The organism is Streptomyces sp. NPDC001137, from assembly GCF_040298885.1.
Lineage (GTDB): Bacteria > Actinomycetota > Actinomycetes > Streptomycetales > Streptomycetaceae > Streptomyces.
Genome location: NZ_JBEPBA010000019.1, coordinates 1 through 115,343, shown reverse-complemented (window position 1 = coordinate 115,343; position 115,343 = coordinate 1). Strand labels below are relative to the sequence as shown.

Sequence of the window (115,343 nt, the reverse complement as noted above, 5' to 3'; positions counted from 1 at the left end):
CCAGGTTTCTTCCTGCTCGATCAGGATGAGCACCGTGTCGTCCTCGGTCGAGGCTTCCCGGGCGAGGTCGGCGAGATCCGACAGGGTTTCCACATCGTCGAGCTCTGTGTCGCTCGCTTCCCACCCGTCTTCGGTGCGCGCGAGCAGTGCGGCGAAGTACACCGTGACTCTCCCACTGGTCTTAGGCGTGCCGGTTGGAGGTCCCCCCGGCGGGGCTCAGGGCGGGGAGAGCTGTGCTCCGAGCCCCACCCACTCGGAATCGTGGCAGAAACAAGGCGTTCAGGGGACGTCTTCGGCACCCTGTGTCCGCCGTCTTTGATCGGCCACGAGCGGGATCGTACGCGGCGATCGGCGTGTGCACGCAACGGGTTGCCCTCAGGCGCGTCCCGAGTCGGACCCGAGCTACCAGCGGAAAGTGCGCATGCGCATGGCGTGGCGCAGCCGTGCGGTCTTCGCGCGCCTGGGCTGGACACGGTCCCGCAGCTCACGGGCTTCGGCGAGGTCACGCAGGAACTGGGCCCTGCGGCGCCGGCGCTCGGCGTCGGTCTCGGCCGACGGCGAGTCCTGTCGGGTTTCACGCTCAGGCAGGTCAGGCATAGGCACACCACCCCCCGGTACGTCCTCCCACTTTCCCTCTGATGGGCGGTTTGATGCCAGCTCGGATCGGAGGAGCGAGGGCGAAGCCCTCGCGAGCAGGGCGGTGGTGGGTGACGGCTGGGCGCAACGGGGCGCGGTTACTGTTAGGGCATGCGTCTCCACGTCGTCGACCACCCCTTGGTCGCCCACAAGCTCACCACGCTGCGCGACCAGCGCACCGACTCCGCGACCTTCCGCCGTCTCGCCGACGAGCTGGTCACCCTGCTCGCCTACGAGGCCACGCGCGACGTGCGCACCGAACAGGTCGACATCACGACGCCGGTCTCCCCGACCACCGGCGTCAAGCTGGCCCGCCCGCGGCCCCTGGTGGTGCCGATCCTGCGGGCCGGCCTCGGCATGCTCGACGGCATGGTCCGGCTGCTGCCGACGGCCGAGGTGGGCTTCCTCGGCATGATCCGCAACGAGGAGACGCTCCAGGCGTCGACGTACGCCTCCCGCATGCCCGAGGACCTCTCCGGGCGCCAGGTGTACGTCCTGGACCCCATGCTGGCCACCGGGGGCACCCTGGTCGCGGCGATCCAGGAGCTGATCAAGCGCGGGGCGGACGATGTGACCGCGGTGGTGCTTCTCGCGGCCCCGGAGGGGGTCGAGCTCATGGAGCGGGAGCTGGCCGGTACGCCGGTGACGGTGGTGACGGCGGCCGTCGACGAGCGGCTCAATGAGCACGGGTACATCGTGCCGGGGCTGGGGGACGCGGGGGATCGCCTCTACGGCGCTGCTGAGTAGGGCGGCGCCTGGAGCGCCCCCGAAGGGGCGCGGGGCTGCGTCGACCTGCGGCTCCGCCGCGCGGGCGCGACCAGCCACAACGGGTCCCGCAGTCGCAGCACAACCGCACCTCTACGGCGGGATTGCGCTCAGCAGCTCTTCTTTGAAGACGTGGGCGTCGGCTGCGGGTTCGCCAAGGCCGCCAGTGCCTTGTCCGCCGCCGCCTTCGGGGTGAGGTCCTTGAAGGCAGTGCCGAGGATCAGGTCGACGGCGGTGCCCTTGCGGGTGTCGGCCCGCTTCTCGGCGCCGGCGAGCTGCGTGGCGAGCACGGGCAGGGAGCTGTTCAGGGCCGACGGGGCGCCGAGCAGTATGGCGGTGCCCTTGACCTTCTTGTCGAACTCCTTGGACGCGTTGCCCACGTCGCCGATCTTGAAGCCGCGCTTCTTCAGCTCGTCCGCCGTGTTCTTGGCCAGACCGCTGCGTTCCGTGGCGTTGTAGACGTTGACCGTGATCGTGCCCGGCTTGGGCACGGCGGCCTTCCTGGTGTCGGCCGACGGGGTGGCCTTGGCCCTGCAGTCCGCCTTGGGGCCGGCCGCGGAGGCCTTCTCGCCGCCGCCGGTGAACAGGTCGATGAGCTGCAGCGTGCCCCAGCCGACCAGGCCGAGCGCGGCGACGGAGGCCACCAGGGCGACCCCGAGCCTGCCGCGCCGGCGCCTGCGCATCCGTGGGTATTTGTCCCCCGTGATCCGGTACTTGCCGCCCATGCCCGGGGGGGTCAGCATGCTCATGAGCGCAGCGTAGTGCGCCCGGGCGGCGATGCCTACTAGATGATCATTCGAGGCCGCACAGGTGAACCCGAAAGGGCCAAGCCGTCACCGGCAGGCCTTCGGGAGCATCCGTCAGTCGAGTTCGAGCACGCGCGCGTGCAGCACCTGGCGCTGCTGCAGCGCGGCCCGCACCGCGCGGTGGAGGCCGTCCTCGAGATACAGGTCGCCCTGCCACTTGACGACGTGTGCGAACAGGTCGCCGTAGAAGGTCGAGTCCTCGGCCAGGAGAGTCTCCAGGTCGAGCTGTCCCTTGGTGGTGACGAGCTGATCGAGGCGGACCGGGCGCGGCGCGACGTCCGCCCACTGCCGGGTGCTTTCCCGGCCGTGGTCGGGGTACGGCCGGCCGTTTCCGATGCGCTTGAAGATCACACGGAAAGCCTACCGGTCAAGACCTTCCGGGCGCAGCCATGGCGACGCAGTGCGGGTACCGAAAAGAAGTTGCAAATCGGGACAAACAATCCGTACGGGTGTTACGCACAGGCTGTGGACGGTGCACGTCGGCCCGGCGGAGGCGGTGGTTCACGGGGAACATCCGCCTCCGCCGGCACAGTCAGCGGTCCCGCTCCTTCGGGGGCTGCTTCGGCTCCGGCTGCTTCAGATTCTGTTTCGGTGCGTTGCGTGCGGCTTCGGCGCGCAGCAGGGCGCGCAGGACCGCGTACGGGTCGGTGGGCATGGCTGTGTTCCTTGGTTCCTTGCGTGGTGACTGACTTTTCCGGAGGGCCGGGATCTGTCAGCAGCGCAGGACCACGGAGCGCAGGGCGGGCAGGGCGTGCGGGGGCCGGGGCGGAGCGGAGAGGCGGCGGGCCGCGGGGGTGTCGAGGGGCGGGGCCTGGAGCGGGGCGGGGCGCAGGGCCACGACGGTGCGGTGCAGGGCGTCGGCCGGTGGCCGCACGGCCGCGTCCAGGGCGTCGTACTCGACGGTCTCCGTGGCCGAGGGCGGTGTCGCATGCACCTCGGCGTGGGCGCCCGGGACCAGCAGGGCGAGCACCAGGACGAGCGTCCGCAGCCAGGCGTGGCCGCGGGAGAGGCTTCGTACGGTGCTCACGAGAGGTCATTTGCCCATGCTTTGTCCCGCCTTGAGCATGTCGGGGCCGAGAACCGCCCGTTCGGGGGACCCGGTACGGCTCAAAGGGTGCGTGGCACCTCCTTGGCCCGGCTCCGGATGCGGATCGCGGTGACGATCTCGACCACGCCGACTGCGACCAGCCAGATGCCGCCCACCACGGTGAGGACGGCGACCGATTCGAACGGCGAGTCGATCAGCACGATGCCGCCGAGGAAGGTCACGATCCCGAGGAAGATCTGCCAGCCGCGGGCCGGCATGGTGCTGTCGGAGGCGGCGGCCAGGGTCTGGGTGATTCCCCGGATGAGCCAGCCGATTCCGATCCACAGGGCCAGCAGCAGGATCGACCGCATCGGGCCGCGCAGACAGAACAGGCCCAGCAGGATCGACAGGGAACCGCTGATGAAGGCCAGGACGCGCAGGGCCGTGGTCGTGTGCGTGCCGAAGGCGGCGACCAGCTGGAAGATGCCGCTGATCAGGAGGTAGACGCCGAAGAGGACGCCGACCACGAGCAGTGAGGCGTCCGGCCAGATCAGGACCAGGAGGCCGAGGATCAGGGAGGCGACGCCGGTGAGCAGGACGACCTGCCAGGCGGCGCGGGAGAGGGCGTGCAGGGGACCTTCGAAGGGGGGCTCCGGCTCGTGCGGGCCCGTCGAACGTCCGGTGGCGTGGACCTTGCGGTCGTCGTACTGCGGACCCGCGGAGGAGCCGCTCGATGGCTCGGTCATGTTCCATGGTTGGACCTGCCGCGGGCGGCGCGCCACCCCTGGGAGCCGGTCGGCTGACGGCTGTCTCCCCCCGGCTCCGCTATTTCCCGGCGGCCTTCGCGGCCTTCGCGGCCGCCTTCATCTCCTGCTTGTGCGCCCGGACCTTGGCCAGCGACTCCGGTCCCTCGATGTCGGCGACGGAGCGGTGGCAGTTCGCCTCGCCGTACGCGCCCGCGGCCTCCCGCCAGCCCTCGGGCCGTACGCCGAGCTGTTTGCCCAGCAGCGCCAGGAAGATCTGCGCCTTCTGCTTGCCGAAGCCGGGCAGCTCCTGGAGGCGCTTCAGAAGCTCACGCCCGTCGGCCACGTCCTTCCAGACGAGCTCGGCGTTGCCGTCGTAGTGCTCGACGAGGTACTGGCACAACTGCTGGACGCGTTTGGCCATGGAGCCCGGATAGCGGTGCACGGCCGGCTTCTCGGAGAGCAGTGCGGCGAAGGCGTCCGGATCCATGACGGCGATCTCGTGCGCGTCCAGGTCGTCGGCGCCGAGGCGGTCCGCGATCGTGCGCGGCCCCTTGAACGCCCACTCCATCGGGACCTGCTGGTCGAGCAGCATCCCGACGAGGGCGGCGAGCGGGGAGCGTCCGAGGAGCTCGTCGGCCTTGGGGTCCTGGGCGAGGTGCAGGGTGACGTCCATGCCTCCGATCATGCCGCTTACACGCCTCGCGTACGATTCCAGCACGAATTACTAAGGCAAGCCTTGCCTTAATTGTGACTGGGGGTCGCCGCGTGACGATCGAGATCCACCGCGACGCGTGGGGCATCCCGCACCTGCGCGCCGGCAGCGCCCGCGAACTCGCCCGCGCACAGGGCCTGGTGACCGCGCGCGACCGCGCCTGGCAGCTGGAGGACGGGCGGCACCGTGCGCAGGGCACCTCGGCGTCCTTCCTCGGCCCTCAGGCCCTGCCCTGGGACCTGTTCGCCCGGCAGGCCCGCCTCGACGACACCGCCCGGCGCTGCTGGGCGGCCCTGGAGGAACGGGACCCCGAGACGGCGGACTGGGTGCGGGCGTACGTCGACGGGGTCAACGACGGACTGGACAGCGGTCCTACGGCCCCCGAGTTCGACGTCGTCGCTCTCGCGCCCGGTCGCTGGGAGCCCTGGACCCCGCTCGGCATCTGGCTCGCCACGCACATCCTGTTCGCCGGGTTCCCGGCCAAGCTGTGGCGCGAGCAGGCCGCGACGCACCTGGGCGAGGAGGCCGTCGGCCTGTTCGCCGCCGACGGGCCCGGCAGCTCCGGAAGCAACGGCTGGCTGGTCGGCGGGGCGCGGACCACGACCGGTCACGCCGTCATCGCGGGCGACCCGCACCGGCTCATCGAGGACCCCGGTGTCTATCAGCAGATCCATCTCTCCTGCCCGGAGTTCGACGTCGTCGGTCTCGCCGTGCCGGGGGTTCCCGGCATCGCCCACTTCGGGCACACCGGCACGGTCGCGTGGGCGATCACCAATGCCATGGCCGACTACCAGGACCTCTACCGGGAGCGGCTGCGGCGGGCGGGGGCGGGGGTGGAGGCCCTGGGCCCTGACGGGGTGTGGCGGACGGCGTCCCGGCACACGGAGTCCGTCGCGGTGGCGGGTGAGGGGGCCGTCGAGGTCGAGGTGATCGAGACGGAGCGGGGGCCTGTGATCGCCGGGGATGTCTTCTTCGCCCCCGCCGCCCCTTCCCGTCCCGTCCCTGGGGGCTCTGCCCCCAGACCCCCGTTCGGCCCCGAAAGGGCCTCGTCCTCAAACGCCGGACGGGCTGAAAGGCAGGGCCTCGCGCTTCGTTATCCGCCGCGCGTCACCGGAGATCTCGGGTTCAGTGCTCTTCTTCCTCTCCTGCGGGCCCGGCGGGTCGACGATGTGGACCGCGCTTTCGAGCTGTGGGCCGAGCCCGTCAACGTCGTTCAGGCCGCCGACACCGAAGGCGGTCTGCTGCACCGTGTCGCGGGGCGGGTGCCGGTGCGGGCCGAGGCCAATCGGCGTCGGCTGGTCCCGGCCTGGGAGCCCGGGCACGAGTGGCGGGGCTGGCACGAGATGCCGCGAGCCGCCGAACTCACCGACTCCGTGGCCGTGATGGCCAACTCGCGCGGGCTCGCGACCCCGCTCGGCGTCGAGTTCGCCCCGCCCCACCGCGCGGACCGGATCGCCGCGCTGCTGGCCAGGAAGGAGCGTTGGTCGGCCGGCGACATGCCGGCGATCCACACGGACACCCATCTCGCCTCCTCCGCAGCCCTGTTGGACCACCTGGCCGCCCTTGAGGACCTCTCCCCCGAGGCCGCCGCCCTGCGCGAGCGCCTGCTGCGCTGGGACCGCCGTATGGACGCGGGCAGCACCGACGCGGCCGTCTACGCGGCGGTGCGCGGCGCGGTCGTACGGCATCTCGCGGCACACCCCTCCTTCGCCGCGCTGTCCACTCCGCCCGACTGGCCCGAGGTCTTCCTCCCCTGGCTCGCCCTGCTCCCGCGCATCGGCTTCGCCCTCGAACACCTCCTGCGCGCCGAGGAGTTGTACGGCGTCGACCGGGCGGACGTCGTGCGGGCGGCCCTGGAGGAGGTGGCCGCCGAGCCGCCCGCCGGGGCGTGGGGGGACACCCACCGGCTCGCTCCCTGGCGGGCGCTCGCCCAGGTGCCGTACGAGGGGCCCGGGCTCTCCGGCGACCACGACTGTGTGCTGTGCACCTCCGCCGTGCCCGGGCTGACGGATCTGGCCGCGCGCGGGCCCGCCGCCCGCTACGTGTGGGATCTGGCCCGCCGCGAGGACAGCCTCTGGGTCGTTCCCTTCGGCGCGTCCGGTGTCCCGGGCTCGTCCCACCACGACGACCAGCTCCCCTTGTGGCTCAGGGGAGATCTCGTCCCGGTCGTCACCGACTTCGACCTCCTGGAGAAGGAGCCCCATGAGTGACGTGTACGTCCACGAGGAGAGCGTCGACGGGTTCGGCACCGTCCGCATCCGTCCCCTCGACCCGCAGGGGGACGCGGAGGTCGTCCACCGCTGGGCCGCCGAGGAGCGTGCCGTCTTCTGGGGCATGAACGGCCTCACCCGCGGCCAAGTGGCCGGGATCTACACGCACCTGGACACCCTCGACACCCATCACGCCTTCCTGCTCATCAAGGACGGCACACCGGCCGCACTGCTGCAGACGTACGAGCCGGAGGCCGACCGGGTCAGCGAGTGCTACGAGGTGCGGGCGGGCGACATCGGCGTCCATGTCCTGCTCGCGCCCGCCGGCCCGGACGGGACGCGGTCCGGCTGGTCGACGGCGCTGTTCGGAGTCATCACCTCGTACGTCCTGAAGGGCCTTGACCGGCGCCGGATCGTGGTCGATCCCGATGTGCGCAACGCGAAGGCGATCGCCCGTTTCCTGCGGCAGGGGTTCGAGGCGGGTCCGGCGGTCGTGCTGCCCGAGATCGACCTCCCGGGCGTGTACCTGCCCGAGAAGCAGGCTCAACTGGCCTTCCTGCGGCGGGAGGTAGCCTTCCCGGAATGACTCCCGAGGACCTTGTCGCGCACTACGGAATGGAACCGATCCCGCGTGAGGGCGGACTGTTCCGCCAGACCTGGGCGGGCCCCGAGCGCTCCGACGGACGGCCGGAGGGCACCGCCATCGTCGCCCTGCTGACGGCCGACGACCACTCGGCCGTGCACCGCCTGCCCACCGACGAGATCTGGCACTTCTACCTGGGCGATCCGCTGGAGCTGCTGCTCCTCGCCCCGGACGGGACGTCCAGGACGGTGGTGCTCGGACCGGACGTGCTCGGCGGCCAGCAGCCCCAGACGACCGTGCCGGCCGGCACCTGGATGGGCGGACGGGTCCTCGCGGGCGGGGCATGGACGTTCTTCGGGTGCACGATGGCACCCGGGTTCACCTTCGAGGGCTACGAGCACGGGGACGCGGCCGAGCTCACGGCGCGGTACCCGGCCGAGGCCGCCCGCATTGCGCAACTGTGCCGTCCGGAGGCGTAGTGAATGCCCGGCACGTCGCGTCCGTACCTATGCGGAAGGCAGGGAGGCGGGAAGGCAGGGACGGAGAGCGGCGTGGGATGTGACGGTGAGCGCGGGGAGCGCCGGCGGCGCGGAGTTCAGGGGCTGGTGCTGCTCGGTGCCGTGCTGGTGCTGCTCGTCCTCGGGGGTGCGGGGCCCGCGTCGGCCCATGCGGCCCTCAAGTCCACCGACCCCGAGGACGGCACCGTCCTCAGGTCGGCGCCCCGCTCCATCACCCTGACGTTCACCGAGTCCGTCGGTCTGCTGGACGACTCCTTCCGCGTCCTGGACCCCGGCAACCGGCGGGTGCGCACGGGCGAGGCGGAGCACGCCGGGGGACGTCCCGACACGGCGAGCGTGACCCTGCCGAAGAACCTCGCCAAGGGCACCTATGTCGTGGCCTGGCGGGTCGTCTCGGCGGACAGCCACCCGGTGGGCGGCGCGTTCACCTTCTCCGTCGGCAAAGCCTCCGCGACGGCCGCCACGGTGGACACCGGGCCGGTCGAGAACCCGGCGACCGCCAGTCTCTACAACATCGCCCGCTATCTGGCCTACCTGGCGGCGGCCCTGCTGATCGGCACCGCCGCCTTCGTGGCCCTGTGCCGCCCCACGGACCGCGGACCGCTGCACAAACCCCTGGTCGTGGGCTGGTGGACGCTGCTGGGGACCACCCTGGCGCTGCTCGCCCTGCGTGCCCCGTACGAGACCGGCACGGGCCCCGCGACCGCCCTCGACGCCTCCGCCTTCACCCGCACCCTCACGGGCCGTCCGGGGCTTGCCCTGCTGGCCCGGCTCGCCCTGCTGCTGGTCGTCGCCGTGTTCGCCGTACGAATCCGCAAACGCGACGCATGGCCGCGCCCACTGCTCGCCGCCGGCGGCGCCCTCGGCGTGGCTCTCGCGCTCACCTGGGCCGCCTCCGAGCACGCCTCGGCGGGCATCCAGGTGCCCCTGGCGATGGCGTCCGCCGTGCTGCACCTGCTGGCCATGGCGGTCTGGCTGGGCGGCCTCACGGCGCTGCTGGTCCTGCTCCACCGCACCGAGCTCCCCCCGGCAGTCGTGGCCCGCTTCTCCCGGATCGCCTTCGCCTCGGTGGCCGTCCTGGTCGTCACCGGCGTCTACCAGTCCTGGCGGGGCCTCGGCTCCTGGAGCGCGCTCACCGGGACGACGTACGGGCGCCTGCTGGTGGCCAAACTGGCCGCCGTGGTGCTCCTGCTGGCGGCCGCGGGGCTCTCGCGGCGCTGGACCGCGCGGCTGGCGACGGCGGACGCCGCCACGGCCGTACGGGAACGGGTCCCGCAGCCCGTGGGCGGGCCTCCCGCGGCCGCCGCGGAGGAACCGGCCGCCCCGGCCGCCCACGGCACGAGCCGGCGCAATCTGCGCCGCAGTGTGCTCGCCGAGGTCGTCGTCGGCGTGGTGGTGCTGGTGCTCACGACCGTGCTCAGCAGCACGCTGCCGGGCCGTGCGGCCGCGGAGGCGGCGCAGGCGCCCGCGTCCGCCGGGCTGCCCGCCGCGTCGGTCACGACGATCCCCTTCGAGGTCGGCCGCGCACGCGGCAAGGTGCAGATCACCCTCGACCCGGGCCGCGTCGGCGACAACACCGTGCAGGCGGTCGTCTTCGGACCCGACGGAGGCATCGTCACCGTCCCCGAGCTGCGGCTCTCCCTCAGCCTGCCCGCGCAGAAGATCGGCCCGCTCGACGCCAGGTTGACCGATCTGGGCGGCTACTGGGGGACCAGCTCGGTCACCGTTCCCCTCGCCGGAACCTGGACCATGAAGGTCACGGTCCGGACGTCCGAGATCGACCAGGTCAGTGTGACGAAGTCGGTCCGGATCGTCGCCTAGCAGGCCCTGGCCGCGACGCGAATCCGGCATTTACTCTCATCTCCGGGCGAGATCGTTCGATCACTCGGACCGAAATGATCACGAACATGTCGGTCACATTTCCACAAAGGTCCCCGGCGGCTCTTGACGCATGACCGGACATAGGACTGATATAAGCGCCACGATGTTCGGTCGAGTTGATTTATGGTCGGTTTCGACTTTTTTTCGACCTGGCGTAGTTGTGACCGAACCCCTGCCTCCAGGAGCCGCACATGGACCTCTCCCCCTCGGGTCTCTCCCTTCCCGCGACCAGCCGTCGCAGCCTGCTGCGTGGTGTGGGTGGCGCAGCCCTGCTCGCGGGTGCGGGCATACCCCTGCTGTCCGCGTGTGGCAGCAGTGGGTCCTCCTCGGACCCGAAGACCGTCAGTCTCGGCTCCAACTCCTCCGACGCGGTGCCCAAGAAGGCCTTCGCGGAGATCTACGCCGCCTTCACCAAGAAGTCCGGCATCAAGGTCGACGTGAACACGAAGGACCACAACACCTTCCAGGAGCAGATCAACTCCTACCTCCAGGCCACGCCCGACGACGTGTTCACCTGGTTCGCGGGCTACCGCATGCAGTTCTTCGCGGCGAAGAAGCTCGCCACCCCGATCGACGACGTGTGGCAGAAGATCGGCGGCAACTTCCCCGAGGCGATGAAGCAGCTGTCCAAGGGCGAGGACGGCAAGTACTACTTCGTGCCGCTGTACACGTACCCGTGGGCGCTCTTCTACCGCAAGAGCGTCTTCAAGCAGCACGGCTACCAGGTGCCCACCACCTGGGACCAGCTGGTGGCCCTGTGCAAGCAGATGAAGAAGGACGGCCTGGTCCCGATCGCCTTCGGTGACAAGGACGCCTGGCCGGCGATGGGCACCTTCGACCAGATCAACTTCCGGCTCAACGGCTACGACTTCCACAAGTCCCTGATGGCGGGCAAGGAGGCGTGGACGGACCCGAAGGTCAAGGCGGTCTTCGACCACTGGTCCGAGCTGCTGCCCTACCACCAGGACGGCTTCATGGGCCGCACCTGGCAGGACGCCGCCCAGACCCTGGTGTCGAAGAAGGCGGGCATGTACGTCCTCGGTTCCTTCGTGGCCCAGCAGTTCACCAACAAGGCCGACCTCGACGACCTCGACTTCTTCGCCTTCCCGGAGATCAACCCGCAGTTCGGGCAGGACACCGTGGAGGCACCCACCGACGGCTTCATGGTCTCCAAGGCGCCCAAGAACAAGGCGGGTGCCGCGAAGCTGATGGAGTTCCTGGGCACGCCGGAGGCCGAGCAGATCTACCTCAAGGCCGACTCCAGCGTGGTGGCCGCCTCCAGCAAGGCCGACACCTCGTCGTACACGCCGCTGCAGAAGAAGGCGTACGACATGATCAGCAACGCCAAGAGCCTCACCCAGTTCATGGACCGCGACTCGCGGCCGGACTTCACCTCCACGGTGATGCAGCCGGGTCTGCAGAAGTTCCTCCAGAACCCCAAGGGCGTCGACAGCCTGCTGTCCTCGATCGAGCGCCAGAAGAAGACGATCTTCGCGTCCTGATGAGCTCCGAAACCACCACGAAGACCCCGGAGACGGCCGTGCCGTCTCCGGGGCCCGCGCCTGTCCACGAGCGGGTCCCGCAGGGCCACAAGCGCCTGCTGACCCGCCGTGACCGCATCACGCTGGCCTTCATGGCCGGCGTGCCCACCGTCCTGCACGTGGCCCTGGTCTGGGTCACCGCGATCTCCTCGATCTTCCTGGCCTTCACCAGCTGGGACGGGATCGGCTTCGACTCGATCAAGTGGGTGGGGCTGGACAACTTCAAGCAGTTGTTCACCGACAACCCGCAGTTCTGGCCGGCCGTCGAGCACAACATCATCTGGTTCGTGGTGCTCATCCTGATCCCGACCCCGATGGGCCTCTTCCTGGCCGTCCAGCTGGACAAGAGGATCCGCTTCTCCCGGGTGTACCAGACCGCGTTCTTCCTGCCGGTCGTCGTGTCGCTCGCGGTGACCGGCTTCGTGTGGCAGCTGGTCTACAACCCCGACACCGGCCTCATCAACAGCCTGATCGGGGCGAACAAGCCGGGCCACTACATCGACTGGATCGGCAACCCGCACCTGAACCTGTGGGCGGTGCTGATCGCCGCCTCCTGGCGGCACACCGGCTACATGATGATCCTCTACCTGGCCGGCCTGAAGGGCGTCGACCCGTCCCTGCGGGAGGCGTCCTCGCTGGACGGGGCCAACGAGTGGCAGACGTTCAAGAACGTCATCTTCCCCACCCTGCGCCCCACCAACACCGTCGTCCTGGTCGTCACGATCATCGAGGCGCTGCGCGCCTTCGACCTGGTGTTCGTGTTCAACAAGGGCGCCCAGGGCACCGAACTGCTGTCGATCCTGATCACCAACAACATCATCGGCGAGTCCAGCCGGATCGGCTACGGCTCCGCGATCGCGGTGGTGCTGCTGGTCATCTCCCTCGCGGTCATCATCCCGTACCTGATCGCGACCTTCCGGAAGGAGCGGCGCGCATGAGCACCATCGCTTTGAAGAAGCGCACGCCGGTCCGTCCGGCCCGGATCCTGCTGCACACGTTCCTCGTGGTCACCGCGCTGGCCTGGCTGGCCCCGCTGCTGTGGGCCGTCTTCGCGGCCCTGCGGCCGTACTCGGAGACCAGCAACCGGGGCTATGTCTCCTGGCCGCACAAGCTGAGCCTGGAGAACTTCACCAACGCCTTCCAGCAGTCGGACATGCTGCACTACTTCGGCAACACACTGATCATCGCGGTCCCGGCCGTGCTGATCACGCTGCTGCTGTCGTCGATGGTCGCCTTCTACGTCTCCCGGTTCGACTTCCGGCTGAACATCTTCCTGCTGCTGGTGTTCACCGCGGGCAACCTGCTGCCGCAGCAGGTCATCATCACCCCGCTGTACCGGATGTACCTGCTGATCGACCTGCCCGGCATCACCGTGTCCGGCAAGCTGTACGACTCCGCCCTCGGCCTGGTCCTCATCCACGTGGCCTTCCAGTCCGGGTTCTGCGCCTTCGTGCTCAGCAACTACATGCGGATGCTGCCGCACGAGCTGACCGAGGCCGCCCTGGTCGACGGCGCCTCGGTGTGGCGCATGTACTGGCAGATCGTGCTGCCGCTGTGCAAGCCCGCGATGGCCGCCCTGGCCACCCTGCTCTCGATCTGGATCTACAACGATTTCTTCTGGGCGATCGTGCTGATCTCCACCGGCGAGAACATGCCGATCACCTCGGCGCTGAACAACCTCTCCGGGCAGTACTTCACCGACCCCAACCTGGTCGCCGCCGGCGCCCTGCTCACCGCGATCCCCACCCTGATCGTGTACTTCGTACTGCAGCGCCAGTTCGTCAGCGGACTGACCCTGGGCGCCAACAAGGGCTGACGCCCTCCCTCTTGAAAGAGACCTCCGTGCAGCACCACCCCTTCACCGCCGTCGCCTCCGTCCCCGTGGACCCGGTCAACGCCCGGGTCCACGAGGAGGGCTGGCAGTCCTGGAGCCCCAGCGGCGCCTACGCCCTCGGCGACAAGCCGTACCGTCCGACCAACGACAACTGGGCGACGGTCTGCTACCGCCCCGGCGTGACCGCCCCCGAGGACACCTTCCAGGGCGAGGGCCTGCTGGCGCTCGACCCCGGCGACGGCTCCCCGGCCCGTCTGTGGGCGGCCGTGGACCCGACCGCCGAGGTGCCGTCCATCCGCCTGACGGTGGCGGACGGCATCGCGGAGGTCACCGCCGACGGCGCGGTGAAGGAGTGGACGGGGGTGAACATCCAGGCGGTACTGGGCAGTTGGGCCGCGGGCCTCGGCGTCGAGCCGCCGCGCCCGGCGCCGACCGTCTGGTGCTCCTGGTACGAGTACTTCACGAACGTCACCGAGGACGACATCCACGAGAACCTCCGTGCGATGGACACCCTCGACCTGCCGATCGACGTCGTCCAGATCGACGACGGCTACCAGAAGGCCCTCGGCGACTGGCTCACCCTCTCCGGCCGCTTCCGCTCCCGCGAGGGCATCGCCGACGCCATCCGGGCCCGCGGCCGCCGGGCCGGCATCTGGACGGCCCCCTTCCTGGTCGACCCGGCGAGCGACCTGGCCACCGAGCACCCCGACTGGCTGGTCCGCGGCACCACCGGTGGCTTCACCCACGCCGGCCGCAACTGGGGCCACGACCTGCGCGTCCTGGACACCACCCACCCCGAGGCGGCGGCGTACCTCGCCGAGGTCTTCCGCACCCTCCGCACCGAGGGCTACGACTACTTCAAGGTCGACTTCCTGTACGCGGGCGCGCTGGACGGCGTACGGCACAAGGACGTCGACGCCCTCACCGCGTACCGCGAGGGCATCGAACTGATCCGCGGGGCGATCGGCCCGGACGCGTATCTGCTGGGCTGCGGCGCCCCGATCCTGCCCTCGATCGGGCTGTTCGACGCGATGCGGGTGAGCCCGGACACGGGCCCGCACCGCCGCCCCGAGGCCGACGACTTCAGCCAGCCCGGCCAGGACCCGGCCGAGTTCACCGGCGCCGGACGCCAGTGGCAGCACGGCCGCCTCTGGGTCAACGACCCCGACTGCCTGATGGCCCGCCCGGCCGTGGAGACACGGGAGCGCTGGGCGGCGCACGTGGAGGCGACCGGCGGCCTGATGGCCTCCAGCGACCGCCTGCTGTCCCTGGACGAATGGGGCGTGGCCACCACTCGCCGGCTGCTCTCGGGGGCCCAGCGATGACCCGCGCCCTGAACGTGCCGGGCATCGCCTACGGCGGTGACTACAACCCCGAGCAGTGGCCCGAGGAGGTCTGGGCCGAGGACATGCGCCTGATGGCCGAGGCCGGGGTCACCATGGTCAGCGTCAACATCTTCTCCTGGGCGCTGCTGGAACCCTCCGAGGGCACGTACGACTTCTCGCGCCTCGACCGCATCCTCGACCTGCTGCACGCCCACGGGATCGCCGCCGACCTGGCGACCCCGACGGCGGCCCCGCCGGCCTGGTTCTTCGTCAAGCACCCCGAAGCGCTGCCGGTGGACAAGGACGGCCGCAGACTGTCGTACGGCAGCCGCCAGACGTTCTGCCCGTCGAGCCCCGCCTACCGCGAGGCGGCGCTGCGCATGGCCGGCGAGCTGGCCCGGCGGTACGCGGACCACCCGGCGGTGGTGATGTGGCACGTCCACAACGAGTACGGCTGCCACAACGCGGAGTGCTACTGCGACGTGAGCGCGGAGGCGTTCCGTGCCTGGCTCCAGGACCGCTACGCGAGCCTGGACGCCCTCAACCACGCCTGGGGCACCACCTTCTGGAGCCAGTGGTACTACGACTGGGACCAGATCCTGCCGCCGCGCGCCACCGGCGCGGTCCCCAACCCCACCCACCAGCTGGACTGGCGCCGCTTCTGCAGCGACGCCCTGCTCTCGCTGTACGAGGCCGAGCGGGACGTCCTGCGGGAGGCCGCGCCCGAGACCCCCGCCACCACCAACTTCATGGTGATGTACAACTTCGACGCCCTGGACTACTGGCGCTGGGCGCCCGAGCTGGACATCGTCTCCAACGACCACTACCTCCAGTCCGCCGACCCCGAGTCGCAGATCGACATCGCCCTCAGCGGCGACCTGGTCCGCTCGCTCGCGGGCGGCCCGTGGCTGCTCATGGAGCACTCGACGGGCGCGGTGAACTGGCAGCCCGTCAACCGCGCCAAGACGGCGGGGGAGTTGCGCCGCAACGCGCTCGCCCATGTGGCGCGCGGCGCCGACGGCATCGCCTACTTCCAGTGGCGGGCGGCGAAGGCGGGCGCCGAGCAGTGGCACTCGGCGATGCTGCCGCACGCCGGCACCGACAGCCAGATCTGGCGGGACGTGGCGCAACTGGGCGCCGACCTGCGGGCGTTGGCGGAGGTGCGGGGCGCGACCGGCACCGCCGAGGTCGCCGTCGTCTGGGACTGGAACGCGCGTTGGGCCATGGAACTCCCCTCGCAGCCCAGCGGCGAGCTGCACTTCCAGGACCTGGTCCGGGCCTGGTACGAGCCCCTGTGGCGCTCGGGTGTCGCGGTGGACTTCGTCCGCCCGGACGCGGACCTGTCGCCGTACCGCCTGGTCCTGGCCCCTTCGCTGTATCTGATCGACGACGCGGGCGCGGCCAACCTCACCGGCTTCGCGGAGCGCGGCGGCACCCTGGCGGTCGGCTTCCACAGCGGAATGGTGGACGCCAACTGCCATGTGCGGCTGGGTGGTTACCCGGGCGCGTTCCGCGAGGCCCTCGGCATCCGCACGGACGAGCTGTTCCCGCTGCTGCCCGGGCAGACGGTGGCCCTGAGCGACGGCGGCACGGGCACGCTCTGGTCGGAGCGGGTACGGCTGGAGGGCGCTCAGGCGGTGACGTCGTACACGGACGGACCGCTCGCCGGGGTGCCGGCGGTGACCCGCAACGCGTACGGAACGGGCGCGGCCTGGTACGTGGCCACCCACCCCGACCCGGAGGCGCTGGCCGGCCTCCTGGAGCGCCTCCGCCTGGAGGCCGGGGTCGAGCCGGTGCGCTCCGCTCCGGAGGGCGTGGAGGCGGCTTTGCGGCGCGGCACCGAGGCCGACTACCTCTTCCTGATCAACCACACGGACCAGGACGCCGTGGTCGCCGTCTCCGCGGGGGCGACCGAGCTGCTGTCCGGGAAGCCGGTGGCCGACGGCAGGGTGACGGTGGCGGCGAGGGAGGCCGTGGTGGTGCGGGAGCCACGGGTGGGTACCCGGTAGCGAAGTCGCCGGAGCCTCCCCGAGCGAGGTGAGCCGTCATGCCGGAGCTGCCGGACGTCGAGGGATTCCGGAAGGTCTTCGTGGACTGCGCGAAGGGGAGGCTGATCCGGCACGTCGACGTCCGTGACCCGGGCGTGCTGCACGGGGTGGGCGCGCGGCGGCTGCGGGACGCGCTGGAGGGCCGCCGCTTCACGGGTGCGGAGCGCCACGGAAAGTGGCTCCTGGCCCGCACCGGCGGCCCCACCCTCGTGCTCCACTTCGGCATGACCGGCCTGCTGGTCTGCGTCCGCCCCGACGAGGAGGCCGCGCCCCACGACCGCGTCCTGTTCACGGTGGGCGCGGACCGCCAGCTGCGCTACCGCGACCAGCGCAAGCTCCAGGGGCTGTGGCTGGCCGAGGACGAACCCGCTGTCGAACGGCTGCTGGCCCGCCAGGGCCCGGACGCGCTGGCCATGGACCGCGAGCGGTTCGAGGCCGCTCTCTGCGCCCGCCGCGGCACGATCAAGACGGTCCTCACCAATCAGTCCGTCGTGGCGGGCCTGGGCAACCTTCTGGCCGACGAGATCCTCTGGCGCGCGAGAGTGCGCCCGAGCGCCCACGCGAACGAGCTCACCGAGGACGACCGCCGCCGCCTCTACACCCAGATGCGCAGCACCCTGCGCTCGGCGGTCCCCACCGGCCGCGTCCCACCCCGCGACTCCTGGCCCACCGGCCACCGCGACACCCCGTCCCCGCACTGCCCCCGCTGCGGCGAGCCGCTGCGCCGCTCCCGTCTGGGGGGCCGTACGACGGTGTGGTGCGCGAAGTGTCAGTAGGGCATGCAGAGGCCGTCGTTCGGGCAGAACATGGCCCACACGGCGTTGTAGCCGGCCCTCACGGTCAGAGGAGACCTCACCGTCCGAGCGGCTCGCCGTGTTCGCCAGGGCCCACGCCCTGAGCCCCCGGGAGAGCGTCCTCCTCGGTCACCTGGCCAAGGGTGGCGACAGTCACGCCCTGGCCGACCGGATGTCCCTGTCGGAGCACACCGTGCAGGACCACCTCGAGTCGATCTTCGCCAAGACCTCCACCAACAACCGCGGAATGCTGCTCGCCCGTGCGCTGGGGGCGTGAGCGTCAGCCGATCGGGTGTGACACCTCCGGCGCACGAGTGTTTCGTGACCGAGGGGTACTCGCCGCTTGCGCTCCGGGCAACAGATGCCGGGAGCAGGCGGCGTCGAAGGGAGAGCGGCCGTGAGGTGGGTGCCGTACGAGGAAGCCGTCGGCCGCGCCATGGGCCCGGCGTGACGGCGTCCGGGCCGGCTCGCCCGTCCCACCCCGGGGAGCGGCTGGCGGACGCGGTGGACGCCCGGCTGCCCGTGTACGACGGGGGCGGCCGGCTGCTGCGCAAGGCGTTCCCGGACCACTGGTCGTTCCTGCTCGGCGAGTTGGCGCTCTACAGCCTGCTCGTCCTGGTGCTGACCGGCGTGTGGCTGACCCTCTTCTTCAAGCCGGAGATGCGGGAGGTCGTCTACGACGGGTCGTACACCCCGCTGCGGGGCGTGCGCATGTCGCAGGCCTTCGACTCCACCCTGCACATCAGCTTCGACGTGCGGGGCGGGCTGCTGATCCGTCAGCTGCACCACTGGGCCGCCCTGGTGTTCGTCTCCGCGATCGGCCTCCATCTGCTGCGGATCTTCTTCACCGGTGCCTTCCGCAGGCCGCGGGAGGTGAACTGGGTCATCGGCGTCACCCTGTTCATGCTCGCCCTGGCCGAGGGCTTCGCCGGCTACTCGCTGCCGGACGACCTGCTCTCGGGCACCGGACTGCGCATCGCCCAGGGGATCATGATGTCGATCCCCGTGGTGGGGACGTACCTCGCCTTCTTCGTCTTCGGAGCCCAGTTCCCGGGCCACGACGTCATTCCGCGGCTGTACGGCCTGCATGTGCTGCTGCTGCCGGGAGCGCTGATCGCCCTGGTCACCCTGCACCTGATCCTTGTCTTCCACCTCAAGCACACCCAGTGGCGCGGCCCGGGCCGCACCAACGCGAACTCTGTCGGAAGGCCCCTGTACCCGAGCTTCACGGCCTCCTCCGCCGGCCTGTCCCTGACGGTGTTCGGGGTGCTGGCCGTCCTCTCCGGCGTCGCGCAGATCAACCCGGTCTGGGTGTACGGCCCCTACCGGCCGGACCAGGTGTCCACCGGGTCCCAGCCCGACTGGTACGTCGGCTTCCTGGAGGGCGCGCTGCGGCTCGTACCGCCGTGGGAGACGACCCTCGCCGGGCACACGCTGATGTGGAACGTCCTGCTGCCGGCAGTCGTCCTGCCCGCGCTGCTCTTCGTCGTCCTGTACGCCTACCCCTTCGTGGAGCAGCGGCTGACCGGCGAGTGGCTCACCGAACAGCACCTGTGCGACCGGCCCCGCGAACGGCCCGTCCGCACCGGCCTCGGCGTCGCGGGCATCACCTTCTACGGCGTCCTGCTGCTGGCCGGCGGCAACGACGTGCTGGCGGCGACCTTCCGCATCTCGGTCAACGCCCTCACCTGGATCCTGCGCATCGCCCTGATCGTGGGCCCGGTGCTCGCCTTCGTTCTCACCCGCGCGCTGTGCCACGCCCTCCTGGAGGCGGAACGCGAACGTCTCGCCGAGGGCGAGGAGACCGGCGAGGTGCGGCAGAGCGTGGCCGGGGGCTACGAGAGCGGCCACCGCCCCGTCACCGACTTCCGGCCGGGCGCCCCGCGCACCCCGCTCACTCCTGTGGACCGGCACCCCGGTCCACGTACTGGAACACCAGACCAAGAACACCCCGGCCCAGCACGCCGAAGCCGATGAGGAACAGCCACAGGCCGTAGACCACGCCGGTCGCCGTGACCGCGAAACCGAGCGCGGTGACGATCGGCCAGGGGCTGTGCGGCGGGAAGAACTCCAGCGGCCCGGCGGCGTCGGCCACCTCGGCGTCTCCGCGGTCCTGGGGGCGCCGGCCGTGCCGGGCGTACTGCACGGCGCAGAAGAACGACACCAGAGCGGCCATCGCGAACGCCACGACAAGCGCCGCGGTGCCGGCCGGGTCCCAGTGGGACCACACGCCGTAGAGCGCCGCCGAGCCGCCGAAAAAGGCGGCCACGCCACCGAAGAGCACGGCCTCCACCTTCACCGCAGTCCCTCCTGCCTCGTCTGCTGGACGACCTCGGGGTGGTGCAGGTCGAAGGCCGGGGACTCCGAGCGCACCCGGGGCAGCGCCGTGAAGTTGTGCCGGGGCGGCGGACAGGAGGTGGCCCATTCCAGGCCCCGCCCGAACCCCCAGGGGTCGTCCTCCTCCACCGTCCGCCCGTGCCGGGAGGTGCGCCACACGTTGTAGAGGAACGGCAGCGTGGACACACCGAGCAGGAACGCGCCCGCCGACGACAGGGTGTTGAGCAGGGTGAACCCGTCGGAGGCCAGGTAGTCGGCGTACCGGCGCGGCATGCCCGACTCGCCCAGCCAGTGCTGCACGAGGAACGTCAGCTGGAACGCCGGGAACAGCAGCCAGAAGTGCAGCTTGCCCAGGCGCTCGTCGAGCATCTTCCCGGTGATCTTCGGCCACCAGAAGTAGAAGCCCGCGAACATCGCGAAGACCACGGTGCCGAAGAGCACGTAGTGCAGATGCGCCACCACGAAGTACGAGTCGGTGACGTGGAAGTCGAGCGGCGGCGAGGCCAGCAGCACTCCGCTGAGCCCGCCCAGCAGGAACGACACCAGGAATCCGAGCGACCACAGCATCGGCGTCTCGAAGGACACCGAGCCGTGCACCATCGTCCCGATCCACGCGAAGAACTTGATGCCGGTGGGCACCGCGATCAGGAACGACATCACGGAGAAGAACGGCAGCAGTACGGCGCCGGTGGCGAACATGTGGTGCGCCCACACCACCGCCGACAGCATGGTGATCGTGGTCGTCGCCCCGATCATCGGCAGATAGCCGAAAAGCGGCTTGCGCGAGAACACCGGGATGATCTCCGAGATGATCCCGAAGAACGGCAGCGCGACGATGTAGACCTCGGGATGCCCGAAGAACCAGAACAGGTGCTGCCACAGCAGGGCGCCGCCGTTGGTGGCGTCGAAGACGTGCGAGCCGAACTTCCGGTCGCACTCCAGGGCCAGCAGCGCGGCCGTGAGCACCGGGAACGCGGGCAGTACCAGGATCGACGTGAACAGCACGTTCCAGGTGAACATCGGCATCCGGAACATCGTCATGCCGGGGGCGCGCAGACACAGGATCGTGGCGATGAAGTTGACCGCGCCCAGCGTGGTCGACACCCCGGTGACCACCAGTCCCATCACCCACAGGTCACCGCCCGCGCCGGGCGAGAAGTACGAGCTGTTCAGCGGCGCGTACGCGAACCAGCCGAACGCGGCCGCGCCGCCCGGCACCACGAACCCCGACACCACCATCAGACCGCCGAACAGATACATCCAGTACGACAGCGCGTTGAGCCGGGGGAACGCCACGTCCGGGGCGCCGATCTGCAAGGGCATCACGGCGTTCGCGAACCCTGCGAACATCGGGGTGGCGAACAGCAGCATCATGATCGTGCCGTGAATGGTGAACAGCTGGTTGTATGTGTGCTCGTTCATGAACTGCAGCCCCGGACGGGCCAGTTCGGCACGCATGCCGAGAGCGAGCAGACCGGCGAGGAGGAAGAAGCAGAACGAGGTCACCATGTACAGCCGGCCGATCACCTTGTGGTCGGTCGTCGAGGCCCAGGCGAGCAGCGTGCGCCCCAGCGGGACGGCGGCGCCGCGAGACGCACGCCCCGCGCCTTCCTCGAGGCGCCTAGTCGCTTCGGTCATTGTTCTCCTCAGCCGTGCCGAGAGCGAGAAGCGCCTCGCGGGTGCCCGCCCCGACCGGCGGGAAACCAGCGACTCCTCTGCGTGCCGACGCTACCCACGCGCCGCGCGGCGCAGCGTCCGCCACGCCTCTGGAGCCGGACCGGATCGCCCGGCCGCCATCAGGGCATCGACGAGGAGGCGGCCACGCGCAGGGGGCGGGTGGCCACGGCGACGCCGTCCAGGGTCCGCGCCGCCTCGTCCTCGCCCTCCAGGTCGGCCCACCAGCCGGGGCCGTCCTCCAGGTAGCGCAGCAGGATCCCCTCGCGCAGGGCCCAGGGGCAGATGGCGACGGTCTTCACTCCGCTGAGTTTCATCGCGGTGTGCGCGACGATCGCCCCGGCCAGGCTCTGCCGGGCGCGGGCCCTGGAGATGCCGGGCAGTTCGGCCCGCCGGTCGGCGGGCAGCGCGGCCGGCCGGTCGATCGCACGGCGCAGGTCGCAGCGGCGCAGGGCGCGCTCGACGAACGGGCCGCGTCGCCCAGGCGCTGCCCCGCACAGCCGCGCCAGCTGCTGGAACGTACGGGAGGTGGCGACGGCGGTCTGCGGATGCTCCCAGCGGATACGGGCGGAGGCGACGCGCAGCTGATGCCGCGCCCGGCGGCGCAGGGCGGCCGTCCCGGACGTCCTCGGGGGATCCGCCGGGTGCAGGAAATCCTTGGTGAGACGGTTGGCGCCGAGCGGCAGCGAGACCGCGAACTCCGGCACCCGGCCCCGGCCGAAGGCGACCTCCAGGGAGCCGCCGCCGATGTCGAAGAGGGCCAGCGGGCCCGAGCGCCGGCCCATCCACCGCCGGGCACCCAGGAACGTCAGCCGGGCCTCCAGCTCACCCGGCAGCACCCGCAGGCTCAGGCCGGTCCGGTCGTGCACCGCCCGCAGGACGTCGGCCCGGTCGGGCGCGTCCCGCACCACGGAGGTGGCGAACACCAGGGGCTCTTGCGCGTCCCACTCGCCGGCCATCTCCGCCGCCGCGGTCAGGGCCGCGACCAGCTTCTCGGTGCCCGCCTCTCCGAGGCGTCCGTCGTCCCTCACCTGCTCGGACAGGCGCGCTTCCACTTCGCCGTGTGCACCGGAAGCGGGACTCCCGCCGCCGCGTCGCTCACCTCAAGCCGGACCGTGTTCGAACCGACGTCCAGCACGCTCAGTCTCATGGACCCGCGGTACCCCGCCCGGCCGGCGCCAGTCCGCCAGCAGCCTGGCCGCCAGGGCGTCCTCCAGATGGCCGGTCGTGCGGATCCCGAAGACCACATCGCCCTCCAGGCCCGGTTCGCTCTCCAGGAGTCCGCCGACGACGTCGTGCCGTACGACCTGTTCGTGCACGGCGTCGGCCTCGACGTGCTCGGTGTAGAACCGCACGGCCGCAGGTCCGGCCCCGGCCCGGCGCATCGCCTCGGCGAGCCGGCGGGAGGCCGGGGACGAGGTCACCTCGACCGCGGCGAAGTGCCCGACGAGCGCCCCGCGCAGCGCCCGGTGCAGACCGAACAGGGACATCAGATTGACGCTCGCGAGCGCCTCCGCGGGGGCGGCGTCGACATAGTGCCCGTAGGCCGTCTCCAGCCCCAGGTCCGCCATGAGGTCGGCGTACAGCTGTGCGTGGATCTCGTCCGCGCGGCCCGCGCCGAACTCGTCGAACTCGACCGCGACCATCGCCGCCTTGGCCCGGCCGTGCAGCCGGGGGATGACCCAGGCGTGCGGATCCGCCTCCTTGAGGTGGTAGAGCGAGCGCAGGGCCGCGTAGTCCCGCAGATGGCCGAGATCGCCTTCGTCGCGCAGGAAGTGCGAGACGCTGCCCGTGGCGTCCACCGGCTCGACCTGGAGTGCGTCCAGCGCCTGCCGGGCCGTGTCGGTGCCGTCCACCGGCACGTCCGCGCGCAGTGCGCCCAGGAAGCGGTCCTCGATCGCACCGCGGCGGGCCAGCAGACCACTGTCCCACTCAAGGCCTTCGGGCACCCCCTGGAAGCCCTCGTAGTGCAGCTCGTAGAGGACGTAGAGGGCGAGCTGGAGGTCCTCGCCGTACGGCGCGCAGTCCGCCGCAGCGGGAATGCTCCCGGGGGCCGAACCCCGCAGCAGGGCCAGCACGGCGGCGGAGAGCGGGCCCCGCGGTTCGGGCAGTGGCGGTGGCCGGTGGCGCGACTGGTACCGGGGGCGGGCCGGGCTCATTCGGGTCCGCCTTCGCAGGGCCGCCGGCCGCGGCGGCGATGGCTGGTGTCGCACCAGGGGAACGTGCGGCTGCGGCGGCAGGTGCAGACGGCCACGGTGAAGCGGCGGGAGACCGTCACCTCGCCGTTCTCGTCCACCACTTCGACCGGTCCCTCGATGAGCAGGGGCCCGTCGCGCTGGACACGAACCCGGCGGGGGCGGTCAGATGTGTTCGGCACGGATCACCACCAGCTCCTCCGTCGTACCGCCGGACGTCAGCCCCCGCTCGCGCAGCCAGCCGAGCCGTGAACACAGCACGCGGCCGAACGGGAGGCGGGTCCGGTCGACGACCTCGGCCCGCAGACCGGCGTTCGTGAGGCGGGCCAGCGTGGTGTCGATGCCGCACAGATGCGAGTGCACCAGCAGCAGGGCGCCCGTCGGCCGCAGGAACGTCGACACGGTGTCGCAGATGCGGTCGATCAGCAGCCGGCCGTCCGGACCGGCGTCCCATGCGCGGGCGGCACCCACGGGCGGCGTCTCGTCCCGGGCGGGTACATAGGGCGGGTTGGCGACCACGAGGTCGAAGCGGCGGCCGGGCACGGCCGAGGCGAGGTCGCCGTGGCGCACCCGCAGGGTCTGCCCGTTCAGCAGGGCGTTGAACCAGGTGGCCGCGACCGCCCGCCAGGAGATGTCGACCGCGGTGACCCGGCCGCCGAGCCGCGCCGCCTCCACCGCGAGCACTCCGCTCCCGGTGCCGAGGTCCAGCACGTCCGTACGTTCCGTGATCGCCTCGCGGCACATCGCCTGCCGCAGCAGCCGGGTGTCGGTCTGCGGTGCGTAGACGCCCCGCGGGACCCAGCAACGGGGCGGGGCGGGGACGATCGAGCGGCTGGTGGTCAGAGGTGTCTCCATCAGCCCGGAGCCTTCCGCTGGACGAGCGCCACCGCGGGGGGACGGCGGCGTCCCACGGGTACCCCCTGGCGACAGACGTAACGACCGGAGCCGGGGGTCCTTTCCCGGCGCACCTGTTCAACCGCTGCCCGGCATCTGTTGAACAGTGCGCATCGCGGCAAGTCGCCCACGGGCTTGATCGGTTGACGGATATCCCGGGTCCCGGCGAAGATTTCATCAGTCGCCGGGAACAGCCCGGGGAAAACGAAGAAGGGAAGTGAATCGCGATGGAGAACGTCGAGTTCGACGACATCGAGTTCATCGAGACGGCCGAGGAGCTGCTCGCCACCTCCTACTACAAGAACATCCAGTAATTGTTCTTGAAGTAGCAGTGGGGAAGGGCGGCGTCCTCGGACGCCGCCCCTCGCCGCATCATCGGCCAAAAACAGAGCTTAGAGCTGGAAGGTTGTCGCAGTGACGACATCAGATACGGTCTGGGAAGAGCGGATCGCCGCCCTGTGGTCCGCCCTTGACGACCATGACGAGGAGGAGTTCCTCGAAAAGGTAGGGGGACTCGTCGCGGAACTTCCGGCGGACGATGCGAGGATTCCTTTCGAACTCGCCTGCGCGTTTGACTCCACCGGTCACTCCGACCGCGCCGTCCCCCTCTACCGGCAGGCGCTCGAAGCCGGTCTCACCGGTGTGCGCCGCCGCCGCGCCGTCATCCAACTGGCCAGCTCCCTGCGGAACGTCGGCCAGGTCAAGGAGAGTGTCGCCCTGCTCGAAGCCGAGCGCGCGGCCGGATCCGACCTGCTGGACGACGCCGTCGCCGGCTTTCTCGCCCTCGCGCTCGCCGATGTCGGCCGGGAGCGGGAGGCGCTCTCGTACGCGCTCGTCGCGCTGGCCAAGCATCTGCCGAGATACAACCGTTCCCTCGCAAACTATGCCGGAGATCTGATCTCAGAATCGGCATAGGCTCGCCGTGTAATTCCGCCTCGCGCGCCCGGGTGTCATGACGACGACGCCCGGGCGCTTTTGTTTTTCCGGGCAATTCAAGTGCGGACCGTGCGCAGTTGAACGCGTTGACCAGAATCCCGGTTCCGGGCGAAGATTTCATCAGTCGCCGGGAACAGCCCGGGGAAAACGAAGAAGGGAAGTGAATCGCGATGGAGAACGTCGAGTTCGACGACATCGAGTTCATCGAGACGGCCGAGGAGCTGCTCGCCACCTCCTACTACAAGAACATTCAGTAATTGTTCTTGAAGTAGCAGTGGGGAAGGGCGGCGTCCTCGGACGCCGCCCCTCGCCCGGCACAGCCGCAGGACGATCACGGCTTCCCCGTCACATACGCAATCGAATTCATTGAGAGGCAGGCATGGCGGACTACGCATTCGCGGACCTGGTGGGAGACGAGCAGGTCTTCTTCACCGAGTACTTCAACAAGAAGCCCATGCTGCGGAAGAACGCCGTGCCGGGGGACCCGCGCGACATACTCTCGCTCCGCAAGCTGGACCAGCTGGTGAACCTCGAGGTGATCCGGCCGCCGTACATCAAGGTCAACCTCAAGGGCAACGGCGTTCCCGAGCAGGGCTACAGCCGCAATGTCGTCGTGCAGGGGCAGACCATCACGGACGTGGTGGACCCCGAGAAGATCTACGAGCTCTTCCGGGCCGGCGCCACCGTCACCTGGTGCTCGCTCAACCAGATCGACCCGGCCATGCGTGACTTCACCCGCCTCATCACCGAGAAGATGGCCGTGCGCACCGACACGGTGGCCTTCCTGACGCCCGCCGGCAAGAAGGGCTACCCGCCGCACCACGACCCGGTGGACCTGTTCATCGTCCAGCTCGAGGGCACCAAGCACTGGAAGCTGTGGAACCCGCCGACCCCGCGCCTGGGCGACAACGCCCAGTACACCCTGGAGGGCCTCGGCGAGCCGGAGATCGAGGTCTCCCTCCAGCCCGGTGACGTGCTCTACCTGCCCTACGGCACGCCCCACGCGGCGACCGCCGAGGACAAGGCCTCGCTGCACCTGTCGATCATGATGCGTCCGCGCATGTGGCGGGACCTGCTGCGGGAGACCTTCGAGGACCTGCTGACGGCCGAGGTGTTCACCGCGTACCCGCACATCGGCGAGCTGCGTGAGGCGCACGTCGAGGCCGTCTTCAAGGAGAAGATCCAGGAGCTGGTGGCACGTCTGGAGTCCGTCGACGCGTCGGCCGAGCTGGACCGGCTCGCCGACATCGGCCGGCACCTGGACGGCAGCTCGAAGGGCACCACCTTCCAGAACATCGCCGACACCGACGACATCGGCCCGGACACGCGGTTGCGCCGCGGCGGCGTGCCCCTGACGTTCGGTGACGACGAGGGCGGCCGCACCCAGCTGGTCGTCAAGGGCCACAAGATCGCGGTACCCACACCGATCGCCGAAACCCTGGCCGCGCTCGGCCCGGACGCGGAGATCGAGGCGTCCCACGTGTTCCCCGGTGTGGACGCGCTCCGCTCGGCCAAGGCGGCTCAGGGACTCACCCGACTGGGTGTGTTCGAGCTGGCCCAGGCCGGGTGACGAGCCGCCGGTACCCCTCGCGAACCGTCGCGGGCCCCCACGCCTTCGGGGCCCGCGGCGGGATCGCCGGTGTCCGGCGGCATGCGTGCCGGCCGACCGGCCGGAGGCAGGAGCCCGACCCACCATGAGGAGGCAGGACAAGGTGGACACCTATTCTTTCGAGGACTTCGTCGGCGACACGGACGTCTTCTTCAGCCAGCACTTCGACCGGAAACCGCTGCTGCGCAGGGGCGCACTCGCGGGCCGGCTGGACGGTCTGCCCTCGGTCCGGCAGCTCGACGACCTCCTCGCGCTGGAGACGGTCCCGCCGTCCTACCTGCGGGTGACGAAGGGCGGCAAGGGCGTGCCGTCCGGCGCCTACACGCGCACGGTCTCGCGCGGCGCAGCGCTCGCCGAGGCCCTCAACCCGGAGAAGGTGTACGAGCTGTTCCGCTCCGGCGGCACCGTCACCTGGAACTCCCTCAACCACGTCCTGCCGTCCGCCCGCCGTCTGATGGAGCCGTTCACCGACGCCTTCGCCAGCGACACCGAGGTGGTCGTCTTCGTCACCCCGGCCCGCACCGACGGCTTCTCCCCGCACCGCGACTCGATCGACGTCTTCGTCGTCCAGGTCGACGGCACCAAGACCTGGCGGGTGTGGGACACCCCGGAGCACCGCCGCGGCGACGAGGGCTCCTACACGCCGGAGGAGCTCGGCGAGCCCGCCCTCGAGGTGACGCTGGAGCCCGGCGACGTCCTGTACGTGCCGCACGGCACCCCGCACGCGGCGGCCGCCAAGAGCGAGCTGTCGATGCACCTGTCGGTCGGGGTCGAGCCGCGCCGCTGGCGCCATCTGCTCCAGGACACCGTCGCCGCGCTCGTCGAGGACGACGACTTCCACGCCTTCCCGTACCTGGCCGACGGAGCGGAGGAGGCCGTCGCCGCGCTCACCGGCAAGCTGGAGCTGCTGCGCGACCGGCTCGCCCGGCTGGACGTGGCCGCCGAGGCCAAGCGGCTGGTCGAAACCGGCCGCACCCGGCGCGGAGTGGGCCGCAGCCGGGAGTTCGCGCGGCTCGCCGCGGTCGACACGCTGGGCCCCGGCACCCTGATCCGCCGTACCGCCACACCCGTCGAGATCGGCTCCAGCGCCGACGGCAAGACCGGCCTCCAGGTGGCCGGCCACCGCCTGAACGTGCCGGACGCCGTCGCCGACGCGCTGCACGCCCTCGACGGCGAACGGACCGTCACCGCGGCCGAGTTCTTCCCCGGAGTCCCCGAGGCCAGATCCGTCGGCGTCGCCCGCGGGCTCGCCCGCCTGGGCGTCCTCGAAGCAGCCGGAACCTCGCCGGGGGTGCCGCGGTAGCCGCCGACGGTGGCTGAACGGTCCGGGGGAAGCGCAGCGACGCGCCGTCGGACGCCCGCGGCTCCATCGCGGCTGGTCGCTCCCGCGCGGCCAAGCCGCATGTCGACATGGCCCGCGCCCCTTTTGGGGCGCCGCCGAACCGGTGCCTCCCCGAGGCCGTACCCGTCCCCACGTCGAGAGGAAGTGAGCCACGAGATGGCCACCGACACCACATCACCCACCACCGAGGCCGGGTCACCGCCGGTCTCCCGGACCGCCTGGCGCGACGTCTACATCCTTGCCGGCATGCGCGGTCTGTCCTTCGCCGGTGACATCGCCGCCGAGACGGCCATCGCCCTTCAGCTGCAGGCCCAGGGCGCCGGCTCCTACGCCGTCATGGCCCTGCTGCTGGCCGCGACCGTGCCGCCGGTGCTGCTGTCGCCGCTGACCGGCAAGGTCGCCGACCGCTTCGACAGCCGCACCCTCATGGTCGCCGTCGGCAGCCTGCAGGCCCTGATCTGCGTGGCGATGACGATCTGGACCTCACCGGCCGTCCTGATCGCCCTCTCCGTCCTGCTGTCCGCCGGACTCGCCTTCACCCACCCGGTGTTCGGCGCGCTGCCCAGCGCCATCGTCGGCAAGGAGAACGTGCCGCGGGCCTCCTCCATCTCCCAGACCTGGGCGATGGCCGGCATGGTCGCCGCACCCGGCGTCGCAGGCTTCCTCATCGGCCGCTTCGGCGTGACAGTGCCACTGCTCATCGACGCGCTCAGCTTCGCCGCGGTCGTTGCGGGCGGCCTGCTCATCCGCACCCGCCTGCACAAGGGCCGCGACGCCAAGGCGGCGGGCCAGGACAGCGCGGGCGCCGACGAGCCCACCACCCCGTACAAGATCACCTCCGACCGCTTCCTGACCGCCGTGCTCATCCTGAGCGGCGCGGTCATGGCGGCCGCGAGCATCATCAACGTCCTCATCGTCTTCTACGTCCGTGAGACCTTCGGCGCCTCCGAGGAGACCTTCGGCCTCGTCATGTCCGCCTGGATGCTGGGCCTGATCCCGGGCGGGATGCTGGTGCGCCGGCTGAAGCGGATCAGCCACGAGGCCATCCTGATCGGCACGTTCCTCTGCATCGGCGTGGCCATCGTCGGCACCGGACTGGCCCCGGGCGTGTGGTGGATCCTGCCGTTCTACGTCCTCGGCGGCATCGGCAACGGCGCCCAGGCGACGGTCACCCACATCCTGCTCAACGTCAGGGTGCCCGACACCCACCGCGGCCGGGCCTTCGCCGCACTCGGCGCCGTCTCCAACACCGGACCGGCGATCGGCTACCTGGTCGGCGGCGCGATCCTCAGCTTCACCACCCCGCGCTACGGCTTCCTCGCCGCGGGCCTGTTCGCCCTCGCCGCCCTGGCCGTCTTCGCGAACGGGGTGCTGAAGAACTCCGGCGCCGCGGCGCCCGCCCCGCAGCTGAGCGAGGCCGCGCGATGACGGTGGCCTCGGACCCGGCCCTCACGCCGGCGTATCTGCCCCGCGGCACGGAAGCCGATCTCTCCGCCCGGCCGCAGGACGACTTCTACCGCTTCGTCAACGGGCGCTGGACGGACGGCTACGTGCTGCCCGCCCACCGGGCCGAGGCCACCACCCTGACGTTGCTCGCGGACAAGGTGCAGGACGACGTCGAGGGGGTCATCCACCGCGCCGTCGCCCACCCCGGGCGGGGCGGCGCCGACCGCCGCATCGCCGACCTGCACGCCAGCTTCATGGACGAGGAGCGCATCGAGGAACTGGGCGTAGCCCGGGGTTTCGCGGCCGACCTGTCCGCGGTCCGGGCCGCGGCCGACCGCGAGGCGCTGGCCGAGGTCATGGGCCGGCTCCAGGCCCAGGGGGTCGGCGGCGCCTTCGACTTCTCGGTCGCCGTCGACACCGTGCGCGCCGACCAGTACGTCCTCACCCTCTCCCAGGCGGGTCTCGGGCTGCCCTCCGCCGGCCACTACGGGCGCGCGGAGCTGCTCGCGGACTACACCGGGCACATCGCCGTGATGCTCGCCCACGCCGGGCTGCCCGACACCGCCCGGGCCGCCGGGGACGTCGTACGGCTGGAGACCGAACTGGCCGCCCGGCACACCGTGCCGCAGCCGGGCACCCGCACTCCGGTACGCCCCTGGACCGGCACGGCCGCCCAACTCGCCGCCCGGGAGGGCGGGTTCCCGTGGGCGGCCTGGCTGCGCGGCCTGGGCGAGGTGCCCGCCGACGCCACCGTCCGGCTGCGCCAGCCGGACTTCGCCGACGGCCTCGACGACTGGTGGCGGCAGACCGGCCTGGACGAACTGCGGCTGTGGCTGTCGTGGCGGTACGTGCACGAGATGGTGCCGTTCGGTCCGCGCCAGGTCTTCGCCGACAACTTCGCCTTCTACGGCCGTACCCTCAACGGCTTCACCGAGCCGCGGCCGCGCCGCCTGCGGGTGGTGTCCTTCGTCGAGACGTTCCTCGGGGACGCCATCGCCGACCGCTATCTCGCCGAGCATGTCGCACCCGGCACCGTGGAGGCCGCGCGCGACCTGGTCGGCGCGCTGGTGGACGCCTACCGGGCCCGGCTGGAGGGGGCCGGCTGGATGGCGGCCGGCACCCGGGACGCCGCCCTGCGCAAGCTGGACGACATGGTCTTCGAGGTCGGCCGCCCCGAGGCCGCCCGCGCCGACGACGACGCCCTCGACGTGGACCCGCGGGACCTGCTCGGCAACGTCAAGCGCGGGCGCTCCCGGCACATCGCCCGGGAACTCGCCCGCCTCGGCACCCCGGTCGACCGCACCGAGTGGAAGATCCACCCGCACCAGGTCACCGCGTACTACCGGCACGGGCTCAACCAGGTCGTCATCCCCGCCGCTCTGCTCCAGCCGCCCGTCTTCGACCCCGCGGGCGACCCCGCGCGGAACTTCGCGGTGCTGGGCGCGATCGTCGGCCACGAGATGGCGCACGCCTTCGACAGCCGCGGCTCCCGCTACGACGGCCGCGGCCGGCTGCGTGACTGGTGGGCGCCCGAGGACCGGGCCGAGTTCGCCCGCCGCACCCAGCTGCTCGTCGCCCAGTACGACGCGTACGAGCCCGAGGGCTTCCCCGGGATGCGGGTCAGCGGGGCCCGCACGGTCGGCGAGAACATGGCCGACATCGCCGGCGTGACCGTCGCGCACGCCGCGTTCACCGCCCGTACCGGCGCGGCCGGGCCCGAGGAGTCGCGCCGCTTCTTCGCGCACTGGGCGACGATGTGGCGCGCCCGCACCACCCCGGCCCGGATGGCCGAGCGGCTCGCGTCGGACCGGCATCCGCCCGCCGAGTTCCGCTGCAACGGAGTGCTCGGACACGTGGAGGCCTTCTACGACGCCTTCGACGTGCGCCCCGGAGACGGCCTGTTCATCGACCCGGCACAGCGTTTCACCCTTCTGTGAGTCTGTGAGGACCCGACATGCTGCCCACTGACATCGACCTGCTGCCCGTCCTCGGGCGCCCCACGCTCTCACCGGACGGTGCCCACGCCGTGGTGGAGGTCACCCGCGCCGACCTGGCGGGCGACGGCTACACCACCGAGATGCTGATCGTGGACACCACGGGCGAGACCCCGTCGCGCCGCATCACCCAGGGCCCCTACGACGGTGCGCCCGCCTTCTCGCCCGACGGCCGCTTCCTCGCCTTCCTGCGCCCCGGCGCCCACGGCCGCGCGCAGATCCATCTGCTGCCGATGCACGGCGGGGGCGAGGCGTTCCCCGTCACCGACCACCCGATGGGCGCGGGGCAGCCGGTGTGGAGCCCGGACTCGACCCGGATCGCCTACACCAGCCGGGTGCCCGCGCCGGGCCGCTACCAGGGCCCGGCCGAGCAGGAGCGGCCGCGTCGCGTCACCACGCTCGTCTACCAGCTCGACGGCTTCGGCTACACCTACGACCGCCCCCGGCAGGTCTTCGTCACCGACCCCTTCGACGCCGAGGCAGCGCCGCTCCAGCTCACCGACGGCGACTACGACCACGGCGATCTGACCTGGAGCCCCGACGGCCGGCTGCTGGCGTTCGTGACGGCCCGGCACGAGGAGCGCGGCAACGACTCCCGGACCGACGTGTGGGCCGTCGGCGCCGACGGCACCGGCCTGCGGCCGCTGACCGAGGGCGGCCTGTACCTCTTCACGCCGCGCTTCGCCGCGGACGGCCGCTCGGTCGTCTTCTGCGGCGCGGAGCTCGACAAGAACAACAACTCGTGCGCCACGGCGAGTTACGGCCTGTGGTCGGTGCCGGTGCGGCCCGCCGAGGAGCCGGCCGCCGGTCCGGTCCTGCCGCGCCGCCTCACCGGCGACGCCCACCACCTCAGCTTCGCCAGCCAGATGATCTGGCCCGCGGCCGACGGCGTGTACTTCGCCAGTGACCACCGCGGCGAGGTCAACCTGGTCCTGGTGCCCTACGACGGCGGCGAGCCCACTCCCGTGGTCACCGGACGGCGCCAGGTCAACGGCTACGCGGTCGCCGAGACGCCCGGCCAGACCACCACCGTCGTCGCCGTCGTCGCCAGTGCCGCCAGCGCCGGCGACCTGGTGGTGTGGCGCGACGGCACCGAGCGCGTCCTGACCCCGTACGGCGCCGAACTCGTCGAGCGCGGCGGGCTGCTGCCGATGGAGGAGTTCACCGCGTACGCCCCCGACGGCTACCCGCTGCACGCCTGGGTGGTGCGCCCCGAGGGCCCCGGCCCGCACCCCGTGATCTTCCAGGTCAAGGGCGGCCCGTACACGCAGTGGGGCTACACCCTCAACGGCCCGGCCGCCTTCGACGAGGCGCAGGTGTACGCGAGCGCCGGGTACGCGGTGGTGCTGGGCAACCCGCGCGGCTGCTCCGGCTACGGCCAGGCGCACGGCGCCCACGTCCGCGACGACCTGCCCCGCAGGTCCGCCACCGACCTGCTCGCCATCCTCGACAAGGCGCTGGAGCTCCCCGAGCTGGACAGCGGCCGGGTCGGCGTGATGGGCGGCTCGTTCGGCGGCTACATGGCGGCCTGGTTCAACGCCCACCACGGGGAACGGTTCCGGGCCATGATCGGCGAGCGCGGGCTCTACGCCATCGACAGCTACGCCGCCACCAGCGACGACGGGGCGGACCTCGCGGTCTCCCTCTACGGCGCCGACCGCGCCCGCTGGGCGGAGCAGAGCCCGCTGACGTACGTGGACCGGATGGCCACGCCGATGCTGGTCATCCAGTCCGAGGAGGACAAGCACTGCCCGCAGGAGCAGGCGCAGCGCCTGTTCACGGAGCTGAAGGTGCGCGGGGTCCCCGTCGAGATGCTGCTGTTCCCGGGCGAGGGGCACGACATGTCCCGCTCCGGGCTGCCCAGCCACCGGCTGGCGCGATTCGAGGCCGTCCTGGAGTGGTGGGAGCGGCACCTGTGAGCGGCCTCGCCGACGTGGCGGGCCTCGCGGACCTACGACCCGAACGGGAGGACGTAAGGATGGGCGACACCCTGGTACAGGGGGCGGACGGGCTGCTGTCCCTGGACATCGACGCGGACCGGCTGCTCGGTCGGATCGCCGCGCTGGGCCGGATCGGTCTGGACGAGCGGACGGGCGGCATCACCCGGGAGGGCTTCAGCGCGGCCGACCGGGAAGCGCGGGGCTACCTGATGGACGAGGCCCGCGGCGCGGGCCTCGTCCCCGCGGTCGACGCGGCCGGCAACCTCATCGTGCGTCCCCGGCCCCGGCTCGGCGAGCAGCCCGGCGAGCGGCAGGCCCTGATGATGGGCTCGCACCTGGACACCGTCGTCAACGGCGGCCGCCTGGACGGCGCGTACGGAGTGCTGGCTGCCCTGGAGGTGCTCCAGACCCTCGCGGACAGCGGCGTCCACCTGCCGTACGAGCCGGTGGCGGTGGCCTTCGCCAACGAGGAGGGGGCGCTGTTCCCGCAGCCGTTCTGGGGCTCCATGGCGATCGCGGGCCGGCTGGCCGAACTGCCCCGGGAGCCGCGCGACCACGACGGGCGGCCGCTGCGCGAGGCGCTGCGGCTGGCCGGCGGCGACCTGGACGCGCTCGGCAGCGCGGGCTGGCCGCACGGCTCGGTGGCCGCCTACCTCGAACTCCACGTGGAACAGGGGCCGGTGCTCGAGCGCAGCGGCAACCGGATCGGGGTGGTCGACGCCATCACGGGCCGCACCGTGCTCACGGTGGAGGTGCGGGGCGCCGCCGGACACTCGGGCACCAGCCCGATGGAGGGGCGCCGGGACGCGCTCGCCGCGGCCGGCCGGGTGGTGCTGGCGGTGGAACACATCGCGCGGGATCGCAAGTTGTGCCGCGTCGGCACGGTCGGCCGGCTCGACCCGCACCCCAACACGCCGAACACCATCCCGGGCATGGTGCGGCTGACGGTGGACCTGCGGGACACGGATGTGTGGCGGGCGGCGGCGGCCGAGGAGACCCTGCGCCGGGCCCTGCGGACGATCGCCGCGGACACGGGCACCGAGATCGAGGTGGTCGCCGAGACCCGTTCCGACCCGGTCTCCACCGACCCGGTGCTGCGCGCGGCCATCGAGTGCAGCGCCGACGAACTGGGCCTCGCGCACGAGGTCCTGCCCAGCGGTGCCGGGCACGACGCGCAGATGGTCGCCGACATCGCGCCCATCGGAATGATCTTCGTGCCGAGCATCGGCGGCATCAGCCATGTCCCGGAGGAGGACACCGCCCCGCGCGACCTGGTCGCGGGCGCGCGGGTGTTGCTGCGTACCGCGATGCGCGTCACCGGTCTCAGCGAGCGATCCGCGTCCGGGCGTCCGGCGCGTCGGGAACTGGCCCGGGCACGGGACCACGAGCAGTAGTAGCCCCAGAAGCAGCAGGAACAGTCCCAAGGAAGGGGACAAGCCATGCAACTCAGGCTCAGCAAGAGCAAACGCGTCGCGGTGTTCTGCGGCGCCAGGCCGGGTGTGCAGTCCGCGTACACGGACTTCGCCCGGGAGTTCGGCCGGATGATCGCCCAGCGGGGGCTCGATCTGGTCTACGGCGCCGGCGGTGTCGGGGTCATGGGCGCGGTGGCCGCCGGGGTTCTGGACGGCGGTGGCAGTGTCACGGGGGTGATCCCGCGCACGCTGCACGAGCGGGAGCGCGCCGACAAGGCGCCCGGAGAGGTCTTCGTCGTCCGCTCGATGCACGAGCGCAAGGCCCTCATGTACCGGCTGTCGTCGGCCTTCGCGGTGCTGCCGGGCGGCATCGGCACGCTGGACGAGCTGATGGAGGTGATGACCTGGAACCAGCTGTCGCTGATGGAGAAGCCGATCGTCGTGGTCAACCACAGGGGCTTCTTCACCCCGATGCTGGCCATGCTCGACCACCTGGTCGCGGAGGGGTTCCTCAGCGACCAGGAGCGGCGTCTGGTCAAGGTCGCCCACACCCCCGAGGAGGCCCTGCACCAGTTCGGCTTCCCCGAGCCGGCCGTGACCCCGGCACTGGTGGCTTGAGGCGCCTGGGCCTGCCGCGGCCACGGACAGAAAATCGTTTCTGTGGCTCTATTCCGGGAGCGCCGGCAAATAGCCCTTCTGGACGGCGTACACGCCGGCCTGGAAGCGGCTGCGGGCGTCCAGATGGGTCATCAGACCGTGCGCGATCCGGCGGGCGGTGCGGGCGGAAACCCCGAGGCGTTTGGCGATGGCTTCGTCTGTGGAGCCTTGAGCCAGTAGTCTCAGGGCTTCAGACTGCTGTCGCGTGAGGCCGCCGGGATCCGGTTGCCTCATCGCGTCCAGTGGATCGGCCGACTGCCAGACGCTCTCGAACAGGGCGTGCAGCGAGGCAATCATTCCCTGCGACGACACCTGTACGGCACCGGCGGCGGTGTTGTCGGTGTCGGTGGCGAGGATCGCTGACTCCCGGTCGTAAATGATCATCCGGTTGGGGAGCGAGGGCACCGTCCGGACCTGGCAGCCCTGCTCCGCGAGCCAGTGCGCGTATTCCATGGTGTCCGGGCAGGAACGGATGGACTCCAGGTAGATCGTGCGCATGCGCACGCCGCGCTCCAGCAGTTGCTGGTTGAGGGGGCGGGACGCCTGCATGTTCGCGGGTGTCTGGGGGCCGCCCGGTGCGAACGTCAGGAGTTCGTGAGTGACTTTGTCGTGCAGGGTCGCGAGGTGATCGCGAATGGCGTCGAGACCTTGGAGATGCTCGATACCGGCCGCGGACGGGCCGGTTTGGCGCTGACCGTCGAATTCGAGGATGAGTTTCGCCGCGGCCGCGCGGCTGGCCTCCAGCCGCTGCTGCTGGGCGGCGAGTTGCTCCTGTTGCCGGGCCAGCAGGAGTTCCATGCCGACATGCGGGCTGACCGCGTACAGGTGGCTCGGGTCCTCGGTCGAGGCGCGGACCAGCGCCATCTCGCTGAGGCGGTCCAGGGCCCCCCGAACCTCCTGCTCGCAAAGCCCCAGCAGCGCGCACACACCGGCGACACCACTGCGGGGATTCGTGAGCATCGCCTTGTAGACGGACTCCGTGACAGCGTCAAGACCCAGAACGTTAAGCATTTATTTTGGCGGCCCCCAGTCGGAAATTCAACGTTGGACAATTACCGGTGGCGCTCAACAGTCAAGAGTCAGCCGACAGTACGTGACCTGGTTGTTATGGGCAAGCCGGTGTCCTTAATTTGGTGTTTTGCGGCGGGGGAGTATTGCATCGGTAAGGCGCATTCCCTGGGGGTGTTCCTGACTTTCCTGAGGTGGCACATGTATCTCGTTCACGTCCATCTGCGGCCACATCCCGACGGCTGCGCCATGCCCGGCTGGACCGCGGCTGCTGTCGCCGGATGCGGAACGGAGGTCGAGGGGTTCGAGCACGTCAGTGTCCATCGTGATCAAGCATCGGCCCCCACCGTCGGGATCTTTCTGAGGGCTCCGTCCCTGGAGGAAGCCGAGGCGGCAGCCGAGTCGCTGTGGCGGCGTACCTGTGCCGCCCACCCCCTGCTCGAGGACTGGGAGTTCTGGAGCGCCCAAGTGCCGCTGATTGTGCCCGAATACCTGCCGGGGCACACGGAATGAATTACTCCGCCCTGCGCTTTGCGTATCCTTGGTCGAATCCGGGGATACGCATGAATTCCCCCGTTCCCCTCTGCGAACGGGGGTGGACACAGTAGGCCAGGGCCGGTTTGCCCCGCGCGGAACCACTGTTCCAGCCGCTGGAGCTGCGACAACACTTCTTCCTGCCAGCACAAAGCCAGCAGAAAGGCAGAAACTATGTCGCGCAAGCACCCCTCCAACGCTTCCCGTCGGCTCCTGCGCGGTGTGATCGTGGCCGGAGCGGTCATCATGACCGCGGGCGCCGGTGCGGCCGCCGCCGAAGCACTGACTCCCGCCCACAGCACGGCAGTTCACACGGTCGCCGGTGCCACGCCGCTCCTGACCGGAGAGGACGACCTCGGCTGGCAGTGAGCCGCCCCGCACCGCCTGAACCAGCGTGCACGTGGGACGATTTCCTGAGGGGGACAGCTGTGGACCGAGACAGTCGCGACCACCGAGACGGCCAGGGCACTCGTGATCTTCCGGATGCCGGGGCGACGCCGGACGGCGCGGACCATCTGATCAGGCTGCGCGACCGTGGATTCCTGGACCAGCCCGTCGAGCTGGTACCGATCGAACGACTCGTCGTCGACTTCGACGACTTCTCGCCCCGCAGCGCGGGCGAGGACGAGGACTACGTACGGACACTGGCCGAGACGGAGGCGGAGTTCCCGCCCATCCTCGTGCACCGTGCCACCATGACCGTCGTCGACGGTGCGCACCGTCTGCGGGCCGCCTGTCTGCGGGGTGCCGACCACATCTCCGCGCGCTTCTTCGAGGGGGACCTGGACGCCGCCCGGCTGCTCGCCGTGGCGACCAACGTCACGCACGGCCGGCCCCTTTCCACTGACGACCGCATCGCCGCCGCACGACGCATCCTCGCTGCGCACCCGCGCTGGGCGGACCGGGCGGTGGCGGCCCTCGCCGGGCTCTCCGCGAAGAAGGTGGCCCGACTGCGCGGCGGCGCCGACACGGAAGCCGGGGGGTTCAGGATCGGCCGGGACGGCCGCTCCCGCCCGGTCGACTCCTCACAGCGCCGCGAACTCGCCGGTGAGCTCATAAGGAGCGATCCCGGCGCCTCCCTGCGCCAGATCGCCGCGCGGGCCGGCCTGGCTCCGGCCACCGTCGCCGACGTGCGGGCCCGCATCCGGCGCGGCGAGAGCCCGGTACCCGAACGCAGCGTCCGCGACCCGAGGCTTGCGCAGGCCCAGCCGTCCGTCCCGCCCGGGCAGCGCCGGGTGCCGCCGGCGAGCACGGGTCGGCCCATCGCGGAGGACGAGATCCTGCGTCTCTTCGACGCGTTGCGACGCGACCCCTCCCTGCGGTTCAGCGACGCCGGCCGCAACGTCCTCCGGGTCCTCGACGCCTGCGCCGTGATCGCCCGCGACGGCGGCCGCATCGCCGCCACGGTCCCGCCCCACTGCCGGGAATCCCTGGCCCAACTCGCCCATGGCTACGCCGGGGTCTGGAACAGGCTCGCCAACGACCTGACAAGCGGCGAGAGCGAACGGATCGCGTCACTGGGGGCCTGAGCAGGCTCGGGTGCGGGGCGGCACCGGCGGGGGGAAGGCATGAAGCGACACAGCGGACGAAATGGGGGGATGGGCGTGGACGGAGCGCGACAGGCCGTTGTTCCTCCGCTGGGAGTGCTGCTCGGCAACTGGCGCGGCACAGAGGGCAGTGCGTACCGGCAACTGGCGGCCTGTCTGCTCGACCTCGTCCGCGACGGTCGTATCCCACCCGGCACGCGCCTGCCCGCCGAACGCCGGCTGGCAGCCGACCTCGTCGTGAGCCGCACCACGGTCACGGCCGCCTATCGGCTCCTGTGCTCCTCCGGTCACGCCGAGAGCCGCCACGGGTCGGGCACCTACACGATCCTGCCGTCGCAGCCGGCACCGGCGGCGCAAGGCGGGGCGGGGGTGCCGCTTCGGGTTCCGCCTCCGCGCAGGGCCGGCCAGGGGGGAGTGCGGGAGGGAGGGGAGGGCGTCATCGATCTGGTGACGGCCTCGCTGCCCGCTCCCGAGCCGTGGTTGCCGGCGGCGGTGGACGCGGCCGGACGGGAGCTGGCCCGGTACGCGCACGGCCATGGGTGTTTCCCCGCGGGGCTCGATGAGCTGAGGGAAGCCGTGGCGGGGCGGTACACACGGCGAGGTGTGCCCACCGACCCCGAACAGATCCTCGTCACGAACGGAGCGACCGGCGCCTTCGCGCTGCTGCTGCGGGAGTTGACCGGCCCGTTCGACCGGGTGGCCGTGGAGTCGCCGGGACACCCCAACCTGGTGCGCGCCGTCGAGGCGGCGGGCGCTCGCCCTCTTCCCGTGGCGCTGTGCGACCACGGATGGGACGTGCCGGCGTGGCACAGCGCACTGCGCTGTGCCGGTCCCCGCCTGGCCTGTCTGACCCCCGACTTCCAGCAGCCCACCGGCCTGCTGATGTCCGAGGACCGGCGCCGCGCCCTCGTCGCCCTGGCCGCCTCCACCGGAGTGACCCTGCTCGTCGACGAGACGCTGGCCGAGCTGTCCCTCACGCCCCTGGCCCCGGCACCGACCCCGCTCGCCGCCCTCGACCCGGGGAGCAGCGTGATCACCGTCGGCTCCGCGGCCAAGACCCTGTGGTCCGGACTGCGCGTCGGCTGGATCCGCGCCACACCCCAGCTCGTCCGCACCCTGGCGGTCCGGCGCGCGGGCGTGGACCTCGCACCTCCCGTCCTCGAACAGTTGGTGGTCCGTCACCTCCTCGACGACGCCCGCGTGTTCGCGGACACGGTCGCCGTCCAGCGTGAACGCGCCCGCACCCGGCGCGACGCACTCGTCGCGGCCCTGCGCACCGAACTTCCCGACTGGACCTTCCGGGTGCCGGACGGCGGGCTCGCCCTGTGGGCCCACGCCGGAGGCCGGCCCGCCCGCGAGATCGCCGCCCTCGCGGAACGCGACGGTGTGCGCCTGGCGGCGGGCCCTCGCTTCGGCACCGAAGTACACCTCGAAGGATTCCTCCGCCTCCCCTTCGCCCAGCCTCCTGAGGTCCTCGCGGAGGCGGTACGCCGTATCGCACCACACGGGAGAGGCCCGGCATGACGGACAGCGCCATCATCAGGCTCACCGCGGCACAGATCGCCGCGGAGATCGCCGCAGGGGAGGTCACAGCCGTCGAGGTGACAGAGGCCCACCTCGCCCGCATCGACGCCGTCGACGAGAAGGTGCACGCCTTCCTGCACATCGACCGCGAAGGGGCCCTCGCCCAGGCCCGCTCGGTGGACGCCCGGCTGGCACGGGGCGAGCGACCCGGCCCGCTGGCCGGTGTCCCGCTCGCCCTGAAGGACGCCTTCACCACCCAGGGCGTGCCCACCACCTGCGGCTCCCGCATGCTGGAAGGCTGGATCCCGCCCTACGACGCGACGTTGACGCTCCGGCTCAAGGCCGCCGGGATCGTCATTCTCGGCAAGACCAACATGGATGAGTTCGCCATGGGTTCCTCCACCGAGAACAGCGCCTACGGGCCGACCCGCAACCCATGGGACATGACGCGGGTCCCCGGTGGCTCCGGCGGCGGATCAGCCGCCGCCCTGGCCGCGTACGAGGCGCCCCTGGCCATCGGCACCGACACCGGGGGTTCGATCCGCCAGCCGGCCGCCCTGACCGGGACCGTCGGCGTCAAGCCGACCTACGGCTCGGTGTCCCGCTACGGGCTCGTCTCCTACTCCTCCTCCCTCGACCAGGGTGGCCCGTGCGGGCGCACGGTGCTGGACACGGCCCTGCTGCACGAGGTCATCGCGGGGCACGACCCGATGGACTCGACGTCCATCGACGCGCCCGTCCCGCCCGTCGTCGAGGCGGCGCGCCACGGCGGCCTGCGGGGAATGCGCGTCGGTGTGGTGCGCGAGTTCTCCGGTGAGGGCTACCAGGACGGGGTGATACGACGCTTCACGCAGGCCGTGGAGCTGCTGCGGGAACTCGGCGCCGAGGTCGTCGAGGTGTCCTGCCCGTCCTTCACGTACGCCCTGCCCGCGTACTACCTGATCGCGCCTTCCGAGTGCTCCAGCAACCTGGCACGCTTCGACGCGATCCGGTACGGGATGCGGGTGGGCGACGACGGCACCCGCTCGGCCGAGGACGTCACCGCCCTCACCCGCGAGGCCGGATTCGGCCCCGAGGTCAAGCGCCGCATCATCCTCGGCACCTACGCGCTCAGCTCCGGCTACTACGACGCCTACTACGGCAGCGCCCAACGCGCCCGCACCCTGATCATCCGGGACTTCACCCGGGCCTTCGAGGACGTCGACGTCCTCGTCTCGCCGACCATGCCGACCACGGCCTTCCCGCTCGGGGAGCGCGTCGACGACCCCATGGCGATGTACCTCGCCGACCTGTGCACGATCCCGGTCAACCTCGCGGGCAACGCCGCCATGTCACTGCCCTGCGGCCTGTCTCCGGACGACGGCCTGCCCGTGGGACTCCAGATCATCGCTCCGGCCATGGCGGACGACCGCCTGTACCGGGTCGGCGCCGCCCTGGAGGCGGCGCTCGCGGAGCAGTGGGGGCACCCCCTGCTGGATAAGGCCCCCGAGTTGTAGGCGCAAGCGCCCCGCACGAACCCACCCAGACCAAGAACATCAGGAGGAACATCATGAAGATGCAGTCCGAGACCATCACCCGGCATGAGATCTCTGGTGTGGTCGACGCTCTGGTCACCGCCAACCAGGACGCCGACGGCGGGGTGGCGTTCCACCTGGTCGTCGGCCCCGCCGACCGCCCCGCGGAGTGCGACCGCATCGAGTTCGCACTCGACCCCGAACAGGCGGCCGCCCTCTTCGGCACGCCCACCGGCCGCCCGGCACCGTTCACCGGCGCCCTGCCGCCGCTCCCGTGCCGGGTCGGCGTGGAACTCCACTCCGTTTCGCCCGGGCGCCGCTGACCGCACGACACCCTCGTGGCCCACGACCGGGCAGCACGAACTGCTGACAGCCGCCGCTCATCCACACAACGTCGAAGGGCCCCACCGCGAACGGTGGGGCCCTTCGACATCGTGCCCGGTGAGGCACTGGCGGAGGATACGAGATTCGAACTCGTGAGGGGTTGCCCCCAACACGCTTTCCAAGCGTGCGCCCTAGGCCTCTAGGCGAATCCTCCGCCGGAAACATTACATGACGTCGGAGGGTGCTAGCGAACTCGTTCGGGCGCCCGGCGATCGGGTAAGCTGGGGCCCAGCCCCTCACGCGGCGCTATCTGACTGAACTCCCCCAGGGCCGGAAGGCAGCAAGGGTAGGTTGGCTCTGGCGGGTGCGTGGGGGGTCTTGTGCTTCCCGGGATCTGCCGGGCGCATCCGGGCGGCCCGCGTTGTCAGTGGGCGCCTATAACCTCGTATGCGTGTCGTCTCTCGCGCTGTACCGCCGCTATCGCCCGGAGTCGTTCGCCGAGGTCATCGGGCAGGAGCATGTAACCGACCCGCTGCAGCAGGCGCTGCGGAACAACCGGGTCAATCACGCGTACCTGTTCAGCGGGCCGCGCGGCTGCGGCAAGACGACGAGCGCACGCATCCTGGCCCGCTGCCTGAACTGCGAGCAGGGCCCCACGCCCACGCCCTGCGGGGAGTGCCAGTCCTGCCGCGACCTGGCGCGCAACGGACCGGGCTCCATCGACGTCATCGAGATCGACGCCGCTTCGCACGGCGGTGTGGACGACGCACGCGAGCTGCGCGAGAAGGCCTTCTTCGGGCCCGCCGCCAGCCGGTACAAGATCTACATCATCGACGAGGCCCACATGGTCACGTCGGCCGGCTTCAACGCGCTGCTGAAGGTCGTCGAGGAGCCCCCGGAGCACCTCAAGTTCATCTTCGCGACCACCGAGCCCGAGAAGGTCATCGGCACGATTCGCTCGCGGACGCACCACTACCCGTTCCGTCTCGTGCCGCCGGGGACGCTGCGCGACTACCTCGGCGAGGTCTGCGGCAAGGAGAACATCCCGGTCGAGGACGGTGTGCTGCCCCTGGTGGTCCGGGCCGGTCAGGGCTCCGTGCGTGACTCCATGTCCGTCATGGACCAGCTGCTCGCGGGGGCGCGGGAGGAAGGTGTGACGTATGCCATGGCGACGTCCCTCCTCGGCTACACCGACGGCTCGCTCCTCGACTCCGTCGTCGAGGCCTTCGCGACCGGTGACGGGGCCGCCGCGTTCGAGGTCGTCGACCGCATCATCGAGGGCGGCAACGACCCGCGCCGCTTCGTCGCCGACCTGCTGGAGCGCCTGCGCGACCTGGTGATCCTCGCCGCCGTGCCGGATGCCGCGGAGAAGGGGCTCATCGACGCCCCGGCCGATGTCGTCGAGCGCATGCAGGCCCAGGCGGGCACCTTCGGCGCCGCCGAGCTCAGCCGCGCCGCCGACCTGGTCAACGAGGGCCTGACGGAGATGCGCGGCGCCAATTCGCCCCGCCTCCAGCTCGAACTGATCTGCGCGCGCGTGCTGCTGCCGGCCGCGTACGGGGACGAGCGTTCGGTGATGGCCCGGCTGGACCGGATCGAGCGGGGCGTGAACTTCTCCGCGGGCGGCGGCGCACCGGCCATGGGATATGTGCCGGGACCCGAGGCGCACGCCGGACCGATGCCCGGTGCCGTCGGCGGCCCGGGCGGGGGCCCCGCTGCGGCGCGCGCTGCGGTACGGAACGCGGGAGCGCCGGCGGCAGGCATGCCGGCCGCCGGTGCCGGTGTCGGCGCAGCCGCCGCGGCCGGCCCGGGAGCACCCGCAGCCCCCGCAGCCCCTGCACCCCCGACCACCGCCGCGGAGCCTGTCGCACCGGCCCCCTCGCCACCGCCCTCGGCCCCGGCGTCCCCCGCCCCCACCCCGGCCTCCCCGGCCCCCGCCCCCGGCGCCTGGCCCACCGCGGCCTCCGCGGGCAGCGGCCGGCGCCCGGGCGGCTGGCCCACGGCAACCCCGGCGGGAGCCGGCCAACCCCCGGCCACGCCCAGCGCCCCGGCCGCTTCCGCACCCGCGCCCACACCCGCCCCGCAGGCGGCGGCACCCGCCCCCGTCGCTTCCTCCACGCCGCCGAGCGGCGGCCCGGACCCCCGGATGCTCTGGCCGAACATCCTGGAGGCCGTCAAGAACCGCCGCCGCTTCACCTGGATCCTGCTCAGCCAGAACGCCCAGGTGGCCGGCTTCGACGGCACGACCCTCCAGCTCGGCTTCGTCAACGCGGGCGCCCGCGACAACTTCGCGAGCAGCGGCAGCGAGGACGTACTGCGCCAGGCGCTGGCCGAGCAGTTCAACGTGCAGTGGAAGATCGAGGCGATCGTCGACCCCTCCGGCGGCTCGGCCCCGCCGCCCGCCCCCTCCAACGGCTCCTACGGCGGAGGCGGCTACGGCAACCCCGGCGCCGGCACCCCCACACAGCGCCCCGCGTCCCCGCCGCCCCCCTCCTCACCCGCGCCCACATCACCGCCCCCGACGGCCCGGACCGCCCCCACACCCGCGCCCCAGCCCAGGGCCCCGGAACCCCCGCCCCCGGTCTCCCCGGAGGACGACATCCCCGAGGACGACGACCCCGACCTCAACGAATCGGCCCTCTCCGGCCATGAACTGATCGTGCGCGAGCTGGGGGCGACGGTGGTGGAGGAGTTCACGAACGAGTGAGCCGCGCTTCCGCGCGCGGCCTTTCTCGGGCCGCTCTTCCGCGCCTGGGCCTGTCTTGGGCAGCTTTTCCGTCCGCGGCCTTTCTCGGCGCCGGTCAGGACACTTCAGCCTGTCCGGCGTCTGAGGACGAGGCCGTTCAGGCCGAAAGCGGGGGTCTGGGGGCGGCAGCCCCCAGGGCCGGTCACCCCACCACCCGGCACAATTTGGAGGAACGTACAGTTCACAGCCCCCCTCCCGCTCGGCACCCCGCACAAAACCCCCGTTAGGCTGACCCCCGTGAAGGTCCTCGTCATCGGCAGCGGCGCCCGCGAACACGCCCTGTGCCGTTCCCTGTCCCTCGACCCCGACGTCACCGCGCTGCACTGCGCCCCCGGCAACGCCGGCATCGCCGAGGTCGCCGAGCTGCACCAGGTCGACGCCCTGGACGGCAAGGCCGTCTCCGCGCTGGCCACGGAACTCGGCGCCGACCTCGTGGTCGTGGGCCCGGAGGCGCCCCTCGTCGCCGGGGTCGCCGACGCCGTGCGCGAGGCGGGCATCCCGGTCTTCGGCCCCTCCCGGGAGGCCGCGCAGCTCGAGGGCTCCAAGGCCTTCGCGAAGGACGTCATGGCGGGAGCGGGGGTGCCCACCGCACGCTCGTACGTCTGCACGACCCCGGAAGAGGTCGACGAGGCACTCGACGCCTTCGGTGCCCCCTACGTCGTCAAGGACGACGGCCTGGCCGCCGGCAAGGGCGTGGTCGTCACCGGCGACATCGAGGCGGCGAGGGCGCACGCCAACTCCTGCGACCGCGTCGTCATCGAGGAGTTCCTCGACGGCCCCGAGGTCTCCCTCTTCGCCGTCACCGACGGCGAGACGGTCGTCCCGCTCCAGCCCGCCCAGGACTTCAAGCGCGCGCTCGACGGCGACGAGGGCCCGAACACCGGCGGCATGGGTGCGTACTCGCCGCTGCCGTGGGCCGACCCGAAGCTGGTCGAGGAGATCCTGCAGACCGTCCTGCAGCCGACCGTCGACGAGATGCGCCGCCGTGGCATCCCCTTCTCCGGCCTCCTCTACGCCGGTCTCGCGATCACCTCGCGCGGCGTCCGGGTCATCGAGTTCAACGCCCGCTTCGGCGACCCCGAGACCCAGGTGGTGCTGGCCCGCCTGAAGACCCCGCTGGCCGGAGTCCTGCTCGCCGCCGCGAACGGCACCCTCCAGGACCTGCCGCCCCTGCGCTGGAGCGAGGACGCGGCGGTCACCGTGGTCGTCGCCTCGCACAACTACCCCGCCACCCCCCGCACCGGCGACCCGATCACCGGCCTCGACGAGGTGGCCGCCCAGGACGCCCCGCACGCGTACGTCCTGCACGCCGGGACCAGGCACGAGGGTGACGCGGTGGTCAGCGCCGGCGGCCGCGTCCTGTCCGTCACGGCGACCGGCAAGGACCTCACCGAGGCCCGCGAGCGCGCCTACCGGGCCGTCTCCCGTATCCGCCTCGACGGCTCCCAGCACCGCACGGACATCGCGGCGAAGGCGGCGCAGGACGCCTGACCCACCGCGTCGCCCGCACCCGCCGGCCAACCTTTCGGGCCCCGGATCCGTCTTAGGATCCGGGGCCCGAGGGTTTCCGGATCCGGTTCGGGACAGAGTCGGGACCGGGCTCGGGACCGGGCTCGGAACCGGTTCGGGATCAGGGGCCTGATCTTTGCTTTCCGTCATTCACCTCTCCCCAAAGCCATTCCATCGAGTGACCGATACCCCATCCGGCTGACGTGGGCCGAGGCCCCAACTAGGGTGCGGCGCAAGCGGTCCGGCACTTGGCCCACCGGCATTGCGATGTCAGTGGCGGGTGCCACAGTGGGGGAGTGAGCAACGCCAGGACAGCCGCGCAGCCAGGACAGCTTGGGAGGGGGTGAGGACCGGCCGTGACCGGTACCGGTATGGGTGTGGAGGCGGGCGCGCAGGCCGCGCGCGCCAGGGCCCTCGCCGTGCTGCGCATCCGCAGCAGGGCACTGGCCGTGGCGGTGCTGCCCGCGGCGGTCGCCGTGATCCTGCTGGCCGGCGGTTCCACGGACCACCTGGTGGGCCCCTTCTGGCACGTCGCCCGCTGGATCATGACCCCCCTCGCCGTCCTCGTCCTGCTCGCCGCGGGCGCCATCGCCCTGGTGGTCGCCCGCGCCCGCCCGGCCGTCAGCCCGACGGTCCCGATCGCCGAGGAGTCCGCCCCGGACCTGTACCGGATGGTGCGCGACCTCGCCGACCGGCTCGACGTCCCCGCACCCTCGGCGATAGCGCTCACCCCCGACTGCGACAGCTGGCTGGAGGACCGCACCCACCCGGCGCACGGCCCGCCGCCCGCGGCGGACCGGGACGAGATAGCGGGCATGCGGGGCGCCCACCGGCGTTCGGCCGCCGCACCGGTGCTCGTCATCGGTTCCCCCTTCCTGTGGTGGATGCGCGTCGGCGAACTGCGCGCGGTCCTCGCTCCGGTCGTCGCCGGTACGGGACCTTCCGCCCACCCGGACATAGCAGCGGCCCGCCGCTTCGTACGGGGCCTGGACGCGGCGGTGGCCGTCGGCTCGACCCCCGGCCGCTGTCCCCTGACCCGCGGGGTGTGCGCGAGCATCGGCTGGGTGGCTCGCGTGCTGCTGCGCAGCTGCCGGGAACATGCGGCGCAGATGGAGCGAGGAGTGGCGGCCGCGGCCTCCGAGCGTGCACAGGCTGTGGATTACGGCCTCAGGATCGTCGCCCAGGAACAGGTCGGCCTGGCCTACGCCGGCTGGGACCGCCTGCTGACCCGGGTCGCGCTGCCCGCCTGGCGGATGGGCCGCTGGCCCTCCCGCCTGGACGCGGGAGTGGTGGCGGCCCTCACCGAACTCTCCCGTCGCGACCGCCTGGCCGAGGGCTTCGCCTCCCGCCTGGGCGAGCGCCCCGCCTGCGACCTGCTGGAAGAGCCGGGCGCGGTGGACGGGGCGGCCTCACTCCTCGCCGCCCGCCTCTTCCACGGCGGCCCCGCCGAGCCCGGCCCGGACTGGGCGCCGGTCGACTGGGACGAATATCCGGAGGAGGTCGTGGACCGCAAATGGCGCACCGACGCGGCCCGCCTCCACAGGGTCCTCGACACCCTGGGCGTCAGCCACACCCCCGACCCCACCACCCCGCCCCCCGACGGCCCCACCCTCTCCAGAATCCTCCACCACTTGTCGACCCCACCGGCCCCGGACCCCGAAGCCGCGGTCGCCGACGGCGAGGAAGCCCCACAGCGGCCACCCGCACCCGACGACGGAAGCAGCACAGGTGGTGCGGGCGCGAACATCCAGGCCGAAGGCGAAGCCGAGGCCGAGCCGCCGGAAAACGAACGCACAGCCACCCTCGCCGCAGGCCTCACCGCCGAGCTCGCCCGCGAGGAAGCCACAGCGGCCACCCCCGCGGAGCGCACCGCCCCCGACGCCGCCTTCTGGGACGAAGCCACGCTCCCGCTCTTCCCGCTCCAACCCGCGAGAACGGCTCGCGAGTTGCTCGCGGACCACGTCACCGCGATGGTCTGCTGCGCCGCCATGGACACCGCGGGCGCCACCCCCGGCCTCGACTGGCTGGACGGCCCGTCCCTCCTCATCAAGGGCGAGCGGGCCACGGATCTGACCCCCCGCGTCCTCAGCCTCGTCGAGGACGGCGACCCGGCCCCCCTGCGGGCCTGGCTTCTCGAATCCGGCATACGCCCCGAGAAGCCCGTCCGGCTTGTGTGACGGTCACCGGTTCCGGAACCCCCCATTCCACTTTCGGCCAATTCGCAACGAATAGTGACCACATGGGTGCGCAATGTGATGTGCTGGGACCGATCGAGCACATGGCAAGGGCTTACGGCACAAGCCAGGCACGCCAGGGCCACAAGCCAGGTACGCCACACCATGCGACAGGCACACCACGCGACCGCGGGGAATCGAGGGAGGGGAGCGACCATGGGTCAGGAGCAGATCCGCCGCTGGGAATCCGGGGCGCTGGCGCATGCCGTGACCGACCCCTTCGGCCAGGGCCCGGTGCCCTGGCTCCGCGGCAGCGAGACATACTTCGACGACACCGGCCAGGTGGTCCCCTGGTACGTGGACGGCCCCCAGCAGTCGTCGGGCGACTCCCCCGACACCCCCCGCGTCCCGGCCCCGCGAGCCGGGGGTCCCCGCTCGGCGGACGACGTCCACCGCCAGATCAAGGGCTTCATCTCCACCGGTGCCGTCGCCCCCGGTGAGGCCGTCGACTTCCACATCACGGTCGACCCGCCCCAGGAGTTCAGCGTCGACATCTACCGCATCGGCCACTACGGCGGCGACGGCGCAGCCAAGATCACCACCAGCCCCCGTCTCTCCGGCATCGTCCAGCCCCCGCCGCTCGCCGCGGACCGCACGGTCTCCTGCCACCACTGGTGGCTCTCCTGGCGCCTGCAGATCCCGAGCTACTGGAGCATCGGCGCCTACGTCGCCGTACTCACCACCGTCGACGGCTACCGCTCCCACATCCCCTTCACGGTCCGCGACAACCACCCCGCGGACCTGCTCCTGCTGCTGCCCGACGTCACCTGGCAGGCGTACAACCTCTACCCGGAGGACGGCCGCACGGGCGCGAGCCTCTACCACGCCTGGGACGAACAGGGCCGTCTGCTGGGCGAGTCCGACGCGGCGACCACGGTCTCCTTCGACCGCCCGTACGCCGGAGCCGGCCTCCCCCTGCACGTCGGCCACGCCTACGACTTCATCCGCTGGGCCGAGCGCTACGGCTACGACCTCGCCTACGCCGACGCCCGCGACCTGCACGCGGGACACGTGGACCCCACCCGCTACCGCGGCCTGGTCTTCCCGGGGCACGACGAGTACTGGTCGGCCAGCATGCGCCGTACCGTCGAACTCGCCCGCGAGCACGGCACGTCCCTCGTCTTCCTCTCCGCCAACACCATGTACTGGCAGGTGGAGTTGGGCCCGTCCCCGTCCGGCGTCCCCGACCGCCTGCTGACCTGCCGCAAGCGCAAAGGTCCCGGCCGGCCCGTCCTCTGGCGCGAGATCGACCGCCCCGAGCAGCAACTGGTGGGCATCCAGTACGCGGGCCGGGTCCCCGACCCCCACCCCCTGATCGTCCGCAACGCCGACCACTGGCTGTGGGAGGCGACCGGCGCCCATGAGGGCGACCCGATCGAGGGCCTGGTCGCGGGCGAGGCGGACCGCTACTTCCCGCGCACCCCGCTCCCCGAGCACGAGGAGCGCATCCTGCTCGCCCACTCCCCGTACACCGACTCCGAGGGAACCCTCCGCCACCAGGAGACCTCCCTCTACCGAGCCCCCTCCGGCGCCCTGGTGTTCGCCTCCGGGACCTTCGCCTGGTCCCCGGCCCTGGACCGTCCGGGCCACGTCGACACACGCGTCCAGCGCGCCACTGCCAACCTCCTGGACCGCATCTGCAAACGTGACTGAACTCACGTAAGCCCACGTCACCGCCCCATTCGAGCCCACCCCACTCCAAAGGCGATCCCCGGCATACGGGAGAATCGAACTCTCTTGGACAGAACCACGGGGAGGAACCGTGTCCGGATTCGTAGAAAAGCCCGAGCCGATCCAGGTTCCGGGCCTGGTTCATCTCCACACCGGCAAGGTGCGCGAGCTGTACCAGAACGAGGCCGGCGACCTCGTGATGGTCGCCAGCGACCGCATCTCCGCCTACGACTGGGTGCTGCCGACCGAGATCCCCGACAAGGGCCGCGTCCTCACCCAGCTGTCCCTGTGGTGGTTCGACCAGATCGCCGATCTGATCCCCAACCACGTGATCGGCACCGACCTGCCCTCCGGCGCCCCCGCCGACTGGGCCGGCCGCACCCTCGTCTGCAAGTCGCTCCAGATGGTCCCGGTGGAGGCCGTCGCCCGCGGCTACCTCACCGGCTCGGGCCTGCTCGAGTACAACGAGTCCCGCACGGTCTGCGGCCTCGCCCTCCCCGAGGGCCTGGTCGACGGCAGCGAACTCCCCGCCCCGATCTTCACCCCCGCCACCAAGGCCGAGGTCGGCGAGCACGACGAGAACGTCTCCTACGAGGAGGTCGCCCGCCAGGTCGGCGCGGACACCGCCGCCCGACTGCGCCAGGCCACCCTCGCCGTCTACGGTCGCGGCCGGGACATCGCCCGGGACCGCGGCATCATCCTCGCGGACACCAAGTTCGAGTTCGGCTTCGACGGCGAGACGCTGGTCCTCGCGGACGAGATCCTCACCCCCGACTCCTCCCGCTTCTGGCCGGCCGACCAGTGGCAGCCGGGCCGCGCCCAGCCGTCGTACGACAAGCAGTTCGTGCGCGACTGGCTGACCTCGCCGGAGTCCGGCTGGGACCGCAGGAGCGAGCAGCCCCCGCCGCCGCTGCCGCAGCAGGTCGTGGACGCGACCCGGGCGAAGTACATCGAGGCGTACGAGCGCCTGACGGGTACCAGCTGGGCGTAGACACGCGAAAGGCCCCCGGCGGGAACCGGGGGCCTTTCGAACCGGAGCGGACGACGAGGCTCGAACTCGCGACCTCAACCTTGGCAAGGTTGCGCTCTACCAACTGAGCTACGTCCGCAGTGCGCCGTGGCGCGGAGCCAACTATACCCAACCCCGCTCCCGCGCGAGCCGCACCGCCGCATGCCGGTTCTCGGCTCCCAGCTTGGAAACGGCCGACGAAAGGTAGTTCCGTACGGTCCCCTGCGACAGCGCGGCCCGCTCGGCGATCTCCGCGACGGGCGCCCCGTCGGCGGCGAGTTCCAGCACCTCGGCCTCCCGCACGGTCAGCGGCGAGTCCCCGGAGGCGATCGCGTCGGCGGCCAACTCGGGGTCGACGTAACGGTTCCCGGCGTGCACGGTCCGGATGATCTCCGCGAGCCGCCGCGCACTCACCGTCTTCGGAACGAAGCCCCGCACACCCGCCGCAAGTGCCCGCTTCAGATGCCCCGGCCGCCCGTGACTGGTGACGATCAGCACCTGGCAGCCGGGCAGTTCGGCCCGCAGGGATGTGGCGACCTTCACACCGTCGGCGCCCGGCATCTGAAGATCGACCACGGCCACATCGGGCTCGTGGGCCCGCGCCATCGCCAGCGCCTCAGGGCCGGACGCGGCCTCGGCCACGACCACGAGGTCGTCCTCAAGGGCGAGCAGCGCGGCGAGCGCGCCCCGGATCAGATGCTCGTCGTCGGCGAGCAGAAGCCGTACGACGGCGGTCATGCGGTGACCTCTTTCACGCTCAGCGGCACCTCGGCCGTCACCCGGAACCCATCCGCCCCGACCCGGCCCGCGTTCAGCGTCCCGCCCACCGCCGACAGCCGCTCGCGCAGCCCGGCCAGTCCGGACCCGCCGCCACCGGCAGGATCCGAGGCGCCGTCGTTCTCCACGGTCAGCACCACACGTCCTTCGACGGCCTTCAGCGCTATGTCACAGCGCACCGCGTCCCCGTGACGCAGCACGTTGGTCGTCGCCTCCCGCACGACCCACCCGAGGACCGACTGGACCCCGAGCTCCAGCCCGCCGGGCTCCCCGCTCACCTCGCAGTGGATCCCGGCCGCGCTCAACACGCCCTGCGCACCGGCGAGTTCGACCCCGAGATCGGCCTCCCGGTATCCCCGTACGACATCCCGCACCTCCCGCTGGGACTCCTGCGCGATCCGCTGCACCTCGATCATCTGCTCCACCGCCTCGGCCCGTCCGCGCCGCGCCAGCTGCACGGCCAGCTCGCTCTTCAGGGCGATCACGGCGAGATTCCGCCCCATCACGTCGTGCAGGTCCCGCCCGAACCGCAGCCGTTCCTCGGCGACGGCGAGGCGGGCCTCGACCTCCCGGGCCCGTTCCGCCTCCCACAGCACGGACAGGGTCCAGGCCCCGCAGCGGCAGGCGAGCAGCGAGAAGAGCGTCCCGAAGCCGGTCAGGACGCCGATCATGACGATCCCGGCCGGGTCCGGATCGACCCAGGCGAACGCGAACATCAGCACCCCGGCGAGCGCGGCGGACCTGAGCACGAACACCTGCATGGACACGACCAGCCCGTACAGCAGTCCGAAGGGCATCAGCGCGGCACCGATGACCAGCCTGATCGTCACCGCGTCGGCTCCGCCCAGCGCGGCAAGGGCCAAAGTCAGGGCCAGTGCGAGGCCCATCAGGGCGGCGGCGGGGCGCAGCGCGCGGACCGGTAGTTCGGCGCGGCCCAGGTAGTGGTCGAGCACGCGGCGGGTGAGCCGGTTGGCCTCCACGCACTGCAGGGCGCTCACCAGGAGGAGCAGGCCCGCGACGACCGCCGGGGCGGGCCGCCGCTCGAGCCCGCCCACCAGCGGCAGTGCCAGCCAGGACAGGGAGAAGACCCAGGTGGTGACGTACCAGGTCACCAGAGTCTGGAGCTCGACCCGCTCGGCCTTGCTCCGCTCCCGCCAGTGCCGCCGCTGCCACCCCCGTATCAGCCCGAACACCACTGCTCCCCCGTCCGTCAGCGTCGAGGTTCCCAGCGGAACCACCGCCGTACAGCAAACACCGCCACCACGGTCCAGGCCAGAGCGGTCGCCACCGCGCCCAGCACCTCGTAGGCGCTCAACTGCCCGGTCCAGCCGCCCCGGACCAGCCGGATCGCGGGGGAGAGCGGAAGCAGTTCGCAGACGGAGGCCAGCCGGTGCGGCAGGAGTTCCGTGGGGATCATGATGCCTGAGCCGAACATGGACACGAACACCAGCGGCGCCGCCGTGATCTGGGCGCTCTCCGTGGTCCTGGTGAAGGAGGCGGTGAGCGCGGCGAGTGCGGCGCACAGCACCAGGCCCGACAGCAGCCCGAGGATCGTGAGATACGGCGCCCGGGGCGCCCCCGCGTCGAGCAGTACCGCACAGCCGACGCAGAACAGGACGGCCTGGGCGAAGCCGAGGCAGACGGCGGGGAGGGCGGTGCCGGCCAGGATCTCCGCGTCACCGAGTTCGCCGGTGCGCAGCCGCTTGAGGACGAGCTCCTCGCGGCGGGCGACGTAGGCACTCACCAGGGAGGTGTACACCGCGAACAGGAAGGAGAAGCCGATCGCGGCGGTCAGCATCACCGCGCCGACGGTCAGCCCCTCCGCCTTGAGATTCATCTGGTCGACGGCAGGCCGCACACTGAACGGCAGCGCAATCGGCATCAGCAGCGCCGTGACCACCGCACTCCGGTTGCGCCCGAGCAGAGTCAGCTCCGCCCGCGCCAGCGCCCGCAACCGCCGCCCGACCGGGCCGAGGACCGCCGCACTCATGCCGCCACCGCCCTGTCGCGCGCGATCCCCAGGAACGCCTCCTCCAGCGAGGCCGACCGCACATCCAGCCCCCGCAGCTCCACCCGCGCCCCCTCGGCCCACACCAGCAGCCCGGTGGCCGCCCGCTGCAACTCCCGCGTCCGCAGCCGTACGAGGTTCCCGTCCACCTCGTGCCCGCACACCCCCAGCTCACCGAGCGGCGGCAGGTCCCCGAGGAAGTAGCCGTCGGGCAGCCGGAAGGAGATCCGCGAGGGCTGCGCGGCGGTCACCTCGGCCGGCGTCCCGGTCGCCGCGACGCGCCCCTCGTGCAGGATCGCTATCCGGTCGGCGAGCCCCTCCGCCTCCTCCAGATAGTGCGTGGTCAGCAGCACGGTGGTGCCGCCGTCGCGCAGCGCCCGCACCAACTCCCAGGTGTCGAGGCGCCCTTCGGCGTCGAGCCCGGTCGTGGGCTCGTCCAGGAACAGCACCTCGGGCCGGCCGAGCAGCGCGAGCGCCAGATCCAGCCGACGCCGTTCACCCCCGGACAGCTGCTTGACCCGTACGCCGGCCCGTTTCCCGAGCCCGACGAGCGCCAGCACCTCGTCCTTGGGCCGCGCCCCGCTCACGCACCCGGCCCACATCCGCGCGGTCTCAGCGACGGTCAGCTCGGACGGGAACCCGCCCTCCTGCAGCATGACTCCGACCCTCGGCCGTACGACGGCCCGCTCCTCGTAGGGATCGTGGCCGAGCACCCGTACCCGGCCCCCGGCCGGCCGGGCGAGCCCCTCCAGAAGTTCGACCGTGGACGTCTTGCCCGCGCCGTTGGTGCCGAGCAGCGCGAAGATCTCGCCGCGGCTCACGGAGAAAGAGATTCCGCGCACCGCCTCGAACCCGCCCCCGTACACACGCCGCAGGTCAGTGACCTCAATCACGTGTTCGTGTTCGTTCGTGTCCATGACTTCAGCGTCCCGGCGCCCGGGACCCGGGAGCAGTGCGCGCTGTCATCACTCGGCATGACAAATGTCAGAGGGGCGGAGGGAGAGGCACTGAACACGACGAAGGCCCCAGTCATAAGACTGGGGCCTTCCGTCAGAGCGGACGACGAGGCTCGAACTCGCGACCTCAACCTTGGCAAGGTTGCGCTCTACCAACTGAGCTACGTCCGCATTGCCTCCGACCGGCTCCCACCGATCGGCGCGAGCACCAGCCTACCTGATCCACAAGAGTGGTTCTGACCGGCGGTGCAGAGCGGGTGACAGGAATTGCACACTGCGCCTTCCCCCTGGAAGGGGGATGTTCTGCTACTGAACTACACCCGCATGTACTCCGTGAGCCGGGCCTTTCGGCCTTGCCCCTCGGCGTGCTCCAGACTCTAGCTGACCAGGAGGGGTGCAGCGCAAGTCGGTTCTCCCGAGGGGCCGGTGACCGGTCGTCGGGCGGCGGCTACTGGGCCGCGCTGAACGCCTCGTAGACCTTCTTGGGGATCCGGCCGCGGGCGGGGACGTCCATCTTGTTGGCCTGGGCCCAGGCGCGGACGGCCGCCGGATCGGGGGCGACCTCCGTCTGCCGGTAGGTCCGGCCCGACTTCGACCGCTTGCGGCCGGCCTCCACGTACGGCTCGAGCGCCTTACGCAGTTTCTTGGCATTGGCTTGATTCAGGTCGATCTCGTACGACTTGCCGTCGAGTCCGAAGGCGATCGTTTCCGCCGCTTCCGAGCCGTCGATGTCGTCAAAGAGAGTGACCACGACCTTCTGCGCCACGAATAATCGGTCCCTTCGTGCGGCACGCTGACAATTCATTTGTACAGTGCCCGACAATGCAATGTGAAGCCCGACTAAATCCTCCCGCGTGTCCGAGCGCAATAGGTTTCGGATGTCGATCCGGGATCTTTCCCGGAAATTTTCTGGAGGGACGGGCCGCCACACCGGATCGTGACAGCCGTCACGTAGTTTCCTACAAGTCGACGCGCGTAGAAATTTTGTGCAGGTAGTCTGAAACCACTGCAGGAACCTGCTCCGCACCACACCACCGGGAGTGCACGTGGCACGCGTCGTAGTCGACGTCATGCTCAAGCCGGAGATCCTCGACCCCCAGGGCCAGGCGGTGCAGCGCGCACTGCCGCGTCTGGGTTTCGACGGCATCTCCGACGTACGTCAGGGAAAGCGATTCGAACTGGAAGTTGACGGGCCGGTCGACGAGGCCGCCCTCGCCCGCATCCACGATCTTGCGGAATCCTTCCTCGCCAACACCGTGATCGAGGACTTCACCGTCAAGGTGGAGGAAGTCGCGGAGGCCGCGAAGTGACCGCTCGTATTGGCGTCGTCACTTTCCCGGGCAGCCTCGACGACCGGGACACCCAGCGCGCGATCCGCCTCGCGGGCGCGGAACCGGTCGCCCTCTGGCACAAGGACAAGGACCTCCACCAGGTGGACGCGGTCGTCCTTCCGGGCGGTTTCTCCTACGGCGACTATCTGCGGGCCGGCGCCATCTCCCGCTTCTCGCCGGTGATGGAGACGGTCATCGAGCAGGCGAAGGCCGGCCTTCCGGTGCTCGGTATCTGCAACGGCTTCCAGATCCTCACCGAGGCCCACCTCCTCCCGGGCGGCATGCTCGGCAACGACCACCTGCACTTCATCTGCCGCGACCAGAAGCTGCGGGTGGAGAACGCGGACACCGCCTGGACCGTGGACTACGAGCAGGGCCAGGAGATCCACATCCCGCTCAAGAACATGGACGGCCGGTACGTCGCCGACCAGTACACGCTGGACAAGCTGGAGGCGGAGGGCCGCGTCGCCTTCCGTTACCTGGACTTCAACCCCAACGGCTCGCTCAACGACATCGCCGGCATCACCAACGAGGCCGGCAACGTCGTAGGCCTCATGCCGCACCCGGAGCACGCCGTCGAGCCCCTCATCGGCTCTGGCCGCACCGACGGCCTCCCCTTCTTCACCTCGATCCTCAAGAAGCTGGTGGGCGCATGAGCCGGACGCCTCTGGACACGGTCGAGCACGCGGCCGCGACCCCCGACGTCGAGCTGCCCTGGGCCGAACTCGGCCTGAAGAAGGACGAGTACGAGCGCGTGGTCGAGATCCTCGGCCGCCGGCCCACCGGTGCCGAGCTCGCCATGTACTCCGTCATGTGGTCCGAGCACTGCTCGTACAAGAGCAGCAAGGTGCACCTGCGCCAGTTCGGCGAGAAGGCCCCCCAGTCGGATGCCCTTCTCGTCGGCATCGGCGAGAACGCGGGCGTGGTCGACGTCGGCCAGGGCTACGCCGTGACCTTCAAGGTCGAGTCGCACAACCACCCGTCGTACGTCGAGCCCTACCAGGGCGCGGCCACCGGCGTGGGCGGCATCGTGCGCGACATCATCGCGATGGGCGCCCGCCCGGTCGCGGTCGTCGACCCGCTGCGGTTCGGTGCCGCTGATCACCCCGACACCAAGCGGGTCCTCCCGGGTGTCGTCGCCGGTATCGGCGGCTACGGCAACTGCCTCGGCCTGCCCAACATCGGCGGCGAGGTCGTCTTCGACGCCTGCTACCAGGGAAACCCGCTGGTCAACGCCGGTGCCATCGGTGTGATGCGGCACGAGGACATCCACCTGGCGAAGGCGTCCGGCGCGGGCAACAAGGTCATCCTGTACGGCGCCCGGACCGGCGGCGACGGCATCGGCGGCGCCTCGATCCTGGCCTCCGAGACCTTCGACGACGCCAAGCCGTCCAAGCGTCCCGCCGTGCAGGTCGGCGACCCCTTCCAGGAGAAGCTCCTCATCGAGTGCACCCTGGAGGCGTTCAAGGAGAAGCTGGTCGTCGGCATCCAGGACCTGGGCGCGGCGGGCCTGTCCTGCGCCACGTCCGAGCTGGCCTCCAACGGCTCCGGCGGCATGCGCGTGACCCTGGACGACGTACCCCTGCGCGACTCCACGCTCTCGCCCGAGGAAATCCTCATGAGCGAGTCGCAGGAACGCATGTGCGCGGTCGTCGAGCCGGAGAAGGTCGACCGGTTCCTGGAGATCTGCGACAAGTGGGACGTCATCGCCACCGTCATCGGTGAGGTGACCGACGGCGACCGCCTGGAGATCTACTGGCACGGCGGCAAGATCGTCGACGTGGACCCGCGGACCGTGGCGCACGAGGGCCCGACCTACGAGCGGCCCTATGCGCGCCCGGACTGGCAGGACGCCCTGCAGGCGGACGACGCGGGCAAGCTGGCGCGGCCCACGACCTCGGCGGAGCTGAAGGACCAGGTCCTGCAGCTGGTGGCCTCGCCCAACCAGGCCTCCAAGAAGTGGATCACCTCGCAGTACGACCACTTCGTACAGGGCAACACGGTGCTGGCCCAGCCCGAGGACTCGGGCATGATCCGCATCGACGAGGAGTCCGGCCTCGGTGTCGCGATCGCGACGGACGGCAACGGCCGGTACGCCAAGCTGGACCCGTACGCGGGCGCGCAGCTGGCCCTCGCGGAGGCGTACCGCAATGTCGCCACGACCGGCGCCAAGCCGCTGGCCGTCTCCGACTGCCTGAACTTCGGCTCGCCCGAGGACCCGGCCGTGATGTGGCAGTTCGCGGAGGCCATCCGCGGTCTCGCCGACGCCTGTCAGCAGCTCGGCACCCCGGTGACCGGCGGCAACGTCTCGCTCTACAACCAGACGGGTGAGGTGGCCATCCACCCGACGCCCGTGGTCGCGGTCCTGGGCGTCATCGACGACGTGGCCCGCCGCACGCCGGTCGCCTTCCAGGAGGAGGGGCAGCTGCTGTACCTCCTCGGCGACACCCGTGAGGAGTTCGGCGGTTCGGCCTGGTCGCAGGTGATCCACGACCACCTCGGCGGTCTGCCCCCGAAGGTCGACCTGGAGCGCGAGCGCCTCCTCGCCGAGATCCTGATCTCCGCCTCCCGCGACGGCATGATCGACTCCGCGCACGACCTGTCCGACGGCGGCCTCATCCAGGCCGTGGTCGAGTCGGCGCTGCTCGGCGGCAAGGGCGCGCGCCTGGTCGTACCGGACGGGCTCGACGCCTTCACCTTCCTCTTCTCCGAGTCGGCGGGGCGCGCGGTCGTCGCCGTGCCGCGCTCCGAGGAGGTCCGCTTCAACGACATGTGCGGGGCGCGGGGTCTGCCCGTCACGCGCATCGGTGTCGTGGACGGCGACTCGGTCGAGCTCCAGGGCGAGTTCGAACTGTCCCTGGAGGAGCTGCGCGAGGCCCACGAGGGGACGATCCCGGCGCTGCTCGCGTAGGCAGTGGTACGACGGTGAAGGCCCCGCCCGGATCATCCGGGCGGGGCCTTCTCGGCTGGTCGGCGGACACCTTCTCGCTGTTCCACCCCCTTCCGGGCGAGCGGGGGCGGCCTTCGCCGGTGATCACTCGCACGGATGATCGCCCGTGAGTGGTCAGGCCCCAGCGGGCTGGTGCTCCAGCGCGGTCTTCGGAGTGCCGCCCTCGGCCGGCGGGGACGTCGGCAGCCGCAGCGCCAGTACGGCTGCCAGCGTCATCAGTGCCGCCCCGCCCCAGAAGACCGCCTGCGTCGCGTCGGTGAAGGCCTGCACTCCGTCCTGGTGAGCGGCCCCGGTGAGCCGGGCCAGCGTGCTGATGTCACCGCCGGGGCCGTGGGCGGCGTACAGGCGGGCCAGGACGGTGCCGAAGAGGGCGGTGCCCAGGGCGTTGCCGAGGGTCTGGAAGAAGCGGATGCCGCTGGTGGCGACGCCCAGCTGGTGGTGTGGGGCGGCGTTCTGGACCAGGAGGATCAGCTGGCCGACCAGTTGGCCGAAGCCGGCGCCGGCCAGGAAGAGTTCACCGCGGATCAGCCAGAGTGAGGTGTGCGGGGCGGTCGTCGTGGCGAGGAGGGCGAAGGCGACGGCGCTGGTGGCCGTGCCGGTGAGGGTGAAGGTGCGGGCCGTCCAGCCGCGTGCGGTGAGCGGGCCGGTGAGCAGGCCGACCGTCGCCAGGCCGGCGGCCATCGGGACCAGGTACAGGCCCGCTGAGGAACTGGTGATACCGCGGGCGACCTGCAGGTAGATCAGGACGTAGTAGATCGCGCACATCATCGCCCCGCCCATGATGGCCTGAACGGCGAAGCCCAGGCGCACCTCGCGGATCTTGAACAGAGGGAGGGGCAGAACCGGTTCGGGGGCGCGGAGCTGCCGCCAGAGGAAGAGGGCGAGTGCCGCGACCCCCGTCAGGAGGATCCCGGTGATCACCGGAGACGTCCACGCGTACCGCTTCCCGCCCCAGTCCGTCACCAGCAGCAGCGCACTGGAGAAACCGGCCGCGAGCGCGGCGCCCGCGTAGTCGACCGGGCGGCGCACGTGGTGCTCGGGGAGTTTCAGGACGAGTGCGGCGCCGGTCAGGGCGGCGACACCGACGGGCAGGTTGACGTAGAAGATCCAGCGCCAGTTGGCGTGATCGGCCAGCAGGCCGCCGATCCAGGGGCCGACCGCCATGGCCCCGCCGGCGATGAGGCCACCCAGGTTGGTGCCCCTGTCGGCGCTCTTCTCCTCCGGGCCTTTGAGGTGGGCGATGACCACCATCGTCACGCTCATCAGGCCACCGCCGCCCAGGCCCTGCACGGCCCGGGCCGCGATCAACTGCGCCATCGACTGGGCGGCGCCGCACAGCGCGGAGCCGAGCAGGAAGGTGGCGATCGCGCCGGTGAACACGCGTTTCGGGCCGACGACGTCGCACAGCTTGCCGTACAGCGGCAGCAACGCCGCCGACGCCAGCGCGTAGGCGCTGACCAGCCACGGGATCTTGTCGATGCCGTGGCCGGGGTCGAGGTCCCGGACGATCGGGACGGTCGCGGCGGACACGATCTGCATGTCCAGCAGGGCCAGGACGATCGTCAGCAGGCAGACGACGAAGGCGACTTTGCGCTGGGTCTCGGTCATGACACCACCATGAACCCTTTTGTGTACTGAGTCAATGTTTCATCTCGGCTTAAAATTCGCCTTGGTACAGTGAGGGTATGGCTGAAGCGATGGGGCTGCGGGAGCGCAAGAAGGCGCAGACCGCGCGGCGGATCTGGCAGGTGGCCGTCGAGCTGTTCATCGAGCGCGGGTTCGACGCCGTCTCGGTCCAGGAGATCGCCGACGCGGCCGAGGTCTCCAAGATGACCGTCTTCAACTACTTCGGCTCCAAGGAGGACCTCGTCTTCCTGCCCATGGAGGAGCACTTCGCCGACGCGGCCCGCGCGGTGCGCGAGCGCCGGGCCGGCGAGTCCGCCGTGGCGGCGGTGCGCCGGCAGTTCCTGGAGATGGCCGAGGCCCGCGACCCCTCGGTCGGGCTGCACCCCGAACCGCTCGGCCGGCAGCTGCGCCAACTCGTCCTCGGCACCCCGGTCCTGATGGAGCGCGCCTTCCTCTCCGCCCAGAAGGGCACCCGAGACCTGGCCGCGCTGCTCGCCGAGGAGACCGGCGACCCCATGCTCGCCACCGTCGCCGCCGCCATGCTCAGCGCCGCCCGCAACGCCCTCATCGAGGAGCATCACGCCCGCATCGCACGCGGTGAGACCGCCGACGAGGTCGCCGCCGATGCCGCGGAGCGGGCCCGGCAGGCTTTCGACCTGGTCGAAAAGGGGCTGAGCGGCTACGCCGTGAAGGCATAGGCTCGCCGCCATGCCTCCGGCCAAGAAGCGCCCCCGCACCTACGACCCGGCCAAGGTCCGCGCCGCGGTCCTCGCCCAGCTCGGGAACGTACGGGAGACCGTACGGAAGCTGTCCCCCGAGCAGTTCGCGCTCCCCACCCGGCTCGGTGAGTGGACCGTGCGGGAGCTGGTGGCGCACATCGGGATGGCGGTGACGGCCGTACACCGGTCGCTCGACAAGCCGGAGCCCGCCAAGCAGGACGCCGTGCTGCTCGACTGGGCCTTCGCCACCGCCGCCAACTCCTCGGCCATCGACGAGTTCACCCGGCACCTCGCCGAGCAGCACACCGACCTCGGCGCCTATCTCGCGGACATCGAGCAGAGCCTCGGCCGGCTGCTCGACGAGCACCCCGGCAGCCGTCTCCTGGAGACCAACTTCGGCGCCGTGCCCCTCGCGGACTACGTCGTCACCCGCACCGTCGAACTCGTCGTCCACACCGACGACCTGAACGCCGCCGTGCCGGGCCTGGAGGTGCCGTACGACCGCCAGGCCCTCGCCGCCTGCACCCGGCTGCTCGCCGACGCCCTGGCCGCCAAGGCGCCCGGCGCCTCCACCGAGGTGCGGATCCCGCCGTACGCCGTCGTGCAGTGCATCGAGGGCCCCCGGCACACCCGTGGCACCCCGCCGAACGTCGTCGAGACCGACCCGCTGACCTGGATCCGGCTCGCGACCGGGCGCCTGACCTGGGCGGACGCCATCCAGGAGGCCCGGGTCAGCGCCAGCGGGGAACGGGCCGACCTGAGCGGGCTGCTGCCGCTGATGAGGTGAACGGGGGGAACCGGTCTCCCGTCCCTCCCGTCCCATCGGCATGGACAAACAGCGACTCACCCTCGCCGTCCTGATCGTGCTTCCGCTCGTCATGGCGTGCGGAAGCGACACGGGCAGCGCCTCCGTCGCGTCGGAGGTGTCCGGCGTCCACTGGAAGGTCGACAGCGTCACCGTGGACGGCACCACCCGGCGCGCTCCGTCCGACGCCGACCTCCGGATCCGCGCCGACGGAACCGCCGTGGGCAACTACGGCTGCAACGAGTTCGGCGCCAAGGCCGCCTTCAAGGACCACCGCGTCGAACTGACGAACGCCCGCCAGACCCTGATGGCCTGCGAGCCCCGGCGCATGGCCTTCGAGCGGGCCCTCGCCGCCACCCTCACCGACCACGCGCTCACGGTCGAGACCAAGGACGACGGCCTGACGCTCACCACCCACGACGGCGACCGCATCCGGCTGACCGAGGAGCCCCAGGAGAAGAGCGCCCCGCTGTACGGGACGAAGTGGACGATCACGGCACTCGGTGACTCCAACGGCACGGCGACCGGCCTGCCGAGCCGGCAGAAGTCGTCCGCGTACCTCACCTTCGACAAGAAGTCCGGCAAGGTCACCGGCCGCCTCGGCTGCAACCACGTCACCGCGAACGCCACGGTCCGCGACGGACATATCACCCTCGGCGCCCCGTCCACCACACGAATGATGTGCGACACCTCACTCATGCATACGGAGAAGGGCCTCCTGCGCCTCTTCGACGGCACCGTCAGCTACGGGTTGGATCAGCAAACCCTCACGCTGACCAGCGCAAACGGAGAAACCGCCAAGGCGGTCGCCGAGCAGTGATCCATTGGCGGCAGGTATCCCCAATTCGGACCAGTGGTCGATCTCGCCTACACTCGGAGCCGTGCCACGTGGTGACGGTCGACTCAATCATGATCTGCTCCCCGGTGAGAAGGGCCCTCAGGACGCCTGCGGCGTCTTCGGAGTCTGGGCTCCCGGTGAAGAGGTCGCCAAGCTCACTTACTTCGGGCTCTACGCCCTCCAGCATCGGGGCCAGGAATCCGCGGGTATCGCGGTCAGCAACGGCTCCCAGATCCTCGTCTTCAAGGACATGGGCCTCGTCTCCCAGGTCTTCGACGAGACCTCGCTCGGTTCGCTCCAGGGTCATATCGCGGTCGGTCACGCCCGCTACTCGACCACCGGCGCCTCCGTGTGGGAGAACGCCCAGCCGACGTTCCGCGCCACCGCGCACGGCTCCATCGCGCTCGGCCACAACGGCAACCTGGTCAACACGGCCCAGCTCGCCGAGATGGTCGCCGACCTCCCGAAGAAGGAGGGCGGCCGCACCCCGCGCGTGGCGGCCACCAACGACACCGACCTGCTGACGGCGCTGCTCGCCGCCCAGGAGGACGCGGACGGCAAGCCGCTGACCATCGAGGAGGCCGCCCACACGGTCCTCCCGAAGGTGCGCGGTGCCTTCTCCCTCGTCTTCATGGACGAGCACACCCTCTACGCCGCCCGTGACCCGCAGGGCATCCGCCCGCTGGTCCTCGGCCGTCTGGAGCGCGGCTGGGTCGTCGCCTCCGAGTCCGCCGCCCTCGACATCTGCGGCGCCAGCTACGTCCGTGAGATCGAGCCGGGCGAGTTCGTCGCCATCGACGAGAACGGCCTGCGCACCTCTCGATTCGCGGAAGCGAAGCCCAAGGGCTGTGTCTTCGAGTACGTGTACCTGGCCCGCCCGGACACCGACATCGCCGGCCGGAACGTGTACCTCTCCCGCGTGGAGATGGGCCGCAAGCTGGCGAAGGAAGCCCCGGTCGAGGCCGACCTGGTCATAGCGACCCCGGAGTCCGGCACCCCGGCCGCCATCGGCTACGCGGAGGCCTCCGGCATCCCCTTCGGCGCGGGTCTCGTGAAGAACGCGTACGTCGGCCGGACCTTCATCCAGCCCTCGCAGACGATCCGCCAGCTCGGCATCCGTCTGAAGCTGAACCCGCTGAAGGAAGTCATCAAGGGCAAGCGCCTGGTCGTCGTCGACGACTCGATCGTGCGCGGCAACACCCAGCGGGCGCTGGTGCGGATGCTCCGGGAGGCCGGGGCCGCCGAGGTCCACATCCGGATCTCCTCGCCGCCCGTGAAGTGGCCCTGCTTCTTCGGCATCGACTTCGCCACCCGCGCCGAGCTCATCGCCAACGGCATGACCATCGACGAGATCGGCACCTCGCTGGGCGCCGACTCGCTGGCGTACATCTCCATCGACGGCATGATCGAGGCGACCACCATCGCCAAGCCGAACCTGTGCCGCGCCTGCTTCGACGGCGAGTACCCGATGGAGCTCCCCGACCCCGAGCTGCTCGGCAAGCAGCTGCTGGAGACGGAGCTGGCCGCGGGTCCCGCGGCCACGGCCGCGGCCGACGCGATCCGTCGCCCGTAGAGCCCGCCCTACCTGCAGTACGACACGAAAGCTCTCATAGCCATGTCTGAGACAACTGGTGCCAGCTACGCAGCCGCGGGCGTCGACATCGAAGCGGGCGACCGCGCCGTCGAGCTGATGAAGGAGTGGGTGAAGAAGACGCAGCGCCCCGAAGTCCTCGGCGGCCTCGGCGGCTTCGCCGGCCTCTTCGACGCCTCCGCCCTCAAGCGCTTCGAGCGTCCCCTCCTCGCCTCCGCCACCGACGGTGTGGGCACCAAGGTCGACATCGCGCGCCAGTTGGGTGTGTACGACACCATCGGCCACGACCTGGTCGCGATGGTCATGGACGACATCGTGGTGTGCGGCGCCGAGCCGCTGTTCATGACCGACTACATCTGCGTCGGCAAGGTCCACCCCGAGCGGGTGGCCGCGATCGTCAAGGGCATCGCGGAGGGCTGTGTGCTGGCCGGCTGCGCTCTCGTGGGCGGCGAGACCGCCGAACACCCGGGGCTGCTCGGCCCGGACGACTTCGACGTCGCCGGCGCCGGGACGGGCGCCGTGGAGGCCGACCGGCTGCTGGGCCCGGATCGTATCCGTACGGGTGACGCGGTGATCGCCATGGCGGCCTCCGGGCTTCACTCGAACGGGTACTCGCTCGTCCGGCACGTCCTGCTGAACCAGGCGGGTCTGTCGCTCGACGCGCGGATCGAGGAGTTCGGCCGCACCCTCGGCGAGGAGCTGCTGGAGCCGACCAAGATCTACTCGCTGGACTGCCTGGCCCTGACCCGTACCACCGAGGTGCACGCGTTCAGCCATGTCACGGGTGGCGGCCTCGCCGCGAACCTCGCCCGTGTCATCCCCGACGAGCTGCACGCGATCGTCGACCGCTCCACCTGGACCCCGGCCCCGGTCTTCGACCTCGTCGGCAGGACGGGTCAGGTCGAGCGCCTGGAGCTGGAGAAGACCCTCAACATGGGCGTGGGCATGATCGCCATCGTCCCCGAGGAGTCCACGGACGTGGCCCTGGCGACTCTGGCCGACCGCGGGGTCGAGGCATGGGTCGCCGGAGAGATCACCGACCGCGGGGACCACGCCACGGGCGCGGAGCTGGTCGGCGACTACAGCGCCTGACGGCCGCTGGGACAGCGCAAAACCCGGTCCGGTGGTGTGGACCACCCCGGACCGGGTCAAGCACAGCTAGTGCGTCAAGCGCCGCGGCGATGTTGTGACGACGCGGGACCGGACTCGTCGTCCTCGTCCTCATCGTCGTCGTTGTAGAGATCCGCGTACTGGGCGTACGGGTCGTCTTCGTCCTCGTCGTCCTCGAACGGCTCGCCGTTCGGCGGCTGGCTCGAAGTCGAAGCGCCCAGCTCGCTGGCCAGACGCGACAGGTCAGTCCCGCCGCTGTTGTACTTCAGCTGGCGGGCGACCTTCGTCTGCTTGGCCTTGGCCCGGCCGCGCCCCATGGCTCGACCCCCTCGGTGACGGGGCTCGACGGCCCCAGAGTCTTGACACGCGTTCATGATCTGGAACGGGCTCTCCGCGGAGAGACCGGTCCGTAGGGCTTCCACGGTACCTGAGCCCGCGCCCATACGGTACGTCGCCCGCAGGACGGGCCCGGGTCCAGGACCCTCGGGGCGCCCCGTCCCCGCTGGTCAACCGCGATTTTAACCACTTCTCGGCAGGCGACCCGCCGACGAACGTGAGAGTTCTCTCTAAGTGTGCGCCGACGGGTACCGGCCAAACCTCCCGAAGGTCAGAGACTGCGCCCCGCGGCGGCCTCGTGCATCCGCTGCTCGGCGATCCGGTCGGCCGCCGCGGCCGGCGGAATCCCGTCCGTCTTCGCACGTGCGAATATGGCCAGGGTGGTGTCGAAGATCTTCGCCGCCTTCGCCTTGCACCGCTCGAAGTCGAAGCCGTGCAGCTCGTCGGCGACCTGGATGACACCGCCGGCGTTCACCACGTAGTCCGGCGCGTAGAGGATCCCGCGGTCGGCGAGGTCCTTCTCGACGCCTGGGTGGGCGAGCTGGTTGTTGGCGGCACCGCAGACGATCCTCGCGGTCAGCGCGGGCACGGTGTCGTCGTTCAGGGCACCGCCGAGCGCGCAGGGGGCGTAGATGTCCAGGCCCTCGGCGCGGATCAGGGTCGCGGTGTCGGCGACGGCGCTCACGCCCTGCGGGTGCGCGGCGAGGATCCGTCCCACGGCCTCCTCGCGCACATCGGTGATGACGACCTCGGCGCCCTCGTCGCGCAGGTGCCGGACCAGGTGGTGGCCGACCTTGCCGACGCCCGCGATGCCCACCTTGCGGCCGCGCAGCGAGGGGTCGCCCCACAGGTGCTGGGCGCTGGCCCGCATGCCCTGGTAGACGCCGAAGGCGGTGAGGACGGAGGAGTCGCCGGCGCCGCCGTTCTCCGGGGAGCGTCCGGTCGTCCAGCGGCACTCCCGGGCCACGACGTCCATGTCGGCGACATACGTACCGACGTCGCACGCGGTGACGTAGCGCCCGCCGAGGGAGGCGACCATGCGCCCGTAGGCGAGCAGCAGCTGCTCGGCCTTGTCCCTCTCCGGGTCGCCGATGATCACGGCCTTGCCGCCGCCGTGGTCGAGACCGGCCATGGCGTTCTTGTACGACATCCCGCGCGCGAGGTTCAGCGCGTCGGCGACGGCCTCCGCCTCGGTCGCGTACGGGTAGAAGCGGGTACCACCGAGGGCGGGGCCCAGGGCGGTGCTGTGGATGGCGATGACGGCCTTGAGACCGCTGGCGCGGTCCTGGCAGAGCACGACTTGCTCATGTCCGCCCTGGTCCGAGTGGAACAGGGTGTGCAGTACATCAGCAGGTGCGCCGGTTACGTCGGTCACTGTGGTGACTCCTGAGTAGCTAGCGGCGGTCGGAGACCAGCTCCCGTGCGGGTGGCGGGTGCTGTGAGCATGAGATTAGAGCCTGGGCGCCCCCGTCACCGCGCAGTGCTCAGGATCACCCACTCGCGGAGTACGTCCGTGCGACGATTTGCATAGATTTCCCGCCGGTTTGTGAGCGGGTTCGGCAGGTTTTCCCGGTGGTGGGCGGGGGAGGGAGCAGGCGTGCCCAAGGTGTCCTCGGTGATCGTCCCGTACGCGACGTACCTGCGCGTGTACGAGCCACTGGCCGCCTTCCCCGAGCCGGAGCGCAGCCACTGGGCGCGCTACGCCCGGCGCGCCGACCGTCCCTCGTACCAGGACGAACTGCGCCGCTCCCTGGCCGACTTGGTGCCGACCCCGCCGATCCCGGTGCCGGTGCACGAGAGCAGCGACGCCTTCGTGCTGGAGGCCGACGGGGTGCTGTGCGTATGCCCCTGGCGGACCCGGCTGCGCGGCTGGCAGGCCCTCCAGGAGCTGCCCGAGGAGCTGCCGAGGCCGGTGCTGGACGCGGTGCTCCCGGAGGTCGTACGCCGCCAGGCGACCCAGGACTACGAGCGCTGGCTGGTGCGCAACCCGGACGCCCGCCCGTGGATCCGCACGGCGACCTGGCAGGTCCCGCTGCACTGGTTCGTGCTGGTGGCGGACGAGGAGCGGCGCTTCGACAAGGGCTCCGGCGAGATCCCCCCGATGCTGCGCTACCAGACGCCCATGGTGCAGGCGCGGCGGCGGGTGGCGCGGGCGCTGCGGGCCCTCAAGGACGGCATCGACGAGGGGCCGCTGATCGACGGCCTGGTGGACGTGGGGCGCTGGCTGGAGGAGTTCCACCCGCGCTCGACGGTGGAGCTGGACTACGGCGGCCTGGTGCACACGCTGCCGGCCGGCGAGCTCGAGGACGACCACTCCGCGGCGGACGTCGCCGAGGGCATCGAGGCGCTGCGGCAGGGCGACGGGGCGGCCGCGGGGGCGGCGTACGCGCGGCTGGTGGAGCGCTGGCGGGCGGTCCGGGACCGGCGCTCGGCCAACTGAGAGCCATCTCAGGTAACGAACTGACGTTTGACGAATCGCCCGTTTTGGGGTTTCGTCCTCGCACCGAAGTGTGCTCTGAGTTTCCTGAGGTTTCGTCAACATGGGACGTAGGTCCCGATCCGGGCGTTCATCTCAAGCTGTGCCAAGCGTGATGGACCGCACTTACGCGGCCCTTGCGTCCCTTGCCCCTCCTCGTGCCAAAATAGGACAAGGAGTCCGGGGAGGGCTCCGTCCGTCCCGGTGCGTACCACTGTGGGCGGAATCTCAGCATTGCACGCTTTGGGGGGTCTCGTGGCTCCTGATTGTCCTGTGACTGATCGTCACAGTGACGTGACTGTCCGCTATGGCATGGTCCATCGGCTTCCGTCGCTGATGAACACCTGGAGGGGCAATTCCATCGGTTTGGCCGACGCGGCTGGACAGATGGTGTAGTTGTAGTGCCGAGGACAAGCCGTTCGTCCTATAACCGACTCGACTCGCGTCCACCATTTCGGGCAACGCGGGTCAAGGTGCAGAATTTAGAGGAAAGAACCGAGAAGGTTCGGTTCTCCCGAGGAGGCCGCTCATGACCGCTCGCACCCCTGATGCCGAGCCGCTGCTGACCCCGGCTGAGGTCGCCACGATGTTCCGCGTCGACCCCAAGACGGTCACGCGGTGGGCGAAGGCCGGAAAGCTCACTTCGATCCGTACGCTCGGCGGGCACCGCCGCTACCGCGAGGCGGAGGTCCGTGCACTGCTCGCGGGCATCCCGCAGCAGCGCAGCGAGGCCTGAACAACTGCATAACAGGGCAAACCGGCAGGTCCCCCACTTGCCGCGGCGCCCGAACTCTTGGCTCCAAGCGACGCGGGGTCTGCCCCAACAGGCTCCACGCCCACGCTCTTCAGAGCTTTCCAAGCAAGTAACAGGGTGCGTCGTTGATCGCGCTGGACTCCGCCGGGTCCAGCGCGATCTTTTTTGTGCGCGGGGCCTGTCTGGCCCGAGGCGCTGTGATCGGCCTTGTCGGAGTCTGGGGAAGGGTGTCGGACCGCCTGTGGGGCCCGCGCGGCCGGGGCCCTGCGGCAGCCTCGCGGAGGAGTCCCCGAGTGGTGCAATTGCACATATAAAATTGACCACTTGTAGGCGAGGTGTAAGTACCGCGCTTTCAGAAACTCATGCGGTGACACCCGTCACACGCCGCGGTCCTTGTTGCCCTCTGCGTCCGTGCGCTAGTGGAGGCGGGCGGTCCAGATTCCCATGGCGGGGCGGGCGTTGGGCCGCCGGCCGTCATGCGCCGGCGGCACTTTCCTCCTCGACGACCTCGTCCGGGACCTCGCCGGCCCTCGGTGAGTCCATCGCCAGCCGCAGCAGGTGGTGGCAAATGGGGCAGTGGCGGGTCAGATGGCCGTACGAGGAAGCGGCCGACAGATGCGCACGGAGCAGGGCCCGTGTCTCGTGCCTGACCGACGCCGCCATACGCCACCTCCACGGGGCCGAACGGGGAACGGCCCTGTCTTCTGGGTACCGACGGAATGTGACGCCGTCAAGACAGCGTGGGGCTGCGCCGGTGCAGCGTGACGGGGCCTCGCCGGTGTGACAGCGCACGGCGCCGCGGTGGCCGTCCCTGGGGGCTGCCGCCCCCAGCCCCCCGCTTCGGCCTGAACGGCCTCGTCCTCAAACGCCGGACGGGCTGATTGGCGGCGCGGGCGCGGCCTCCGCCTGGCAGGGTGACGAGTGGTGGATGGGTTCGGGCACGAAGAAGGCCCGCACCTTGTTCGGTGCGGGCCTTCTCACTTCACTGCGGTCCTGACGGGATTTGAACCCGCGGCCTCCACCTTGACAGGGTGGCGAGCACTCCAAACTGCTCCACAGGACCAGGTTTCGCGGCGCCATTCGTGCGTTGCGCTGCGAGAAGAGACTGTACAGGAGGGTGAGCCCGCTGGTCGAACTCACCCACTGTGCGCGGCCGGTTACGGGACGGCCGCGTCGATCGCCTTCACGATCCGCTTGTCGGAGACCGGGTACGCCGTCCCCAGCGCATGGGCGAAATAGCTGACCCGGAGCTCCTCGATCATCCAGCGGATGTCCAGCACCGAGGAGGGAACCGGGCGGCCCTGGGGCAGCTGCTCCAGGAGCCACGCGTACTCGTCCTGCATCTCGTGGACCTTCTCCATGCGCGTCGTGTCCCGCTGGACACCCGTGGGCATCTGCTGGAGGCGGCGGTCCGCGGCGACCAGGTAGCGCATCAGGTCGGGCAGGCGGCGAAGCCCCGTCTCCGTCACGAAGCCGGGCTTCACAAGGCCGTCCAACTGCCCCCGGACGTCCTGGAGGTTCGGGAGCAGCGCAGGGCTGCGTACGGACTTCAGACGGCGCTCACAGGCCTGCCAGGCGGCCAGTACCTGCTGCACCTGCCCCACCGTACGGACCGTCGAGTCCACGATCTCCGCGCGCACCTTGTCGTACAGCTTCCGGTACGACTCCTCGTCCCAGGCCGGGCCCCCGAAGTCCCCGATCAGCTTGTCCGCCGCCGCCATCGCGCAGTCGTCGAACAGGGCCTGGATCGAGCCGTGCGGGTTCGCGGACAGGGCGAGCTTCTGGGCGTTCGTCAGGCGGTCGCTCGCGAATTTGGCGGGGTTGACCGGGATGTTGCGCAGGATCAGCCTGCGCGTGCCCTTCCACATCGCCTCCGCCTGTTCCGCCTCCGTGTCGAAGAGGCGGACCGAGACCGTGTCGCCGTCGTCCACCAGCGCCGGATACGCCTTCACCGGCTGGCCCGCCCGGCGCGTCTCGAAGACGCGGGTCAGCGAGCCGATCGTCCAGTCCGTCAGGCCCTTGCGCTCCAGGGACGGGCCTCCCTCGCGCGAGGCGGTGGCCGCGGCGGCCTGGGAGAGGGCCTTGCGGGCCTTCGGCTTCAGCCGGAGCCGCAGTGCCTCCAGGTCCTTGTCCTCGGCCAGCTTGCGCCGCCGCTCGTCGACGATGCGGAACGTGATGCGCAGATGGTCCGGGACCTTCGACCAGTCGAAGTCCGACGCCTCGAAGGGCACTCCGACCATGCGCTTCAGCTCGCGCGCCATCGTCACCGTCAAAGGCTCCTGCAACGACTGTGCTTGATTGCGCCCCTCCGGGGACGACGCCGTATCCAGGAAGCGCTTCGCGAAGTTCGGTGCCGGCACGTAGTTGCGGCGGATCGGCTTCGGGAGCGAGCGGATCAGCTCGGTGACGAGTTCCTCCCGCAGGCCCGGGATCTGCCAGTCGAAGCCCTCGTCCGTGACCTGGTTGAGGACCTGGAGCGGGACATGGACCGTCACGCCGTCCGCGTCGGCTCCCGGCTCGAACTGGTACGTCACCCGGAACTTCAGCGGCCCCTGCCGCCACGTGTCGGGATAGTCGGCCTTGGTGACCGCCTCCGCCGACTCCCGGATGAGCATCTCCCGCTCGAAGTCCAGGAACTCCGGCTGCTCCTGCCGCTTCCGCTTCCACCAGGAGTCGAAGTGCGCGCCGGACACGACGTGTTCGGGCACCTTCTGGTCGTAGAAGTCGAAGAGCGTGTCGTCGTCGACGACGATGTCCCGGCGCCGGGCGCGGTGCTCCAGCTCCTCGACCTCGCTGAGGAGTCTGCGGTTGTCGGCGAAGAACTTGTGGTGCGTACGCCAGTCGCCCTCGACGAGCGCGTTGCGGATGAACAGCTCGCGGGAGACCTCGGGGTCGATGCGGCCGTAGTTCACCTTCCGCTGGGCGACGATCGGGATGCCGTACAGCGTGACCTTCTCGTACGCCATCACGGCCGCCTGGTCCTTCTCCCAGTGCGGTTCGCTGTACGTGCGCTTCAGCAAATGCTCCGCGAGCGGCTCGACCCACTCCGGCTCGATCCTCGCGTTGACGCGGGCCCAGAGCCGGGACGTCTCCACCAGCTCCGCGGACATCACGAACCGCGGCTGCTTCCTGAAGAGGGCCGAGCCCGGGAAGATCGCGAACTTGGCGTTGCGGGCGCCCAGATACTCGTTCTTCGCGCCGTCCTTCACGTCCTTCATGCCGATGTGGGACAGGAGTCCGGCGAGGAGCGATAGGTGGATGCGGTCGGCGGGGGCGTCCTCCTCATTGAGGTGGATGCCCATCTGCTTGGCGACCGTCCTCAACTGCGTGTAGATGTCCTGCCATTCGCGAATGCGCAGGAAGTTGAGGTACTCCTGCTTGCACATCCGGCGGAAGGAGCTCGAACCCCGCTCCTTCTGCTGCTCGCGGATGTAGCGCCACAGGTTGAGGTAGGCGAGGAAGTCGCTGGTCTCGTCCTTGAAGCGGGCGTGCTGCTGGTCCGCCTGGGCCTGTTTGTCGGCGGGGCGCTCGCGGGGGTCCTGGATGGACAGCGCGGCGGCTATGACCATGACCTCGCGGACACAGCCGTTCTTGTCGGCCTCCAGGACCATACGGGCCAGCCGCGGGTCGACGGGCAGCTGGGCGAGCCTGCGGCCGGTCGGGGTGAGACGCTTGCGTACGTCCTTCTCGGCCGGGTCCAGCGCGTGCAGCTCCTGGAGCAGTTGCACGCCGTCGCGGATGTTGCGGTGGTCCGGCGGGTCGATGAAGGGGAACTTCTCGATGTCGCCGAGGCCGGCCGCGGTCATCTGCAGGATGACCGACGCCAGGTTCGTACGGAGGATCTCCGCGTCCGTGAACTCCGGGCGGGCGAGGAAGTCGTCCTCGGAGTAGAGGCGGATGCAGATGCCGTCGGAGGTACGGCCGCAGCGGCCCTTGCGCTGGTTGGCGCTGGCCTGCGAGATCGGCTCGATCGGCAGGCGCTGGACCTTGGTGCGGTGGCTGTAGCGGCTGATTCTGGCGAAGCCCGGGTCGATGACGTACTTGATGCCCGGGACGGTCAGCGAGGTCTCGGCGACGTTCGTGGCCAGAACGATCCTGCGGCCCGCGTGCGGCTGGAAGACGCGGTGCTGCTCGGCGTGCGAGAGGCGCGCGTAGAGGGGCAGGACCTCGGTGCCCTGCCCATTAGCGCCTCCGGCGCGGGGGTAGTTCTTCTTGACCAGCGCGTCCGCCGTGTCGCGGATCTCCCGCTCGCCCGAGAGGAAGACGAGGATGTCGCCCTTGCCCTCGCCCTGGAGCTCCTCGACCGCGTCGCAGATCGCGGTGATCTGGTCGCGGTCGGAGTCGTCGCCGTCCTCTTCGAGGAGGGGCCGGTAGCGGACCTCGACGGGGTACGTCCGCCCGCTGACCTCGATGATCGGTGCGTCGCCGAAGTGCCGGGAGAAGCGCTCGGGGTCGATGGTCGCGGAGGTGATCACGACCTTGAGATCGGGCCGCTTCGGCAGCAGCTGCGCGAGATACCCGAGCAGGAAGTCGATGTTGAGGGACCGCTCGTGGGCCTCGTCGATGATGATCGTGTCGTAGGCGCGCAGCTCGCGGTCGGTCTGGATCTCGGCGAGCAGGATGCCGTCCGTCATCAGCTTGATGAAGGTCGAGTCCTGGTTCACCTGGTCGGTGAACCGCACCTTCCAGCCGACGGCCTCGCCGAGCGGCGTGTCCAGCTCCTCGGCCACGCGCTCGGCGACCGTGCGGGCGGCGATACGACGGGGCTGGGTGTGCCCGATCATCCCCCTGACGCCACGCCCGAGCTCGAGACAGATCTTGGGGATCTGGGTGGTCTTTCCGGACCCGGTCTCACCGGCGACGATGACGACCTGGTGATCGCGGATCGCGTCGGCGATGTCGCTCTTCTTCTGGCTGACCGGGAGCTGCGCGGGATACGTGATCGCGGGCACGCCGGCGCGCCGGGTGCCGATCCGCTCCTCGGCCTTGCCGATCTCCGCCTCGATCTCGGCGAGAACGGCGGCACGGGCCTCCGGCTTACGGATCTTGCGCGCGCCTTCGAGCCTGCGCCCGAGCCGCTGCGCGTCGCGCAGGGAGAGCTCGGTCAGGCGGGGGGCCAGATCGCCGAGGGCCGGCGAACCGGGCGCCGGGGTGCCAGATGCCGGAGTGCCGGGGGCAGGATGCGTAGACATACGCGATCCAGGATCTCATCCCTGGGAAATCCCTGGCGAACCATTTGTGGCCGGTGCCTCAGGGGGCCTCGGAGGTCCGCTGAGCGGGAGGCGCGGCCGGGGCGGCGGGCGTGGCCGCAGGCGCCGGTGCCGGCTGCTGCTGCTGCCGTGCCGCGCCCTCGCCCAGCGCGATCGACTTCGCGGTGTTGGAGACGGCCTTGATGCCCAGGTAGGCGGTGGTCATGCTGCTCACCGCGGTGAAGGCGGCGGTGAGGACGCCGACGATCACCGACCTGTCCCCACCGAGCCGCCACACCCCGAAGATCGCGACCCCGGCGATGGCCAGATTGCTGATCACCACGGCCAGCAGCCCGTACCGGGCCCGGCTCTTCTCCAACTCGGCGTCCCCCATGGCCCCGGAAGGTAGCGCCCGGGGGGCGCGGTGCCAAGCCGGTCACCGCACGTCGACGTAGTCCTCCCGGCCGTCGCCGACGAAGTGCTTGCTGTCGGGGTACAGGAAGACGGGCACCCAGGTGCCGTCCTGCGTCGCCTTGAACCCCTTGCTGAAGGAGCCGTTGGTCTGCGTGGTGACGGTGGCCATCAGGTACCAGGTGGTCTTGCCCTTGGGCCGGAAGAGGATCTGCACCTTCTTGCCGCCGTACGCCTTCCAGGTCGTACTGCCGACCTTGAGCTCCTGGAGCACGCCCTTCACCGTGATCGTGCGGCCCTTGGTCACCGGCTCGGGGGACGCGTTGGCGTCCTTGATCCGGGTGAGGGCGCGGTTGCGGCGCAGGGCGGTGCTGAGGGTGCCCTTGATGTCCTTGGTGGAGGAACCGCCGTAGTGCAGGCGCCAGTAGCCGTCGGTGTAGCCCGGCAGCTTCTCGACCGTGAACTGGGAGCCGAAGCCGGTCTTGACGGTCTTCTTCGTGCTCCAGCCGGTCTGGCCGTCGGCCGAGTACTGGATGTCGACACTGGCCTGGTCGCTGGTGTCGCGGCCGATCAGGTCGAGGGTGCCGTTCACGGTCACCTGGGCGTACTTGTCCAGGGACGCCGTGAAGCCGGAGAACTTCGTCGTCGCGGTGACGGCGACGGTGACGTCCGCGGTCGTGGTGCGCTGGATGAAGGGGTTGTACGGGTACGGCTGGAAGGCCACCTCGAAGACGCTCGTGCTGCCCCAGGGGGACTTCACGAAGGAGAAGCGGCCGTTCGCGTCGGTCGTCGCGTCGACGGGGTTGCAGGTGGTGCAGTCCTTGTAGTCCATCTCCAGCGGGATGCCGGACAGCGGCTTCCACTCGTCGCCGTACTGGTACTGGAGGGTGCCGGTGACGTCGACCTTGTCGCCCGCGGTGACGTGGAAGCTGCTCTTGTCGAGGACGAACCGGGTCGGCGCGGCCTGCGGCCTGACGTCGACCCAGGGGACGGTGGCGAAGCCCAGGTCGCCGTTGTACTGGGCGAAGGTCCAGCCGCCCGACGTCGTCTCGTCGGAGGCGGCGAAGTGGCCGGCCTCGTCCGTGACGACGGTCGTGTCCTGGTTCTCGTCGAACGTGAGGTCCACGGTGGCGCCGGGCAGCGGCACGGTCTCGCGGGTGCTGGGGTCGCGGACGACCATGTCGCCGGTGGCGGTGACCGTGCGGTGCTCGATGTCCGGCTCGGTCGGCGTGACGGCGAAGCCGGTGATGACGGGCTGCTTCTGGTAGTGCAGGGTGCCCGCGTTCTGCTGGACGGTGGTCTCGCCGCTGCTGTCGGTGGCCTCGACGTCGACCGTGTAGTCGCCGAGCGTGTCCAGGTGGATGGGCTGGGAGGCCCAGATCCCCTCCCACGAGCTGACGTAGTACTTCTTCGTGAAGTCGGTGATCGTGGCCACCGGCGGGTCCGACTCGCTGCCGCCGACCGGGCGGAGCGTCGCGGTGACCTTGTCGATGTCGCCGCTGTAGTTGAGGCGTACGTCGAGGACCGACCAGTCGGCCGAGTCGCTGTACGCGTCCTCCACGTTCGGCCCGGCGGCATGGGCGGTGCCGGGCAGGGCAAGGGTGCCGACCAGCACGGCACCGACCGTGACCAGCCCTCTGGCGATGTGTCTCAAGAACCCCCCTCAGGTCCCCTGTGGACGACGAAACCCCCCTCCGGATGTCCGGTAGGGGGGTTTCGTGCTTGTGGCTGGGGCCGGGGTCGAACCGGCGACCTATCGCTTTTCAGGCGATCGCTCGTACCAACTGAGCTACCCAGCCACGAGGTCTCCGAGGAAACCTCAGCGGTCCTGACGGGATTTGAACCCGCGGCCTCCACCTTGACAGGGTGGCGAGCACTCCAAACTGCTCCACAGGACCAAGCTGTGTGGGCGACCACCAGTGTCGCACACGGTTTTGCGTGCCCCCAACGGGATTCGAACCCGTGCTACCGCCTTGAAAGGGCGGCGTCCTAGGCCGCTAGACGATGAGGGCTATCGGCCCGCCTGGGCGCTTCTCAGCGCGTCGGGGACGTGAGAAGCATATGGGATGGCGGGAGGTATCGCCAAAACGGTTTACGGGGTGGAGCCGGAGGGTGCTGAAGGGGCGGGAGTGGAAGGGGCGGCTCCCGGTTTGTTCTCCTGGGACAGGTGGCGGGTGACCTCCGCCGTCGTCTCGCCCAGACCGCCCAGCTTGATGGAGTCCCAGGCCTGGAGGCGGCGGGTGTCGCGGTCGAAGTAGAGGATCGAGGCCTCGATGGGGGCCGGGTACTTGTGCTCCAGGGCGCGCAGGCCGCTGCCGCCCGTCGAGCCCTCCATGCGCAGCCGGGTGCCGCGCGGGAGGATCTCGTCGCCCTCGTGGTGGAGGTGGCCGCACAGGACCAGCGGCACCTCGCCGTCGACCTCGCGGGCCGCCGACGGCTCATGGACCATGGCCACGTCGACGGGGGTCCCCGCGCTCTTCTGGTCGCTCAGGGCGGTCGCCAGGCGGTCGCCGGCCAGTTCCTCCGACTGGGCGGCTCCGAGGACCTTCGAGCGGTCGGGGGTGAACTGCGGATCGCCCATGCCCGCGAAGCGCAGGCCCCCGACCGTCTCCGCCCGTCCGCCGTCCAGTACGTGCACGTTCTTCATGCGCTCCAGATAGCGCTGCGTGATGTCCGAGTCGTGGTTGCCGCGGACCCAGACGTACGGCGCTCCCAGGTCGGCGATCGGGTCGAGGAAGCCGTTCTCCGCCGCCGAGCCGTGGTCCATCGTGTCGCCCGTGTCGACGATCACGTCGACCTTGTACTGGTCCACCAGCGACGCGATGATCTTCCAGCTCGCGGGGTTGAGGTGGATGTCCGAGACGTGCAGCACGCGGACGGTGGTCGGGTCCGGCTGGTAGGCGGGGAGCGTGGACGTGACGTCGTAGAGCTTCGTCACATTGGTCACCAGGCGGGCCAACTCCTTCTGGTAGACGTCGAATTCGGTGACGATGTTGCGGGCGTTGCCGACCAGCGAGGGCGCGGAGGAGAGGAGGCCCGAGTACTTCGGTTCGAGGACGGACTCGGGGTTCCAGGTCGCGTACACCGAGGCTCCGCAGGCCATCAGGAGGGCCAGGGCCGTGCCGCCGGCGGCGAGGGCGCGGCGGGGGCGGCGGTAGACCGCGAGGCCCAGGGCCGTGGCTCCCGAGACGACGGCGACGCAGGAGCGCAGGGCCAGGTCGAGGGTGCCGTGCTCGACGTCGTGGGCGACCTCGTCCTGGAGGCCGGTCAGGCGTTCGGGATGGTCCACCAGGGCCTGGGCGCGGACCGGGTCGAGTTGGTCGACGTTCACGTCCAGGCGCAGTGGTGCGTGGTGGCTGTTCAGGTGCAGGGCGCCGAGCGGCGAGATGTTGATCTTCGTGCCGCCGCTGAGGGAGGGGCGCAGGGTCATCGTCGTGTCCATGGGGCCGACCGGGACCCGGACGTTTCCGACGATCAGCAGCCCCAGCCAGGCGCCGAGCAGGACCACGGCTGCCAGACCCAGGGCGCGGGGCCAGGGGTGCGGCTGCCGGACCAGTTCGAGGGTCGGGTGGGGACGGCGTGCGCGGTAGTGGCGGGCGAGGGTGCGCGGGGACTTGCGTACCCGGTTCAGGACGGTGGCGGCGATGGCGGGGACGCGGGCCATTGGTCCCGTATGCCCAAGTGCGGGCATGGATATGCGAGCGGGTTCATGACTCTCGTACGGACGGGACGTGGCCGACAATGGGCCTGTGCTGGAGATGACGCGCGAGGAGTTCGAGGAACTGGTCGCCGAGGCGCTCGACCGGATCCCGCCGGAGCTGACGCGGCTGATGGACAACGTCGCGGTGTTCGTGGAGGACGAGCCGCCGGCGGACGATCCCGAGCTGCTCGGGCTCTACGAGGGGACTCCGCTGACGGACCGGGGTGAGTGGTACGCCGGGGTACTGCCGGACCGCATCACCATTTACCGGGGGCCGACGCTCAGGATGTGCGCGTCGCGGGAGGACGTCGTCGCGGAGACCGAGGTGACCGTGGTGCACGAGATCGCGCACCACTTCGGGATCGACGACGCCCGGTTGCATGCCCTGGGATACGGGTGAGCGGGGCGCGTGTCCTCTTGTGGGCGGCGGGAGTTGGGCAGGTTGACTCCTTCCCCCGCCTCGGAGGTGGCTTCCCGTGCGCCGCTTGTACGTACCCGTCCGTCTGGCTGCCACGGTCATGGCCGTCGCCGCTGCCGCCGGCTGCATGAGCGTGGGGGAGGACGGGGGAGGCGGCAGCGCCAAGCCGTCGCACTCCGCCGGGCAGCGGGGCGGTGAGGCGCCCGACGGCGGGTCGGGCCTGTCCGGCAGGGGCGTCGGTGCGGGCGTCGCCGACGGCAAGCACAAGGGCGGCAAGCGGGAGAAGGGGAAGGACGGGGAGTCGGCCTCCCCCTCGGCCTCGCCGTCCGCGGGGGACGGCCGGTCCGCCCCTCCGGCGGGCAAGCCCGGCAAGAGCGAGAAGCCCGGGGTCCCCGCGCCGACGGTCGCCTCGCCGACTCCGACGCACACGGCCGAGCCGCAGCCGACGCCGACCGAGCAGCCGACCCCCGCCTCGCCGGAGCCGACGGTCGCCGAGCCGTCCTCGTCGGCGCACGAGGAGACCTCGCCGCAGCTGGCGGAGCGGGAGCCGGCGCCGACGGCGGGGTCGCCCGCGTAGGGACGTGACGAGCGTCTCGGTGACTTGGTTTGCCTTGGGGTGTGCAGGGTGCGTATGGTGGTAGATCGTTTGATCCCATTGCCCGGCGCCATTGCAGAGAGCGCCGCGTGGCGCGTTCTCTCCCTTGCCGTGGCTGACCGCATTGAGGCGGTCGTATTGCGAAATCACGGAGTTGACGGGCGCGTGCCGACGAGACTCCGGAAGGTTTCGCTTACGCATGTCCATTTCCAGTACTGATCACATCGTCGTGCCCGAGAACGAGGGCACCGAAGATGCTCCCGAGGTCACCTTCGCGGACCTCGGTCTCCCCGAGGGCGTCGTGCGCAAGCTGGCGCAGAACGGTGTGACCACCCCCTTCCCGATCCAGGCCGCGACCATCCCGGACGCCCTGGCCGGCAAGGACATCCTCGGCCGTGGCCGCACCGGCTCCGGCAAGACCCTCTCCTTCGGTCTGCCGACCCTGGCGCGTCTCGCCGGCGGCCGCACCGAGAAGCACAAGCCCCGCGCGGTCATCCTCACCCCGACCCGTGAGCTCGCGATGCAGGTCGCGGACGCCCTCCAGCCCTACGGCGACGTCGTCGGCCTGAAGATGAAGGTCGTCTGCGGCGGTACGTCGATGGGCAACCAGATCTACGCCCTCGAGCGCGGCGTCGACATCCTCGTCGCCACCCCGGGCCGACTGCGCGACATCATCAACCGCGGCGCCTGTTCCCTGGAGAACGTCGAGGTCGCCGTCCTCGACGAGGCCGACCAGATGTCCGACCTGGGCTTCCTGCCCGAGGTCACCGAGCTGCTCGACCAGGTCCCGGCCGGCGGCCAGCGGATGCTGTTCTCCGCGACCATGGAGAACGAGATCTCCACCCTGGTCAAGCGCTACCTGGTCGACCCGGTCTCGCACGAGGTCGACAGCGCCCAGGGCAACGTCACGACGATGTCCCACCACATCCTGATCGTGAAGCCCAAGGACAAGGCGCCGGTCACCGCGGCCATCGCCTCCCGCAAGGGCCGCACCATCATCTTCGTCCGCACCCAGCTGGGCGCCGACCGCATCGCCGAGCAGCTGCGCGAGGCCGGGGTGAAGGCCGACGCGCTGCACGGCGGCATGACCCAGGGCGCGCGCACCCGCACGCTGGCCGACTTCAAGGACGGCTACGTCAACGCGCTCGTCGCCACCGACGTCGCCGCCCGCGGCATCCACGTCGACGGCATCGACCTGGTCCTGAACGTCGACCCCGCCGGTGACCACAAGGACTACCTGCACCGCGCGGGCCGTACCGCTCGCGCCGGCCGCACCGGCACCGTCGTCTCCCTCTCCCTCCCGCACCAGCGCCGGCAGATCTTCCGGCTCATGGAGGACGCGGGCGTCGACGCCGGCCGTCACATCATCAACTCCGGTACGGCCTTCGAGCCCGAGGTCGCCGAGATCACCGGCGCCCGCTCGATGACCGAGGTCCAGGCCGAGTCCGCGGGCAACGCGGCGCAGCAGGCCGAGCGTGAGGTCGCGCACCTCACCAAGCAGCTGGAGCGGGCGCAGCGCCGCGCGGCCGAGCTGCGCGAGGAGGCCGACCGCCTGGTCGCCCGGGTCGCCCGCGAGCGCGGCGAGGACCCGGAGGCCGCGGTGGCCGAGGCGCAGGCGGCGGTGGCCGAGGCCGCCGTCGAGGCGGCCGAGGTGTCGGTGCCCGAGCAGCCCGCCGCGCAGGACGTCGACCGGGCGCAGGCGCCGTCGTCGTACGAGCGTCGTGAGCGTCGTGACAACGACCGTGGCGGCTTCCGCCGTGACGACCGCCGTGACGACCGCGGTGGCCGTTCCTTCGAGCGCCGGGACAACGACCGGGGCGACCGGGGCGGGTTCAACCGCGACCGTGACCGTGGGTTCGAGCGTCGTGACAACGACCGTGGCGGCTTCCGCCGTGACGACCGTCGGGACGACCGTGGCGGCCGTACCTTCGAGCGTCGTGACGACCGTGGTGGCCGTGGGTTCGAGCGTCGTGACAACGACCGTGGCGGTTTCCGCCGTGACGACCGTCGGGACGACCGTGGTGGGCGTTCCTTCGAGCGTCGTGACGACCGTGGTGGCCGTGGGTTCGAGCGCCGTGACAACGACCGTGGCGGGTTCCGTCGCGACGACCGTCCGGCCGGCCGTTCCTTCGAGCGCCGTGACGAGCGCGGTGGGCACCGCGGCAGCGACCGTCCCTTCAACCGGGACCGTCAGGGCGACCGCCCGGGCTTCCGCTCCGGCGGCCACGAGCGCCCCTACGGCCGCCGTGACGACCACCGCGGCACCGGCGGCAGCTCCTCCTTCGGCCGCCGCGAGGACAAGCCGCGCTGGAAGCGCAACGGCTGACGCCGGGTGAACTGAGCGAGGGCCCGTACGACTTCGGTCGTACGGGCCCTTCGCATGTTCCGTCGGATGTGCCGGACGCCGGAGGTCCGCGCAAAGGTCTACGGCGTCCGGGAAGCGGCGTACGAGACGGCCGCCGGCGTCGGCGGGAGCGCCGGTGACGGGAAGAACGGGCTGGTCGTGCGGGACACCGCGGTGCGCCTTCGCCGCAACGGCCGCACGGGCAATGGTTCCTGCGGCGGGCGGCTGCGGATCGATGGCGTCGGGCAGGCCGGCAGGGGCATTTTTTGGCCATGCTGTGATGCATGTCACGCCTCTGGCGAGGGAATCGCTGGGGGCATGACAGATGACGCCATAGCGAGCGGGAAGTCGGGACCCTCCGACTCGGGGTTGTCCGACGAAGAACGGCTTGCCCAGCTCGGCTACACGCAGGTCCTTGCCCGCCGCATGTCGGCGTTCTCCAACTACGCGGTCTCCTTCACGATCATCTCGGTCCTCTCCGGCTGTCTCACCCTCTATCTGTTCGGCATGAACACGGGCGGCCCCTCGGTGATCACCTGGGGCTGGGTCGCCGTAGGCCTGATGACCTTGTTCGTCGGCCTGTCGATGGCCGAGATCTGTTCGGCGTACCCGACCTCGGCGGGCCTGTACTTCTGGGCCCACCGCCTGGCGCCCCCGCGTTCGGCCGCCGCCTGGGCGTGGTTCACGGGCTGGTTCAACGTGCTGGGCCAGGTGGCCGTGACCGCGGGCATCGACTTCGGCGCCGCGTCCTTCCTGGGCGCGTATCTGAACCTGCAGTTCGACTTCAAGGTCACACCGGGCCGTACCGTCCTGCTCTTCGCGGCGATCCTGCTGCTGCACGGTCTCCTGAACACCTTCGGCGTGAAGATCGTCGCGCTTCTCAACGACATCAGCGTGTGGTGGCACGTGCTCGGCGTCGGCGTCATCGTCGGCGCGCTGGCCTTCGTGCCGGACCACCACCAGTCGGCGTCCTTCGTGTTCACGAAGTTCGTGAACAACACGGGCTGGGGCAGCGGGGTGTACGTGGTGCTCCTCGGCCTGCTGATGGCGCAGTACACCTTCACCGGCTACGACGCCTCCGCCCATATGACGGAGGAGACGCACGACGCGTCGACGGCCGGCCCAAAGGGCATCGTCCAGTCCATCTGGACGTCCTGGATAGCCGGCTTCGTGCTGCTGCTCGGCTTCACCTTCGCCATCCAGTCCTACGACAAGGAGCTCGCCTCGCCCACCGGCGCGCCGCCGGCCCAGATTCTGCTGGACGCCCTGGGCGCCACGGCGGGCAAGCTGCTGCTCCTGGTCGTCATCGGCGCGCAGCTGTTCTGCGGGATGGCCTCGGTGACGGCCAACAGCCGCATGATCTACGCCTTTTCACGCGACGGCGCGTTGCCCTTCTCGCGCGTGTGGCACACGGTGAGCCCGCGGACCAGGACGCCCGTGGCGGCGGTGTGGCTGGCGGCGGTCGGGGCGCTGCTCCTCGGCCTGCCGTATCTGATCAATGTGACGGCGTACGCGGCGGTGACGTCGATCGCCGTCATCGGCCTGTACATCGCGTACGTCATCCCGACGCTGCTGCGGGTGCGCAAGGGCGACGACTTCGCGCGGGGGCCGTGGCACCTGGGCCGCTGGTCGCGTCCGATCGGCATCGTCTCGGTGGTGTGGGTGGGCGTGATCACGGTCCTCTTCATGCTGCCCCAGGTCTCACCGGTCACCTGGGAGAGCTTCAACTACGCCCCGGTCGCGGTCCTGGTCGTCCTCGGCTTCGCGGCGGCGTGGTGGGGCGCCTCGGCCCGCCACTGGTTCCTCAACCCGGGCCACGAACGCACGCGGGCCAGGGAGGCTGCCCGCGTGGCGGCCTCCGGGGACGCTTCCGCGGGAGCCCCCGAAAAGGTCGATCCCTGACACTCCGGCTGGATCTTCGCCTCCGGACACGGCCGTGTCCCCGATACCCGATCGGAGACGCGGCCGTGTCCGGCTATGCTCGGGGAGGCAACATCGCCAGGGGCCCTTAGCTCAATTGGCAGAGCAGTGGACTTTTAATCCATTGGTTGTGGGTTCGAGTCCCACAGGGCCTACCGGTGTTGGTCGGGGGATACGCCCTCCGACCTGCCATACAGCGCTCGGGCCGGCTTCGGCCGGCTCGGGCGCTGACTCGTTTTCGGGGCAGCGTGAGCGGGCGGGCCGACGCTGACTTTCGTCGGTGTGCGGACGGTGTCCGGCTACCGAAGTCGCCGTGGGTTCAGCACTTCGGACGCTGACCGGTTCGGCTCGGCGCTCCTCGGCGGACATCCGACGGCGGGCGACTCCCGGGGCGTGTGACGCCGGCCGCGGGGTTTTCGCCGCGAGAACACATGCGAGATCACGACACCTGGCGCGCTGCCGTCCGTTTTGGGGTATTTACCACTAATCTCCGGTTGCAACAAGGAGTTGATCTGTCACAGGTCGCATCCACTTCGCTCCACCGGAGATGACATGCACAAGCTTCGCAAGGCCGCCGTCCTGGTCGCCGCCCTCGGGACTGTCGGGCTTCTGAGCGCCGGCGGCGCCCACGCCGACGGTGGCGTCGGTGTCCAGCAGAGCACCACCTGCAGGTCGCACGACCTGAACATCAGCGTCCTCGGTGAGGTCGGCCTCATCAACGGCCTGTTGGGCAACGCGCTCAACGGCGAGGGCAACACGGGGGCGCAGAGCACCTCCGAGGGCTCGGACATGGGCTGCAGCAACGCCTTCGGCAAGTAAGTCGCGGACGGCTGCTGCCGGATGAACGGCCTGCTGGGTGAGCGCCCAGCAGGCCGTGGCCGTTCACCGTGGCCTGCTGGGCGGGGGTTCGTTACTTGGACGCCGGCGGAGTGACGTTCCCGAGGCTGAAGTCACTCCCCGTCGTGAAAGCGGGGGCCGCGTCCGGGCTGCCGTGGCGCCCGCTGCGGCTGTCGTCGTCGTAGGCCACGGCGTTGGACTGGGAGTTGGCCACCGCGGTGACGCCCTCGTCGTCGTCGTGGCCGTGGTCGTGGGCGAAGCTGACGCCGGCGCCGAAGGCGGACAGGCCCGCGATCGCTGCGGCTACGACGGCAACGCGCTGGAACTTGCGCATGGTTAGACCCTTTCTTACCCGGGCGCGACGCCCTGGCTGGCTACGTATTGTGACAATATATGCACTGATAGTAGTCATTTGGGATCTTGCGGTTGTCCGCGCGCCGTGTCGTTTTTCGTGCGATCCTCAGCCGCGGCGGCGGCCGACGTAGTCCATGACGGAGCCGGCCTGCTTGATGTCCGGGTCGTTGGTGAGGCCGGAGGGTTCGAAACGGGTCCCGACGTAGTCCGCCACGAGGATGTCGAGCGGGACGCCGTGCTGCAGGCCCCGGGTGACGGTCGAGGAGAAGGCGTCCATCATGCCCGCGAGCGTGGAGCCCTGCTTGGCCATGCGCACCGTCACCCCGGCCACGCGGCCGTCGGGGGCGTGCGCGACGGTGAGGTATCCCTTGCCCTCGCCGACGCTGAATGACCGGGTCGTCGACCGCATACGCCTCGCGGGGCGCGGTACGGCGGGCCGGGCCGCCGCCCGCGTCTCGCCGGCCGCCCGTGTCGTACCGTCCCAGAATCGCTCAGTCATGAACGCCCTCACTCGTCGTCGATCCGCGCTGTCCCGGACATGCGTGGCTCAATTCCGCAGGGTTGCGCCCTTGTACACAATCTGTGGGCACCAACTCGCCTTCGGCCACAACATGTTGGGGTTGAAGATAGGGGTGGGAGGGCGGAGAAACGGTTGTGGCACGCCGGAAGAGGGGGCGGCCCGCAGTAAGTTGGGCCGAGGTCCGGTCTGCGCACCTGTGTGGTCCCAGCGGCCCGACTGCGCGCGGGCTCGCCGGGGGCCGAGTTGCTGTGGGTGGGGCGGGCGAGTCGGCGTTGCCAGGTGCCGTCTGCGCCCGGGAGTTCGCCCTCGTCTGACCGGCGCGGATGGTGTAGTCCGCTGCGCCGCGCCGTGCGGGTGGGGCGCTTGGCGCGGCTGCATGGGGAAGGCCCGTGCGTGGGGTGAACAGCGGCTGCCCGGCACCTTGCGGTCATCGGCCCCACCCGGCCCGGGTCAGCCCGCGCTCAGCTCCGCGAGCGGCAGCGTGTGCTGGGTCTGGAGGACCTTCGCACGCAGGTAGCGGACGTTGTGGGCAGTGGTGAAGACCCCCGTGGGCACGCGGTCGCGGACGTCGACGCCCAGGTCGCGGAGCTGGGCCGCCTTGTCGGGGTTGTTGGACAGCAGGTCCAGGCTGTCGATGCCCAGGGCCCCCAGCATCTGCGCGGCCGCCGTGTAGTCGCGGTCGTCCTCGGGCAGCCCCAGGGCCGCGTTCGCCTCGTACGTGTCGAGGCCCTGGTCCTGGAGGGCGTAGGCGTCCAGCTTGTTGTACAGGCCGATGCCGCGCCCCTCCTGGCGCAGGTAGAGCAGCGCACCGCCGCGGTCCGCGATCCGCTCCACCGCCTCCCGCAGCTGCGGACCGCAGTCGCAGCGGGCCGAGCCGAACACGTCGCCGGTCAGGCACTCGGAATGCAGGCGGACCAGAGGCGTTGTACCGGGAGCCGGGTCGCCCAGGACAACGGCCACGTGCTCCTGGCCGTCGGTCAGGCCGTGGAAGGTGACCAGTTCGGCGTCGACGCTGTAGCCGTCCTGGAAGCGCAGCGGCACCCGGACGCGGGCGCGCGGGGTGGCGGCGGGGAAGTCGGGCATGCGGGTCTCCGGGGTCGTCCATATCTGCTTCAGTTTTGAAGCAGCTGCATGGTGGGGAACCCTACCCCATGCTTTAAATTTGAAGCAACAGCTTTTCGGGATGCCCCGGGTTTCCGGGCTGCCTCAGGAACCCCTCAGGAACACGGTCCGGAGGAGCGGCGGCGCCAGGGAACCTCATCCGAGGTCGGGCGCTCCTCCTCCCGCTCCAGTGCCTGCACCACTCCCGAGAAGATCTCCTCCAGCTGCTCGACCTGCTGCGGGGTCAGCTGGTCGAAGAGCAGCGAACGCACGGTCTCCACATGCCCGGGCGCCGTCCGCTCCAGAACGGCCATTCCCTCGGCGGTCAGCATGGCGAAGCTGCTGCGCTTGTCCCACTGGCAGTCCTCGCGCCGGATCAGACCGTCCTTCTCCAGCCGGGTCACGGCATACGTCAGCCGGCTGCGTGTGATCTTCGCCCGCTCGGCGAGATCGGTCATGCGCAGCCTGCCGTCCGGCGCCTCGGAGAGGTTGGCCAGGATGGAGTAGTACAGATGCGGCATGCCGGCGTCCTGCTGGAGCTGCCGGTCGATGGCGTCCTCCAGGAGGTGCGTCGCCGCGATGTACGCGCGCCAGGCGCGCTGCTCCTTCTCCGTGAGCCAGCGAGTCGTCATGCCACCAGTGTAGGTTTGTTTCAAACTTTAACCAAGCGTCCAGATCGCAGCCCGTCGTCCCAGCCTGACCGCCGCCGAGAGTGAGCGCATCCGATGCCGTACCCGTACGTCCTGCTGTCCGCCGCCGTCTCCCTCGACGGCTACCTCGACGACACCGGCCCCGAGCGCCTCCTGCTCTCCAGCCCGGCGGACTTCGACCGCGTGGACGAGGTCCGTGCCTCCGTCGACGCGATCCTCGTCGGCGCCGGCACGATCCGCGCCGACAACCCGCGTCTGCTGGTCAACTCGCCCGAGCGCCGCGCCGCCCGCGTGGCGGCCGGACAGCCGGAGTACCCGCTCAAGGTCACGGTCAGCGGCTCCGGCGACCTGGACCCCGACGCCCATTTCTGGCACACGGGCGGCGAAAAGCTCGTCTTCACGACCGACAAGGGCGCCGAGCGCGCCCGCGCCCTCGGTATCGCCGCCGACCTCGTCCCGCTCGGCCCCGACCTCGACTGGCGCCGCCTCCTGGAGCATCTGCACGAGGTACGCGGCGTGCGGCGCCTGATGGTCGAGGGCGGCGGCACGATCCACACCCAGCTCCTCCAGCAGGGCCTCGCCGACGAACTCCAGCTGGTCCTGGCCCCCGTCTTCGTGGGCGACCCGGACGCCCCCCGTCTCTTCGGCCCCGGCGCCTACCAGCCCGGCCGCCTGCGCCTCACGGAAACCCGCCGTATCGAGGACGTGGTCCTCATGCGCTACGAGCCCACGGCCCCCGGCACCGGCCCGCTCCCCACCGCCGCCGACCACCACTGGCTGGCCCTCGCCTGCGACCTCGCGGCCGAGTGCCCGCCCTCGCGCACCGCCTTCAGCGTCGGCGCGGTGATCGTCGCCGCCGACGGCACGGAACTCGCCCGCGGTCACTCCCGCGAGGGCGACGACCCGGTCGTCCACGCCGAGGAGGCGGCCCTGGCCAAACTGGACCCGGCCGACCCGAGGCTGGCCACGGCGACGGTGTACAGCAGCCTGGAACCCTGCGCCCATCGCGCCTCCCGCCCCAAGCCCTGCGCACGACTGATCCTCGACGCGGGGGTACGGCGGGTGGTCACGGCCTGGCGCGAGCCGGACACGTTCGTCGCGGGGGCGGACGGGAGCGGGCTGCTGGCGGGGCGCGGGGTCGAGGTGGTCGTGCTGGAGGAGTACGCGGGGCGGGCAAAGGCGCCGAACGAGCATTTGCTGGGGTGACTTGAGGGGAGTGACTCGGTGGGGGTGACTTGGGGGGTGATCTTTCAGCGCCGGTCGGCATCTCTCAGCCCGTCCGGCGTTTGAGGACGAGGCCGTTCAGGCCGAAGGGGAGTCTGCGGGCGCAGCCCCCAGCACCGCCCACCACACCCCCCGCACCGGCCGATCGGCCCAACAGATCCTGCGCCCAACTCCGCGAACGGCGACGCTGACCGTACCGGCCGGAGGCGATCGCGGAGGTAGAGCCAGTGAGGTCAGTTCCCAGACGTGCGGCGGCAGTTCTCCTCGTCCTCCTGCTGACGGCGCTCGTCGCCTCCTGCGGCACCGACCCGGGCACCCGCACCATGGCGAGGGCGCTGCCCCCGGGCGCACCGTTCACCCACCCCGGTGTCCTCGTCAGCCAGGCCCAGCTGGACGTCGTACGCAAGAACGTCATCGCGGGCAAGCAGCCCTGGCTGCAGGCGTTCCTCGACATGCGGGACAGCAAGTACGGCTCGTACAAGTACACGGCCCAGCCGACCGCGATCGTCAACTGTCCCTGGGGCGGCAAGGGCGCGAAGGGCTGTCTGGAGGAGCGGCAGGACGCCATCGCCGCCTACACGCAGGCCCTCCTGTACAGCGTCACCGGTCAGCGTGAGCACGCCGCCAAGGCCCGGGAGATCATGGACGCCTGGTCGGCGCAGCTGAAGCGGCACACGGCGCAGGACGCCCAGCTGCAGTCCTCCTGGGCCGGGTCGACCTGGGCGCGGGCCGCGGAGATCATCCGGTACGCACCGGGCGCCGGCTGGCCCGCCGACCGGGTACGGCGGTTCGCGGCCATGCTGCGCACCGCCTACCTCCCCGAGGTCACCAGGGACCTTCCCGACTACAACGGCAACTGGGACCTCGCGATGACCGACGCCGCCATCGGGATCGCCGTCTTCACCGACGACCACAAGACCTTCGACGCCGCCGTCAAACGCTTCCGGGGCCTGGTGCCCGACTACTTCTACCTGCGCAAGGACGGCAAGATCCCGCTCACCCCGGCCGGCTCCGACGCCAACACCGTGCAGAAGCTGGAGACGTACTGGTTCAAGGAGACGAAGTTCGAGGACGGGATCGCACAGGAGACCTGCCGCAACTTCAAGCACGTCGGCTACTCCCTCGCCGCCACCGCGCACATCGCCGAGACCGCCTGGCACCAGGGCGTCGACCTGTACGGCGACGTCAAGGACCGGCTGAAGGCGGCCCTCGACTTCCACGCCCGCTACGAGATGGGGGAGAAGCCCCCGCGGTGGCTGTGCGGCGGCAGGGTCGTCGGGAACATGGGCCCCGACCTGGAGGTCGTCCTCAACCACCTGGAGAACCGGCTCGGCACCCCCGTCCCGGCCGCCCACAAGCTGGTCGCGCAGACCCGCCCGGCCGGCACCGACGACCTCTTCGTCTCCTGGGAGACGCTCACCCACGCGGACAACCCGGCCGCCTGACGCGGGCCCCGCGGGCCCTTACGGACACCGGAAAACCCAGGTGAGCGGGGGCGGACGCAAACCCTGGCGCAGACAGCCCCGCGGATGGCGTATGCTGGTTACACAACGACGCGGGGTGGAGCAGCTCGGTAGCTCGCTGGGCTCATAACCCAGAGGTCGCAGGTTCAAATCCTGTCCCCGCTACTCAAGGCTCAGGGCCGGAGTCCAGTCACTGGACTCCGGCCCTGAGTGTTTCCCCCGGTCGGGCCATCCGGCTCGCCCCGCGCCGCCGTCCCGGGAAACCTGGAGCGGTGGAGCACGAGGGGCCGATCTCATACGCACGCACCTTCGTGCGGCTGCTCCCGGCACTGCTGATCGTCGGCGGGGCCTGCTACGACTACCTCACCCCGTCGCGGTTCACGGCGGGCCCCCTCTTCACGGCGGCCCCCCTGGTCGCCGCCCCGCTGTACTCGCGCCGGGGCACCGTCCTCACCGGCGGCGCGACCGTCCTGGTCGTCACCGCGATCCACGCCGAGGTGGGCATCCTCCTCCAGGTCGAGGCGGTGACCGAGCTGGCCACCGTGGCGACGGTCTCGGTGCTGGCCGTCCTCATCAACCTCCTCGTCCGCCGCAGCAGCGAGGAGCTCGCCTCGCAGCGCGAGATCGCCGAGGCCGCCCAGCGCGCCGTGCTGCCCGAGCCCGCCGAGCGGATCGGAGGGTTCGCGATCGCGGCACGGTACGAGGCCGCGCAGGCGGACGCGTCCATCGGCGGCGACCTGTACGCCGTGCAGGACAGCCCGCACGGCGTACGGCTGGTCGTGGGCGACGTACGCGGAAAGGGGATGGGGGCGGTGGCCGCTGTGGCCGTCGTCATCGGGGCCTTCCGGGAGGCCGCCGAGCAGGAGGCCACGCTGGAGGCGGTCGCGCAGCGGCTGGACCGGGCGCTGGAGCGGGAGGCCGCGCGGCGCGCGGGGATCGAGCTGTTCGAGGGGTTCACGACCGCCGTGCTCGCCGAACTCCCGCACGGCGAGGGCGTCGTACGCATCGTCACCCGCGGCCACCCGCCCCCGCTGCTGCTGTGCCCCGACGGCACCGTGCGCACCCTGCACGCCCGCGAGCCCGCTCTGCCGCTCGGCATGGGCGGGCTCGGGAGCCGGCCCGACCGCGCGGAGGAGACGGCGTTCGGCAGCGGGGCCACGCTGCTGCTGTACACCGACGGACTGTCGGAGGCGCGGGACGAGCACGGGGTGTTCTTCGATCCGGCGGAACGACTCGCCGGCCGGGTCTTCCACGACCCCGCCGCGCTGCTCGTCACCCTCGCGCGGGAGGTGCGCAGGCATGCCGATGAGGCCATGACGGACGACATGGCGCTGCTCGCCGTAAGGCGCCCCTGAGCAGGTGCGGCCGGGCGCGACGAGGTGCGGCCGGTTGTGACCGGGTGTGATCGGGCGAACCCCCTCCGCATAACAACTGACAAACCGTCAATGTCCGTGGGATTCCTGAGGCGCGGTCAACTCGCCCGTTTTTCGCCGTTCATGCGCCGTACGTCCAGGTCGGAAAGGTTAATGATCAAGCGGAACACCTTGGAATCGGCACCCCGGGTCTATTAACGTTCGATAACGCAGCGCGGTCGTCCCAGCCGTCACAAGAGGCGGCTCCGTGCGCACGCGCCGAATCCCGCAAGGGAACCGGGGAACCACCACCCTGGGGTGAATCGCGCTGATACAGCCGTGGCAGCACGGCAGGTATACGCGCGTAGGAGACCTTCCTGCTCCGAACCCGTCAGCTAACCCGGTAGGCGAGAAGGAAGGAAAGGAGCACGCCCACGTGGCGTCCAACCCGCCTGCCCCGCAAGCCCCGTTCGTGCCGAGCACCGAGCCCTTCGGCTTCGCCGTCCGACGCACCGACGAGGGCCCCTGGGAGGAGTGGAATCCCACCGAGGACTCCATCGCCCCGGTACGCGGCCGGCACCGCGTCGCCAAGCAGCGCGGCGGGGGACTCGCCCGCAGCTCCACGGTCCTGGGCGTCGGCGTCATAGCCGCCGTCGGCGCGGGCGGCATGGCCAGCGCCAACACCGGCAAGCCGCCGGTGTCGATCTCCATGCCCGATCTCGCCTCCGTGGGCCATGTCTTCGACGGCGGCTCCGACGCCCCCAAGGGCTCCGCGACCGCGCTCAGCGATGTCGCCACCACCTCCGAGGGCAGCGCACAGGGTGCCAAGGGCGCCGGTGAGGCACTGCGCGACCGGATCATGGCGCAGGCCGAGTCGCAGCAGGTCCAGATCGACAGCAAGAGCCAGGCGGCCACCGAGGCGGCCCTCGCCAAGCAGATCGACGAAGCCGCCGCCGAGGCCGAGAAGGAGGCCGCGGCCAAGGCCGCCGCCGCGAAGGAGAAGGCGGAGGCGGACGCCAAGAAGGCCGCCGAGGCCGCGAAGCTCGCCGAGCTGGCCAAGCAGTTCAAGCTGCCGGTCGTGTCGTACACGATCACCGGCACCTTCGGTCAGGCCGGCTCCATGTGGTCCTCCGGCTACCACACGGGCCTCGACTTCGCCGCGCCCACGGGCACGCTCATCAAGGCCATCCACTCCGGCACCATCACACAGGCCGGCTGGGCGGGCTCGTACGGCTACCGCACGATCCTCACCCTCGACGACGGCACCGAGCTCTGGTTCTGCCACCAGTCGTCGATCAGCGTCAGCGTCGGCCAGAAGGTCAGCACGGGTGACGTCATCGGCCGCATCGGCGCCACCGGCAACGTGACCGGCCCGCACCTGCACCTCGAGGTCCACCTCGACGGCAATGCCACCGGCATCGACCCGATGACGTGGCTGCGCAGCAAGGGCCTCAACCCCTGACACCCGTACGCTCTCCGTCCGTACCCGGAGTGCCGTAGTCCGCTTGTTTACGGGATCTTTGCGCCCACTGCGGAAGAGCGGCCTCCTGGGCGGGCGTTGACGTAGACCATGACTTCTCCTTCTCTGCGCAAGCTGGGCTCCTCCGGCCTCGAGGTCTTCCCGCTCTCCCTCGGCGGCAACGTCTTCGGCTGGACCGCCGACGAGGCCACCTCCTTCGACGTGCTCGACGCGTACACGGCCGCCGGCGGCAACTTCGTCGACACCGCCGACTCCTATTCGTCGTGGGTCGACGGCAACCAGGGCGGCGAGTCCGAGACGATCATCGGCAAGTGGGTCAGGGCGCGCGGCAACCGCGACGACGTGGTCATCGCGACCAAGGTCAGCCAGCACCCAGAGTTCCAGGGCCTGTCCGCCGCGAACATCAAGGCCGCGGCCGAGGCGTCCCTGCGGCGCCTCGACACCGACTACATCGACCTCTACTACACCCACTTCGACAAGCCCGAGGTGCCGGTCGAGGAGATCATCGGCGCGCTCGACGAGCTGGTGAAGGCGGGCAAGGTCCGGCACATCGCCGCGTCCAACATCTCGCCCGACCGGCTCCGCGCCTCCCTGGAGTTCTCCGACCGCGAGGGCCTTGCCAAGTACGTGGCCCTGCAGCCGCACTACAACCTGGTCTCCCGCGACACGTACGAGGGCGAGCTGCAGGAAGTGGCCGCGCGCTACGGTCTGGCCGCCGTCCCGTACTTCTCCCTCGCCTCCGGCTTCCTCACCGGCAAGTACCGGCCCGGCGCGACGGTCGACAGCCCGCGGGCGGGCGGCGCGGCCAAGCACCTGGAGTCCGAGCGGGGGCAGCGGGTCCTGACCGCCCTCGACGAGATCGCCCAGGCCCATGACGCCCCGGTCGCCACGGTCGCCCTGGCCTGGCTCGCGGCCCAGCCGACGGTCGCCGCCCCGATCGCCTCCGCGCGGACGGTGGAGCAGCTCCCGGCGCTGCTCGCGGTGGGCGAACTGACGCTCACCGACACCGAGGTCGCCCGCCTGACGGAAGCGTCGGCCTGACCGCCTCGGGTCCTACGACCGGTACGGGTTGTACGCGGGATTCGGCACCGCCGGGTACCCGTACGCCCCGTACACCGGCCAGGGCGGCGCCGCCACCGGCACCGGGGGCGCCGTCATCCGTGCCGCGTGGTCCAGCGCCGGGCGGGCCACCTCCCGGCGCCGCCACAGCTCGTACAGCAACTCGCGTTCCCTGACGACGAAGTCGGCACCGGCGCGGCCACGGCGCCCCCGGTGCCGCAAGAAGGCCAGGGAGGTCGCGTACGCCTCGTACTGGGCGACCTCGCGTGCGGCGGGCTTGCCGAGGTGGCGGGCGGCGTGTTCGCGGGCCAGCCGGCGTGCCCGCATCGAACCGAGGGCATAGGGCTCGGCGGGGGTGAGCCAGCCCGCGACGGCGTAGGCGGGCAGTTCCTCTCGCACGGTGCGCAGTTCGCGCTGGCGGGTCCAGATCACCAGCCAGGTCAGCAGGCCGAACGCGGGGACCATGAAGGCCGCGTACACCGCGAAGAAGCCGTACTCGCCGAAGTCCGAGGAGCCGTTCCAGATCGCGTGCATGCTCATCGCGAGCAGCAGGCCGAAGAGCGGGACGAGGACCCGCCGCAGGTGCTGGCGCTCCGCGGAGAGCGCGGCGATGCCGAAGCCGATGCCGGTGAGCACGGTGAACAGCGGGTGCGCGAACGGGGACATGATGATGCGCACGAAGAACGTCGCCGCGGTGACGGAGGCGATGCCGCGGTCGCCGTTGAGCTGGTCGGTGCCGAAGGCGGTGCCCAGGTAGAGGATGTTCTCGGTGAACGCGAAGCCGGTGGCGGTGACCCCGGCTATCACCACCCCGTCGACGATCCCGGTGAAGTCCCGTCTGCGGAACAGGAAGACGAGCAGCACGGCGGCCGCCTTCGAGGACTCCTCGACTATGGGCGCTATGACGGTCGCGCCGAGGGTGTCCGCGCTGGACGGGTCGGCGGTCGCCGTCGCTATCCACTTCGTGGCGAAGCTGTTGGCGACGATCGCTATCAGCGCCGCCGCACAGGCCCCCCAGGCGAAGGCGAACAGCAGGTTGCGCCAGGGGCCGGGGGCGACGCGGTCCAGCCAGCGGAACGCGGCTATGAGAAGCGGCACGGGCAGCACGGCCAGCCCGAGCCCCACCAGGAACCCTTCGGTGCCGGTCTGTTCGCGCACCAGGGCGAGGATGACGAGCCCGGAGAGCGCGAGCAGGGTGATGAGCGCGCCGTAGCGGACCGCTCTGCGCTGCCACCAGTGAGCGTGCCCGAGCGCACCGCCGGCCGGGCCGCCGGGGTGTGGCGGATGCGTCGGGTACGGGGGAAAGGTGGCCACGGCATTGACCCTAACGAGGGAGGGCGCCGCCCGCGACGGTACTTCGGATTGCCCGCAGGGCCGTGGGGCGTCAGGCGCCGGTGGGGGGCTGGTTGTGGTGCTGTACGCGACGGAAGAGCAGGTCGTTCACGACATGTCCCTTGTCCAGTCCCTGGCCCTCGAAACGGGTCAGCGGCCGGAAGTCGGGACGGGGCGCAAAACCGCCCTCTGGCTGCGTGTTCTCGAACTCCGGATGCGCCGTCAGCACTTCGAGCATCTGTTCGGCGTACGGCTCCCAGTCGGTCGCGCAGTGCACGATCCCGCCGGGTCTGATCCGGGCCGCGGCGAGGTCGAGGAACTCCGGCTGGATCAGCCGCCGCTTGTGATGCCGCTTCTTCGGCCACGGGTCGGGGAAGTAGACGCGCAGGCCGTCCAGCGAATCCGGGGTGAGCATCTCGCGCAGCAGGATGATCGCGTCCCCGTTGGCCACGCGGACGTTGGACAGCCCGTCGTGGTCGGCGAGGTTGAGCAGGTTCCCCTGCCCCGGGGTGTGCACGTCCACGGCGAGGATGTTCGTCTCCGGGTCCGCGGCGGCCATCTGCGCGGTGGCCTCACCCATCCCGAACCCGATCTCCAGCACGACGGGATTGCCGTTCCCGAACAGCTCGCCGAGATCGAGGGTCCGCTGCCCGTCGATGTCCAGCCCCCACTTGGGCCACAGCCGCTGCAGCGCATCGGCCTGCCCGGCGGTCACCCGGCTCCGCCGCGGCTGGAAGCTCCGGATCCGCCGCTCGAAGTGCGACCCGGCAGGATCGGCCTTCGGCCCGTCCGGGAACCGTGGCTCCCCCTTGACCCGGGTATGCCGGACCGACACTCCGGGGATGTGCGGCACATGATCGCCGGGGCGGGGGGCTTCGGGGGTGTTGAGGGAGTCAGACACAGTGGGGTCGATTTTACGGGCACGGTGAGGCACCCAGCCCGGGGCGCCGGCTTCTCGGCGCCGGCCGGCAATCCCGGCCCGTCCGGCGTTTGAGGACGAGGCCCCTTCAGGGCCGAAGCGGGGGTCTGGGGGCGGCAGCCCCCAGGTACGGGACGGGTAGGGGGGGCGGGGGCGAGCTGCATCCGGCAGCGGATCCGCCGCGAGCCCGACCCCGCCGCCGGGCTACCTCACACCGAGCCCAGCATGGCCAGCGCCCGCCCAGCCACCTCCCGCCCGATCGGCAGTGAAGCGGTCGCCGCAGGCGAGGGCGCGTTCAGCACATGCACGGCCCGAGCCCCCTCCTTGATCAGGAAGTCGTCCACCAGCCCCCCGTCCCGCAGCACCGCCTGCGCCCGCACCCCCGCCGCAGCCGGCACCAGATCATCCGCGGTCACCGCCGGCAAGAGCCGCCGCACGGCCGTGGTGAACGCCGCCTTGGACGCCGACCGCGCCAGCTCACCGGCCCCGTACCGCCAGTGCCGCCGGGCCATCCGCCACGCCCCCGGCCAGGCCAGCGTCCGCGCCACCTCCCGCGGCCGTACGGCCCCCCAGTCGTACCCCTCCCGCGCCAGCGCCGGCACCGCGTTCGGCCCGATGTGCACGCCGCCGTCGATCCCGCGTGTGAGGTGCACGCCGAGGAACGGGAACGCCGGGTCCGGCACCGGATACACCAGCCCGCGCACCAGATCGGGGCGGGCCAGCTCGTAGTACTCGCCCCGGAACGGCACGATCCGCATCTCGGGGTCGTCCCCGGTCAGCCAGGCCACCTCGTCGCAGTACAGCCCGGCGCAGTTCACCAGCACGCGCCCCCGGACGACGTCACCGCTCGTCGTCCGCACGGCCACCCCGAGCTCCGGCCGCCGGTCGATCCGCTCGACCCGTGCCCCGTACCGGATCTCCGCCCCGGATGCCTCGGCCAGCTGCCGGGCGACCCCCACGAAGTCGCATATCCCGGTCGTCCCGACGTGTATGGCCGCGAGCCCGCGCACCTCCGGCTCGTACTCCGCGATCTGGGGGCCGCTCAGCTCCCGTACCGGAATCCCGTTCTCCCGCCCGCGCTGCACCAGGGCGTGCAGCCGCGGCAGCTCGTCCTTCTCGGTCGCGACGATCAGCTTGCCGGTGACGGCATGGGCGATTCCGTACTCCGCGCAGAACTTCACCATCTCGGCGGCGCCCCGCACCGCGTATCGCGCCTTCAGGGAGCCCGGGCGGTAGTAGATCCCGCTGTGGATCACCCCGCTGTTGCGCCCCGTCTGGTGCCGGGCCGGCCCCGGCTCCTTCTCCAGCACGGTCACCCGCGTCCCCGGCGCGACACGCGTGATCGCGTACGCCGTGGACAGCCCGACGATGCCACCCCCCACCACCAGCACATCACAGTCGTAAGCGATCCCCGGCCGCACACGCACCACCTCCCCTACCGATAGTGCACTGCGCCACTGACAATCACTTCAAACGTGGAAGGAAAGAGCTCCTGCCGCGCCTTCCCCGGTTCAGGCCGGGGCCATCAGCAGGGGCCGGGCCCGCTCCCGCAACTCCACCACCCGAGGCTCGTCCCCGTACGGCTCCAGTCGGTGCAGAAGATCCTTCACATACTCCGTGGTCCGCGCGGACGAGATCCGCCCGGCCACCTCCACCGCCCGCACCCCCTGCTCGCACGCCGCATCGAGATTGCCCGACTCCAGCTCGGCCACCGCCGAGACGACCAACCGCAGCCCGTGCGACCGCACGAACTCCTCCGTCGGCTTCGACAGCGCCTGCTCGGTGAACCGCCGCACCTGACGCGGCGCCTTCAGATCGCGGTAGCACTCGGCCGCGTCCGCAGCGAAACGGTCGTACGAGTAGAAACCCAGCCATGACGGGTCATTGTCACCGTCACGGGCCCGCTCCAGCCACCCTTCGGCGGCCCGCAGCGCCCCGCCCGCCGCCTGCGCGTCACCCGCGCGCGCGTGCGCCCGTGCCTCGACGAGCCGGAAGAAGCTCATGGTGCGGGCGGTCGCCAGCCCCCGGTTGCGCTCGAGGGCGGCCTGCGCGAGGTCGACGCCCTCGTCGCCGAAGCCGCGATACGTCGCCTGCAGCGACATGGACGCCAGCACATACCCCCCGAGGGGTACGTCCGCGGCGGCCCGGGCCAGCCGCAGCGCCTGGATGTAGTACCGCTGCGCGGCCTCCTGCTGCCCGGTGTCGAAGGCCATCCAGCCCGCGAGCCGGGTCAGTTCGGCGCTCGCCCCGAACAGCGCGCGCCCGACCTCGTCCGAGTACGCGCCGAGCAGCAGCGGAGCCGCCTCCACCCTTAAGCACTCGGGCACCATCGACGAACGCCAGTCGCCTCCGCCGTACTTGGAGTCCCAGCGCCGGGCGTCCTCGGCGGCCTCCCGCAGCTTCTGCACATCGCTGTGGCCGACTTTGAGCGGTGCGCCCGAGCCGTCGGCGGAGTTCGCCTCGCGCGCCACCGAACTGTCGGCCGGTGTTATCAGCCACCGTGAGGCGGGCGTTGCGTATGCGCTTACTGCGAACGATCCGGCCAGCGACTGCCAGATGCCACCGGAGCCGGCCCGGCGCCCGGCGAGGTCGAGACGGTAGAGCTCCGTCGCCGACCGCACCGCCTGTCCTACGTCCCTGGGGAAGGCGAGGCCCACTTCGGGCGCGGGATCCGCGTCCGCCAGGCCGATCTCGTGGAGCGGCACCGGGCGGCCGAGCTTCTGCCCTATCGCGGCGGCGATGAGGTGCGGCGCGGCACCCTGCGGCACCATGCCCTTCGACACCCAGCGCGCCACCGAGGTCTTGTCGTAGCGAAGAGTCAACCCGCGTTGAGCGCCAAGATCGTTGACACGACGCGCGAGTCCTGCGTTGCTGATTCCCGCGAGGGCGAGAACGGCGCCGAGTTTTTCGTTCGGCCCGCGTTGCTCCCTGGACATGCGCCACCCCTCGACACAGACGGCTGCCGCGCTGGCATAACCACGCGGCATTCGTAAACCCAGCGTAGTTCGCCGCATCCCAAGCGTTAAGGGGCATTGTTCCGGATGGCGGGATTGTGGTCCGCACTGAAGTACGGGTCCGATACGCGCAGTTGCGCCATGCTCCCGCTGTGTGGCCGTGCGCCCGCCCGTGCGCTCTTCTCCGGCCATGCGGGGAGCGCTTCCATGGACGGTGCGTGGGTCGGCCCGCTGTACTGGATCCAGCGGGCTGGGGGACACCGCCGCCTTCATCCCCGCGGGCGGCGGACGGGCCCGGGGGGCGAACTCCGTCTCCCGGGCTGCGCGCGGGTGATGCGATGCTCAGAGCATGTACGGAGCGTGTTCAAGGCTGGCCCGCCATCACCGATTTGGCTGAAAATCGACCCCGCACTTCTTGGGTAATTGCCGCTCCCACCACGGAACTTGAGGGCGCGAAGGGCGTTTTCGGGGAGCATTCCGGGGGCGCATTCGCGTCGCAGACACCTTGCCGGGTACGGGTGTTCGGCGCTGCGGGCAGGTGAGCGACGAAGCGCCGTCCGGGGATCGCAAGCGGCTCCACCACGCCTCCGGCGTGCGCCCTTCATGGCAGCATGGTGAACCAGTTCGTACGGTGCACTGGTTGTCCACAGCCTGTGGAGGCGTCCATGCGGTGGTTGGTGGGGTGGAGCAGCACCGCCGCGGGGGCTTCGGAGATCGGTTCCGCGGGGGCCACCGGGCAGGACGGCGAGACCGTGCACCCGGTGGGCTCCCAACTCCTGTGGGGCGACCCGGACCCGCTCTGGGCGGTCGGCGACTGGCGGCCCGACGAGGTGCGGGTGGTCAAGGCCGACGCGCAGACCCGGATCGCGGTCCTGGGCACGTGCGGGGCCTCCGACGAGGCACTGCGGGTCGGTCTCTTCGCCGCCCGCGGAGGCGCGCTGCGCCACCTCACGGCCTGGCCGGGCAGCTACACGGCGATCGTCCAGGTCGGCCGCCGGGTCACCGTCTGCGGCGACCTGGCGGGCGCCCGACCCGTCTTCTACACCCCGTGGGCGGGCGGTACGGCCTATGCGACGGCCGCACTCCCCCTCGCCGACCTCATCGAGGCCAACCTCGACTTCGGCCACCTCGCCGCGCTTCTCGCCGCCCCCGACGTGCCGGCTGCGCTGCACGACTCCACGCCCTACGACGGCGTACGGCGGATTCCGCCGGGGCATGCGCTGATCCTGCGCGCGGGGGCGCGGGAGATCGCCGGCTACGAGCCGGTCGCCTCGCTCGCGGTGGCGGCGCCCTCGGCGGACCCGGACAGCGCGGTCGACGCGGTGCGCGACGCGCTGGTGGAGGCGGTACGCACGCGCCTGGCGGCGCCGAGACACGTCCCTGGAGTCGACATGGACCCGGGTCCCGTCCCCGGCATGGGCCCGGCGGAGCGCCGCGCCGCGCGCGGGATGCCGGTGGCGGGCATCGGCGCAGACCTCTCCGGCGGCCCGGCGTCCGGGACGCTCGCCCTGCTGGCGGCCGGCCTGCCGGGCATGCCGGGCACGGTCCTGGGCCACGGCACGGGCGCGGGCGAACGCCTGCTCGCGGTCACCTTCAACGACCTGGCGGTCGGCGGCCGCGAGGCGGAACTGGAGCGGGCGGGATCGCTGGCCGCCAACCCCCGCCTGCACCACGTGGTGGTGACCGGGGGCGAAGAGGCGCTCCCGTACGCCGAACTGGACGGCCCCCTGACGGACGAACCGGGGCAGTCCCTGGTGACGGCGGCCCGCCACCGCACCCGCCTGGCCTCCGGCAGCGCGGACCACTTCACGGGCTACGGCGCCCGCCAGGTCCTGGACGCGCACCCGGCCCGCCTGGCCGACCTCCTGATGGACCGCAAGCGCCGTCACCTGGTCCGCCCCGTCGCGGCGCTCGCGAAGGCGGACGGCTCGGTGATGGTCCCCGCGCGCGTGTACGGCGCGGCCCGGAAGCTGGCGAGGACCCCGTACCGGGCGGGCCTGGACCTCCTCGCCGAACGCCTCCTGCAACGCCGTTTCGACGAGCCGGGTGGCGCGGTCGGAGCGTCCCTCGCCGCCCTCACCTGGGCGAGACCGGGCCCGGCGGCACGCTGGCTGACCGGTGAGGCCCTGGCTGAAGTATCGGTTCGCCTGCAGGCGTCGACGAGCCGCGCGAACGTGGGCGCGGCCCAACGTCCGGGCGACTACCGCGCACGCGCAGCGCTGGCCCGGCACGCGGCGGACCTGCGCATCCTGGAACAGGCAGCCGAGATCCGCTCCCAGCGCCTGCACGCGCCGTTCCTCGACAACCAGGTGGTCCGCGCCTGCCGCGTCCTCCCCGAGGCGCTGCGCGTACAGCCGGGGGCGCGTGCCGCGATCCTCCGTACGGTCCTGGAAGGCGCCGGGGTGAGCGACCTCCCACCAGGCTGGGGCGCCCCTTCCCACGCCTCGGCGGCGGTGGCGGCCCGCACCGGGCTGAGGGTGGCCGCCGACTCCCTGATGGCCCTCTTCGCCACCCCCTTGCTGGCGGAGGCGGGCCTGGTGGAGGCCCGAGTCGTCCGCAAGGCCCTCCGCGCAGCAGCGGCAGGCGAACCCCTCCCCCTGGACGGCCTGGCAGACCTCGTCTCCCTCGAACTCTGGCTGCGCCGCCTGCTCTCCCGCCGAGGAACCTGCTGGACAGGCACCCCGGCCCGCCAACGAGCAGTACCGGCGGGAATCACCCCCCGAAGGGGGGCGCTGGCTTCCGGAGGGGGAGCGGGCGTGGCGTGAGCCCGAACCCCTGCTGCCCCCTCTTTCCAGCCCGTCCGGCGTTTGAGGACGAGGCCGTTCAGGCCGATAGGGGTCCGGGGCGGAGCCCCGAAACGGGGTGCAGGGGCGGAGCCCCGCGAGGGGTGCGGGGGACGCGGTCCCCGCCGGGGTTCGGGCGCGGAGCCCTCACCGTGTTCGGGGGCGGGCTCTGGAAGGGGGCCGAGGCGGAGCCCCGGGAGGGGTGCAGGGGACGCAGTCCCGCCGGGGTTCAGGGGCGGAGCCCCTGGTGGGGTCGAAGGGGCGGCAGCCCCTGGGGATGGGACGGGTAGGGGCGGCGGGGGCGAAAAACATCCCGGCGCTCCCCAGCCGCACCGGCTCCCCGAAACCCCGACCCCCACAAACCACGTGCCCCACCGCCGCCCCCCGGCGACAATGACCTGGTGCGGTACAGAATCCTGGGCGTCACCCAGGCAGAGGACGACCACGGCACCGCCCTACCCATCCCCGGCCAACGCCTCCGCACCCTCCTCACCGCCCTCGCCCTGCGCCCGGGCCGAGTCACCACCCCCGACACCCTCATCGACGAGGTCTGGTCGGACACCCCACCCCAGGACGCCCCCGCCGCACTCCAGGCCCTCATCGCCCGCCTCCGCCGCATCCTGGGCAGACAGACCATCACCTCCGCCCCCGGCGGCTACCGCCTGGAGGCCACCCAGGACGACGTGGACCTGTTCGTCTTCGAGCGACTGGTACGCCAGGGCACGGCGGCCCTCGACCACGGCGACCCGCACACCGCCGCCCACGCACTCGACCAGGCCCTCGCCCTGTACCGCGGCCCCGCCCTCGCCGACCTGCCTGACCCCCTCGCCGCCACCCGCCCCGACGCGCTCCACCGCGAGGCGACAAGGGCCCGCATCGACGCGGACCTGCAACTCGGCCGCGCCCAAGCCGCCGTACCGCACCTGAAGGAACTGACCGCGGCGCACCCGTACGACGAACCGCTGCACGCCCTCCTCATCCGCGCCCTGCGCGACACGGGCCGCACGGCCGACGCCCTCGCCGCCTACGAGACCGCCCGCCGAGCCCTCGCCGAAGGCCTGGGCACCGACCCGGGCCCCCAACTACGCGCCCTGCACAGGGAACTGCTCACCCCGGCCACGACACCAGGTCCCACGCCCCCGCCCGTCCCACCCGAACCCCCCACCCGCACCGGCAACATCCGTCCCCGCCTTACCTCTTTCGTGGGCCGGGAACCAGAACTCGACGCCATCCGTTCCGAATTGCACAGGGCAAGGCTCGTCACCCTCACGGGTCCGGGCGGCTCCGGAAAGACCCGCCTCGCCGAGGAGGCCGCCGCCGGGCTCCCCCAGGCCTGGCTGGTCGAACTGGCACCGCTGGACCGCCCGGAGGCGGTGCCCGGCGCGGTGGTCAGCGCGCTCGGTCTGCGCGAGACCGTGCTGATGACCACCGAGCTGACGGCCCCGCAGGACGACCCCCTCGCCCTGCTCGTCGAGTACTGCGCCCCGCGCAGCGAACTCCTGATCCTTGACAACTGCGAACATGTCATAGAAGCAGCGGCAGCCCTCGCCGAGACGCTGCTCACCCACTGCCCCGGGCTCACGATCCTCGCCACCAGCCGTGAACCCCTGGGCGTCCCCGGCGAGTCCGTGCGCCCGGTCGAACCCCTCGTCCTCGACCAGGCGCACCGCCTCTTCGAGGAGCGCGCCTCCGCCGTCCGTCCCGACGCGGCCGCCGTGCTCCGCGACCGCGAGGCGGTGGAGGAGATCTGCCGCCGCCTGGACGGCCTGCCGCTCGCCATCGAACTGGCCGCGGCCCGGCTGCGGCTGCTCACGCCCCGCCAGATCGCCGACCGCCTCGACGACCGCTTCCGCCTCCTCACCTCCGGAAGCCGTACGGTCCTGCCCCGCCAGCAGACCCTGCGCGCGGTCGTCGACTGGTCCTGGGAACTGCTGGACGAGCGCGAGCGCACGGTGCTGCGCGAGGTCTCCGTGTTCGCCGGCGGTTGGGACCTCGCGGCGGCGGAGGCCGTGTGCACCGGCCCCGCGACCGATCTCGTCGGGGCGCTCGTCGACAAGTCCCTGATCGTGGCCACCCCTGCGGAGACCCCGTACGAGGGGACGGGCTCCGCCGGCATGCGCTACCGCCTGCTGGAGACCATCCACGAGTACGCCGCGGAGCGCGCCGCCGAGGTCCCCGAACTGCTCGCCGCGGCCGAGCGCCGGCACAGCGCGTGGGTGCGCGCGCTCGTGGAGGAGGCCGATCCCCTCCTGCGTTCCGCCGGCCAACTCCCGTGGATCTCCCGCCTGGAGACCGAGCTGGACAACATCCGTGCCGCCCTCCGCCGTGCCCTCACCGCGGGCGCCGAGCCGGAGGCCGCCGCCCTCGCCCTGTCCATGGGCTGGTTCTGGTGGCTGCGCAACTACCGCCACGAGGCCGAGTCCTGGCTGAACCAGATCCTCCGTCTGGGCGTCGCCCTGGACCACACCACCACCGCCTCTCCGGCCTCCGCCCCGGCCCCGCAAGCCCCCATGAGCCCTACAGATCCCGCAAACCCCATAGACCCCATAGGACTCATAGATCCAATAGATCCAATAGATCCAATAGACCCAATAGACCCAATAGATCCCATAGACGCCTACCTCTCCGCCCACGACGCCGAGACACACCACCCCCACCACACCCTCCGGATGAACGTCCGGATGCTGCACCTCTTCATGCAGTCGGACACCCAGCCGATGGACGCGCTGCTGGACGACCGGCTGCGTCAATACGTCGGCCGGCTGCGGGAGTTCTTCGAGCGGGGCGGTCCGCAGGCGGCCCGTATGCCGGGGCTCGTCTGGCCCTTCACCACCTTCATCCTGGACAACCCGCAGGACGTCCGTGCCGCCCTGGACGTCTGCGTCGCCAACTGCCGTGCCCACGGCGACGACTGGGCGGTCGGTGTCGCCCTGATGTTCCGTACGCACATGGCCGTCGACTCACCGGGCGGCATGGAGGGCGTGGACGAGGACCTCGCGGAGCTCAGGGCGCTGAGCCGGCGCGTCGGGGACCGCTGGATGCGGGCCCAGGTGTGCAGCGCCGCCGGCGAGGCGGCGATGGCCCGGAGCCGCCTGGAGGAGGCCCGGGGCGAGTACGAGGAGGCGCTGCGGCTCGCCTACGAGGTGGGCGCGTACGCCGAGACACCGTTCCTGCTGGCCCGGCTCGCCGAGATCGCCTACCGGGACGGCGACCGTGCGGCCGCGGCCGGCGGGCTGGACGAGGCGACGGCCGCCGCCGACCGCTACGGCGTACCGGATTCGAGGGCGTTCGTGCTGCTGATGCGCGCCCAGCTCGCGCTGGACGAGAAGGACACCGCCGGTGCCCGCACGCTGCACGAGGCGGCTCGCGCGGAGATCGGGCGGGGGACACCTCCGCCCCAGTTCACGGTGATGCTGAACGCGATCGAAGCCCTGGTGACGGTCGCCGAATCGGGCCCGGCGCAGGGACTGCCGAAGCTGGCCGACACCGTCCGCGAGGCGGTGGAGCGGCGCTGCGCCGACGTGGTCACGGCGACTCTCGTGGACAACGCGGCCGTCCTGCTGTCCGATCTGGGAGACCATTCGCGCGCGGTCGGCCTGTTCGCCGCCGCGGAGCGGCTGCGGCGCGGCCAACCGCGCCCCATGCCGGAGCGCGCCGAGGCCGAGCGGGCCGAGGCCGCCGCCCGCGCCGCGCTGTGCGCCGAGGAGTACGAGGCGCAGCGCGCCCGGGGCGCCGCCCTCACCGCCGACGACGTCCTCGCGGAACTCGGCGAGGCCCTGCACAAGCACCCTGCCGAGCAGTTCCCGTAGCCGAACCGCAGCCCGAACCGCAGCCGTACGGCGCTACGAGCAGGTGAACTTCGACTCGGCCCAGTCCGCGAGCGTCAGGGCGTCGAAGCTGCTCTGCGGCTGGACGACCAGCCGTACGGTCCGGTGCCCGGCGAGGTTCACATGGACCGGGACGGCCGGGTAGCCGGCCTGGACCAGCCCGGACTGCCACAGCCGGACGCCGTCGGCGTAGACGGAGAAGTAGACCTTGCCGAGCCCGAGGGTCATGTCGTCGACGCCGACCAGGGCGTCGTAGGCGGAGCAGGTGCGGTTGAGGTCGACGGTGACGGAGGACTCGCCGTGCACGGTCACGCCCTGCGGGTACTGCTTGCCGGCGACCGTCATGCCGTACCGCTGCCAGACCCAGCTGCTCTGGCCGATCCGCATCTCGGGCTTGGTGCCGTCGCCGGTGAGGTCGTACGACAGTCCGCTCCACTGGTAGACGGCCGGGACCGGCGGCGGGGTCGGGGTGGGTGTGGGCGTCGGCGTGGGCTTCGGTGTCGGTTTCGGCTTGGGGGTGGGGGCCGGGGCCGGGGTCGGGGTGGCCTTGTGCCGGGGAGTCGGGGCCGGAGCCTGCGCGGGAGCCGCCGCGCGCACGATCGCCGGCGGCTTCGGCTCGGGCTTCTTCTTCGGTGGCGCAGGCTCGGGCGACCCGGGCCGGACGACCGGCGCGGAGGCGGGTGGCTTCGCATCCGGCTTCCTGGCCGGGGCGTCGCTCCCGGACATCGCGAGGGCCACTGCCACACCCGCGGCGGCGAGGACACCGGCGGCGATGCCGATCTTCGCGGGCGCACCCAGCCCCTCGGAGGCCGCCGCACCACCGGCGCCCGCCCCGCTGGACGAGCCGCCGCTCGCCGCGGCGGCCGCACCCGCGGCGCCCGCCGCACCGGCTCCGGCGCCGCCCGCGACGAGCGCGGCCACCTTGGCGTACCCGGCGGCACCGAACCAGCCGATGACCGCGACCGGTACGACGCCCGGGATACCGCCGGCGACTTCCTTGATCTGGCCCGCGGCCAGCCGGCACTTGGCGCACTCCTCCAGGTGCTTGCGCAGCCCCCGCTCGGCGCGCGTACGCAGTCCGCCGCGGGCGTAGGCGCCGAGCCGGTCGGCGTAGCGGGCGCAGTCCTCGTCGCCGGCGAGGCTGGCGCTGACGTGGGCCTGGAGGTAGGCCTGCTTGAGGCCCTCGCGGGCGCGGCTGGCGAGAACCCGCGTGCCGTTGGCGTCAAGACCGAAGAGCGTGGCGACCTCGCTCGGCGACTCGTCCTCGACCTCGGTGTGCCACAGCACGGCCTGCCAGCGCTCGGGCAGCGACCGGAAGGCCTGCATGGCCATGGACTGCTCGGCCTCGTGCATCGCGCGCACGTCGGCGCCGAGATCCAAGGTGTCGTCGTCGGAGACCTCCGAGGAGCGCGCGGCCTGCGCCGCGAACACCGCGAAGTCGTCGACCAGTTGCTCCCGCTTCGCGGACTTCGTCCAGTTCGCGGCCACGCGCCGGACGGTGGTGAGCAGATACGCGCGTACGGCGTGCTCGGGGCCGTGGCCGCCGCGCACCGCCTGGAGCATGCGGGCGAAGACCTCGGCGGTGAGGTCGTCAGCGGTGTGGGCGTCGCGGCAGCAGGTGCGGGCGTAGCGGCGCACCGCGTCCGCGTGGCGCCGGTACAGCTCCTCGTACGCGGTGTCGTCGCCCGAGCGCATCCGCCCGATCAGATCGGCGTCGGCGGGCGGCTGATCCCTGGGCGGCGGCAGGACGCCGTCCTCCCGTCGGTCGCGCTGCGCCGGGACACTGCCCTCGACGGGCTCGACCGGCTCGCCGCCCTGCGGCGGGATGACGGTCTCCGGGCGGCCGCCGCCGCGCGGGACACCCGCCCGTCCGCCCGGCCCGCCCTGACTCGGCACCTGCGGCGAACCACCGGCCTCCGCGTCACCGTCACCCAGTGGCTCGTCCCGCCCGTCAACGCTCATCGCGGAAAGCCCCCGACGCCTGCCCAACCAGTCCCGAACACCGGGTCAGAGTGCCATATTGGCTTTTGTTCAGGACCCATCAGAGCGGGCCATCCACCCGTCCGTGGGGACTTGTCGTGCCGTAGTACTAACCGTCACTCATTCGGGGAAGGCTCAATTGACGCCCGACAGGCGGCAGTTGAGCGGCAGTTGAGTGGCTTGCCGGAAATGTCCCGTTCATTCCCGGCTCACGCCGGGCGCGCGGGCCGCGCAGTGCCCACGCCCCCCATCACCCCTTCGAGTGACGGACCGTTCGAGTTACGGGCCACCGGAGACGCTGACACGGCCCCGTCCCGCCGACCCCTCAGGCCGGCCGCGACCGCAGCCCCTCCAGCAGGATGTCGAGCAGCCGTGCCGAAGCGGCCGCCTGCTGTGCCGCGTCCGGCAGCGAGGGTGCCGCCGTCGCGATGACCAGCAGTACGTCCGAGACCGACACGTCGGCCCGCAGCTCACCCGCCGCGCGCGCCCGCTCCACGAGCCGGCCCACGACCTCGAGCAGCGCCGCCGCACCGGTGTCGTCCTCCGCCGGGACCCTCGGGGCCTCCTCGGGCACGAGCCGCAGCTCCCCGGAACCCGGCTGGGTCCGCTGCTGCGGCACCCGGGCCTCGTCGAAGACCGTGCCGTCGGACCCCTCGTCGGCGACCGAGACCCGCAGCACCTGCGGCGGCAGCAGCCGCCCGGCGCCCGAGGCGACAGAGGTCCGCAGGAAGCGCGAGAGCGCCGACCACGGCTCGTCCTCCTGGCCGAGCGCCGCCCGGGCCTGGTCGGTCAGCCGGGAGGTCTCCTCCTCGGCTATCCGCCGCACCAGGACGTCCTTGCTCGGGAACCGCCGGTACACGGTCCCCACACCCACCCGCGCCCGCCGCGCCACGTCCTCCATCGGCGCGCCGTACCCCAGCTCGCCGAAGACCTCGCGCGCCGCGCGCAGTACGTGTTCCAGATTGCGCTGTGCGTCCACGCGCAGCGGGGTCGTGCGCGAGGCGTCCCCGCGTCCGTTGCCCGTCGCCGCGCTCACGATGCCGCCCGATGTCAGTGCAGACGCGGACGACCAATGAGAGTCCTGAACATGCATAAGCGTTCCCCCGGTAATGACGTCTCCCCCCGGAGACTCTCCCCGCCATTCATTGGTTGCCAGGGCGCGGGAACAAGCGCGGTTCACCGGCCCGCCCGTCGCGGACCCGGCGAACGATGAGCGCATCCCCCTACACCCCGTCGAGACACGAACATAGTTGAGAGGGAGTCAATTCAGAAGGGGCAGGTTCCGCACGGAGCGCCCCCCGATCGGAGTACGGGTCGCATACGTCCCGATTGCGCCCCCCAAGGTCATCCGGCGCACACCCGCTGACCTGCACTCCTTCCGGGCACTCGGGCAATTCGGCCAACCCTGGGCGTCCCCGGCCCCGCGTCACACAAATTGTCCGGGCTGTGGACAAACTCAAGCGCCGGGTGCGTCATGGGATGGTGAAGGAACGTGCGCGCATTCTCGTTGTCGGCGGCGGCTACGTCGGGATGTACACGGCCCTGCGCCTCCAGCAGAAGCTGAAACGGGAACTCAGGCGGGGCGAGGCCGAGATCACAGTGGTCACTCCAGACCCGTACATGACCTATCAGCCATTCCTTCCCGAGGCGGCGGCCGGCGCCATTTCCCCCCGGCATGTCGTCGTACCGCTGCGACGGGTCCTCGATCAATGCCATGTCGTCGTCGGCGAGGTCCGGTCCATCGACCACGCCAAACGCACGGTCACGCTCACCACCCTCGCCACGGAGGAGGAGGGCGCGGGCCCCGAGCACATGACGTACGACGAACTCGTCCTCGCGCCCGGCTCGATCTCGCGCACGCTGCCCATCCCCGGCCTCGCCGACCACGGCATCGGTTTCAAGTCGGTCGAGGAGGCCATCGGCCTGCGCAACCACGTCATCGAGCAGATGGACATCGCCTCCTCCACCCGCGACCCCGCGATCCGCGACGCGGCCCTCACCTTCGTCTTCGTCGGCGGCGGCTTCGCCGGGGTCGAGGCGCTGGGCGAACTCGAGGACATGGCCCGCTACGCCGCCCGCTGCTACCACAACGTCCGGCCCGAGGACATGAAGTGGATCCTCGTGGAGGCCTCGGACCGCATCCTGCCCGAGGTCGGCGAGGAGATGGGCCGCTACACCGTCACCGAACTGCGCCGCCGCAACATCGACGTACGCCTGCACACCCGCCTGGAGTCCTGCGCGGACCGCGTCGCCGTGCTCAGCGACGGCGCCCGCTTCCCGACCCGTACGGTCGTCTGGACGGCCGGCGTGAAGCCCAGCCCGCTGCTCGCCGCCACCGACCTCCCCCGGACCGAACGCGGCCGGCTGAAATGCACCCCCCAGCTGACGATCGAGGGCGTCACGCACGCGTGGGCGGCAGGGGACGCGGCCGCCGTCCCGGACGTCACCGCCGCCGCACCCGGCACCGAGACCGCACCCAACGCCCAGCACGCGGTCCGCCAGGCCAAGCTCCTCGGCGACAACATCGCGCACTCCCTGCGCGGCGAACCCCTCGAGACGTACTCCCACAGGTACGTCGGCTCGGTCGCCTCCCTGGGCCTTCACAAGGGCGTCGCCCACGTCTACGGGCGCAAGCTGAAGGGCTACCCTGCCTGGTTCATGCACCGCGTCTACCACCTCAGCAGGGTGCCCACCTTCAATCGCAAGGCCCGTGTCCTGGCGGAATGGACCCTTTCGGGCCTCTTCAAGCGGGAGATCGTCTCCCTGGGTTCGCTCGAACATCCCCGAGCGGAGTTCGAACTCGCGGCCGGTGGAAAGCCTCCTACCGACCCGATGAACGACCCGAAGGGGTCGTCCTGACCGGACCCAGGAACTCCACCGACCGGGTGGGCGTCTCACGGATGTCGCCCCGGTAGGCCACACTGCCAGACTGATCCCCGCCCAGGGCGAGCAGATGCCCGCCCTTCGAACCCAAGAGGCTCTCTCCACCGTGCTGCATCCCGGGGGCGTCACCCCCCAGCCCTCCGGACGGGTCCGGAGCCGGCCGAAGACGCCGAAGACGACGACACGAGGCAAGGATTCGTGAACTTCACGCGCTGGAGCGCCCGGCTCCCCGGAACGCAGCGCCGCGCCGCAGCGCGGACCGATCACACGGCCGCCCCCGACCGGCAGGCCGAGCCCCCGAACGCCGTGCCCGCGGCCCGCGCCGAACAACTCACCGACGAGCACGCGCCCGTACCGGCCGTCGACGAACTCCCCGTCCGCGAGGTCCTCGACCGGGTCCCCGCCCTGGTCGCCCTCGTCCACGGCCCCGACCACCGCGTCGCCTACATCAACGACGCCTATGTGACGGCCTTCGGTGTACGACCGCTCGGCGAGCCCACCCGCGAATCCCTCCCCGAACTCGACGAACTGGGCCTGCTCCCGCTCCTCGACCAGGTCCTGCGCAGCCGCAAGCCCCGCACCCTCAAGTCCCGCAAGGCCCCCGACGGCCGCTCCTACACCTTCACCTGCACCCCGGTGACGGAAGGCGAGAACGCGGGCGTACTGGTCTTCGCCACCGACGTCACCGACCACGCAGAGGCCGCAGAACGCCTCCGCGCCAGCGAACGCCGCCAGCGCGAAACAGCCGTCACCCTCCAGCGCTCCCTGCTGCCCCAGGAACTCGAAGAACCCGACGACCTGCGCATCGCCGCCACCTACCAGCCCGGCGGCACCGAGGCGGCGGTCGGCGGCGACTGGTACGACGTCATCACCCTGGGCGGCGGCCGCACGGCCCTGGTCATCGGCGATGTGATGGGCCGGGGCGTACGAGCCGCGGCCGTGATGGGCCAACTCCGTACCGCGGTCCGCGCGTACGCCCGCCTCGACCTCCCCCCGCACGAGGTCCTCCAGCTCCTCGACGGCCTCGCCACGGAGATCGACGCTAACCAGATCGCGACCTGCGTCTACGCCATCCACGACCCGAACGAGGGCCGGCTGGTGTACGCCTCCGCCGGCCACCTCCCGATCCTCGTCCGCGACGAGAGCGGAGTCGTCCTGCGCGCCGACGAACCGACCGGCCCGCCCCTCGGCACGGGCGGCTGGATGCACGCCTCGGGCTCGATCCCCCTGGGCCCCGGCTCCACGGCCGTCCTCTACACGGACGGCCTGGTGGAACGCAGGGACGAGGACCTCGACGAGGGCATCGCCGCCCTGGAGCGAGCCCTGGCCGGCGCCACAGGCACCCCCCAGGTCGTCTGCGACCGCCTGGTCCGCTCGGCGGGCGTGACGGCGGACCACGACGACGACGTCGCCGTCCTGGTCCTCCAGCACCCGGCCCGCACGGGCCCGGACAGCGACCTCTTCCGCAACGCGGCCCTCGAACTCCTCGGCGGCATCGAAGCCGCCCCACGCGCGCGTGCCTTCGCCTCCGGCGTCCTGACGAGCTGGCGCTTCCCCACCGACCTCCACGACCTCGGCGTCCTCGCGGCCAGCGAACTGGTCGCCAACTCCCTCCAGCACGGCACACCACCGATGCGTCTGCGCCTGCGCCGCACCGACCGCCGCCTGATCATCGAGGTCACCGACGGCGACGACCACCTCCCGCGCCGCCGCCGCGCGGAACCCGGCGACGAGTCGGGCCGGGGCATCGCCATCGTCGCGACGATCGCCTCGAACTGGGGCTCAAGGCGCACACCGGGCGGAGGCAAGGCGGTCTGGTGCGAGTTCGTCCTCCCCAAGGGCTCGACCTGACCCGGCTCAGGCCTCCGCGACCACCGGCTCCGCGGCAGCCCCACCCCGGGCGACCACCCGGCTCTTCCCGAGCCACGGCTGGTCCTGTACGGCGGTGAGCTGCCGCCCCAGCCGCAGCGCGAGGAAGGTGATCCCCAGCGAGAACAGCAGGAACGTCACGATGTACGGCGCGGGCAGCGAGGCCCCCAGCGGCCCGCCCACGGCCGGCCCGACGGCCAGCGCGAGCTGCTTCACCAGGGCGAAGGCGGAGTTGTACTGCCCCGCCATCCCCGTCGGCGCGAGATCGGCGACCAGCGGAGCGACGGTCGGCGACAGCATCGCCTCACCCAGCCCGAACAAGGCGTACGTCGACACGAACGCGGCCGTCGCCATCTCCTGGCTGCCGTGCCCAAGCCCGGCGTACCCCGCCAGGACCCACGCCAGGGCCCAGATCAGCCCGACAGCGGCGATCACCCGGGACCGGCGCCGGCGCTCGACGAACCTCAGCACGGCGAACTGCGCGACGACGATCATCAGGGTGTTGGCGGCCAGCGCCGTCCCCAGCGCGGACGTCGAGATGCCCGCGGCCTCGACCCCGTACGCGCTCAGCCCCGACTCGAACTGCCCGTAGCAGGCGAAGAACAGCACAAAGCCCAGCACGGACAGCTGCACCATGGCCCGGTTGCCGAGCAGCTGCTTCCAGCTGCCCTTCGCCGCCTGCGCGGGCGCGTCCTCGATGCGCGGGGAGTGCGGCATCCGCACGGTGGCCATCACGACCGCGAGCAGCAGGAACACCGCAGCCTCGATCGAGAACAGCAGCGTGAAGGAGTCGACGCGCGTAGAGTCAACGAGATGGCCGCCGATGAGCCCGCCGACGCCCAGCCCCAGGTTCTGCAGGAAGAACTGCATGGCGAAGGCGCGCGAACGCGTGTCCGCAGTGGAGCACTCCACGATCATCGTCGCGAGCGCCGGCTGCATCACGGCCTGTCCGGCCCCGAGCGCGGCCGCCGACAACAGCACGGCGGTGCTGTTGCCCGCCAGCCCCAGGCTCAGCGCCCCCACGGCGGCAGTGACCAGAGCGGCGAGCAGGACCGGCCGGGGACCGCGCCGGACGATGGCCCGCCCGGCGAACGGCAGCACGAGCAGCGCGGCCACGGCAAAGACAGCGAGCACGAGCCCCGCCGTCATGGCCCCCAGCCCCCGCACCTGCGCCACATAGACGTACAGGTAGGGGACGGTGAAGCCGAGCCCGAACGCGCTGAGTGCGTTGCCCACGTGGATCCGGCGCATCGCTGCGCCCATCGCCCTGGTCACGTTCACCTCTCTCAGTAGTTAGGAGTGAAGACTTAGAACCTAAAGTTCGAAGCTAAACAGTACACCTAGAAGAACTTCAACGCCAAGCACGCCCGTGCCATACTTCGCCCATGGGCGACACCCCCGGCACCCTCGGCGAGCCGACACTCGAAGAGCAGATCGCCGCCTACCAGCGCGAGTTCCGGGACCTCGACCCCCAGGTCGAAAAGATCGTCTCGGCCCTCTCCCGCCTGAACCGCCGTATGAACGTCGCCTACGGCCGCCAGACCTCCGCCCTCGGCATCAGCAGCGCCGAGTGGGAGGTCCTCAAGGCCCTCGTCCTCTCCGGTGCCCCCTACCGACTGGGCCCGAGCGATCTCGCCAAGCGCCTGGGGCTGACGCCGGCCGCGATGACCCACCGGATCGACCGCATGGTGGCCGAGGGTCTGGTGACCCGGGAGCGTGACGAGTCCAACCGCGTCCGGGTGATCGTGGAGCTGACCGCGGAGGGCCGCGAGAAGTGGCTCGAGGCGATGCGTCTCGCGACGGTCTTCGAGGAGGACCTCCTCCAGGACCTGTCCCCCGACGAGCGCAGTACGCTGGGAGAGGTCCTCACCCGCCTCCTGCGCAGGGTGGAACACGCCCAGCCGGACGCGGGCGGACGCCTCACCGACCTGGACTGAGGCCGCCGTAAAAGATCTTGACAGAGGGTGCTTGACAACCCCCTCCCGGATCCGTAAAGTTCTTCGGGTTGCCACAGAGCCGTAACGGTTCTGCGACAGCACCTCCGCCGCACGAGCGGCACCCTCAAACCATCAGAACGATCTCCCAATGGGATTGATTTCGGCGTGCCCGAATTCAATTCGATTCGGACCGGCAGCTCGATTAGGAACTGCCGAAGGGATCCGCTAAGGTTTGAGACGTCGGAACGGCCCAACGGCCGGGAGGACAGCCCCCTCTGACTGGGAGTCAGGCCCGAAAGGATCTGATAGAGTCGGAACCGCCGGAAAGGGAAACGCGAAAGCGGGAACCTGGAAAGCGCCGAGGAAATCGGACCGGGAAACGGTCTGGTAGAGTCGGAAACGCAAGACCGAAGGGAAACTGCCCGGAGGAAAGCCCGAGAGGGTGAGTACAAAGGAAGCGTCCGTTCCTTGAGAACTCAACAG

At 71.1% G+C, this 115,343-nt stretch carries 95 protein-coding genes, 10 tRNA genes, 1 other RNA gene, 1 pseudogene and 1 riboswitch (1 of these 108 running past the window's edge); of the genes and pseudogenes, 60 read left to right on the top strand and 47 right to left on the bottom strand.

Annotation, left to right across the window (positions count from 1 at the left end; genetic code table 11):
- Both ABT254_RS31745 and ABT254_RS31740 read right to left on the bottom strand, forming a co-directional pair.
- Window positions 1–162, bottom strand: the 5' end (the start) of a protein-coding gene (locus ABT254_RS31745) for a tRNA adenosine deaminase-associated protein (RefSeq protein WP_351477531.1). It extends 366 nt beyond the left edge of the window; the window shows 162 of its 528 coding nt (coding positions 1–162); it begins with the start codon at window positions 160–162; the stop codon falls past the left edge of the window.
- Window positions 163–402: 240 nt separating this feature from the next.
- Window positions 403–597, bottom strand: coding sequence for a hypothetical protein (locus ABT254_RS31740; protein ID WP_030938598.1), 195 nt, complete (start codon window positions 595–597; stop codon window positions 403–405).
- A gap of 150 nt (window positions 598–747) precedes the next feature.
- Here ABT254_RS31740 and upp point away from each other — a divergent pair, with 150 nt between their 5' ends.
- Window positions 748–1,383 (top strand): uracil phosphoribosyltransferase, encoded by a 636-nt coding sequence (upp, locus tag ABT254_RS31735; protein WP_351477528.1) that lies wholly within the window; start codon window positions 748–750, stop codon window positions 1,381–1,383.
- 128 nt (window positions 1,384–1,511) lie between these two features.
- On the opposite strand, the gene ABT254_RS31730 is transcribed toward upp, so the two are convergent.
- From ABT254_RS31730 to ABT254_RS31705, 6 genes are all read right to left on the bottom strand, one after another.
- Window positions 1,512–2,150 carry a LytR C-terminal domain-containing protein gene (locus ABT254_RS31730; RefSeq protein ID WP_351477525.1) on the bottom strand — a complete coding sequence of 213 codons (639 nt, stop codon included), beginning with the start codon at window positions 2,148–2,150 and terminating at the stop codon, window positions 1,512–1,514.
- A gap of 111 nt (window positions 2,151–2,261) precedes the next feature.
- The gene (locus ABT254_RS31725; RefSeq protein WP_003999914.1) at window positions 2,262–2,558 is read right to left on the bottom strand and encodes a type II toxin-antitoxin system VapB family antitoxin; all 297 of its coding nucleotides are present in this window, start codon (window positions 2,556–2,558) and stop codon (window positions 2,262–2,264) included.
- 181 nt (window positions 2,559–2,739) lie between these two features.
- Window positions 2,740–2,862, bottom strand: a complete 123-nt coding sequence (locus ABT254_RS31720) for a hypothetical protein (RefSeq protein ID WP_351477522.1) — start codon at window positions 2,860–2,862, stop codon at window positions 2,740–2,742.
- 57 nt (window positions 2,863–2,919) lie between these two features.
- Window positions 2,920–3,234 (bottom strand): hypothetical protein, encoded by a 315-nt coding sequence (locus tag ABT254_RS31715; RefSeq protein WP_351477519.1) that lies wholly within the window; start codon window positions 3,232–3,234, stop codon window positions 2,920–2,922.
- 80 nt (window positions 3,235–3,314) lie between these two features.
- Entirely contained in the window at window positions 3,315–3,980 is a 666-nt protein-coding gene (locus tag ABT254_RS31710; RefSeq protein WP_351477516.1) for an HdeD family acid-resistance protein, read from the bottom strand.
- A 79-nt stretch (window positions 3,981–4,059) separates the two neighbouring features.
- Entirely contained in the window at window positions 4,060–4,653 is a 594-nt protein-coding gene (locus tag ABT254_RS31705) for an HhH-GPD-type base excision DNA repair protein (RefSeq protein WP_351477514.1), read from the bottom strand.
- A 92-nt stretch (window positions 4,654–4,745) separates the two neighbouring features.
- Here ABT254_RS31705 and ABT254_RS31700 point away from each other — a divergent pair, with 92 nt between their 5' ends.
- The 12 genes from ABT254_RS31700 (at window position 4,746) to qcrB (ending at window position 19,403) form a co-directional block, all read left to right on the top strand.
- On the top strand, window positions 4,746–6,902 hold the full coding sequence (locus tag ABT254_RS31700; protein ID WP_351477511.1) for a penicillin acylase family protein: 2,157 nt from the start codon (window positions 4,746–4,748) through the stop codon (window positions 6,900–6,902).
- Window positions 6,895–7,488: a GNAT family N-acetyltransferase gene (locus tag ABT254_RS31695; protein WP_351477508.1), complete on the top strand. Its 594-nt coding sequence runs from the start codon at window positions 6,895–6,897 to the stop codon at window positions 7,486–7,488. Before ABT254_RS31700 ends, ABT254_RS31695 begins: the two co-directional genes overlap by 8 nt.
- A complete protein-coding gene (locus ABT254_RS31690) occupies window positions 7,485–7,964 on the top strand; it encodes a cupin domain-containing protein (RefSeq protein WP_351477505.1) in 480 nt (159 codons plus the stop codon). Before ABT254_RS31695 ends, ABT254_RS31690 begins: the two co-directional genes overlap by 4 nt.
- Before the next feature lie 126 nt (window positions 7,965–8,090).
- On the top strand, window positions 8,091–9,824 hold the full coding sequence (locus tag ABT254_RS31685) for a copper resistance CopC/CopD family protein (RefSeq protein ID WP_351477757.1): 1,734 nt from the start codon (window positions 8,091–8,093) through the stop codon (window positions 9,822–9,824).
- Window positions 9,825–10,075: 251 nt separating this feature from the next.
- A complete protein-coding gene (locus ABT254_RS31680; RefSeq protein WP_351477502.1) occupies window positions 10,076–11,386 on the top strand; it encodes an ABC transporter substrate-binding protein in 1,311 nt (436 codons plus the stop codon).
- Window positions 11,386–12,363 carry a carbohydrate ABC transporter permease gene (locus ABT254_RS31675; protein WP_351477500.1) on the top strand — a complete coding sequence of 326 codons (978 nt, stop codon included), beginning with the start codon at window positions 11,386–11,388 and terminating at the stop codon, window positions 12,361–12,363. Before ABT254_RS31680 ends, ABT254_RS31675 begins: the two co-directional genes overlap by 1 nt.
- Window positions 12,360–13,241 carry a carbohydrate ABC transporter permease gene (locus tag ABT254_RS31670; RefSeq protein WP_351477497.1) on the top strand — a complete coding sequence of 294 codons (882 nt, stop codon included), beginning with the start codon at window positions 12,360–12,362 and terminating at the stop codon, window positions 13,239–13,241. Before ABT254_RS31675 ends, ABT254_RS31670 begins: the two co-directional genes overlap by 4 nt.
- A gap of 26 nt (window positions 13,242–13,267) precedes the next feature.
- Complete coding sequence (locus ABT254_RS31665) at window positions 13,268–14,584, top strand: glycoside hydrolase family 36 protein (RefSeq protein WP_351477494.1); 1,317 nt, start codon at window positions 13,268–13,270, stop codon at window positions 14,582–14,584.
- On the top strand, window positions 14,581–16,593 hold the full coding sequence (locus ABT254_RS31660) for a beta-galactosidase (protein WP_351477491.1): 2,013 nt from the start codon (window positions 14,581–14,583) through the stop codon (window positions 16,591–16,593). The genes ABT254_RS31665 and ABT254_RS31660 overlap by 4 nt, the downstream gene beginning before the upstream one ends.
- Window positions 16,594–16,631: 38 nt before the next feature.
- A complete protein-coding gene (locus ABT254_RS31655) occupies window positions 16,632–17,408 on the top strand; it encodes an Fpg/Nei family DNA glycosylase (protein ID WP_351477488.1) in 777 nt (258 codons plus the stop codon).
- Window positions 17,409–17,505: 97 nt separating this feature from the next.
- Window positions 17,506–17,703: a LuxR C-terminal-related transcriptional regulator gene (locus tag ABT254_RS31650; protein WP_351477485.1), complete on the top strand. Its 198-nt coding sequence runs from the start codon at window positions 17,506–17,508 to the stop codon at window positions 17,701–17,703.
- Between the two features lie 170 nt (window positions 17,704–17,873).
- Window positions 17,874–19,403, top strand: a complete 1,530-nt coding sequence (qcrB, locus tag ABT254_RS31645; RefSeq protein ID WP_450747982.1) for a cytochrome bc1 complex cytochrome b subunit — start codon at window positions 17,874–17,876, stop codon at window positions 19,401–19,403.
- Here the strand turns inward: qcrB and ABT254_RS31640 are convergent.
- From ABT254_RS31640 to ABT254_RS31615, 6 genes and pseudogenes are all read right to left on the bottom strand, one after another.
- Window positions 19,321–19,725: a cytochrome c oxidase subunit 4 gene (locus tag ABT254_RS31640; RefSeq protein WP_351477482.1), complete on the bottom strand. Its 405-nt coding sequence runs from the start codon at window positions 19,723–19,725 to the stop codon at window positions 19,321–19,323. The two genes, qcrB and ABT254_RS31640, sit on opposite strands and share 83 nt — an antisense overlap.
- On the bottom strand, window positions 19,722–21,401 hold the full coding sequence (gene ctaD / locus ABT254_RS31635) for an aa3-type cytochrome oxidase subunit I (RefSeq protein WP_450747981.1): 1,680 nt from the start codon (window positions 21,399–21,401) through the stop codon (window positions 19,722–19,724). The genes ABT254_RS31640 and ctaD overlap by 4 nt, the downstream gene beginning before the upstream one ends.
- A 158-nt stretch (window positions 21,402–21,559) precedes the next feature.
- A pseudogene (locus tag ABT254_RS31630) lies at window positions 21,560–22,587 on the bottom strand (Ppx/GppA family phosphatase).
- On the bottom strand, window positions 22,541–23,596 hold the full coding sequence (locus ABT254_RS31625) for an iron-containing redox enzyme family protein (RefSeq protein ID WP_351477479.1): 1,056 nt from the start codon (window positions 23,594–23,596) through the stop codon (window positions 22,541–22,543). Before ABT254_RS31625 ends, ABT254_RS31630 begins: the two are co-directional and overlap by 47 nt.
- Entirely contained in the window at window positions 23,593–23,814 is a 222-nt protein-coding gene (locus tag ABT254_RS31620; protein WP_344403346.1) for a CDGSH iron-sulfur domain-containing protein, read from the bottom strand. The genes ABT254_RS31625 and ABT254_RS31620 overlap by 4 nt, the downstream gene beginning before the upstream one ends.
- Window positions 23,798–24,487 (bottom strand): HemK2/MTQ2 family protein methyltransferase, encoded by a 690-nt coding sequence (locus tag ABT254_RS31615; protein WP_351477475.1) that lies wholly within the window; start codon window positions 24,485–24,487, stop codon window positions 23,798–23,800. Before ABT254_RS31615 ends, ABT254_RS31620 begins: the two co-directional genes overlap by 17 nt.
- Window positions 24,488–24,940: 453 nt before the next feature.
- Between ABT254_RS31615 and ABT254_RS31610 the strand changes: the two genes are divergently transcribed.
- The 8 genes from ABT254_RS31610 to ABT254_RS31575 all read left to right on the top strand — a co-directional run bounded on the left by ABT254_RS31610 (window position 24,941) and on the right by ABT254_RS31575 (window position 35,823).
- Entirely contained in the window at window positions 24,941–25,441 is a 501-nt protein-coding gene (locus tag ABT254_RS31610; RefSeq protein ID WP_351477472.1) for a tetratricopeptide repeat protein, read from the top strand.
- Window positions 25,442–25,841: 400 nt separating this feature from the next.
- Window positions 25,842–27,032: a cupin domain-containing protein gene (locus ABT254_RS31605; RefSeq protein WP_351477469.1), complete on the top strand. Its 1,191-nt coding sequence runs from the start codon at window positions 25,842–25,844 to the stop codon at window positions 27,030–27,032.
- A gap of 142 nt (window positions 27,033–27,174) precedes the next feature.
- Window positions 27,175–28,374: a cupin domain-containing protein gene (locus tag ABT254_RS31600; protein ID WP_351477466.1), complete on the top strand. Its 1,200-nt coding sequence runs from the start codon at window positions 27,175–27,177 to the stop codon at window positions 28,372–28,374.
- A 195-nt stretch (window positions 28,375–28,569) separates the two neighbouring features.
- Window positions 28,570–29,841, top strand: a complete 1,272-nt coding sequence (locus tag ABT254_RS31595) for an MFS transporter (RefSeq protein WP_351477463.1) — start codon at window positions 28,570–28,572, stop codon at window positions 29,839–29,841.
- On the top strand, window positions 29,838–31,796 hold the full coding sequence (locus tag ABT254_RS31590; RefSeq protein WP_351477460.1) for a M13-type metalloendopeptidase: 1,959 nt from the start codon (window positions 29,838–29,840) through the stop codon (window positions 31,794–31,796). The genes ABT254_RS31595 and ABT254_RS31590 overlap by 4 nt, the downstream gene beginning before the upstream one ends.
- Window positions 31,797–31,813: 17 nt before the next feature.
- Window positions 31,814–33,772 (top strand): S9 family peptidase, encoded by a 1,959-nt coding sequence (locus tag ABT254_RS31585; RefSeq protein WP_351477457.1) that lies wholly within the window; start codon window positions 31,814–31,816, stop codon window positions 33,770–33,772.
- Window positions 33,769–35,187 (top strand): Zn-dependent hydrolase, encoded by a 1,419-nt coding sequence (locus ABT254_RS31580; RefSeq protein ID WP_351477455.1) that lies wholly within the window; start codon window positions 33,769–33,771, stop codon window positions 35,185–35,187. Before ABT254_RS31585 ends, ABT254_RS31580 begins: the two co-directional genes overlap by 4 nt.
- A gap of 45 nt (window positions 35,188–35,232) precedes the next feature.
- The gene (locus tag ABT254_RS31575; protein WP_351477452.1) at window positions 35,233–35,823 is read left to right on the top strand and encodes an LOG family protein; all 591 of its coding nucleotides are present in this window, start codon (window positions 35,233–35,235) and stop codon (window positions 35,821–35,823) included.
- Window positions 35,824–35,871: 48 nt separating this feature from the next.
- On the opposite strand, the gene ABT254_RS31570 is transcribed toward ABT254_RS31575, so the two are convergent.
- The gene (locus ABT254_RS31570) at window positions 35,872–36,789 is read right to left on the bottom strand and encodes a LuxR C-terminal-related transcriptional regulator (RefSeq protein WP_351477450.1); all 918 of its coding nucleotides are present in this window, start codon (window positions 36,787–36,789) and stop codon (window positions 35,872–35,874) included.
- A 180-nt stretch (window positions 36,790–36,969) separates the two neighbouring features.
- Here ABT254_RS31570 and ABT254_RS31565 point away from each other — a divergent pair, with 180 nt between their 5' ends.
- The 6 genes from ABT254_RS31565 (at window position 36,970) to ABT254_RS31540 (ending at window position 42,312) form a co-directional block, all read left to right on the top strand.
- Window positions 36,970–37,383, top strand: a complete 414-nt coding sequence (locus tag ABT254_RS31565; RefSeq protein WP_351477447.1) for a hypothetical protein — start codon at window positions 36,970–36,972, stop codon at window positions 37,381–37,383.
- A gap of 195 nt (window positions 37,384–37,578) precedes the next feature.
- Window positions 37,579–37,773: a hypothetical protein gene (locus ABT254_RS31560; protein ID WP_351477444.1), complete on the top strand. Its 195-nt coding sequence runs from the start codon at window positions 37,579–37,581 to the stop codon at window positions 37,771–37,773.
- A gap of 59 nt (window positions 37,774–37,832) precedes the next feature.
- Window positions 37,833–38,933 carry a ParB/RepB/Spo0J family partition protein gene (locus ABT254_RS31555; protein ID WP_351477442.1) on the top strand — a complete coding sequence of 367 codons (1,101 nt, stop codon included), beginning with the start codon at window positions 37,833–37,835 and terminating at the stop codon, window positions 38,931–38,933.
- Between the two features lie 75 nt (window positions 38,934–39,008).
- The gene (gene yczR, locus ABT254_RS31550) at window positions 39,009–40,475 is read left to right on the top strand and encodes a MocR-like transcription factor YczR (RefSeq protein ID WP_351477439.1); all 1,467 of its coding nucleotides are present in this window, start codon (window positions 39,009–39,011) and stop codon (window positions 40,473–40,475) included.
- Window positions 40,472–41,971 carry an Asp-tRNA(Asn)/Glu-tRNA(Gln) amidotransferase subunit GatA gene (gene gatA / locus ABT254_RS31545; RefSeq protein WP_351477436.1) on the top strand — a complete coding sequence of 500 codons (1,500 nt, stop codon included), beginning with the start codon at window positions 40,472–40,474 and terminating at the stop codon, window positions 41,969–41,971. The genes yczR and gatA overlap by 4 nt, the downstream gene beginning before the upstream one ends.
- A gap of 53 nt (window positions 41,972–42,024) precedes the next feature.
- Complete coding sequence (locus ABT254_RS31540; RefSeq protein WP_351477433.1) at window positions 42,025–42,312, top strand: hypothetical protein; 288 nt, start codon at window positions 42,025–42,027, stop codon at window positions 42,310–42,312.
- A gap of 127 nt (window positions 42,313–42,439) precedes the next feature.
- On the opposite strand, the gene ABT254_RS31535 is transcribed toward ABT254_RS31540, so the two are convergent.
- Window positions 42,440–42,527, bottom strand: a tRNA-Ser gene (locus ABT254_RS31535).
- Between the two features lie 73 nt (window positions 42,528–42,600).
- Between ABT254_RS31535 and ffs the strand changes: the two genes are divergently transcribed.
- The 6 genes from ffs to ABT254_RS31505 all read left to right on the top strand — a co-directional run bounded on the left by ffs (window position 42,601) and on the right by ABT254_RS31505 (window position 51,464).
- Window positions 42,601–42,697: signal recognition particle sRNA small type (gene ffs, locus ABT254_RS31530), an RNA gene on the top strand.
- A gap of 67 nt (window positions 42,698–42,764) precedes the next feature.
- A complete protein-coding gene (locus tag ABT254_RS31525; RefSeq protein ID WP_351477430.1) occupies window positions 42,765–45,020 on the top strand; it encodes a DNA polymerase III subunit gamma and tau in 2,256 nt (751 codons plus the stop codon).
- A 276-nt stretch (window positions 45,021–45,296) separates the two neighbouring features.
- Window positions 45,297–46,550: a phosphoribosylamine--glycine ligase gene (gene purD / locus ABT254_RS31520; protein ID WP_351477427.1), complete on the top strand. Its 1,254-nt coding sequence runs from the start codon at window positions 45,297–45,299 to the stop codon at window positions 46,548–46,550.
- 389 nt (window positions 46,551–46,939) lie between these two features.
- Window positions 46,940–48,745: a M48 family metalloprotease gene (locus ABT254_RS31515; RefSeq protein WP_351477747.1), complete on the top strand. Its 1,806-nt coding sequence runs from the start codon at window positions 46,940–46,942 to the stop codon at window positions 48,743–48,745.
- 213 nt (window positions 48,746–48,958) lie between these two features.
- The gene (locus ABT254_RS31510; RefSeq protein WP_351477424.1) at window positions 48,959–50,455 is read left to right on the top strand and encodes a N,N-dimethylformamidase beta subunit family domain-containing protein; all 1,497 of its coding nucleotides are present in this window, start codon (window positions 48,959–48,961) and stop codon (window positions 50,453–50,455) included.
- A gap of 109 nt (window positions 50,456–50,564) precedes the next feature.
- Window positions 50,565–51,464, top strand: coding sequence for a phosphoribosylaminoimidazolesuccinocarboxamide synthase (locus tag ABT254_RS31505; RefSeq protein ID WP_351477421.1), 900 nt, complete (start codon window positions 50,565–50,567; stop codon window positions 51,462–51,464).
- Between the two features lie 45 nt (window positions 51,465–51,509).
- On the opposite strand, the gene ABT254_RS31500 is transcribed toward ABT254_RS31505, so the two are convergent.
- The 8 genes from ABT254_RS31500 to ABT254_RS31465 all read right to left on the bottom strand — a co-directional run bounded on the left by ABT254_RS31500 (window position 51,510) and on the right by ABT254_RS31465 (window position 55,989).
- Window positions 51,510–51,582, bottom strand: a tRNA-Gly gene (locus ABT254_RS31500).
- Between the two features lie 23 nt (window positions 51,583–51,605).
- Window positions 51,606–52,220, bottom strand: a complete 615-nt coding sequence (locus ABT254_RS31495) for a response regulator (protein ID WP_351477417.1) — start codon at window positions 52,218–52,220, stop codon at window positions 51,606–51,608.
- On the bottom strand, window positions 52,217–53,488 hold the full coding sequence (locus ABT254_RS31490; RefSeq protein WP_351477744.1) for a sensor histidine kinase: 1,272 nt from the start codon (window positions 53,486–53,488) through the stop codon (window positions 52,217–52,219). Before ABT254_RS31490 ends, ABT254_RS31495 begins: the two co-directional genes overlap by 4 nt.
- Complete coding sequence (locus ABT254_RS31485) at window positions 53,470–54,249, bottom strand: ABC transporter permease (protein WP_351477414.1); 780 nt, start codon at window positions 54,247–54,249, stop codon at window positions 53,470–53,472. The genes ABT254_RS31490 and ABT254_RS31485 overlap by 19 nt, the downstream gene beginning before the upstream one ends.
- Window positions 54,246–55,184: an ABC transporter ATP-binding protein gene (locus ABT254_RS31480; protein WP_351477411.1), complete on the bottom strand. Its 939-nt coding sequence runs from the start codon at window positions 55,182–55,184 to the stop codon at window positions 54,246–54,248. Before ABT254_RS31480 ends, ABT254_RS31485 begins: the two co-directional genes overlap by 4 nt.
- 137 nt (window positions 55,185–55,321) lie before the next feature.
- Window positions 55,322–55,394: transfer RNA gene (locus ABT254_RS31475), tRNA-Gly, on the bottom strand.
- An 81-nt stretch (window positions 55,395–55,475) separates the two neighbouring features.
- Window positions 55,476–55,547 (bottom strand) — tRNA-Gly (locus ABT254_RS31470).
- 124 nt (window positions 55,548–55,671) lie between these two features.
- Window positions 55,672–55,989: a histone-like nucleoid-structuring protein Lsr2 gene (locus tag ABT254_RS31465; RefSeq protein ID WP_266682268.1), complete on the bottom strand. Its 318-nt coding sequence runs from the start codon at window positions 55,987–55,989 to the stop codon at window positions 55,672–55,674.
- A 280-nt stretch (window positions 55,990–56,269) separates the two neighbouring features.
- Between ABT254_RS31465 and purS the strand changes: the two genes are divergently transcribed.
- From purS to purL, 3 genes are read left to right on the top strand one after another with little or no spacing between them, the layout of a single operon-like run.
- Entirely contained in the window at window positions 56,270–56,533 is a 264-nt protein-coding gene (gene purS, locus ABT254_RS31460) for a phosphoribosylformylglycinamidine synthase subunit PurS (RefSeq protein WP_007383088.1), read from the top strand.
- Window positions 56,530–57,210, top strand: a complete 681-nt coding sequence (gene purQ, locus ABT254_RS31455; RefSeq protein WP_351477407.1) for a phosphoribosylformylglycinamidine synthase subunit PurQ — start codon at window positions 56,530–56,532, stop codon at window positions 57,208–57,210. The genes purS and purQ overlap by 4 nt, the downstream gene beginning before the upstream one ends.
- Window positions 57,207–59,465 carry a phosphoribosylformylglycinamidine synthase subunit PurL gene (gene purL, locus ABT254_RS31450; RefSeq protein WP_351477404.1) on the top strand — a complete coding sequence of 753 codons (2,259 nt, stop codon included), beginning with the start codon at window positions 57,207–57,209 and terminating at the stop codon, window positions 59,463–59,465. Before purQ ends, purL begins: the two co-directional genes overlap by 4 nt.
- A gap of 153 nt (window positions 59,466–59,618) precedes the next feature.
- Here purL and ABT254_RS31445 read toward each other — a convergent pair whose 3' ends face one another.
- Window positions 59,619–61,112 (bottom strand): MFS transporter, encoded by a 1,494-nt coding sequence (locus tag ABT254_RS31445; RefSeq protein WP_351477401.1) that lies wholly within the window; start codon window positions 61,110–61,112, stop codon window positions 59,619–59,621.
- A 77-nt stretch (window positions 61,113–61,189) separates the two neighbouring features.
- Between ABT254_RS31445 and ABT254_RS31440 the strand changes: the two genes are divergently transcribed.
- The 5 genes from ABT254_RS31440 (at window position 61,190) to purM (ending at window position 66,175) form a co-directional block, all read left to right on the top strand.
- Window positions 61,190–61,828 (top strand): TetR/AcrR family transcriptional regulator, encoded by a 639-nt coding sequence (locus ABT254_RS31440; protein WP_351477398.1) that lies wholly within the window; start codon window positions 61,190–61,192, stop codon window positions 61,826–61,828.
- Window positions 61,829–61,838: 10 nt separating this feature from the next.
- A complete protein-coding gene (locus ABT254_RS31435) occupies window positions 61,839–62,636 on the top strand; it encodes a maleylpyruvate isomerase family mycothiol-dependent enzyme (protein ID WP_351477396.1) in 798 nt (265 codons plus the stop codon).
- Window positions 62,637–62,676: 40 nt separating this feature from the next.
- Window positions 62,677–63,474 carry an META domain-containing protein gene (locus ABT254_RS31430; RefSeq protein WP_351477394.1) on the top strand — a complete coding sequence of 266 codons (798 nt, stop codon included), beginning with the start codon at window positions 62,677–62,679 and terminating at the stop codon, window positions 63,472–63,474.
- 61 nt (window positions 63,475–63,535) lie between these two features.
- Window positions 63,536–65,065, top strand: coding sequence for an amidophosphoribosyltransferase (gene purF, locus ABT254_RS31425; protein ID WP_123966093.1), 1,530 nt, complete (start codon window positions 63,536–63,538; stop codon window positions 65,063–65,065).
- A gap of 42 nt (window positions 65,066–65,107) precedes the next feature.
- Window positions 65,108–66,175 carry a phosphoribosylformylglycinamidine cyclo-ligase gene (purM, locus tag ABT254_RS31420; RefSeq protein WP_351477390.1) on the top strand — a complete coding sequence of 356 codons (1,068 nt, stop codon included), beginning with the start codon at window positions 65,108–65,110 and terminating at the stop codon, window positions 66,173–66,175.
- 74 nt (window positions 66,176–66,249) lie between these two features.
- Here the strand turns inward: purM and ABT254_RS31415 are convergent, their stop codons facing one another.
- Together ABT254_RS31415 and ABT254_RS31410 are read right to left on the bottom strand one after the other, a co-directional pair.
- The gene (locus ABT254_RS31415) at window positions 66,250–66,510 is read right to left on the bottom strand and encodes a DUF3073 domain-containing protein (protein ID WP_351477387.1); all 261 of its coding nucleotides are present in this window, start codon (window positions 66,508–66,510) and stop codon (window positions 66,250–66,252) included.
- Window positions 66,511–66,800: 290 nt separating this feature from the next.
- Window positions 66,801–67,904: a Leu/Phe/Val dehydrogenase gene (locus tag ABT254_RS31410; RefSeq protein WP_351477384.1), complete on the bottom strand. Its 1,104-nt coding sequence runs from the start codon at window positions 67,902–67,904 to the stop codon at window positions 66,801–66,803.
- Between the two features lie 222 nt (window positions 67,905–68,126).
- Here ABT254_RS31410 and ABT254_RS31405 point away from each other — a divergent pair, with 222 nt between their 5' ends.
- Window positions 68,127–68,969 carry a DUF8083 family protein gene (locus ABT254_RS31405; RefSeq protein WP_351477381.1) on the top strand — a complete coding sequence of 281 codons (843 nt, stop codon included), beginning with the start codon at window positions 68,127–68,129 and terminating at the stop codon, window positions 68,967–68,969.
- Window positions 68,970–69,534: 565 nt separating this feature from the next.
- The gene (gene bldC / locus ABT254_RS31400) at window positions 69,535–69,741 is read left to right on the top strand and encodes a developmental transcriptional regulator BldC (RefSeq protein ID WP_003949541.1); all 207 of its coding nucleotides are present in this window, start codon (window positions 69,535–69,537) and stop codon (window positions 69,739–69,741) included.
- 492 nt (window positions 69,742–70,233) lie between these two features.
- On the opposite strand, the gene ABT254_RS31395 is transcribed toward bldC, so the two are convergent.
- From ABT254_RS31395 to ABT254_RS31355, 9 genes are all read right to left on the bottom strand, one after another.
- Window positions 70,234–70,422, bottom strand: coding sequence for a DUF6274 family protein (locus tag ABT254_RS31395; RefSeq protein ID WP_351477378.1), 189 nt, complete (start codon window positions 70,420–70,422; stop codon window positions 70,234–70,236).
- 325 nt (window positions 70,423–70,747) lie between these two features.
- Window positions 70,748–70,822, bottom strand: a tRNA-Asp gene (locus tag ABT254_RS31390).
- A 94-nt stretch (window positions 70,823–70,916) separates the two neighbouring features.
- Window positions 70,917–74,951, bottom strand: a complete 4,035-nt coding sequence (gene hrpA, locus ABT254_RS31385) for an ATP-dependent RNA helicase HrpA (RefSeq protein ID WP_351477375.1) — start codon at window positions 74,949–74,951, stop codon at window positions 70,917–70,919.
- Between the two features lie 58 nt (window positions 74,952–75,009).
- Window positions 75,010–75,342, bottom strand: a complete 333-nt coding sequence (locus ABT254_RS31380; protein ID WP_351477372.1) for a hypothetical protein — start codon at window positions 75,340–75,342, stop codon at window positions 75,010–75,012.
- Between the two features lie 42 nt (window positions 75,343–75,384).
- Window positions 75,385–77,013, bottom strand: coding sequence for a hypothetical protein (locus ABT254_RS31375; RefSeq protein WP_351477369.1), 1,629 nt, complete (start codon window positions 77,011–77,013; stop codon window positions 75,385–75,387).
- A gap of 71 nt (window positions 77,014–77,084) precedes the next feature.
- Window positions 77,085–77,158 (bottom strand) — tRNA-Phe (locus ABT254_RS31370).
- A gap of 24 nt (window positions 77,159–77,182) precedes the next feature.
- A tRNA-Asp gene (locus ABT254_RS31365) sits at window positions 77,183–77,257 on the bottom strand.
- Between the two features lie 41 nt (window positions 77,258–77,298).
- Window positions 77,299–77,371 (bottom strand) — tRNA-Glu (locus tag ABT254_RS31360).
- 80 nt (window positions 77,372–77,451) lie between these two features.
- Window positions 77,452–79,023 carry a metallophosphoesterase family protein gene (locus ABT254_RS31355; RefSeq protein ID WP_351477366.1) on the bottom strand — a complete coding sequence of 524 codons (1,572 nt, stop codon included), beginning with the start codon at window positions 79,021–79,023 and terminating at the stop codon, window positions 77,452–77,454.
- A gap of 85 nt (window positions 79,024–79,108) precedes the next feature.
- On the opposite strand from ABT254_RS31355, the gene ABT254_RS31350 reads away from it, so the two are divergent.
- The 6 genes from ABT254_RS31350 to ABT254_RS31325 all read left to right on the top strand — a co-directional run bounded on the left by ABT254_RS31350 (window position 79,109) and on the right by ABT254_RS31325 (window position 85,155).
- Window positions 79,109–79,459 carry a metallopeptidase family protein gene (locus tag ABT254_RS31350; RefSeq protein ID WP_013002436.1) on the top strand — a complete coding sequence of 117 codons (351 nt, stop codon included), beginning with the start codon at window positions 79,109–79,111 and terminating at the stop codon, window positions 79,457–79,459.
- A 76-nt stretch (window positions 79,460–79,535) separates the two neighbouring features.
- Window positions 79,536–80,054, top strand: a complete 519-nt coding sequence (locus ABT254_RS31345; protein WP_351477363.1) for a hypothetical protein — start codon at window positions 79,536–79,538, stop codon at window positions 80,052–80,054.
- Window positions 80,055–80,271: 217 nt separating this feature from the next.
- Complete coding sequence (locus ABT254_RS31340; RefSeq protein ID WP_351477360.1) at window positions 80,272–82,398, top strand: DEAD/DEAH box helicase; 2,127 nt, start codon at window positions 80,272–80,274, stop codon at window positions 82,396–82,398.
- Window positions 82,399–82,734: 336 nt separating this feature from the next.
- Complete coding sequence (locus ABT254_RS31335) at window positions 82,735–84,318, top strand: amino acid permease (RefSeq protein ID WP_351477357.1); 1,584 nt, start codon at window positions 82,735–82,737, stop codon at window positions 84,316–84,318.
- A 100-nt stretch (window positions 84,319–84,418) separates the two neighbouring features.
- Window positions 84,419–84,491: transfer RNA gene (locus ABT254_RS31330), tRNA-Lys, on the top strand.
- A gap of 397 nt (window positions 84,492–84,888) precedes the next feature.
- Entirely contained in the window at window positions 84,889–85,155 is a 267-nt protein-coding gene (locus ABT254_RS31325) for a hypothetical protein (protein ID WP_351477354.1), read from the top strand.
- 91 nt (window positions 85,156–85,246) lie between these two features.
- On the opposite strand, the gene ABT254_RS31320 is transcribed toward ABT254_RS31325, so the two are convergent.
- The 4 genes from ABT254_RS31320 to ABT254_RS31305 form a co-directional block, all read right to left on the bottom strand.
- The gene (locus ABT254_RS31320) at window positions 85,247–85,507 is read right to left on the bottom strand and encodes a hypothetical protein (protein ID WP_351477351.1); all 261 of its coding nucleotides are present in this window, start codon (window positions 85,505–85,507) and stop codon (window positions 85,247–85,249) included.
- A gap of 126 nt (window positions 85,508–85,633) precedes the next feature.
- Entirely contained in the window at window positions 85,634–86,026 is a 393-nt protein-coding gene (locus ABT254_RS31315) for a TSCPD domain-containing protein (protein ID WP_351477349.1), read from the bottom strand.
- A 471-nt stretch (window positions 86,027–86,497) separates the two neighbouring features.
- A complete protein-coding gene (locus tag ABT254_RS31310) occupies window positions 86,498–87,130 on the bottom strand; it encodes a GTP cyclohydrolase II (RefSeq protein WP_351477346.1) in 633 nt (210 codons plus the stop codon).
- A gap of 134 nt (window positions 87,131–87,264) precedes the next feature.
- A complete protein-coding gene (locus tag ABT254_RS31305) occupies window positions 87,265–87,780 on the bottom strand; it encodes a MarR family winged helix-turn-helix transcriptional regulator (protein WP_351477343.1) in 516 nt (171 codons plus the stop codon).
- 93 nt (window positions 87,781–87,873) lie between these two features.
- Between ABT254_RS31305 and ABT254_RS31300 the strand changes: the two genes are divergently transcribed.
- The 6 genes from ABT254_RS31300 (at window position 87,874) to ABT254_RS31275 (ending at window position 94,358) form a co-directional block, all read left to right on the top strand.
- Complete coding sequence (locus tag ABT254_RS31300) at window positions 87,874–89,004, top strand: dihydrofolate reductase family protein (RefSeq protein ID WP_351477340.1); 1,131 nt, start codon at window positions 87,874–87,876, stop codon at window positions 89,002–89,004.
- 341 nt (window positions 89,005–89,345) lie between these two features.
- The gene (locus ABT254_RS31295) at window positions 89,346–90,467 is read left to right on the top strand and encodes an alginate lyase family protein (protein ID WP_351477741.1); all 1,122 of its coding nucleotides are present in this window, start codon (window positions 89,346–89,348) and stop codon (window positions 90,465–90,467) included.
- A gap of 109 nt (window positions 90,468–90,576) precedes the next feature.
- A tRNA-Met gene (locus ABT254_RS31290) sits at window positions 90,577–90,650 on the top strand.
- Between the two features lie 107 nt (window positions 90,651–90,757).
- Entirely contained in the window at window positions 90,758–91,840 is a 1,083-nt protein-coding gene (locus ABT254_RS31285; RefSeq protein WP_351477337.1) for a PP2C family protein-serine/threonine phosphatase, read from the top strand.
- Between the two features lie 264 nt (window positions 91,841–92,104).
- A riboswitch (cyclic di-AMP (ydaO/yuaA leader) is annotated at window positions 92,105–92,262 on the top strand.
- Window positions 92,263–92,273: 11 nt separating this feature from the next.
- Complete coding sequence (locus tag ABT254_RS31280; RefSeq protein ID WP_351477334.1) at window positions 92,274–93,299, top strand: M23 family metallopeptidase; 1,026 nt, start codon at window positions 92,274–92,276, stop codon at window positions 93,297–93,299.
- Window positions 93,300–93,407: 108 nt separating this feature from the next.
- On the top strand, window positions 93,408–94,358 hold the full coding sequence (locus ABT254_RS31275; RefSeq protein ID WP_351477331.1) for an aldo/keto reductase: 951 nt from the start codon (window positions 93,408–93,410) through the stop codon (window positions 94,356–94,358).
- A gap of 12 nt (window positions 94,359–94,370) precedes the next feature.
- On the opposite strand, the gene ABT254_RS31270 is transcribed toward ABT254_RS31275, so the two are convergent.
- From ABT254_RS31270 to ABT254_RS31255, 4 genes are all read right to left on the bottom strand, one after another.
- Complete coding sequence (locus ABT254_RS31270; protein WP_351477328.1) at window positions 94,371–95,690, bottom strand: PrsW family intramembrane metalloprotease; 1,320 nt, start codon at window positions 95,688–95,690, stop codon at window positions 94,371–94,373.
- A gap of 70 nt (window positions 95,691–95,760) precedes the next feature.
- Complete coding sequence (gene trmB, locus ABT254_RS31265; protein ID WP_351477326.1) at window positions 95,761–96,609, bottom strand: tRNA (guanosine(46)-N7)-methyltransferase TrmB; 849 nt, start codon at window positions 96,607–96,609, stop codon at window positions 95,761–95,763.
- Between the two features lie 227 nt (window positions 96,610–96,836).
- Window positions 96,837–98,057 (bottom strand): L-2-hydroxyglutarate dehydrogenase, encoded by a 1,221-nt coding sequence (lhgD, locus tag ABT254_RS31260; RefSeq protein ID WP_351477323.1) that lies wholly within the window; start codon window positions 98,055–98,057, stop codon window positions 96,837–96,839.
- A gap of 81 nt (window positions 98,058–98,138) precedes the next feature.
- Entirely contained in the window at window positions 98,139–99,563 is a 1,425-nt protein-coding gene (locus ABT254_RS31255; protein ID WP_351477320.1) for an NsdA family TPR-like regulatory protein, read from the bottom strand.
- Window positions 99,564–100,246: 683 nt separating this feature from the next.
- Here ABT254_RS31255 and ABT254_RS31250 point away from each other — a divergent pair.
- Both ABT254_RS31250 and ABT254_RS31245 read left to right on the top strand, forming a co-directional pair.
- On the top strand, window positions 100,247–102,346 hold the full coding sequence (locus ABT254_RS31250; protein ID WP_351477317.1) for an asparagine synthase-related protein: 2,100 nt from the start codon (window positions 100,247–100,249) through the stop codon (window positions 102,344–102,346).
- Between the two features lie 419 nt (window positions 102,347–102,765).
- A complete protein-coding gene (locus tag ABT254_RS31245; protein ID WP_351477315.1) occupies window positions 102,766–106,173 on the top strand; it encodes an AfsR/SARP family transcriptional regulator in 3,408 nt (1,135 codons plus the stop codon).
- A 33-nt stretch (window positions 106,174–106,206) separates the two neighbouring features.
- On the opposite strand, the gene ABT254_RS31240 is transcribed toward ABT254_RS31245, so the two are convergent.
- Window positions 106,207–108,153 (bottom strand): sigma-70 family RNA polymerase sigma factor, encoded by a 1,947-nt coding sequence (locus tag ABT254_RS31240; protein WP_351477314.1) that lies wholly within the window; start codon window positions 108,151–108,153, stop codon window positions 106,207–106,209.
- Between the two features lie 343 nt (window positions 108,154–108,496).
- Window positions 108,497–109,264, bottom strand: coding sequence for a TetR/AcrR family transcriptional regulator (locus ABT254_RS31235; RefSeq protein WP_351477311.1), 768 nt, complete (start codon window positions 109,262–109,264; stop codon window positions 108,497–108,499).
- 386 nt (window positions 109,265–109,650) lie between these two features.
- On the opposite strand from ABT254_RS31235, the gene ABT254_RS31230 reads away from it, so the two are divergent.
- Window positions 109,651–111,030, top strand: coding sequence for an NAD(P)/FAD-dependent oxidoreductase (locus ABT254_RS31230; protein ID WP_351477308.1), 1,380 nt, complete (start codon window positions 109,651–109,653; stop codon window positions 111,028–111,030).
- Window positions 111,031–111,252: 222 nt separating this feature from the next.
- Window positions 111,253–112,905: an ATP-binding SpoIIE family protein phosphatase gene (locus ABT254_RS31225; protein ID WP_351477305.1), complete on the top strand. Its 1,653-nt coding sequence runs from the start codon at window positions 111,253–111,255 to the stop codon at window positions 112,903–112,905.
- Between the two features lie 6 nt (window positions 112,906–112,911).
- On the opposite strand, the gene ABT254_RS31220 is transcribed toward ABT254_RS31225, so the two are convergent.
- A complete protein-coding gene (locus tag ABT254_RS31220; RefSeq protein WP_351477738.1) occupies window positions 112,912–114,198 on the bottom strand; it encodes an MFS transporter in 1,287 nt (428 codons plus the stop codon).
- Between the two features lie 110 nt (window positions 114,199–114,308).
- Here ABT254_RS31220 and ABT254_RS31215 point away from each other — a divergent pair, with 110 nt between their 5' ends.
- Entirely contained in the window at window positions 114,309–114,860 is a 552-nt protein-coding gene (locus ABT254_RS31215; RefSeq protein WP_351477303.1) for a MarR family winged helix-turn-helix transcriptional regulator, read from the top strand.
- Window positions 114,861–115,343 lie beyond the last annotated feature (483 nt).

Bases quoted from the DNA above. Each gene is read 5' to 3' on its own strand.
- ABT254_RS31440 (WP_351477398.1), top strand. From the start codon at position 61,190: ATGGCTGAAGCGATGGGGCTGCGGGAGCGCAAGAAGGCGCAGACCGCG.
- bldC (WP_003949541.1), top strand. From the start codon at position 69,535: ATGACCGCTCGCACCCCTGATGCCGAGCCGCTGCTGACCCCGGCTGAG.
- ABT254_RS31310 (WP_351477346.1), bottom strand. From the start codon at position 87,130: ATGCCCGACTTCCCCGCCGCCACCCCGCGCGCCCGCGTCCGGGTGCCG.
- ABT254_RS31730 (WP_351477525.1), bottom strand. From the start codon at position 2,150: ATGAGCATGCTGACCCCCCCGGGCATGGGCGGCAAGTACCGGATCACG.
- ABT254_RS31355 (WP_351477366.1), bottom strand. From the start codon at position 79,023: ATGGCCCGCGTCCCCGCCATCGCCGCCACCGTCCTGAACCGGGTACGC.
- ABT254_RS31215 (WP_351477303.1), top strand. From the start codon at position 114,309: ATGGGCGACACCCCCGGCACCCTCGGCGAGCCGACACTCGAAGAGCAG.
- ABT254_RS31515 (WP_351477747.1), top strand. From the start codon at position 46,940: ATGGGTGTGGAGGCGGGCGCGCAGGCCGCGCGCGCCAGGGCCCTCGCC.
- ABT254_RS31585 (WP_351477457.1), top strand. From the start codon at position 31,814: ATGCTGCCCACTGACATCGACCTGCTGCCCGTCCTCGGGCGCCCCACG.
- ABT254_RS31660 (WP_351477491.1), top strand. From the start codon at position 14,581: ATGACCCGCGCCCTGAACGTGCCGGGCATCGCCTACGGCGGTGACTAC.
- ABT254_RS31615 (WP_351477475.1), bottom strand. From the start codon at position 24,487: ATGGAGACACCTCTGACCACCAGCCGCTCGATCGTCCCCGCCCCGCCC.
- ABT254_RS31315 (WP_351477349.1), bottom strand. From the start codon at position 86,026: ATGACTGAGCGATTCTGGGACGGTACGACACGGGCGGCCGGCGAGACG.
- ABT254_RS31340 (WP_351477360.1), top strand. From the start codon at position 80,272: ATGTCCATTTCCAGTACTGATCACATCGTCGTGCCCGAGAACGAGGGC.
- purM (WP_351477390.1), top strand. From the start codon at position 65,108: ATGTCTGAGACAACTGGTGCCAGCTACGCAGCCGCGGGCGTCGACATC.
- ABT254_RS31320 (WP_351477351.1), bottom strand. From the start codon at position 85,507: ATGCGCAAGTTCCAGCGCGTTGCCGTCGTAGCCGCAGCGATCGCGGGC.
- ABT254_RS31705 (WP_351477514.1), bottom strand. From the start codon at position 4,653: ATGGACGTCACCCTGCACCTCGCCCAGGACCCCAAGGCCGACGAGCTC.
- ABT254_RS31575 (WP_351477452.1), top strand. From the start codon at position 35,233: ATGCAACTCAGGCTCAGCAAGAGCAAACGCGTCGCGGTGTTCTGCGGC.
- ABT254_RS31435 (WP_351477396.1), top strand. From the start codon at position 61,839: ATGCCTCCGGCCAAGAAGCGCCCCCGCACCTACGACCCGGCCAAGGTC.
- ABT254_RS31625 (WP_351477479.1), bottom strand. From the start codon at position 23,596: ATGAGCCCGGCCCGCCCCCGGTACCAGTCGCGCCACCGGCCACCGCCA.
- ABT254_RS31510 (WP_351477424.1), top strand. From the start codon at position 48,959: ATGGGTCAGGAGCAGATCCGCCGCTGGGAATCCGGGGCGCTGGCGCAT.
- ABT254_RS31720 (WP_351477522.1), bottom strand. From the start codon at position 2,862: ATGCCCACCGACCCGTACGCGGTCCTGCGCGCCCTGCTGCGCGCCGAA.
- gatA (WP_351477436.1), top strand. From the start codon at position 40,472: ATGACGGACAGCGCCATCATCAGGCTCACCGCGGCACAGATCGCCGCG.
- ABT254_RS31590 (WP_351477460.1), top strand. From the start codon at position 29,838: ATGACGGTGGCCTCGGACCCGGCCCTCACGCCGGCGTATCTGCCCCGC.
- ABT254_RS31295 (WP_351477741.1), top strand. From the start codon at position 89,346: ATGGCGAGGGCGCTGCCCCCGGGCGCACCGTTCACCCACCCCGGTGTC.
- ABT254_RS31655 (WP_351477488.1), top strand. From the start codon at position 16,632: ATGCCGGAGCTGCCGGACGTCGAGGGATTCCGGAAGGTCTTCGTGGAC.
- ABT254_RS31480 (WP_351477411.1), bottom strand. From the start codon at position 55,184: ATGGACACGAACGAACACGAACACGTGATTGAGGTCACTGACCTGCGG.
- ABT254_RS31250 (WP_351477317.1), top strand. From the start codon at position 100,247: ATGCGGTGGTTGGTGGGGTGGAGCAGCACCGCCGCGGGGGCTTCGGAG.
- ABT254_RS31275 (WP_351477331.1), top strand. From the start codon at position 93,408: ATGACTTCTCCTTCTCTGCGCAAGCTGGGCTCCTCCGGCCTCGAGGTC.
- ctaD (WP_450747981.1), bottom strand. From the start codon at position 21,401: ATGACCGAAGCGACTAGGCGCCTCGAGGAAGGCGCGGGGCGTGCGTCT.
- ABT254_RS31255 (WP_351477320.1), bottom strand. From the start codon at position 99,563: ATGTCCAGGGAGCAACGCGGGCCGAACGAAAAACTCGGCGCCGTTCTC.
- ABT254_RS31240 (WP_351477314.1), bottom strand. From the start codon at position 108,153: ATGAGCGTTGACGGGCGGGACGAGCCACTGGGTGACGGTGACGCGGAG.
- ABT254_RS31540 (WP_351477433.1), top strand. From the start codon at position 42,025: ATGAAGATGCAGTCCGAGACCATCACCCGGCATGAGATCTCTGGTGTG.
- ABT254_RS31670 (WP_351477497.1), top strand. From the start codon at position 12,360: ATGAGCACCATCGCTTTGAAGAAGCGCACGCCGGTCCGTCCGGCCCGG.
- ABT254_RS31560 (WP_351477444.1), top strand. From the start codon at position 37,579: ATGTCGCGCAAGCACCCCTCCAACGCTTCCCGTCGGCTCCTGCGCGGT.
- ABT254_RS31740 (WP_030938598.1), bottom strand. From the start codon at position 597: ATGCCTGACCTGCCTGAGCGTGAAACCCGACAGGACTCGCCGTCGGCC.
- ABT254_RS31690 (WP_351477505.1), top strand. From the start codon at position 7,485: ATGACTCCCGAGGACCTTGTCGCGCACTACGGAATGGAACCGATCCCG.
- upp (WP_351477528.1), top strand. From the start codon at position 748: ATGCGTCTCCACGTCGTCGACCACCCCTTGGTCGCCCACAAGCTCACC.
- ABT254_RS31605 (WP_351477469.1), top strand. From the start codon at position 25,842: ATGGCGGACTACGCATTCGCGGACCTGGTGGGAGACGAGCAGGTCTTC.
- ABT254_RS31495 (WP_351477417.1), bottom strand. From the start codon at position 52,220: ATGACCGCCGTCGTACGGCTTCTGCTCGCCGACGACGAGCATCTGATC.
- ABT254_RS31430 (WP_351477394.1), top strand. From the start codon at position 62,677: ATGGACAAACAGCGACTCACCCTCGCCGTCCTGATCGTGCTTCCGCTC.
- ABT254_RS31230 (WP_351477308.1), top strand. From the start codon at position 109,651: ATGGTGAAGGAACGTGCGCGCATTCTCGTTGTCGGCGGCGGCTACGTC.
- ABT254_RS31305 (WP_351477343.1), bottom strand. From the start codon at position 87,780: ATGACGACTCGCTGGCTCACGGAGAAGGAGCAGCGCGCCTGGCGCGCG.
- ABT254_RS31710 (WP_351477516.1), bottom strand. From the start codon at position 3,980: ATGACCGAGCCATCGAGCGGCTCCTCCGCGGGTCCGCAGTACGACGAC.
- ABT254_RS31325 (WP_351477354.1), top strand. From the start codon at position 84,889: ATGCACAAGCTTCGCAAGGCCGCCGTCCTGGTCGCCGCCCTCGGGACT.
- ABT254_RS31565 (WP_351477447.1), top strand. From the start codon at position 36,970: ATGGGCAAGCCGGTGTCCTTAATTTGGTGTTTTGCGGCGGGGGAGTAT.
- ABT254_RS31445 (WP_351477401.1), bottom strand. From the start codon at position 61,112: ATGACCGAGACCCAGCGCAAAGTCGCCTTCGTCGTCTGCCTGCTGACG.
- ABT254_RS31380 (WP_351477372.1), bottom strand. From the start codon at position 75,342: ATGGGGGACGCCGAGTTGGAGAAGAGCCGGGCCCGGTACGGGCTGCTG.
- ABT254_RS31675 (WP_351477500.1), top strand. From the start codon at position 11,386: ATGAGCTCCGAAACCACCACGAAGACCCCGGAGACGGCCGTGCCGTCT.
- ABT254_RS31300 (WP_351477340.1), top strand. From the start codon at position 87,874: ATGCCGTACCCGTACGTCCTGCTGTCCGCCGCCGTCTCCCTCGACGGC.
- ABT254_RS31485 (WP_351477414.1), bottom strand. From the start codon at position 54,249: ATGAGTGCGGCGGTCCTCGGCCCGGTCGGGCGGCGGTTGCGGGCGCTG.
- purL (WP_351477404.1), top strand. From the start codon at position 57,207: ATGAGCCGGACGCCTCTGGACACGGTCGAGCACGCGGCCGCGACCCCC.
- ABT254_RS31395 (WP_351477378.1), bottom strand. From the start codon at position 70,422: ATGGCGGCGTCGGTCAGGCACGAGACACGGGCCCTGCTCCGTGCGCAT.
- ABT254_RS31695 (WP_351477508.1), top strand. From the start codon at position 6,895: ATGAGTGACGTGTACGTCCACGAGGAGAGCGTCGACGGGTTCGGCACC.
- ABT254_RS31595 (WP_351477463.1), top strand. From the start codon at position 28,570: ATGGCCACCGACACCACATCACCCACCACCGAGGCCGGGTCACCGCCG.
- ABT254_RS31415 (WP_351477387.1), bottom strand. From the start codon at position 66,510: ATGGGGCGCGGCCGGGCCAAGGCCAAGCAGACGAAGGTCGCCCGCCAG.
- ABT254_RS31235 (WP_351477311.1), bottom strand. From the start codon at position 109,264: ATGCATGTTCAGGACTCTCATTGGTCGTCCGCGTCTGCACTGACATCG.
- hrpA (WP_351477375.1), bottom strand. From the start codon at position 74,951: ATGTCTACGCATCCTGCCCCCGGCACTCCGGCATCTGGCACCCCGGCG.
- ABT254_RS31335 (WP_351477357.1), top strand. From the start codon at position 82,735: ATGACAGATGACGCCATAGCGAGCGGGAAGTCGGGACCCTCCGACTCG.
- ABT254_RS31680 (WP_351477502.1), top strand. From the start codon at position 10,076: ATGGACCTCTCCCCCTCGGGTCTCTCCCTTCCCGCGACCAGCCGTCGC.